Raw genomic sequence first — 115343 nt, forward strand, 5'->3', positions numbered from 1 at the left:
CCTGCTAAAAACGGATTCTCCTTCAAGAATTTCAGGACGACCACCTCCGCAAGTGTTGATTTCGGCATGGCGGTCATGGCAAGGGACTGGTATCTCGGCAATTTCCGTATGTCCCTGGGAGATATATCTCCCACTGACCCATCTCTCCAGAAGGTGGACGCTGCAGGATATGACCTCAGCGGCACAAGTACCGCCAAGGCTTATGAGGAAAGAAAAACGCTGAGTGCTGTATCCGCCGATATATTCAGGCATCGCTATTCAAGAGTGACCGATTATATCGACTACACCAGCAAGGGTGATGTCCTTCAGGTCAACAGTGATTACCGTGCGGATGCAGAGAACAGAGGTTGGAAAATATCAAAACGCAAGTTTGAATCAGGCAACCTGCCATGGTCAAAGGTAGAGCTTCTCAGCCTGGATATCGCAGAGGGTATGGAAAAGATAGCCAAGGGCTACAACAACGATGATGCGCAGCTCTGCGCGGCGCTTTACAGACTCAACTCATTACAGTGGGATGACAAGGACGAGGAATTCAACCTTACCAACGGTGACGAAGGCTTTGATATGCTTTGCAGTCAGCTGAGCCTGGGCGTGCCTGTCGTTACTACTATAGATGATACCCATACGGTAAATACCATAGCCCTTATCAGGGATTCAAGCTGCCACAGGAAGTACATACTCAGGATATACGACAACAATTATCCCGAAAAGGTAAAGGAGCTCTATATCGAAAAGCGTCCCGTAGCTTATATAGATATCGACGTAAAGGGAAACATAACAGTAAAGGAACAGAGTTTCACATACGTCGCTACTTACGAGGGCAAGCGCGTCGGCGTAGCATTCTCGGGTGTGGAGGCACACTGATACTCACAGACAGGTGATATAAAAACGACATTTGAAATTGGCTCTGTGAACGGGCAAAAGCCTGATATATCGCTATTTAAGCTTTCAAAACAGCAATTTCAATGTCGTTTATCACAGCTTAATACACCAATGGTTTAGTATACCTTTAACTTAATTGAAAACGATTTCTGTCAAAACTGCACAAAACCATTGTGTAAATTTTGTAATAGTTTTTGTAACCAAATCGAAATTATTTTCTCGAAATGCTTGACATTGTGAGAAAAAATTGATATACTGTTAACTAGGGATCGGGGATATAACTGTATCCCACAAACAAATAATATGAAATTTGGAGGTAATCTATATGAAAATTTCTAAGATCTTTGCAGGAATGTCTGCACTGGCTATCGCAGCAACAATGGCTATACCTGCATTCGCAGACACCACTTTCACTAATGACACAGGTCTTGACTATATTGAGGTCAAGGAAGGCAATCAGCTCTACGTTGATCTGGCTGCAAGCCCTTATGATCCTGCTACTGTATCCGCAGTTAAGATCTCTTTCAGCATTGATGATTCTGACGGATTCGGCGGCGGTCTGATGCTCAACAGCAATAAGAGCGGCTGGGATCAGAATGACACTGATTGGTCCTGGGGCAATGAAGGCGCAGAGAAGGCTATCACTGCTGAGGGTTCTGACGGCGCTTACACACTGACATTTGATTTCGGCGCTAAGGGCGAAGAGTACTGGGGTGCTCCTACTGATGAGAAGTACTTTGCACAGGTAGTTTGCCAGCTCTGGTGGGGCAAGGATGCTTCCATAACAGGCATCGAGATCACCGGTGAAGAGAAGGCAGCTGCTCCCGAGAGCCAGCCTGAGTCCAAGGCTGATGAGTCTTCCAGCAATTCTTCTGAGTCCAAGGCTGCTGAGTCTTCCAGCAAGGCTGCTGAAACTGCATCTTCCAAGGCTGCAGTAAACAACAACACAACTACAACTGCTTCTTCCGCAGCTGCTGCTTCTGACAACACAAACCAGGCAACAGGTGCTACCGCAGGTCTTGCTCTTGCAGGTCTTGCTCTTGCAGGCGCTGTTGCAGTAGTTTCCAAGAGAAAGTAATCTCCGCGGATAACGAAGATAATTTATAACAATATAAAGCTGTGTGACCATTTTCGGTCACGCAGCTTTTTTATCGGAGAAAAAAGATATCCGGCTCTCAGCAAAGCCGAAAGTCGGATATCGTATATTATAATTTGGAGAAATTTTATTTCTTTACATTGAATGCATCCATCTGAGGATAGCAAGCCGAACCGTCGAGCTGTTCCTCTATGCGAAGCAGCTGATTGTACTTTGCAACTCTTTCAGAACGTGAAGGCGCACCTGTCTTTATCTGGCAGGTATTGAGAGCCACTGCAAGATCAGCGATAGTAGTATCTGCTGTTTCACCTGAACGGTGAGAGGATATAGCTGTGTAGCCTGCCTTGTGAGCCATTTTGATAGCCTCAAGTGTTTCGGATACAGAGCCTATCTGATTGAGCTTGATAAGGATAGAGTTAGCTGCGCCGAGTTTGATACCCTTTGCAAGACGCTCGGTATTTGTTACGAACAGGTCATCACCCACAAGCTGTACCTTGTTACCGATCTGCTTGGTCATCTTTACCCAGCCGTCCCAGTCCTCTTCATCCAGACCGTCCTCAATGGAGATTATGGGGTACTTGTCAACAAGTGCCTCCCAGTGTGCGATAAGCTCGTCAGAGGTAAACTCTCTGCCGCTCTTGGGCTGCTTGTAGAAGCCCTTGCCCTTCTCACTCTTCCACTCAGAGGATGCTGCATCCATAGCTATCATGAAGTCCTTGCCGGGTTCAAAGCCTGCTGCCTTGATAGCTTCAAGTATCTTCTCGATAGCCTCCTCGTCGCTCTTCAGGCTGTTGGGAGCAAAGCCGCCCTCATCACCTACTGCGGTAACATCGCCCATAGCTTTCAGCAGAGCCTTCAGGCTGTGGAAGACCTCAGCACACCAGCGCAGACCTTCTTTGAAAGAAGGAGCACCAACAGGCATAATCATGAATTCCTGAGTATCAACAGCACTGTCAGCATGAGCACCGCCATTGAGGATATTCATCATAGGTACAGGCAGCTTTGTGCCCTGTATACCGCCTAAGAATCTGTACAGAGGAATGTCCAGAGATGTTGCAGCTGCTCTTGCGCAGGCTATAGATACTGCAAGTATAGCATTTGCACCAAGCTTTGACTTATCCTTTGTTCCGTCTGCCTTTATCATAGCTGCGTCGATAGCGTATATATCAGAAGCATCCATACCTGTGATGGTTTCTGCGATAACAGTATTTATATTGTTCACTGCCTTCTCTACGCCCTTGCCAAGATATCTGCCCTTGTCACCGTCACGAAGTTCCAGTGCTTCAAACTCACCTGTAGATGCGCCCGAGGGTGCTGTGCCCCTTGCAACAGTACCGTCAGCAAGAGTTATCTCAGCCTCTACCGTAGGGTTTCCTCTTGAATCAAGTATCTCTCTGCCAACTACTTTTTCAATGACCAAATAATCCATGTTATTTCTCCTATCTGCCGTAAACGGCATTTATTTAACGTGATCTCTCACATTATTGACTCGCAGGCCCTGTTTATTCAATGTCCGCCCTATCGCACAAGGCATATTGAAAGGAGCCTGCTTTTGATCTATTCGCAGTTAGTTTTTACTAACTAACTCAATTATAACAGAGTTCTTCTGATTTGTCAAGAGGATATACAAAAAAACAGAGCACTGTGTTCATCACACAGCGCTCCGCATTTGCGTTTTGTTGTCTTTGGTAGTATTTGTCATTTCTTTATGTCGGTTATATCTATATTGAAGTTTGCTTCAAACTTGCCTTTTTCCTCGGTCTCGCCAATTCTTACAGTATTTACCTCAAGTTTCAGCGGAACACTGCTGTCCACTTCCGAGAGAGGCTTTTCTGCGTGGAATACGCAGGCTACGTGATTTTTCATATTGTCTTCTGTCAGCCAGTTTATACCTGAATCCACAGCGGAAGAATCCGTCAGCTTCATAATGGGCTCAAAATCGCCATAAATAAAGTCCATGTGATCTGCCACCCATTCATCATAATTGAATGCACTGCCGTCCTTGTTTGAAACGTCTATAACTACTCCGTAGGTATTGTCGTTCCTATTGTAGAATAGTCTGCTAAGTTCCATATTATATGAATCAAATTCCTTTGTGGTAACGCCCTTATCTCTTACGTTAAGGTCGATATCCTTCGGATTATTTTCATAGGTATCAACATTTCCGCCTGTGTAGCTAAGACCGTCACTTATCAAAATAGTAGCTCCGTTGCTCTCGAAATTGTTAGGCCATTTAATCCCGATTATCTCACCATCGGGAAAATCCTGACCAGATTCGGCCTCAACATTGAAAGGCAGGCTCTGGAATTCACACCAGTTCTTTATTGCATCATAATTGAACCTGCCACACATTGACCAAAGGATATCCGTGTAGTAATTATCCAAACCGTTCTCGTACAGACCGCAAAGATAATCGCCGTATATACCCTCGGAAGTATCGGTTATAATATGACCCGGACGGTAAACATTCACATACCTCGCTGCATCGTTATCCCACCTGAACATTGTAAGATCATCGGTGAGTTCAAGAGAATATCTGCCCGATGTGCTCTGAACACCGTTCTTTGCACACACCAGTATCTTATCTCCCTTGGCAAGCAGTTCTTCTACCTGAGTTTTCTCCATTATGCTGAACTCGTCAGGTATAGTAGTATCACCTGTAAACTTGAAAACTATTCCTGCATTATCATTCTCATCAATGAGCGAGCAGGTATAATCTGTATATTCCTCTCCGTCTATTGTTTCCTTCTGAATGTCCGTTATCCGAACCAGACCCACAAAGTCTGATTTGTCTATGAGATCGATTGTATCTCTGTCCACCTCATCTCGCCATGATATTTCGGATTTCTCTCCCTCTTCTCCAGCCTCTTCAGCTTTCTTTTCCTTTTCTTTTTCTTTCTCTTTCTTATCGTCTTTTATTTTTTCTCTTTCTATCGTCTTAATGCTTGTATCATGATCTTCCGACAGTTCTTCTGTTTCTGCTGTGCTGTCCTCAGAATCTGTTGTGCAAGACGTTTCTGTAGCCGCAGCTGAAATATCATTATTGCGGTCTATGTCCATACGTCCTGCTGCAAAAATTCCGCCGCCGATGACCAGTACTGCGCAGGCTGCTGCTATGATGCCGCCCTTGCTGCTTCGGATCCTTGCTTTTCCTCCTGTGCCTGTCATATTGTTGTCCTCCATGTCCTGCTGTATGATAACAGCCGTTTCGCCGTCTGCGTGAGAGATCTCTCTTATATTATCTTTCATGGTTATCCCTTTAACACACCACAGATAATTTACAATGCTGTCCAAATAAACAGACCTCAAAAACCGGAAAATATAGTATAATAGTGACAGGAAACGAAAGGAGCTGTCGCTATGTCAAAAAGATTTCCGAAACCTGAGATCACACTTGATGGGATATATTCAAAGTTCGCAGATGAAAGCTTTTGCAAGGATTTTCTGCTTGATATCCGCTTTGAAAAGGGCTTTGCCTGCCCGTTTTGCGGTGGCTCTGAGTACCGCAGGATAAGGTCACGCCATCTGCTGCGCTGCAAGTTCTGTAAAGCAGATATATCCGCCACAAACGGAACTTTTATGCACAGAACACATATTCCGCTCAGACTGTGGATAGTCACCGCATTCCTCATTATGAGCAACAAATGCAGTGTTTCTGCTGTTACGCTGATGAGGTCTTTGGGGGTGACCTACAAGACTGCATGGTACATCCTTCACCGCATCAGAAAAGCTATGAAATGCCGTGAAGAACGCTATTTGCTCGACGGAATCGTTGAACTTGATGACACGTATCTCGGTGCTCCGACTCACGGTAAAAAGCGCGGCAGAGGTACTGAAAAAGTCAAGATGATCGTAGCTTTATCGAAGAACGCAGCAGGAAATCCCGAGTACGTTAAAATGAGAGATGTGCCGAATTTAAAGGGTATAACTGTGGGTAGATTTGCCAGGGATAATATCCGCGCTGGCTCGAAGATCGAGAGTGATAATGCTCGAAGTTACAAGAAACCGTTGGCACAGAAATACTTCCATGTTTTTGAAACATATGATCCGACAAGCGGTCAGCTGAATTGGATGCATAAAGTTATATCAAACTTCAAAGCAATGATCATGGGAACTTACCACGGAAACGAAAAGATCCACACAGCGTTATATGCTGCCGAATACTGTTACAAATTCAACCGTCGTAAGCTGGGAAACAGTGCGTATTTAAGGCTTTTGGCTGCTTTGGTGCAGTGATCTTACTTGTGGTGTGTTAAGGGGATAACCATATTATCTTTTTCTGCAGCTGCGATGATCTCATCGAACAATCTTTTCTTTGTATCTGTCTCATATCTCTTTACTCCGTCCGAAAATCGCATATCTCTCACCCTCCTTTATCTCTTTTCTGAGCTTTTTCAGTGCACGGTACATTTTTGACTTTACCGTGGACTCCGCCAGCCCAAGCGCTTTTGCTGTCCTTTCAATTGTGTAGTCGTGACCGAAGTGCAAAAGGAATATCCTGTAAGTAACTTCGTCCGATTCTTTCAGGCATTGAAGTATCTCTTCATACGTAAAGCCGTCGTCATTCTCCAGACTGTTCAGTGCTTTCTCATCTACTATCTCTACTCCGTCATCAATGCTGTCGTTCACTTTCTTTGATCTGTAATAGTCTGTCAGACCATGCCTGGCACTGCGCATAAGGTAATGCTTGGGTTCAAGTATCCTGTCGCCTGCCAGCATACGTTTGTACAAATTGAGATATACACTTTGCAGGATATCCTCGGCTGTTTCACGCGAGTCCGCCTTGACGATGAGATATTTATATATGTAGTCATAGGTCTTGTTGTATATCATCTCAAAGCGGTCCCTGACGTTTTCTTCGCTCACGGCTCTCCTCTCCTCCTTTCTTCAAGGGTCTTTGCCCTTTCACTTTATCAGACGAAATATCTTTGCAAAAAGTTTCACTTTCCAAAAATTTTTTTCTGATAAAGTGCAGTGGTTTTGCCCTTACACCTTATCAGACGAAATACCGTTGTGAAAAGTTTCACTTTTCAAAAAATATTTTTTATAAAGTTTGTGGTGCTTTGCCCTTTCACCTTATCAGACATACTTGTCTGCAAAAAAGTTTCAGCAAGATACAAATCGCCCACGGATTTTTCCGCGGGCGTTGATCATACAATATAAAGGCTTATTCCAGCGTTATGGACTTCAGCTGAGGGGTGCCGCCGCCCTTGTAGGTCAGCCATATGGCATTTACGCCATCGGGTATGCTTACATCTGTGCCCGATGCAGTCCATACATTATTACCGACAACATTTATCTCGCCCAGCACTTCGCCGTCCCATGCGGTCTTTATCTGGAATGTACCGTCGCCGTATGCACGGGTAGCTATGCTTATACGCTTTATGCCCTTGCAGTCGAAATACTTGAAACCGATGTTGGTGCCGTCGCAGATATTTGCAATATAGCCTATCTCCTCATCACCGTCTCTGCCGTCCTGCACTATACGCGGAGAATTGAGATCACCGATGTAGAGTTCTTTCTTCTCGGTGAACAGGTTGCAGGCGATATATGCGGGATATTCGCCCTTGCCCTCCAGAGGTCCTCCGTTGAGTCCGCATGAGGTGATCTCAACCTGCGGGAAACTTCCGTCCTCTTTCAGTGTCAGCTTCTCGGCACAGCCCTGACGCGAGAACCATGTGCCGTTGGTATGTCTGTGATAGAAGATATACCACTCGTCGTTTATCTCGATGATACTGCCATGATTGTTTGCGCCGCGGCAGGTGGGCATATCGGCGGGCTTGTATGTATCTATATGCAGGTCGGTATTGCTTACCAACACACCGCCGTACCTGAATCCCTCCATAGGGCTGTCGCTGACTGCGTAGCACAGTTCATGCATAACTTCCGATGAGTATACAAAATAGTAGTTGCCGTTCACCTTGCGTATGGAAGATGCTTCAAAGAATGCGTGTTCTTCCCACTGGGTGCCTGCGCTGTAACAGCTGCCAGGGGCAATAAGTTTCGGTTCAGTGAGGACTGTCAGCATATCCTTATCAAGGGTAACTACCTTTGCGCCCGTGCGTGACTTGTCGCCTATACCGCAGAAACCGCTGTACATATAGGTAACATCGCCCTCGGTGATAACACCGGGGTCAAACTGGGGTTCATCCCCCTCGCGTTCACCCAGACGTGTACCGTCTTTATAATGTACATATCCGTAGAATTCGTACTTGCCCGCAGGTTCATCACATACCGCCACGGACATAACGCCCACCTTGTCAAGCACATAATATAAATAGTATCTGCCGTCGGGACCCACCGTAACATCGGGGGCATAGAGGCACATATGACCGTCCTTGTTGAGAGGGTCGGCGTTTCGCGGATATATAACGCCCTCATATCTCCAGTTGCCAAGGTCGTTCACAGGTGTTGACCAGCAAACGTAGTCCCCCATGCAGAATACATAACCGTTCCAGAGATCGTGTGAACCGTATACATACACCCTGTCCCCGAAAACATAGGGTTCTCCGTCGGGTATGTACTCCCAGCTGGGAAGATAAGGATTAAATGCCTGTTTTTTGCTCATGTGATATCCTCCTTCATTTTACATGGTCAAGCAAAAATTTAGTATACGAACTGTTTTCAACTCCTGCCACAGCACCGTCTGAGGTGAACTCCATCTCGGCGCGGTCAGCATCGGTATAGCATCTCCATTCGTGAAGCTTGTTTCCGTTGATGTCATATCCGTTAGGGTCGCCTGTCTTTATGAAATTTGCCCAGTAATCACACATCTGTCTTGCGAGATCGTAGTGCCTGCCTTCAAAAGGTCTGGTATCCTTAGCCAGTGTCTCAAAGAAGAACCAGAGGTCAACGGAATGGAAAGTACCCGGGTGATCGTCACCTGGGATATCGGGAACAAAGCGGTAATAGTAACATGGCTTTGCATCAGCCATTCTGCTTTCCGCAAGAAATGCAGCTTTCACACCCATTTCGGGGGCAGATACAGGGGCATAGCCCTGTCCGTATTGTATATGAGCCTCGGGATAAGACAGAAATTCTTCAGCGGAATCACCGAAATACTTCTCTGCCAGTTCCTTCAGCCGATCTTCATTTTCTGCATGGATGAACTCAAAAAACTCATCGCCGGTATTGCCCGCCATAACAGGCACACGACTGCGTGTTCCGTCACAGAATCCTTCAAGAGGATCGCCTGTGCAGAAGATCCCGTCATTTACTATGGTGAACATCATGCCCTTATTTATCATCCGATCACTGTAAGTGCGGCGTATAAACTGCGCATCCAGCTTTCTCGCCTCTTCAAGGGTCTTGACCCCCAGTTCATCAAACAGCATTACACCCAGCTTTTCAGCATCTCTCAGAGTACGGGGTATAAAGAATTCATTTCTCACATAAGGGTTCTTGAAAAGTCCGCTCATCATCACAGCCTTTTGGAAATCGCCTTCGTTGCTCTTGCTTGCCATCTGCGCCATTACACCGCCGCCGCCTGCGGATTGTCCTGCAATAGTGATATTATCAGGGTCGCCGCCGAAATTTGCGATATTCCTCCGAACCCATCTGAGTCCTGCCTGCTGATCCAGCGGACCGAAATTACACGGAGCATCGGGCTGCTCTGCCGTAAGCTGAGGGTGTGCAAGGTAGCCCAAAGCCCCCAGTCTGTAATTCACCGTAACAACTACTATTCCGCGCCTTGCCAGCCTTTCGCCGTCAAACTCCATCTCAGCGGTATATCCCCACTGAAATGCACCGCCGAAATACCATACAAGTACAGGCATCTTCTCATCGCCTGTCTTTGCGTTCGTCCATATATTAAGATACAGGCAGTCCTCACCCATGGGTATATCGGGGTCTACGTGCCATTCGCGGCAGTATATATCATCACCGATATAGGCGCATACTCAAAGCAATCGCGGGTACCCTCCCAGTTCTCACAGGGCTGAGGTGCTCTCCAGCGGTTCTCACCTACAGGCGGAGCCGCAAACGGTATTCCCTTAAAGGATGTTATCCTCGGGTCAGCCGCAGGCAATCCACGTACCTTGCCGTTTTCGGTATTAGTTATCCTCAACATAATATCAACTCCTTACTGTAACATTTTTAAGTATATTGTATCATTGATAACTGATTATTGCAAGACAGATAACACATTTTTTTGACCAATTATTGCTATATTTACGTACAAATTTCCAATAATTAGATAATTGTCACTTTCCCGAAAAAGCAGGCTCACATACCATATTAAGACTATACACCGATCTGCTCAAACAGTTCATCGGTAGACTGACCTGTAAACAGTATTGCCCTTATGCCCACATTTTCAGCACCGCGGACATTTTTCGGGCTGTCATCAATGAACACTGCATTCTCCTTTTCAATGCCGTACCTCTCGCAGATAAGTTCATATATGGCAGGGTCGGGCTTGACTATCTTCTCGTTGCAGGAGAAGATACCACCGTCAGTTTCACGGGTGAATCTAAGTGCTTCGGGTGCAGCATGAAGAAGGAATTCAAAAAAGTTTGATAGAAAGAACACCCTGTGTCCCCGCTTTTTAAGCTCCCTTATCATGGGTATGGTAGTATCTTTCAACTGCGGTATATTGCCAAGCTGTGAAAATACGCGGCGTATCTCCCACTCGCAGTCAGGTGCCTGTGCTATGAATTTTTGCAGCACATCCTCAACGGGCAGTACTCCCCTGTCAAGTTCGATCCAATCGGGGTTTCCCCACATCGCCTTTGTGACGCGGTCGGCTTTGTCGGCATCAACGTACCTCCCGACAAATTCCTCAAAGTCAAAATCTATCAGCACCTTGCCGATATCAAAAATAATATCCATATTTCCTCCTATATCCGATAATCATTTACTGTATATACCTCTTCGTCAGCCTGCGGCTCTTCAAAAGCTCCCAGACATTTCTCTGCAAGTCCCTCATCAACATAATAAGCGGAACACTTCCCTGCCATTACAGCGGAATTTCGCTTTTCTATCCGTCTGAGCCATTCCTCATGCGGAACGGTGATGTAGTGTATCTCGAATACAACACCTTTCTGTGCGAAATACTCCCGCACTTCATCACGCTCAGACCTTGTCCATAAGCCGATATCCAGCACGCTGTCAATACCGACTTCCGCATACTCACAAGCCTTTGCGAATACAAGTTTTTCCGTTCTTTCAACGTATGTATCCAGCATATCCCCTGCACCATCGGGAAACAGTGCCAGCGTTATCTCGTCCACCGAAAGCAGAGCCGCTTTTCTGTCTCTGCACAGTTTTTTTGCATAGGTTGATTTCCCCGTACATACAAGCCCGCACAATGAAATTACTTTTGCCATTTTTCTGCCTCCTCTATCACACCAAATATAGCATATAGAATCGGGATTGTCAACAGAAGTGACTAACTTTCCGGGAATGCCAAGGAGGAGAGCTTTATCTGGGTAGCGATAAAGAAGTATTTAGTAAACTAACAACATCCTATATAGACGATATACAGCGGATCCTAAAAAAACTTAACACTCTACTTTATTCGTACTGTTTGTAAAAGCTTTGGATGATATAAAATATTAATTCTTTTGTAACGAGCTGGCTACGCGATTCAAGCGTAGTCAGTTTTGTTTTGAGTTAATTGTATTATTGTAGATCCAATGATCAATGAACCTATTTAGTATAATTTATTGGATGCTATCTAACATCTTATGAGCTTTGGAATTTACTAAAATAGCCATAATATTCTTCTGCTTTATGTGATTATTGTTATCTTCCATGATTATGATTATAATTTCGGTTCATAACTTGACATTAATAAACTTAATGCGATATAATATTGGATGTCTATTTTTGTAAATCTAATGGATTTACATACTATGAAAGGAGTCGTGTTAATGAACACAATACCCAAGCGCAAACCAACAAATAAGTTGATTGCTATGGTGCTTGCCATAACAATGACCTGCGTTTATGTGGTCGGAGATAACTATGCTCCGATTGTCGCAGAGAAAAGCAAGCCCAAATCAACTAATTTGTTAACCCAAACACTTGATTACAGTACAGACTTGTTCCCAAATACGGAACTCAGGGATGTTAGTGAACTTGTGTTGGCAGAGAATACGACATATATGGGCAAAGCGAGTCAATCACTGGCCGAAGCATTTGCTAATATGCCGGAGAACGTGGAGTCAAGTGAGGAACTTGAGAAAAGCGTTGCTGATTTCAGCAAACAGATCTCAGAGCTAAAAGCTCGTACTCTTGATGAATTAAGGGGGAGCGACAATGGCTCAGCTGATTTTTCTGAATATCAGAACACCGTCGTATCAGGTTACAATGATCTTGAGGAATTACTGTCAAATGTTACTGTTGAAAATTATGAAACAGTAATGGCAGATATTTCAGCTTTGATCAATCCTGAAAAACCTTATGTTTCACTTGCTGATGATCTACCGTTTAACGATATTTCGGAAGATAATATCACCTATTCAACATATAATCCCGAATCAGTTACCAATTATCAGATTGATGACGACAGTTATTCAAGCAATGATCTTCAGCAGACAAACGATACTATAATTAATGATGATGTAAGGACTGAATTTGCTGATTTTGAGAGTGTGCTTGAAGTATATCAGTACATCAAAAACAACTACATGATGGAGTTCTATTTCGGCTCACGAAAGGGTGCTGTCGGTGCTTCTGCTGAAAAAGCCGGAAATGACTATGATATAGCCAGCCTCCTGATCGGTGTACTTCGTGACAGGAATATCCCTGCACGATATGCGACAGGAGAAATTGAGATCACAGCTAAACAGGCCATGGAATGGACTGCTACAGATGACATCAATGTAGCTATACGCTCAATTGCTGCTCTTGGAATCCCAACTACGGGAATGATCTCTAACGGTGAAACAGTTGCGGTCAGATTAGAGCATACATGGGTCGAAGCATATGTTCCTTATACGGATTATCGAGGAACAGGTAATCGTTCCGGCGAACGCCTTTGGATTCCGCTTGATGCTTCTTTCAAGAAAGCAACACATCTTGACGGTAATGACCTTGAGACAATTAACGCTTATATGAGCGATGAATCAAATTATCTCAATGAAAATTCAGTTATCAATGGAGTAAGTGTTTCAACCATAGCGAAATTGGTTGATGGCAAGGAATCGGCTTTTGTAAAGTATATGCTTGAAAACGGTTATGATTCTGTTGCTCAGGTTTTCGGTGGCAAAGAGATAATCTATGAAGATTTAGGATATTTACCGCTTTCACTGCCGTATAATAACGCTTCTGATACAGAGAGATATGACGATATCCCTCTTGATTACACTGATACCATCAACTTTAAGCTGTTTGGTAATTCGGCTTCGGGAAACAGTATCTATGGTGATGATTATATCAATAAAACCATTTATGCACCTGATGTTTACGGAAAAAGACTCACATTAACTTATGTTCCTGCAACACAGGCTGATAGTGATGTTATTTCAGAATATGGTAGTATTTTCTCAACTCCGACATATCTCGTCAAAATGAAACCTCAATTTGTTATTGATGGAGAAGTTATAGCTGAAGGTGGTGTATGTAATACAGGTTACACCCAAAAATACATTATTACCCTTGGCAATAAAGCTTCCAGTCAGAATAACAGCGAAATAACAAATAATGTAACTGTTGGCGGAATGTATTCCATCGTTTTAGATTACGGTCATGTTTCTGAGATAGAATTAAATAATGTAAAATCTGTAGTCGATAATTTCTCCTCTAAAATGACGGAAGATAATTGCTATAACGAAAGTTACATGGGTGAAATGCTGTATGCAATAGGTAAACTTTATTTCTCTCAGCTTGATACATATAATGAAGTCGTTGCAGGTGTTCACAATGTTACAGCTACACGTTCCCTAAGCTTGGGAATAATCGGCTTTAATGCTAACGTTACTTATACGTTTGGCGTTCCTTCCGAATTAAAGGAAGGCGGAGTGTTCCTTGATATCGGACACGATGTACATTGTGTTGTTTCAAATGATAATAGTAATGAATCTGAAAAGAAGTTCATGCTTGAAGCAGGTATGTATGCTTCTGCGATGGAACATGGTATTTTAGAGCAAGTTACAGGAGTTGAATCTGTTTCAACTATAAAAGCGTTGCAGTATGCACAACAGAATAGTATTCCGATCCACTATATCACTAAGGAAAATCTTGATAGCGAAGTTGCACAGCTTACTTTATCTGATCATTTGATCAGTGATATCCGTTCTTCGGTTAATTCAGGAAAGATCATTATAATTCCTGAACGCGAAATAACAATACACCAGTGGACTGGCGTTGGCTATATGGTGCTTGATCCTGATACATGCGCTTGCGGATACATGATTTCAGGTGGAATGGCTGGCGGTGCTATGGCTTGGTGGGAAGTTCTTCTTAATACTGCAATAAACGTATTAGATGGTATTTGTATCGGACTAATGTGTTTAGACCTTGTTATCGCATTTCACGTGTTATTTTATCCGATGATTATATTTGGTTGTGTGATGTCTTTTGTAGCAGGATATAGTATTGGAACTCATTTGTATAATGCTTTTTCAGGTGATGAATTTAATGTACGTGAATTCCAGGAAGCTATGATCGAACTCGCATCATTTGGTTTAACTATATGGGCTTTTGAAGGTTTAGATAAATGGATGGAGACTCCATCAGGCGAAGGTACCGGCGGAAGAACTCCTTCAGGTGAAGGAACAGAGGGTGGTAATCCAACTGGCGAAGGCACCGGAGGAAGAACTCCAGCTGGCGAAGGAACAGAAGGTGGTAATCCAGCCGGTGAAGGCACCGGAGGAAGAACTCCTGCTGGCGAAGGCACAGAAGGTGGTAATCCAAACGGTGAAGGCACGGGAGGAAAGACTCCTGCTGGTGAAAATACAGAAGGAAAGAATACCATTGAACAGGCAAACGAAGAAGCTGGTAAAGCAAAGGGTGGAGCTTGCTTTATTGCTGGCACATTAATATCTACTTCATGTGGATACACTCCGATAGAGTGTATTAAAGCTGGAGATATTGTTAAGAGTTTTGACCCGGCAACGTTAAAAGTATCCAATCAGGTAGTTGAAGAAACTTTCGTTCGTCAAATTGATGAGTTGATAAAGATTTCTGTTAATGGTGAGATCATTTCTACTACTCCTGATCATCCGTTCTATGTTGCGCAAAAGGGATTTGTTGATGCGGTAAAATTAAGAGCAGGCGATATTCTTATTACTGTTAATGGTGAATATGCCGTTATTACAATGATTCAGCATGAAATTTTAGAATCTTCTGTTGACGTGTTTAATTTCAGAGTCTCTAATAATCACACTTACTTTGTTGGTGACAATGGAATTGGTGTTCATAATAATGATTGTGCAGAACCTAACAGTAAAATCGGAGGAAAAACTACAGCTAAAGATTGGGAAGGTAAAACCTCCGAACTGGCAAAAGAATCTCCTATTGAAATACCTGAAAATGTAGAAGGGAACATCAAACATAAAAATGGTTACGATCAGATTGAGTATAAATGGAGTACCGATGCGTACAAATATGAAGTAAGATGGCATACCCGTACTCCAGGTGCTCCTGAAGGTAAGGGTAATTCATGGGTAGTTACTAGAGTTACACGTGGTACACCCACAGGTCAAAGTAGAGTAACTCATATTTTGGTTGGTGAAGAATGGGTTCCTCGTTTCAAATGGCAAGCCGCAATTGATGCGTATCACGATGGCACTGCTTCAATTAGTCAATTAGAAATGTTAGATTTAGGACATGTGCCAGCACCATGATAGATTACACTTAGGAGGATTAATATATGAATCTTATAAAAATGGGAATAATGATATTGACAACACATTTTGTTTTATTGATGTCAATTTTATGTGGTACTGCTTCAATTAGTCAATTAGAAATGCTAGATTTAGGATGTGAGCCAACACCATGATAGATTACACTTTTTATTCAAGGTTTGAGGGTGAACCTGAAATTCGATTTATAGCCAAAAAATGTAATAATGAATGTGCAATTGCTTTATGGGAAGGTTATTTTGATAGGATAATGTCTTTAATTTATCCTGAACCAACAGGCTGGACTGGTATAGCTTATATTTATCATATGTATATTGGTTGGTATGATGATGAAATTTGGGAACTTAAAGATATACGGGATGCTTATCATAAATTCACATCTATTAACATTGCTGATTTAGATGAAATGAGTCAAAAAGTGTTGGTTATTATCTGCGCATTTTTGAAATTGGCAATAGAAGATGGTTATAAAGTATTCATAAGTAGATTATAAAATAGTTTTTCTACAAAAACTGTTTTATATACATCTGAATCTAAAAAATAAACAACATAGCATTAACGAAACGTAATACTTTGCTTACTTAAATTATTCTGTTTATTTTGACTTCATAGATTTAGGTCAACAACAATTAGGAGGATTAATATATGAATCTTTTAAAAAGAGGAATAGCGATATTGACAACCCATTTTGTTTTATCGATGTCAATTCATTGTGGAGCTATTTCTCACGACCCTATAAATCCTGTTAAGTCTTTTGATGAATTAATCGACAACTCTTTAATTTATTTTAGTAAAACTCAAAATTATGAGAATGCGTGGGTCAAAAATAATCGAGACTACACTTCAGAAATAATTAATACATTGGAATATATATATACCAATGTTAATTTCATAAATGATAATCAAATCATGTTTTTGAAAATGATGGTCAATGATTCCGCCGATTATATATGGGAAAATGACTATAATAATATCGATGATGTAGCTAAATATCTACTTGTAGATGAAATCGTCGATGATAGTGCTATTACTTGGATTTTATCCATTCAAAACCCCGACGGAGGCTTCGGTCTTGACGAAGGCTACACCAGCGACATCATCGACACAAAGCTGGCATTAAAGGCTTTGACCGATATAGGTGAGACCGAAGCAATGACAAATGCCGCGCTTTACATAGCATCACTGCAAAATGAGGACGGTGGCTTTAGCTATCAGCAGGGATTAAGCTCTAATGCTTATCTTACTGCCGACATCGCTAATATCCTTGTTGACACAATAGATGTCAATCCAGTGCTGTCATACTATCTTGAAGATACTTTTAAAGCACTCGATGGCTATCTTGATACAACGTTTCCGGCCTTGAAGGATCTTTCGGCATATGACCTTGATACAGTGTATCAGCACTTCTATTCTGCACTGTACAGTCTGAAAAGGGATGGCCGCTATGATGTATCCGCATACTATGCTTTACAGGCAGAAGATGGCGGAGTGTTTGATGATCCTTTGGCTACGGCACTTTACCTTGAGCTGCTTGTAAGAGAGCAGAATGCACTGGTAGCTAATATTGATAATATCGCTATCACCAATTATAAGGGCTACGCTGTGTCAGCTTTCAACTCAAACGAAAACGTCAATATCAGCGTTATCAATGAGTTTGAAACCAATAAGGCACATTTTGAAATGTCAATCATTAAGCCTGACGGTACAGCTATTCCTCTTGATGGCGATAAAGCAGTATGGAATACTGCGGAAAATCCTGATGGAGAGTATACTGTTCGTGCTGAGATAATTCGCGACTCAAATGATGAGGTTGCAAAGTCATTTGAACAGACTTTCAGAATTCAGCATCGTTTAGCAGTTGATAGCATTACACTTGCTTTGAGTCAGCCTTATTCAAGAGTTGGTGATACTGATCCTGTTGATGTTACAGCAGAATTTGATATCAGCAACTTTACAGAGGATGATCAGCTTTCTATCAACTGGACAGTTACTGATGTTTCAGGTACTGTGATTTCCGAAGATACAGTTGATATTACCGAAGCCGATGTGGCTATGAACTACATTCAGCTTGGCAGCTTTACTCCCGATACCTCTGAAAGAAATGCATATATCATCAAAGCAGAGCTTATGTCAGGAGAAAACCAGATCGCTCAGACTACTACAAACTACTTTGTATCTGACAAGAGCGTTGCCATAACCTACTCTACTGACAAGGACTACCTTACAGAGATAGATGATAATGCAGAAGTAACATTAAATCTGCGTGATGAAAGGGTCGTTGACCTTATATTCACAACCTCATCTGAGAATACTGATCTTATCGACAAATATGCTGCAGAAATCGAAACGATCAAGGATAAGCTTGAAAGCATGGGATATATTGTAAATCTCAGCAATGTTTCAACATCATTCCTTTCTGCGAAAGACGCTCATGAATGGATAGAATATGATCACCCAGGATATGATACACAAACCGGATATACAAAACATATTGTATCTGATAAAACGAATATTCAGATGCTTGGATATCGTTATGTACCGTATAAGGATTTCCTGTTTGTTCCTGATGAGAATGATTCACAGAAGATATTTACCTTCGATATTCAGAGGGATAAGACTGACTGGCATAGTATGAACGGAGGTGGCTTCCTCTTTAATACCGAGATTGATTCAGAAGCAAATACGATTAGCGGATATTATGTTCTCATTATGCGTGATGGATTGAGATTATATGAATTAGATAAGGTGAATCTCGATACATTCAGAAACAATGGCTATGCCGGAAAAGCAATCCAGAAATTCCAATTTAAAGATGTTTATGCGGAACATCACATTAAGATCGTTGCAAACAGCGACACTGTTTCCCTATGGGATGGCGATGACATTGTGATCGATAACGCAGAGCTTCCTAATATCCACGGTAATGGCTATGGACCGATCACCAGTCATGCAAGTCATAGTTGTAGTCAGAGATCATATTTTACATTTGCAAATATTACAATGCAGACCATCAAGGGCGAAAAGCTCCTGAATGTTCTTGATAATTACAATTTTGAAAGTGACAATAGCAGATATGTTATAAGCCTTAGTGATACTCCCATCGAAGATCTTGATGATGAGGAAGTACAGAAAAATGTTGCGCAGAAGATTGTTGATAAGAACATAACATTTATCGGACTTGGCGATGAAGACTCTACGGAACAGTATCGGCGTATAGCTCAGCTTATCCCGGACAATGCTTCTTTCTATGAGTATTCAGATAAAACCGCAGTCAATACAATTAAGAAAAATATCATTGATACAGAAGAAGCTAAACGAATTCTGAATCCTGATGCTGTTGTAGCAACAGACCTTACTATAACTGGTGAACTGCCTGACGGCTCATCTTTTGTTCAGCAGTATGATAAACTACATGAAGGTGAGACTATCAGCTTTGTAGTACCCGTTGATTTGAATAATCTGACATCGGGTATTGATGCTATACTTTTAAAGAACATCAGACTTGATTATACTGATGAAAACAACATCGCAAGAGTCAAGACACTTGATAAGATAACACTTCCTGTTATTGGCTCTGAAGGAAAGATCACCAATCAGGTCACAACTGATAAAGAGGCATACTACGAATATGAAGACGTAAATATCTTCGATAGAATACACAATAATTCTGACATCAGAGCTGCAAAGGGACTTACAAATGTAATTACCATCGCGGATTCTGAGGGCAATGTAATCACAGAATACTCTAAAACTCTTAGTGAGATCATGACAAAAAGCTATGTCGAGGTTTCAGAGATATGGAATATTGCAGATCAGCCCGAAGGACAGTATACTATAATTTCCAATGTTTACGATGGTGACATATTGGTGTCTGAAAGCCAGGCTGTTTTCGAAGTAATGAATCATGAACTGCCACAGTATGAGCTGACAGGTTATCTGAATACATCAGGTAAGCTGTTTAAGGCTGATGAGACTATTGATATAACCAGATATATCGAAAATATTGGAAGATACGATATTGAAAATGGAACGATCAATATCAAGATCATAGACGTAGCACATGAAAAGGTAGTCTATGAAAGAGAAGAAGTTATTGACCTCTCCATTGGAGAAAACAATACAGATTCATTCAGTGTTGTTCCTGCAAATGATTTCACTTCAAGAGGCGGTAAGGAATACCTTATCACTTATGAAGTAACAACAGAGAACGGTCAGACAATTGAATTACCGGGCGATGGCTTTATGCTTGACGGCTTTGATTTCTCATTTATGGGAGTCGACGTTCTGTTTTCTATGAATGATGATGCGTCAATAAAGGGTATTCAGATGAACGGCTGGCTTATGAATGTATACGGCAGTATGCACTCAAATTCCAATGTTGAAGCAAACTGCTCTATTATTACAGTCGAAGGTGATTGTTCATCAGTATCAGGAGCACAGTTCAATACTTGGCAGACACTGCTTGAAAATGATCCGATCACTTCTGAGTTTATTGAATTCCCTGATGTACTGAGTGTAATTAAATCGAGATTAGAGGAAACAATACTCAGCATTGAAAACGGCTGGACAAGTGAGAACGAAAATGAATTCAGGATCTACGGAAACAGTGTTGTAGCTGACTCTGATATATTCAGCAGTAAATCCCTGATCATTGATCCCAGCAACTGCTTTGCTTCATCATCCGATGAAGGTATCCTTATTTGCAGTGAAAAAGATATAACTATCAGGTCAACTGATGTGGATATCAAGGGTATTATCTATGCTCCAAACGGAACAGTAAGGATCGAATCAAACAACTTCAATATTCACGGAAGGATCATTGCTAAGAATATCATATTCCAGGGTAGTATCTTTAATGGTGAAACATTTGATCGAGATTTGAACCAGTTTAATTAACGGTAGACTACAAATAATAAATGACCTACTAAAAAGTGCAGCAGACCAACATCTGCTGCACTTTTGTTATACGTAAGCGTATAACCCCCAGCACCTACCCCACCGAAGTCTAATAAAGTATAATAAACTCCAAGGAACACCATGAAGTAAATTGAATAATCCAAATTGATCCATGGAGTTCATTGGAGACGATTAGACAAGGAGGTAACAGGTATGGACAAAACAACATCCATCACAACAATCAAAAAGAAATGCAGCTTCAGGAATGGTCTGCGCAGATCAAAGCACAGCAGGCAAGCGGTCTGACGATCCGGGAATGGTGCAAAGAAAAAGGGATCAAGCCAAACACGTATTACAACCGCCTAAGAAAAGTTCGTGAAAAGTATATCGAAAATTCTCCGACCATCGTTCCTGTATCAGTTCCTTGCTCAAACGAAAATATCCGCATTGAGAAAAACGGACTTCAAATATCTCTTCCGGCAGATATATCTGCGGACACTCTGACCGCTTTGGTGCATGAGCTATGCTGAATGATCTGGCAGCGGACGCACAGGTCTATCTTGTTACGGGATACACCGACCTTCGACGCGGGATAGACGGACTTGCGACTATCGTTCAGGCTCAGCTTCGACTTGACCCGTTCTCGAAAGCATTGTTTTTGTTCTGCGGCAGACGTTGTGACCGCATCAAAGGTCTGCTGTGGGAGGGCGATGGTTTTCTGCTGTTGTACAAGCGCCTTGACAACGGAAGATTCCAGTGGCCGCGCAGTGAGACCGAAGCAGTAATGCTCACATCTCAGCAAATTCGCTGGCTTCTGGAAGGCTTGAAAATAGAGCAGCCGAAGGCTATCCGTGAGGGAAAGCCGGGGGCGCTGTATTAAGGCAATACTTACCGAATATTCAGAATATGTGCTTGAAAAGCCCCTCTTTTCGTGGTATCATTAAAGTATCATCACGAACGGAGGGGTGCTTTATGTCCGAACCAAATATGACATCGGAAATTGTATCGCTCCGTAATGAAAACGCTGTTCTCAAGGAAGAACTAGCACTTGCCAATCAGCAGTTAGCGTGGTTCAGAAAGCAGATATTCGGAAGAAAAACAGAGCAGACATCTGTTGTTATGGAAAAGGAGTTCGGTGTTCAGCTTTCCATGTTCGGAAACAATGAAGAAAAATCCGCAGCTAAATCTGCCGAAACAATTACTGTTCCCGAACACAAGCGCAAGAAAAAACGCACTCACGATGAATGGATGAACAATCTGCCTGTAAAAGAAGAACATCACAAAATTGACAACCCGGTATGCGAAATATGCGGCGCCGAAATGGAAGAACTGACTCCCGAAAAGGCTTACGATGAACTTATATTTACGCCGCCAAAATATCATATCCGCAGGCATATAGTACATAAGTACAAGTGTCCCGAGTGCGGAGAAAAGCCCGAAGAAAGGGACGAACCTTGTCATATCATCCGTGCGCCATATCCTCACGCTATGATCCCGGGAAGCTATTGCTCTCCCGAACTTCTGGCTCATATCATCTACGAAAAATATGCAAAGTCAGTACCTCTGCACCGTCAGGAAAAGGACTTTAATTCCAAAAACATACCTCTGCTCAAAGCGACTATGTCTAATTGGGTAGGCACTGCTGCCGAAAAATGGTGTTTGCCGATTGTGGAGAAAATGCATGAGACGCTTATCGCAGGGCAGATGATCCATGCCGATGAAACGACCGTTCAGGTGCTTCACGAGGAAGGCCGAAAGCCTACCACGACATCAAGAATGTGGGTCTACTGCAACGGCAAAATGAATGACAGGAGCATCATCATTTTCGATTATCAGCCGACACGAAAGGGTGAGCACGCCTCGAATTTCCTGAAAGGATTTATCGGCTATCTTATCTGTGACGGATACGATGCCTACAATGCAGTCGAGGGTGCTAAGCGATGCGGCTGTATGACTCATGCAAGGCGTGGTTTTATTCAGGCTCTTCCGAACGACCAAAAGCTGCACAGCACTTCTGTTGCGGCAAAGGCAGTAGAATATTTCAACAAGATATATCACGAAGAAAATCTGCTTGCCGACAGCTCCACAGAATACAGATATAAACAGCGCCTTGTGAAGGTAAAGCCTTTGCTTGACGAGTTTTTTGCGTGGCTTGAAAATGTTCAGGTCAGTGGTAAGGGCAAGCTGACAGATGCAGTAAGATATGCGTTGAATGAACGGAAATATCTTTACACGTTTCTTGAAAACGGAGACGTGCCTATCGACAACAACAGAGCCGAAAACGCAATAAGACCGTTTGCGTTAGGCCGAAAAAATTGGCTGTTTTCAAATACAGCAAACGGAGCCAGATCAAGTGCAACGCTGTATTCGATCATTTCAACTGCACAGGCGAACGGTGTTGATGCTGAGAAATACCTGACCGAGCTGTTTTCACAGCCTGCGGGGACGATATTATTACCATGGAGGGAAGAAAATGAAACTTAGTAATGAAGATGCAAAGCTGTTTTATGAACTGTTTTTTCCACTGCTTGACTATGTGAACAGAGAATATCATATACTTCCTGAGGAAGATTATTTCGGGCAAGGAATGATCGACCCACAGGACGCTGCGGAGGTTGCCCACTTTTTATGGGAACGGACATGGATCATTGATGATTATCTTGAGCGATCGGATCTGCCCGAAGAACACATGGAGATACTTAAAAGCTGGAAAGGGTGCATCACCGGCAGATTTATCATTGAGCGACATTGGAAAAAGGGATCGGTATTTATATCGATCGATGACAATTCTGTTTTTCTTGTAAACGGCATTGTCAGCAGTTGGGAGGAAATGCTGAGAAATGCACCGATGCCAACTTTGCTTGATGCAGCGCTTCTGCCATTTAAAAATGCGATCATTTCCGATGGCCTGGTATCTGTTATGCCGATCATATTCGGTCCGAACAGCAAAGCTGATTTCAAAGAAATATACATGGACGCAAAGAGAAATGGAGAAATCAAAGCCAGAATATGATGTTACGGCCGGGTGTTATCTGCCCGGCTGTTTGCTTTTATGATGCGGGGGGTTATACGCTTACTGTTATACCACGAGAACGATAAAGTCAAGCCTTACTAATACCATTTACATTAAATTTCCGAACAAACATTCTAAAGGCTATTGACAAATACGAACATTAGTGCTATAATATAAAGTGCAGTCGAACATATGCACATATCAAGATTGATCCAAACCGAAAGGAGGACTGATACCCGCAATATATCATTTCAACGTCAAAATGGTCACGCGGACAAGTGGCGGGTCATGCGTGGCAAGTGTTGCGTACATAGCAGGTGAAAAGATAAAGAATGAGCGCGACGGTAAGATTCACGATTACCGAAATAAGTATGAAGTCGTCCACAAGGAGATACTGCTTCCGAAATCTGCACCGCCCGAATACAGCAACAGAGCCAAACTCTAGAACGCTGCCGAATGTGTTGAAAAGCGTAAGAACTCCCAAACAGCCCGGAGTATCAACGCTGCATTGCCATGCGAGCTGTCGAGAGAAGATCAGATTGATCTGGTGCGGCAGTTCTGCGAGCAGTGTTTTGTAAGCAAAGGTATGTGCTGTGATTTTGCCATTCACGACAAGGACGACGGAAATCCTCATGTGCATATTCTGCTGACCACCCGCCGCGTGGAAAAGAATGGATTCACACAAAAGGAACGAACGTGGAATGACCGCAAACTTCTGTTGGAGTGGCGTGAGCGCTGGGCAGATTGGTGCAATCACAAATTGTATTTCGTTTCGGACGCTCGGGTCGATCATCGAAGTTACAAGGATCAGGGCATAGATCGAATACCGCAGATACATCTTGGTGTCGAGGTCTGTGCTGTTGAACGCAAGGGCTTCAAGACCGATAAGGGAAATAAGAACAGAAGAATCAGGCGGCGCAATCTTGAAGTTGAGATTGCAGAGCTTGAAAATAAGATGCTGGCTTTTAGCTCGGAGCATAAGCAGAATACGATTGAATACATCGAAACCAATATCGGGTGTAAGGTGTCGGAGGCTTTCACGATACATGATGAAATGCCTGTGCTGGAACAGTATGAGAAATACTTGCAAAGTCACAATGTACCATGTGAGTTTATTTTCTACAATCAAGATAAGTACGAATTATTTGTACCAAAGTCCGTAAAGGAAAAAGCCATTAGTCTGCTAACTCAGTTCAGGAAACATAACCCTGAAAGGGACGACCGGAGCAATACGCAACAGAAATCTGCACCGTCCAAAAAGCCTAAGCGGTAATTATAGCAGCATATTCAAACACGTGCTGTATGGCACCCCAGCGGTATCGCTTGCATAAGGGAGAGTCCAGAGAGGGAGTTTTCTCTCTTTGGCGCACTTCAAACTCGAAGAGTTTGTATAAGTGCGCCCTACGGGGTTATGGTGGGTAATGACTATCGAATAAAAAATTCACAAAACTTACCGCCATGTCAAACTTTCGCGTATGCGAATAGCTGCGTATGCAGCAGGGGCAGAATTGCCCTCAAGGAAAGGAGAATGCTATTGAGTAACAAAAAGCTGACAACAGAAGAAAAAATCGAGAAGTCAAAAGAGTATGAAGATGAGATGACACGGCTGCAAAATAAAATGAAAACCATGCGGACTGCGAAAAAGAAGCTCGATGCCGAGATTGCCGACGAACTGGAAAAAGCCGAAATGGTGACTAATCAGACAGTCGGCAAGAAGTTCAGGAACAAAATGACTGTTGATCTGCCGCTGGACAAATATGGTGAGATCATCGATTTCATGTTCATGCACGATGATTGTGTAGAGTTCATCGATGAAGTAATAGCTAAGTACAGGCAGGAACAGGAAGCGGCTAAGGCTAAAAATCAGGAAGAACAGTCCGTTGAAGAAAATGGTGAGGCAGCTGAATCTATCCCCGCTGATGACAGCGAATCAGCGTAGATCAAAGAGTAAAGAAAAGGTGGGTGATACCTATGCACAATTATCCGCTGTCGGCAGGAGCCGTTCGTCCATGCTATTGCTGACAGTGTTTCGGGAACAGATTCGGGGTCTCATCAGCCTTGATAATTATTTGTAAAATCTTCAAATACCTGCCGTCACTCCTTACGGCAGGTAAACGGATCCACTTCAAAAACATCATCTCCTCAAACGAGAGGAGAATGAATTTGAAAACAACATTTACAAAAGAAGAACAGAAGAACCCGAGCTACGAGCTTAATTCGGTGCGAGAGTACAAGATCGGTCACACGACCTACATCGTCAAAACCTACTTCGATCTTGAATGCGGAGAATCCCTCGAAGATCTGCTCCAGCGACTGGTAACAAAAGAGATATGCAAAGCGATGTCATCTTGACGACATAAAATGATCCGAGGGAACAGCGGGTCAATAGATATTGACGTTCTCGTAAGAACGTGGTATACTATAAATGATCCGCTGTGATCGTCGGAAAGAGAGGATTGAATGAAAGACAAAATCACAGCATTGTACTGCAGATTGAGTAATGACGATGATCTGCAGGGCGAGAGCAATAGTATAACAAATCAGAAAGCCATGCTTCTGGACTTTGCCAAGAAGAATGGTTTCCATAACACCGAGTTCTATGTCGATGACGGCTGGTCGGGAACGAACTTCGACAGACCCGACTTTCAGCGCATGGTCAGAGATATGGAGAACGGAAAAATAGGCACGGTAATAACTAAGGATTTAAGCCGTTTGGGTCGAGATTATCTGATCACAGGTCAATATATTGAAATGATTTTCCCTGACCATAACGTGCGCTACATAGCCATCAATGACAATGTGGACACGCAGAAATCCGAAAATGACATGATGGTGTTCCGCAACGTGTTTAATGACTTTTATGCTCGTGACACAAGCAAGAAAATAAAGGCTGTATTCAAGGCGAAAGGTATGTCAGGTAAACCTTTGTCACCTATCGCGCCCTACGGTTACAAAAAGTCTGAACATGACAAAGACCAATGGGTCATAGACGAGGAAACCGCACCTGTTGTCAGAAAAATTTTCCGCCTTTGCATCGATGGATATGGTCCGATGAAGATTGCAAATATCCTGACTGACGAGAAAATACTCAGACCGACTGCTTACAACGAGTTAAGATCGACAGGTCAGATAACCTGCGAAAAGCCTTATCGCTGGAACTGTAAGTCGGTTGTAGGAATACTTGAAAGGCAGGAATATTTGGGTAAGATAGTCAACTTCAAGACCAGGCAGAAGTCCTACAAATGCCACAAAACACTGACAAATCCGGTTGAAGACCGAATGATTTTTGAAAACACTCATGAGCCGATAATCAGCCAGCAGGACTTCGATTTAGTTCAGGAGATCAGAAACAATCGCAGGCGCAAGCAGAAAACCAACGAGATAAACCCGTTCTCGGGGATGGTCTACTGTGCCGACTGCGGCAAACTGATGTATATCTGCCGACACTCGAAAGAGGGCAAAAGCACTGAGCATTTCAAATGCGGAAGCTATTCGTATGATAGCAAGGTGTGTTCTGCACATTATATAAGGACAGTGGTGCTTGAACAGGTAGTCCTTGCGGAAATGAATAGCATTCTCGATACGGTCACTAAGAACGAAGAGGAGTTTGTGAAAACGACTATTGACAGCAGAAACTCTGAATATATGAGCGAGGTCAAGAGTGCGAAAAAGCTGCTGACAAAGTCCGAAAAACGAATAACCGAGCTGGACAGGCTGTTTACAAGACTTTATGAGGACAATGTTTTGGGCAAGATCAGCGATTCTCGATTTGAAGTGATGTCCAAGAACTACGAAAACGAGCAGGAACAGCTTAAAGTGAAAGTCGCAGAGCTTACCAAGTTCATCGAGGACAAAGAGCAGAAATGCTCGGATATTCACGATTTTATAGAGCTAGTCAAGAAGATAAAGCACATCGACGAGCTGACACCAAATAACCTGCGTGAAATGATCGAACGGATAATAGTCCATGAACCCGATAAATCCAGCGGTCACAGACAGCAGGAGATCGAGATCATTTTCAGGTTCAATGTTGTTAAATCAAGGATAGTCCTTGATGGCAGAGATTTCGACAGGCGCAAAAAGGCCGCATAAGGCGGTATTCGTGCTTTATCGCTAGTGAACATTTGGTCAAGCTTTTCGCGAAAAGCTTGCGGGGAGCCACAGTCAGCAAGGCTGACTGTTGAGGGCAGAGCCCTCGCATCAAGGCGCAAAACCAAAATGCACAGCGAACTATAAGAGCACAGCAGACTTCCGCCCTCACAAAAAGGCGCGGCAATTATTTTACGGACGTAGAAAGAGCGTGGACATTGATTTTGTCCACGCTCTTATTGATGATTATTGCCGCGCCTTTTTGTGGTCGGAAGATTGTTTCGCTTTTAAAGCTTGACCAAAAGCTCTGCTCTTTGGCAGTGTTATTACAGCTTAGCCAGCTTAGCAAATTCGTTCTTCAGTGCGGGATAGATATCGCGGTAAAGCTGATAGAACTTCTCGTACTTGGGAACTGTTGCTGCATTAGGCTCCTGAACCTTGTCGGTACGTACAACAGCCTTGCAAGCCTCGGGCACGCTGGAGTAGACGCCTGCGCCTACCATTGAGAGCAGTGCAACGCCCAGTGCGGGGCCTTCCTTGGAGGAAGCGGTCTTAACAGGGCAGTTGTAGAGGTCTGCCAGCATTGAACGCCACAGGGGTGAGCTTCCGCCGCCGCCGCAAGCCATCATATCTGATACGTTTATATTCATCTCGCGGAATACTTCTACGCAGTCACGCAGAGAATAAGATACGCCCTCCATTACTGCACGGAGCATCTCTTTCTTGGTGTGCATAGCGGAAAGACCGAAGAATACGCCTCTTGCATTGGGGTCAAGGTGAGGTGTACGCTCGCCCATCAGGTAAGGCAGATACAGAAGTCTGTTAGCGCCCACAGGTACGCTTTCAGCCTGCTTGTCCATCAGGTAGTACTCATCAACGCCCATGTACTTGGCAGTCTCCTTTTCAGCGTTGCAGAAGTTATCTCTGAACCACTTCAGTGAAAGACCTGCGCCCTGAGTAACGCCCATTACGTGCCAGCTGTTAGGAACAGCTGCACAGCAGGTGTGTACTCTGCCCTTGGGGTCGATGGATATATTTGAAGTATGCGCAAATACAACGCCCGATGTACCTATGGTAGTGAAAGCCTTGCCGTCCTCGCATACGCCTGTGCCGATAGCTGCGCCTGCATTGTCGCCTGCACCGCCCACTACGATAGTGCCCTCGCACAGACCCAGATCGTCAGCCATAGCCTTTGTCAGCTTGCCTGTTACCTCGCAGGACTCGTATACCTTGCCCAGCCAGTTCTTGTCTATCTCGAAAACGCTCAGCAGTTCATCAGACCACTTTCTGTTTGGAACGTCCAGCAGCTGCATACCCGATGCATCGGATACCTCGGTAGCATACTCATGTGTCAGGACGAAACGCAGATAGTCCTTGGGCAGCAGGATATGAGCGACCTTCTCGTATACCTCGGGTTCATTGTTCTTTACCCAGAGTATCTTAGCCGCAGTCCAGCCTGTCAGTGCAGGGTTGGCAGTTATCTGTATCAGCTTTTCTGTGCCGACTTTCTCTGTCATCCATGCAACTTCCTTTTCGGTACGCTGGTCGCACCATATGATAGACTTTCTCAGCACGTTGTTATCCTTATCCAGCATTACCAGACCATGCATCTGACCCGATATACCGATACCCTTAACGTCCTCTTTCTTGACACCGCTCTGTGCCATTACAGCCTTGATGGTATTTACCATCGCATTAGCCCAGTCAGCAGGGTCCTGTTCTGCATAGCCGTTCTTCGGCTGATACATGGGGTACTCGATAGTCTTTGAAGCTATCACTGTGCCCTTCTCGTCAAAAAGTACTGTCTTGGTACCGCTTGTACCGCAGTCAACTCCTATTACGTATGCCATAGTTCTTCTACTCCTTTATAAAAAGATTTTTATTGACATGATATCATTTAGGCAGATTTTCTTTTCTGTAACATATCACATGGTCGTCCTGCTGATAATGCTTATCCTCAGGACAGCGGAAATGATGCTGAAGATCCGTACCGCCGAACCAGTTATAGGGCTCGTCATTCTCATTCCTGCCCTCACAGAGTTCCGCAATGCCGTTTCTTAAACAGCCCATCAATGATATATCATCGAAATCTCTCGCATGACCATGCAGTATCACATCTGCCATTTCCTCCAGGAACATCAGACGGTCAAGTTCTGCAAGCACTTCATTCATCGGCAGACAGCCGTCAAGCTGTAACCACAGATGATGATTTATGCCGTCGCCCGTGAAAAGTATCCTGTCCTCACGAAGCAGCAGCAACAGTTCTCCGTCGGTGTGACCCGCAAGCTCGAAAACTTCCAGCGTCCTGCCCCCGAGGTCTATTACATCACCCTCGCGTATATCCCCGAAAGGCGGTACGTTGTGTCCGCTTTTGCGGCACATCTCCTTTACCTCGGGTATGGTTTCAAAGAAACTCTCAGCCAGCGCCCTGTCACGTGGACTTATAAGCGCATGATCTATCTCTTTGTCGAAATATATGTTACCCAGTATATGGTCGGGGTGACCGTGTGTATTCACCAGTACAAGCGGCTTGTCCGTCAGCCTGCGCACAGCAGCGCAAAGGTCGTTCCAGCCGTTCATGGTATCAATGACGCAGGCTTTTTCTTCGCCAACGACGAGATATCCTGTCGCTTCATGTCCTTCATCCAGCAGGTATATCCCGCTGCGGACTTCTTTTATAAAGAGTTCGTGTTCCATATCAGATCTTTCTCTCAAATATCAGCACGATATCGTTTATCGTCGCGTCAGCCTCAGCGTCGCGCTCTACCCTCATCTCATCGGTAAAGCAGAATTTCAGCCGCCAGCCCCTTTCGCCGTACATCGTCAGCACATCGGCAAGAGACGCTTCATCAGCGCCGCCGTTGTCACGGTCGCGGACAGTTTCCACCGCATACTCGTACTTTCCGCCATTGCTGTCATTTTTAAGGGCTTGCAGAGTGATATAAGTACGCAGATCCTCATCGCTCAGTGATTCCGCATCGAGGCCGTTCACATCTCCGTTTTTAAGTACTTTAAGTATCTCATCTTTAAGCTTAGCATTCATTTTTCTATACCCCCATCAACTTTTCGTGAACATCATAGATCCTGCCGCAGTCAGCGCACAGGTCAAACAGCGCAAAGCTGTACGGAAATTCCTTTTCTGCAAATTTTTTCAGCAGATTTCCCGCACTGCCCATTCCAGCCATATCCTTTATCAGCCGTCCGCCGCATTCGGGACATTTTCCGAAAGCCATGCCCTCACCGACTAACGTTTCTGCCAATGTTTTCGGGTCACCGCCGCCCTCTCTTGCACTCAGCACAGGCTCATCCTTCTGCGAACAGCCTGCACATTCACGACAGCTGAGGTCGTACCTGGCATAATGCTCCACCGTATCATTTTCGGGGTAATATTTATAGATGAGTGCCCCATCCTCACCGCTGAGGAGAGTCTTCACAAAGACTTCACCGCCGCATCTTACACAGTTACTCATTGACAGCCTCCTTCAGTCTCGGGAGTTCAGCCATTACTATACCGCATTTTCTGCATATCCAGAAAACATCAGCCATGTAGGTATTCAGTTCAGCCAGCTTAAAGCTCACTATCTGCGCTTCCTCACGTGCCTTGGGTGTCATGGGGGCGAAAGCGTGCTTCATACGGTACTCCTTGGTCATCCAGCTGACCCCTGTGGTCTTTCCGCTGCCCATGAGTACACCGTCCGTCATCATGCCTCCGCATCTGGGACATTCCATCATCCATCTTCCTTTCCTATATTACAATATATCCGCAATTAATGTCAAGCCTTGTCCTGCTTGATGCTGACCGATTATTGCGGACTATCCCAGCCGCTTGAATTGGTCGGCACCTACACCGCAGACGGGACAAACATAGTCTTCGGGGAGTGCGCCCTCGTAAACATATCCGCAGACCTCGCACACCCATTTTTCATCTGCATCATCTGCCGAAGCCGCATCGGATGGCTTTTCCTCAGCACCGCCGTCCATGCGGGTGAAATCAGCCGCACCGTGTTTGCACAGAGGACAGACGAAATCATCGGGGAGATGACCCTCGTAGATATAGCCGCATATATTGCATACCCATCTCTCCCCCGTACTGCCCCCGGATGCCGCCGCAGGCTTTGGCTTTACATTGGCATGATAATATGCATAGGTCATAGGTGCTTTGTCGGATATCACTTCACCGTCGGCAACGTCCGCGATGAACATTGTATGGGTGCCAAGGTCAACTGTCTGCACTACCTCACAGCTGATATACGCGCACACGCCCTTCTCAATTATCGGCAGACCGTTCTCCGCCTTTTTCAGTGCGTAGTCATAGAACTTGTTGCCCCATCTTCCGCTTTGGAAACCAAAGTGTGTAAACAGGGAAAAGTCCGCACTTTCGTCTATCATCGAAACATTGAACCTGCCGCTTGTGCGTATCATATACTCGGTGAAATTGCCCTTGTTCACCGTTACGGATACGCGGTTGGGCGAAGTCGTCACCTGTGCCAGCGTATTGATGATGCACCCGTTAAACTGGTTGCCGCACCTTGCTGTCAGCACATACAGCCCATAAGTTATTTTGTTCATTACTTTCATATCCATGAAATGACCTCCTTTTTATGACAGACTCTCCCGCCTGCCTTATTTTTAAACTAAATTTTTGCAAAAGTGTTCCTAAGGAAAATCAGAATTTATTGATCGATGCACTTCCATTTTATGGAGTTGACACAATGAGAACGAATTTTAGAAATAGCATCTAATGCAGTAATTGTCCCATTATACTTAAAAGTGATGATATTTTGTTCTGCATTATCAGTGTGCTCAATTTCAAAATCCCACGCTCCATTATGGTCTAATACTCTTATACAAAATAAAGTAAGTTCATGTAGGTCACTTTCATCGGGAGCGAATACGATCACTTTTGCATTTCTGAAATCATTTGGATCCTTTTCGTGAGCAGAATCCCACCAATATTCCAATGCTTGATTATCGTAATATGAATAGGGTTTCATTTTTTACCTCCACAAATCCCGATCTAACTCAACAGCACAAAAGCCAAAAGGTACTTTGTAAATAAAAAGGGGGAAAGACCCTGCGGTCATTCCCCCTGCGTGTTACTGATCTGCTTTCTCCAGAATGAAGTACTCTTCATGTGCATCGCACTTGAAGCTCTTGATGACCCAGCCGCTGTCAACCAGAAGGTTGAGTTTTTCTATCCGCTGGAACCTGTCGTATGCAGGTGCGCTGTTTTCATCTGAAGAGGCTGATTTTCTGATGAAAAATGTCTTCTCCATAATTAACGCTTCTTTCCGAGAATGTTCTCATGACCCGACTGCTTATATAAGCTGTATTATACTACATTTTCCGCGTTTTTGCAAGCGTTTCCCGGAAAATTTAACCGTCTTGTAATATTTGCAGTCCCGTTTTTTGAACTTTTCCCGAAATCGGGTGGTTTGAGCTTACAGTGTGTCATTTACGATGCTGAAGTATGGCTTTTAGTTTGCTAAGCCGAGTGAAAGAACACAATGCCCATTATCACACCCCATTCTTTCATCCGTCCTGCCGTCATCCGATACATATATCAAAGATCCGCTGCCGTTCTCTTCGACATACAGCCTGTCATTTTCACGGTTCCCTACCTGTTCTTCCACCGTTGCGGAGTTATTTTCTCCGCCGCTGTCAGTATTGCCACTGCCGGCAGAGCATCCCCCAAGCAGAAATACCAGGATACTCACGAATGCCGCTTTTCTCATTGTGTCCGTTCACCTCCGTCACAGCTTTGCCCGAAAAATACGAGCCTATTTCTTTTTATTATCTGCAAGCAGACATATTATCCCCACGATGACCACAACACCTCCGCCAATACAGAGAAATATCTGTTTGCCTGAGCCGTCTTGTTCATCCATCTGTGCCTTGTCACCGTCTTCAGCTAATATCGCCGCATCCGAAGCAGTGTCTGCCGTGGATCTTTCCGCGCCTGCGGACACAGCACCGATCCACACAAACGCCGCAAACACAAAGCTGCATATCAGCCGTTTGTATATACTTCTCATGATCAAGCCTCCGTTCACGCGCAATACAAATACCATGTTCATATTCCGTAACATTACTATCACAATTATAAAAATTGCATCTTACTCATTTTAATTATACACCTTTTCTCAATTGTTAGCAATCAATAACATTCACAAAATTTAGCCTGTTTAATATGGCACTTCAACCAATTACTTAACGAAGTCGTTTTCGCTGAATACTGAATCCTTCCATTAAAACAATTTACAGATGATCATAAGTTATTTTTATACATGGCTATCACTTTGACACACCGCTACAAAGTGATATATAACAATGGATCATCGTGTTGATGTTACCCTGTTCTGATATTACACCAGCTTGATCGGTGTGTAAGCGGGATGATCAGATTTTTATATACTTTGACAGTATCTGCCGCTTAACAACAGCAGGATAATTTTCTTAAAAAATATTGACTAAAACAGCAATATATGCTATTATAGTATAGAGTGTGAATTTTAGATTTTTCGATAAGTGCGTGTGCATAAAAAATGTACGCGATAAGGTAATAAAAGAGGGGTATATGATATGGGTATTTATTTATTAGAACCCGCTTTCAAAGATTATATCTGGGGCGGAACAAGACTGAGAGATGAGTATGGCAAGGATTGCAGCTACGACAAGGTCGCTGAAAGCTGGGAGCTTTCATGCCACAAGGACGGTCCGAGCGTTATATCGGGCAGCGGCATGACACTGCAGGAGCTCATCGACAAAGAAGGCAGACAGATACTTGGCACCAACTGCGAAAGGTTCGAGAATTTCCCGATACTGATCAAGCTGATAGATGCCAAGGATAACCTTTCGGTGCAGGTACACCCCGATAATGACTACGCTATGCGTGTCGAAGGCGAGTACGGCAAGACCGAGATGTGGTATGTTGTGGACTGCGACGAGGGCGCTGAGCTCCTCTATGGGTTCAAGCATGAGATAAGCAAGGAAGAATTTGCACAGCGCATAGCTGATAACACCCTGCTGGAAGTCACAAACAACGTCCCCGTACATAAGGGCGATGTTTTCTTCATAAAGTCGGGTACTCTGCACGCTATCGGCAAGGGTATACTCATCGCTGAGATACAGCAGAATTCAAACACCACCTACCGTATCTACGATTACGGCAGAGTAGGCAAGGACGGCAAGCCCCGTGAGCTTCATGTGGAAAAGGCTAAGGATGTCACAAAGCTCGCTCCTGCCGAAACTTATCCCGATACCCCTGTGGTACAGGAAAACGGAGCAAGCATAAAGCTGCTTTCAAAGTGTGAATACTTCACCACCTACAAGGTGGATATCGAGGAAAAGGCAGAGTTTGATGCGGACGACAGTTCGTTTGTCAGCCTGCTGATACTGGAAGGCTCTCCCGTTGTTACAGACGGCAATTCCGACCCTGTAAGTGCCAAAAAGGGCGACAGTCTGTTCATATCCGCAGGTACGGGCAGATTCACTGTCGAGGGCAGCTGCAGCCTGATACTAACGAAGATAGACGACTGAAAATGAGTTTTGAATAATTTCTCGAAGATGTAAACACAGAGAAATATATCTATCTTGACAGGCTGGCAGAGACCGAGGACGGACTTGTGATAGATATCATGGGTACAACGACCTCTCCCATAGACGAGCAGGATATAGCAAGTACGGCAGAGGAGTTCGGTGAAGATGTGGCTGAACTTGTAAAAAAGAGCATTTCCATTGACCCGAATGAGGACAGACGCTGGCGGCTGGTTTTCGAGACATACATAAGCTACGCCGTTATAAACGAGAGTTATGACAACGGCGACAGAGGCACAAGTGACGATCATAACTGCGTATGTACAGCGACAGATTCCGACTGGCTCGATTATGTAAAGATCAGCACCTTTGCCCATCAGATATTTGATGATATCAAGCATTATCAGATATGCTGTCTCGACCACATAATCAATGTGGCGGCAGATACTGAGCCTGTCATAAAAAAGTTATAAGGCGAATATGACCGCAGTGCGTTCCTGAAACAGTTAAATAAGGAAAGCGGGATATCCGCAAATAAATATTTAGGAGTTGGATAATATGAAATATTACATTGGTATCGACCTTGGAGGCACCAACATCAAAGCAGGTGTTGTAAGCGAGGATTTCAAGATAGTTGCCAAAGCAAGCTGCAAGACCAACCTCCCCAGACCCGGTGAGGAGATATGCGCTGATATGGCTAAGGTAGCCCTTGAAGCTGTCAAGGAAGCAGGACTTACCCTTGACGATATCGAAGCTGTAGGCATCGGTACCCCCGGTACTGCAAATTCCGAGGCAGGTGTGATCGAGTATTCCAACAATCTGGGATTCCTGAACTTTCCTGTTGTAAAACTGATGAAAACACATATCGACAAGCCCTGCTATGTTGAAAACGATGCTAACGCAGCTGCATACGGCGAGTATATCGCAGGTGCTGCAAAGGGCGCTAACGACGCAGTATGCATCACCCTCGGCACAGGCGTGGGCGGCGGTATAATCATAAACGGCAAGATATACTCGGGCTTCAATTACGCAGGCGCCGAGATCGGTCATACAGTTATAAACGTTGACGGTCCTCAGTGTACCTGCGGAAGAAGAGGATGCTTTGAGGTATATTCCTCTGCGACCGGACTTATCCGCATGACCAACGAAGCCATCGCAAAACACCCCGAGAGCATACTGAAAGAAGAGGCTGATGACAACGGCAAGGTATCTGCAAGAACAGCCTTCAATGCCATGAGAAAGGGCGATGCTGTTGCAAAGCAGGTAGTCGATGATTACATCAGGTACCTCGCCTGCGGTATCGCAAACACCATAAATATCTTCCAGCCAGATATACTCTGCATAGGCGGAGGCGTATGCAACGAGGGCGATCCTCTGCTGCTGCCCCTCAAGGAGCTGGTAGCTAAGGAAGTATACACAAGAAATTCCGAAAAGAACACCGAGATAGTTATTGCCAAGCTTGGCAACGATGCAGGTATAATCGGTGCGGCTTTCCTGGGTCTTAACAAATAAGTATAGTACATAGTCTTGGAGGCTTTGATATGGGTTTAAAGGATAAACTTGCAGCCGCTGCAGGAAATGCAAAGGAATATGTAGAGAGCGGAAAGCTCCGCGAAGGCTTTGATAAGACCATGGCTCCCGTCCGCGAATACGTTCAGAGCGGCAGGATGCACGATGATGCCAGCAGAGCTGTCAAAAGTACCAAGGAATTTCTCGGCAGCGGAAAGCTGGGAGAAGAAGCAGGCAAAGCGGTCACTAAGACCAAGGAATTTGTGACCAGCGGCAAGATACAGGACAAAGCAAGTGCAGCCGTAAAGGGTGCAAAAGAATACGTCGGCAGCGGAAGGCTGAAAAGCGATGCCGCAAGGACTGTGGACAGCGTCAAGAGCGTTTTCACGGGTGAAGATGCCGTGGCACGCCGCAAGGCTGAAGAAAAGGGCAGACCCGAAGGCGAGATCGTCGATGTCGAGTCAGTAGCCGAAGTACCGGAGGAGGATACGGATAATAAAGATCAGTGATCTTTTTTTCCGCATGAGATAAACGAATATGAAGCTTAAACTTAACAAATTGCATTTAATAGGTCTGGCGGTGTTCGTTATCGGTATCGCCGCTATGATATTCGGAATGGTGATACTTTTCAGGTGCATAAACATAAAGGATATATCAAAGCTGAAATATGATGATATAAAAAGCGGTGTTTATGTCAATGGAGAACTCTCCACTGTAGTAAAAGGCTATCCAATCAACGCCACTGACGAAGGTGTCGAACCCCTTGAACTCTATACCACAGATTCGGATGAGATAAGCGAGGGCGCTTACAAATCCTATTTTCTGGTGGAGCTTGATAATGACAAGGGCAAGTATGTATGCGTGATAATCGACGAGTATCTTTATACCGATCTGTATCATCAGCTATTCTCGGGCAATATGGAAAAGTATAATCTTCCATATAAGGTAGAAGGCATCATCACAAGCCGCAAGGCTGACAAAAAGCTGATACAAGAAGGCGTAAAGAAGTGGAAGGATAAGTATAGCAGCCTTTATTACAACGCTCTGCCCGCATCTGATGTTGCCGAAGATAACGTAGCAGACTACTGCATAGAACTGAAACCACTGGGCTCAAGAAAAATGTGGTGGCTCTACTCCATCCCCCTGCTGTTTGCAGGCATATCCGTCTTTATACTTGGCGGCAGACCCTATGAAAGAATAAAATAGTCACCCAAAGGTGAAAAAATATAACAAAGAAGGTAATCAGAATGTCAAACAATTATTTTTGCGAGGGCGTTGAGAAAGCCCCTCAGAGATCGCTGTTCAATGCACTGGGATTCACAAAAGAGGAAATGGAAAGACCTCTGGTAGGTATCGTTTCTTCCTACAACGAGATAGTTCCCGGTCATATGAACATCGACAAGATCGTTGAAGCTGTTAAGATGGGCGTTGCTATGGCAGGCGGTACTCCCGTAATGTTCCCCGCTATCGCTGTTTGCGATGGTATCGCTATGGGTCATCAGGGTATGAAGTACTCGCTGGTTACAAGAGATCTTATCGCAGATTCCACTGAATGTATGGCACTGGCACATCACTTTGACGCTCTTGTTATGATACCCAACTGCGATAAGAACGTTCCCGGTCTGCTGATGGCAGCCGCTAGAGTGAACGTTCCTACTATATTCGTTTCAGGCGGTCCCATGCTGGCAGGACGTGTAAAGGGCAGCAAGACTTCCCTTTCAAGTATGTTTGAAGCAGTAGGCTCCTACAATGCAGGCAAGATGACCCTTGAAGACGTTCAGGAATTCGAGGACAAGGCTTGTCCTTCCTGCGGTTCATGTTCGGGTATGTACACCGCAAACTCCATGAACTGCCTGACAGAAGTTCTGGGTATGGGTCTGAGAGGAAACGGCACTATCCCCGCGGCTTACTCTGCAAGACTGAAGCTGGCTAAGCAGGCCGGTATGCAGGTAATGGAACTGCTGAAGAAGAATATCCGTCCCCGCGATATCATGACAGAAGCAGCTTTCAAGAACGCTATCGCTGCTGATATGGCTCTTGGATGTTCTACCAACTCCATGCTCCACCTGCCCGCTATCGCTCATGAGTGCGGCATAGACCTTGACCTCGAACTGGTAAACGAGATATCCGAGAAGACCCCCAACATCTGCCACCTTGCACCTGCAGGTCACGCTTATATGGAAGACCTCAACGAAGCAGGCGGCGTATACGCTGTACTGGGTGAGCTTGCAAAGAAGGATCTCATCAACACCGACTGCCTCACCTGCACCGGCAAGACCGTCAAGGAAAATATTGCAGGCGTTGCAAACAAGGATACAAATATCATCAGACCTATCGACGATCCTTATATGCCCAACGGCGGCATCGCTGTACTTAGAGGTAATCTGGCTCCCGATACCTGCGTAGTTAAGAGATCTGCAGTTGCTCCCGAAATGCTCAAGCACGAAGGACCTGCAAGAGTATTTGACAGTGAGGACGAGGCTATCGAGGCTATCCGCGGCGGCAAGATCGTTCCCGGTGATGTCGTAGTCATCAGATACGAAGGTCCTAAGGGCGGCCCCGGCATGAGAGAGATGCTCAACCCCACATCCGCAATACAGGGTATGGGTCTTGGCTCTACAGTAGCACTTATCACCGACGGACGTTTCAGCGGTGCAACAAGAGGTGCCGCTATCGGTCATGTTTCGCCTGAAGCTGCGCTCGGCGGAAACATCGCACTGGTAGAAGAAGGCGATATCATCGCAATTGATATCAACGCTCACAGCATACAGCTTAAAGTCAGCGATGAAGAACTGGCTGAAAGAAGAAAGAACTGGACTCCCAGAGAGCCCAAGATCAAGACAGGTTATCTTGCACGTTATGCTTCGCTGGTCACATCGGCTAACAGAGGCGCGGTGCTGGAAATAAAGTAAACCACTATAATACCGAACGGAGGAATTCAACATGAAAAAGGCAGTTTCAGGCATACTTGGCGTACTGTTCGTGATAATCGTTGTCTGCGGCGTATTTGTCTGCACATACATATTCAACGAACCCAACCACGATAAAGGCACAGATTCCAGACAGCTGGTCCTCGGTTACTGGACCGACGAAGATGATGACATAAGATTCTATTTTGACAAGTCAGGCGAATTCAAGATAGTTAAACTCAGCGACGAGGATCACATCTACGCAGAGGGCTGGTTCAAGGTAAACGAAAAGGCAGGCAAGATCAAACTGATGCTCAACCCCAGAGGCGAAAGAGATACTTCCTATGATTTGGGTGAAAAACTGAAGCTGTTCTCTGAGATCACCTACAGAGATCTCAAAGCTGAAGAACCTTACTCCGACAAGGGCTGGACTTTCCTTTCTGAAAGACAGCGTAAAGAGATCATGGAAGCACCTTCAAGCTGTAAATTCATCATGTCAAATGCAAAGGAAAATGTTTACAACTGTGAAAGAACCAGAACCATCAAGGAATTCAATGGTGATGAAAAGGCTGATCAGCGTGTAAACGACGGAGCTAACAAGTAATTTCATGGAACTTCTGATAAAAAATGTCAGAGCCTGCGATCCTCAGAGCGGGCTGGACAAGATCACGGATATAGCAGTCGATGGCGGTGTAATAACCGCCATTGGCGTAATTACAGACATTGAGGACTATACAAGGGTCATCGACGGCAAGGGCAGACTCTGCGCTGTGCCGGGACTTTTCGATATGCACGTGCATTCCCGCGACCCCGGACTTACCTACAAGGAGGATATCATAACAGGAGCAAACGCCGCTAAGGCAGGCGGATTCACAGGTGTTGCGTGTATGCCCAACACCAAGCCTCCCATTGATTCTCCCGAGGGTGTACGTTATGTTTTCGACAAGGCAAAAAAGACGGGTATCGACGTTATCCCCTATGCCTGCGTCACAAAGGGCATGAAGGGTGAAGAGCTCTGCGATTATGACGAGCTCAAAAAGGCAGGCATCACCGCCATATCAGATGACGGCAGACCTGTAGAGAATGCCGAGCTTATGAGAAAAGCACTGGAGCTTTCAATCGATAACGGTCTGATAATAACTTCTCACTGCGAAGACCTTAACATAATAAACGGCGGTATCATCAACAAAGGCGAAGTCTCCGAGAAGCTGGGCGTAAAAGGCATGGACAGAGCCAGCGAGGACAGCATCACCGCAAGAGAGATAACCCTTGCCATGAGCTGTGATGCAAGGATACATATATGCCACGTATCCACATGGGGCTCTGTGAATATCATCAGGGCGGCAAAGCGCGACGGTGTAAAAGTCACCTGCGAAACTGCCCCCCACTATTTCACATACACCGATGAGAAGCTTCTCACCCGCGATGCTGACTACCGTATGTCTCCTCCGCTGAGAACAGAAAAGGACAGACAGGCTGTGGAGGAAGCCCTGCTTGACGGCACTATCGACTGCATCATAACCGACCACGCACCCCATTCCGCCGAGGAAAAGGCTGACTTTGAAAAAGCGCCCAACGGCGTTGTAGGTCTTGAGACTTCACTGGCTGTAACACTGACTCAGCTTTACCACACAGGCAAGATGAGCCTTTCAAAGCTTGCCGAGGTAATGAGCATAAATCCAAGAAAGATACTTGGGCTCGAACCCATAAAGATAGCCGTGGGCGAAAGATGCGACCTCTGCATATTCGACCCCGATTTTGAGTGGGAAGTCATTCCCGAAGAGCTGAATTCAAAGAGCAAGAACACAGTATTCAAGGGCGAAAAGCTGAAAGGCAGGAATATGTACACCATATGCCGCGGCAAGGTGGTATTCAGCCTTTAAGGGGCGATACAATGCTCAGAAAAACATCAGAGAATATCATCAGCGAGTACGGCTGTGAGCGTAAAATAACGAAGTTCAGGCTGTACTCCTCCGACGATGAACTTGTATGCATCGAACTGACCCCCGCCTTTATCACAGATGACGGCAATATCTTCTGGGACAGGTACGACAGCCTTACGGTGTACAGAACGGACTGCGAAAAGTTTCTTATACCGATATTTGATGAGATATTCCCCGTAAAAGACCCCGACCCGAACAACAGCTGGGGTATGCAGGATAATTTCGACCCCTGTTCCCTCAACTGGTTCGGCAGAGAGGACTGGCTGAAGATCGCAGAACTTCTGCGTAAACGCTGTGCCGACATGAACAGTGATGAACGTGACTTCTGCCTTGAAGCCGCGGGATTCATCGAAAGAACAGCGAATATCTCCGCAATATTCTGCATTGACGGCAATCTTTGAGGTAAAACTATGAACGTTTTGGAAGCGATATCCGCAAGACACAGCTACCGCGGGAAATACGAGGATACCCCCGTACCCCGCGAAGACCTTGTCAGGATAATGGAAGCAGGACTGAGCGCCCCATCTGGGTGCAACAAGCAGACCACCAGCCTTATCGCGGTGGACGACAAAACTCTGCTTGCGAAACTGCATCAGGTCATCGACCCGCCTGTGGGCGAGACTGCCCCGAGCATGATATGTGTTCTGACACAGCGCATAAACGCCTACCGCGACAAGTGCTTCGCGGTGCAGGACTACTCTGCTGCCATCGAGAATATGCTGCTCGCCATAACCGAGCTAGGCTATCAAAGCTGTTGGTACGAGGGTCATATCACCGATGATGACAGGATATGCGATAAAATGGCAGAGATACTGAACGTCCCCCAAGGGTACGATTTAGTATGCTTCCTGCCTGTGGGCAAAGCTTCGGAAGAACCGACTTTGCCGAAGAAAAAGGCGTTTGAAGAAAGAGCGTGGTTCAACGGTTTCGGGTGGAAATGATATGCATATCAGAGTTACAGATATCTACGAAGAGACCGGCGTGACCATGGTCACAGCAGAATGCGCTATCGGAAAAATGCGGGGCGTGTGGCATTTCCGTGAAGCCCCTGTAAAGGGCAAAAGCTACGGTATCGAGTTCACTTTTAATAACAACGAGCCGATAGATGGCAGTACTGCCGAGGTGCTGAAAGGCGGAAGCGAGTGTATTTCCACCGACGGCAAAGTGAACATTTTTACCGCCAAGATAGAGGATACAGATGATATTTTCTTCCTGCGGTTCTCTCACGACGGACTTTCAATGCTGGATATCAAAGACCCGCCCGCGGTAAACATCGGTGATTTTCTTAGGTTCACGGTGGAGTGCGTAAAGACGGGGATATATCCCTACTTATAGCATGATATATATTTAAGGAGGAATTGACGATGTCAATGGACAGACTTATTGAAAACATAGTAAAAACACAGAACCCTTCGGTGGTGGGACTTGACCCTAAGCTGGAGTACGTTCCAGAATTCATCAAGGAGAAGAAGTTCAAGAAGTATGACCGCACACTGAAAGCTGCGGCTAAGGCTATCCTTGAATTCAATAAGTGCATCATCGATGAGATACACGATATCTGCCCCGCTATCAAGCCCCAGGCAGCTTACTACGAAATGTACGGATATGAGGGCGTAAAAACCCTCTACAAGACCATCCAGTACGCCAAGGAAAAAGGTATGTTCGTTATGACCGACGGCAAGCGTAACGATATCGGCGCTACTATGGAAGCTTATGCGGCTGCACATCTGGGTCTTACCGATGTTGGCGGCGAAAAGATCGAAGCTTTCGGTGCAGACGCCCTGACTGTTAACGGCTACCTCGGTTCAGACGGTATCAATCCTCTGCTGGAACAGTGCAAGCTTTACGACAAGGGAATTTTTGTGCTGGTAAAGACTTCCAATAAATCCTCGGGCGAACTTCAGGATCTGAAGATCGGCGACAAGACCGTTTACGCTACCATGGGCGATATGTGCGAAAAATGGGGCAGTGAAGTTATGGGCAAGTACGGTTACAGCGGCGTGGGCGCAGTTGTGGGCGCAACTTATCCCGAACAGCTGGCTGAAATGAGAGCCGCACTCCCCCACACATTCTTCTTAGTACCCGGCTACGGCGCACAGGGCGGCGGCGCTGAGGGCGTAAGCAAGGGCTTCGACAAGAACGGCCTGGGCGCAATAGTCAACTCTTCCCGCGGCGTTATGTGCGCTTACAAAAAGGAAGAATGCGACGAACAGGATTTCGCAAAGGCGGCAAGAAGAGAAGTTATACGCATGAAAGAGGATATAATCTCCTACCTGCCCAGAATAGCTTTCCCTGACTGATATGGCAGGACTTGCAGATTCGGGGCTTCACGACTATGAGCTGATAAAGCTTTCTGCGGACTATACCCGCGGAGAAGTCAGCCTTGAAATGAAAGACCCTTTGGGTCAGCCCGAAAGCCTGATCTTAGGCGGTGTAATATCGGTCGAAATGACCCGCACCCGACCCTGGGGCGAGGGCAGTCATCGGATATCACCGCAGACAGCGACAGCGGGTGCAGACTCGCCGAGATACAGCTGAACTCGGGGGACGAGATACGTATAGGATATAAATAATATTCAGCGAGTAGAAAAGCGGCGCCCCAAACAAACTAAGCTGCGAATCGAAGCGCGCGGTTTATGCGACTATGTCGGCATATACCGCGCGCTTTGCCTCTTTGGCATACTTACCCAACTTCGTGGTTGCCCTGCCAAGTTATCCCCCTAAATGCTTGACACGGGGGCTGTTATAGGATATAATATTTAAGAGGTGTTGCTGTATGGATATCATTGATGCTATCAGAAAAAAGTATGGCGGAAATATCAGGCTTTGTGCACCCCTTGATGATGAAATGTTCGAACAGTCGAAAAAATTTCTGCCCGAAGAACTTGCAGAACTTCTGCGGATATCGGACGGCATACTTGAAACTATGCCCCACCCGAAAACAGGCGAGATAATGGATATATACTACATAGTTGACACCTTTGAGAATATACTCTCCGAAACAAAGAGGTACCGCGAGGAACACGGCGGCGAAGGCGTTGTGTTCGCAGGTAACGGCGCAGGAGATTCCTATGTGCTGAAACCCGACGGTAAGATATTTCTTATGGAGTATATTGACAATGACGAGGAATTCTGTGCAGAAAGTCTGTCGGCTTTTTTTGAAAAATAAGGAGAGATTTTCATGAGAAAGAAGATCATCACCGCGGCAGTAATAATGCTTGTTCTGCTGATACTGTTCGTTCCGATACCCTTACCTCCTCTTAAAGAGGGCGGCACAAGGCAATACGCGGCACTGACTTACAAAGTTGTGAAGTGGCAGCGCGCAGTTGACGGCGAAATTTACAAGAAAACATCGGTATACTTTTTTCCCGATAATTTCAAGTCTATAGATGAACTGTGGGCGATGGAGACAAATGATACCGAATAATATACAGGAGTTGATATGATGTACAAACAGGGTAAATATCAGATAGTATCGAAAAAGACCTTGGCTAAAGGCATTTTCGATATCGAGGTGCTGTGCCCCGATGTGGCTGAACTTGCCGAAGCGGGACAGTTCGCACAGGTGGCTGCGGAGGGATTTTTCCTGCGCAGACCTATATCTATCTGTGATATAGACAAGGACAAGGGCACTATCCGCCTTGTGTTCGAGATACGCGGCAAGGGTACCGAGAAACTGGCTGAACTCAACAAGGGTCAGCTGATAGACATTATCGCACCCCTCGGCAAGGGATTCAAGGTGCTTGAAGGCAAGAAAGCCATCTGCGTCGGCGGCGGCATAGGTGTTCCCCCGATGGTGGGCATCGCTAAGGCTTACGGCAAAAATGCCGTGGCTATAAGCGGTTTCAGGAATATGGCTGCTGTTATCTTACAGGAAGATTTCAAGGCTGCGGGAGTAGAGACAATACTCTGCACCGATGACGGTTCGGCAGGCAGAAAGGGCTTCGTCACTGATGCGCTGGAAGAACAGATAGCCAAGGAAAAGCCCGATATCATCGTGGCTTGCGGCCCTATGGTGATGCTGAAAAGGATAGCTGATATCGCTGAGAAAAACGGTATCGAATGTCAGGTATCTCTCGAACAGAGAATGGCGTGCGGCGTTGGTGCCTGTCTGGTATGCGCCTGCCGTACAGTTAAGGACGGCAAGGAGATTCATTCCCACGTATGCAAGGACGGCCCTGTATTTGACAGCAAGGAGGTGGTTTTTGAATGAACAGACTGAATGTGAATTTCTGCGGTGTTGATTTCAAAAACCCGATAGTACCCGCAAGCGGTACATACGGCTACGGCAGAGAGTATGAGTGTCTTTATCCCCTTTCGACCCTGGGCGGTATCTCCGTAAAGGGTACCACACTGCACAGAAGAGAGGGCAATCCCGCACCGAGAGTTGCCGAGACTCCCTCGGGTATGCTTAATTCCGTCGGTCTGCAGAACGGCGGTGTTGATAAGTTCCTCAGCTACGAACTGCCTAATCTGGTAACTAAGGATACTCGCATAATCGCTAATATAGCAGGTTCTACCATTGAGGAATGTGCCGAACTGGCGGCTAAACTCAAAGGCAGCGACATCGACATGATAGAACTGAATATCTCCTGCCCCAACGTAAAGCAGGGCGGTGCGGCTTTCGGTACCGACTGCAATATCGCAGGTGCGGTAACAAAGGCTGTCAAGGACAATTCCGATAAGCCCGTTATGGTTAAGCTTTCGCCTAACGTTACAAGCATAGTGGATATCGCAAAAAGCGTTGAAGCAAACGGCGCTGACGCTGTATCGCTGATAAACACACTTCTCGGCATGAGGATAGATATCAACACAGGCAGACCCATACTCAAAAACAACGTTGGCGGACTTTCGGGCCCTGCTGTATTCCCTGTGGCTGTGAGAATGGTATGGCAGGTTGCAAATGCCGTAAATATCCCCGTATGCGGAATGGGCGGCGTTTCCACTTGGGAGGACGCTGTTGAGATAATGATGGCGGGCGCAAGCCTTGTACAGGTAGGCGCGGCTATATTCAACGACCCCTTTGCACCCGTCAAGATAATAGACGGCTTGCAGAAATTCTGCGAGGATAAGGGCATAAACAACATCTCGGAGATAGTCGGCACTGTAAAGCCGTGGTAAGGAGGGGCTATGGACTTCCTTTTTGAAAGCGATATATATTCGCTGAGAACGCCCTGCTATCTGGTAAGCGAAAAGGCGCTCAAACATAATATGGAGATACTGCTGTCCGTCCGCAAAAGGACGGGCTGCAAGATACTTCTTGCCCAGAAGGCTTTTTCAATGTACGCCGCTTACCCCATGATGCGCCCCTATATCGACGGCACCACTGCCAGCGGTCTGTATGAGGCCAGACTCGGGCATGAGGAATTCGGCGGAGAGACCCACGTATTCAGCCCCGCATACAAAAAAGAGGATATGGCTGAACTGGTGAAGATATGCGATGATATCATCTTCAACAGCTTTTCCCAGTGGAAACTTCACCGCGGCAATGTTAAGAACTGCGGACGGAAAGTATCCTGCGGCATAAGGTGCAATCCTCTGTATTCGGAGATAGATACCGATATCTACAACCCATGCTTTACAGGTTCAAGACTGGGTGTTACCCCCGAGAATTTCGAGAGCGGCGAACTTGACGGCATCGAGGGACTTCACTTCCATACAATGTGCGAACAGGGCGCCGATGTTCTTGCAAGAACTATTCCCCACATCGAGAAACATTTCGGCAGCTACATAAAGCAGATGAAATGGGTGAACCTCGGCGGCGGACATCACATAACAAAAGCAGGCTATGATGTTGACCTGCTTTGCAGAACGGTGGATAGTATACAGCAGAAGTACGGAGTTCAGGTATACCTTGAACCGGGAGAAGCCTGTGCGCTGAATGCAGGCTGGCTTGTGACGGAAGTTCTGGACATCGGCAAAAACGGCATTGAATTTGCCATAGTTGACACCTCAGCGGCTTGCCATATGCCCGATGTACTGGAAATGCCCTATCGTCCCGAGATAATAGGCGCAGGAAAAGAGGGCGAGAAGAAGTTCTGCTACCGTCTTGGCGGTCCTACCTGTCTGGCAGGAGATATCATTGGCGACTATGCCTTTGACGAGCCCCTGAAAGCAGGTGACAGGCTGGTATTCTGCGACATGGCGATATACTCCATGTGCAAGAACAACACCTTTAATGGTATGCCACTGCCCGAGATATACCTTGAAAAGCTTGACGGCTCTGTTGAGAGTGTGAAGCGTTTCGGGTATGAGGATTTCAAGTGCAGGATATAAACATGAATGGTCGGGATAAGGGCAGTGTCCATATAGAAGCTTATATTATTTATCGGGGGTAACTTTTCTGAAGAAAAGTTATCCCCCGAACCCCCTTCAAAAGACTTTTAAATCTTTTGGGCAGGGGGTAGTTTTTTTATAAAGACAGAAAAAGACAGGGGGTAGCTATGTTTGCAAACATAGCTACCCCCTGCCCAAAAGAAATAGAAGTTTTCGGAAAGGGGTCAGCATCAGCGAAGCTGACGCTTAGGAATAACCCTTTTTCAAAAGGGTTTTCCCCAATAGATAACATAAAACTTCCGTATGAGTACTGCCCTTACGTCCCGGCCATTTTTTATCCGATACCATGCGCTTGACAACGAAGGCATGGTGTGGTAAAATATGAGCATATCAATAATTTATTACAGAAAGACTAACTATCAAAAGTCAACCCCTAAAAATGAAGATTAACAAAAATTTCAAACAACAGGCTGATATGGCGAATGAGACTTTTCAAGAGCAAAAATGAGTCTGACGAGTTTCTTGACAGCGTGAGATAATGCAACATTGTAATGCTTGCCCTCGGCTCGCTTCTTGGCGAGATAATCTTTGAATGTCTTGTCCCAGGTGCAGACGAATTTGGCAGCGTTGTAGAGAGCATAGCGAAGATACTTTGAGCCGCGCTTTTCCATCTTGGCATAACAATTCGTCAGCTGTCCCGATTGGTATGTAGAGGGCGACATTCCCGCAAATGCAAGTACTTTGTCGGGTGTTGCGAAGTTTGAAAAGTCACCGACCTCTGCGAGGATCATAGCGACAGTTGAATAGCTGAGACCGGGAACGGTCAGAAGTGTAGTGTCGGTTGCATCGACCAGCTTCTTTATCTCGGTTTCTATCTCATCTATCTGCTCGGTCAGGTCAGCAATGAGCTTTATGGTGTGCCTGAGTTCCAGCGACTTTGCAGGCATTACAGAGCCGACAGAGCGTCTTGCGGCACCTCTGATCTGAATAGCTTTGTCCTTGCCGTAGTGACCTTTGGAAGTCTCTGAAAGCAGATTGGCAAGCCTTGTAAGGTGAGCATTTGCGATATGCTGCGCTGAAGGAAACTCGCTCAAAAGAGTATAGACAGACTTCATGTGCAGCGAAGGCACGAGCGCTTCAAGTTCGGGAAAGAGAATAGTCACAAGCCTTGATACGGAGGTCTTGAGCTTTGCACGCTCGGAAACCTTGTCAAATCTGTATCTGGTCATTGACTTTAGCTCTTCGCTCTGATATAATGTATTTGTGTAGGGCTTTAGGTCTACGCAAGACATTAGCATAGAAGCAATCACGCGCGCATCTGCCTTGTCTGTCTTCGTTTTACGAAGTGTAAGGCTTTTTCGGTAAAGATTAGTGTGCAAAGGGTTCAGAACGTAGGTTGGCAGGCCGTTGTTCAACAGAAATCCCAACAGATTGTAGCTGTAATGTCCCGTAGCCTCGAGTCCTACTTTTATTATGTCAAAATTTTCGGTAACGGACTTGATGTTATCAAGCAGGATATTAAAGCCGTCAAGAGTGTTTGGGATAGTGAACACATCAAAGAGTACTGTACCTTCAGAATCAACAATAAAGCAGTCATGCTTGTCCTTTGCCACATCAATACCAACAACGATCATAATGATATCTCCAAAAATTATTGATGCTGTTTAGATCCACAGAGACTCTACGCTAATGTAACCTCGTTCTAAATAAACCGTCGGGCGGTATCTAACTGATCAACAAATTGCATAGAGACTGCGGTCGGAGCCTTTCGTAAACCGTCATACGGTAGGAAGATCAAACCAATCCACAGCATCTAAACAATATTATACCATAGTTCTTGGAGAGGAACTCTAAAAACTACTACTTTTATTATACGAGGAAGATATATTATGACCGAACTCAATTACACCATGCTGTGTGACTTCTACGAACTTACAATGGGCAACGGGTACCTCATGAGCGGTATGGACAGCAAGATCGCTTATTTTGACCTATTTTTCAGAAGAGTACCCGACAACGGAGGATTTGCCGTAGCTTGCGGACTTGAACAGATAATCGACTATATCGAAGATCTGCACTTCTCAGAAGATGACATCAGCTTTCTGCGCAGTAAAGGAGTCTTCAGCGAAGAGTTTTTAAAGTATCTGGCGGATTTCAGATTCACAGGAGATGTATGGGCGGTTCCCGAAGGCACTGTTATATTCCCGAATGAACCCATCATAACGGTACGCGCCCCTGCAATACAGGCTCAGCTTATTGAAACCTATCTCCTGCTGTGCGTAAATCATCAGTCCCTCATAGCCACCAAGGCGAACCGTATCGCGCGTGCAGCACAGGGCAGGGCTGTAAGTGAATTCGGTTCAAGACGTGCCCACGGTGCAGATGCGGCTATCCTCGGTGCCAGGGCGGCAGGCATCGGCGGCGTGAAGAATACCGCCTGCACCATCACCGACCAGCTTTACGGCTTTCCTGCAACCGGCACTATGGCGCATTCCTGGGTACAGATGTTTGACAGCGAGTACGATGCATTCGCGGCATACTGCAAATGCTATCCCGACAGCACAGTGCTTCTCATTGATACCTTCAACGTGCTGAAAAGCGGTATACCCAACGCTGTCAAAGCATTTGATGATGTACTGAAACCCCTGGGCAAACGTCCTGTCGGAGTAAGGATAGACTCGGGCGACATCACCTATCTTTCAAAAAAAGCAAGAAAAATGCTGGACGATGCAGGCTATCCCGATTGTAAGATAATCGCATCGAATTCCCTTGATGAATACATTATCCGCAATATGATATTCCAGGGTGCAGCCATAGACGGCTTCGGCGTGGGCGAAAGACTTATCACCGCACGAAGCGAACCTGTTTTCGGCGGAGTATACAAGCTTGTAGCCGTTGAGGATGAAAGCGGCAATATCACCCCGAAGATCAAGATAAGCGAGAACGTTGTGAAGATCACGAATCCTCACTTCAAAAAAGTTTACCGCATCTACGACAGGGAGAATCACAAGGCGATTGCCGATCTGCTTTGCGTGCATGATGAAAAGATCAATGTAAACGAACCCCTGACCCTGTTTGATCCTAATTTCACCTGGAAGAAAAAGACAGTTACCGACTATGAAGCAAGGGAACTGCTGGTACCCATATTCGCAGGCGGAAAGCTTGTCTATAAAAAGCCTGCATATGCAGATATCGTTTCGTATGCGGCGGCAGAAACCGGTACTCTCTGGGATGAAGTCACACGTTTTGAGAATCCGCACAACTATTATGTTGATCTTTCAAAGAAGCTCTGGGACATCAAGAATGATCTCCTGAATTCGGGAAGACAGTAAACACACAGCCCTTTCTGCATTTGATATGCGGAAAGGGCTGTTAATATTCGGTGTTTTGGGCAAAAAATTAATGCCCACTATTTCGGCGTAAAATGGACATTAATTTTCTTATAGAATTATGAAAGGGATTTGATGATTGACAAAACCTGCAAAGTATTTGTAAGCTCTGCCAAGCACCAAGTATTCAGAGAAACGGTAAAACCTAATGTACAGTGAAGCTGCGACTTGGGGGATCGCGCGAGGGAAAACATCTAAATTCATAGAGTTGGGGTTCGCCGGACACTAGGCTTTACCGCTTCTCCAAATCTTATCTTGGGTATATAATACCACCCTTATGTGAACCGAACATGAACTGCAAGACATATTAAGCATCGGCATCAACTTTGTATAAATCAACAATTATAAAAGTATTTTATTTCATTGCATTGTGCATATAGTTGAATTTCATGCCATTCAGGACTGAAATATCCATAAATTCACCGTCAAATCTGATAGTTATGTGAAATCAGAATGTTCATCTAATGTGAACTCATCCAGTTTTTATTTGTAAATATTTTATGAACGTCCAAAAAAGTATTTGCATATCTTGTTGAACTGGAGTATAATTTATTATGGAATGTAATAACTTGTGCGTTTCAAGGAAAATATGTATATAGGGATACTTAATAAGAAAGGACAGTGATAAAAAATGTTCCAGATACTTGTTGTTGAGGACGATGCAAGCCTTCGCCGCCTGATGAGTGCTGCACTGAAGCAGAACGGATACCAGCCATTCACCGCCAGCGACGGCATTGAAGCCCTTGATATGCTGGAAAAGACCAATATAGATCTGATCATATCGGATATAATGATGCCCAATATGGACGGTTATGAGCTTACACGTCAGCTCAGGAATGCTAATTTTCAGATGCCTATTATAATGGTAACTGCAAAAGAAAGCTTCGAGGATAAAAAGATCGGGTTCGATGCGGGCACTGATGATTATATGGTCAAGCCCATTGATATCAATGAGATGATACTGCGTGTCGGTGCACTCCTGAAAAGATCGAAGCTCGCAAGCGAGCACACCATGACCGTCGGCAACTGTGTACTTGACTACGATGCACAGACGGTAGCCTTTGACGGTCAGCAGGGTGAAACTATACCACAGATGGAGTTTAAGCTGCTTTTCAAGCTGCTGTCATACCCAAACAAGATATTCACCCGCAGGCAGCTGCTGGACGAGCTTTGGGGCATGGATAAGGACGTTGACGAAAGAACGGTAGATGTTCACATCAAACGTCTGCGTGAACGCTACGGCAGTGCTGAAGCGTTCTCCATAGTAACAGTCAGAGGACTGGGATATAAGGCGGTAAAACAGTGAAAAAAGCAACAAAGAATACCCCGCCCCTTTCGTTAAAGCCTGTCAGACATCCGCCCAAGCAGCGCATGACCATGCAGTTCAAGCTGGCTATGATGTTCTTTATAGTAATGTTCATATCCGCCAGCATCTCCGTGAGTGTACTGCTGCTGATATTCAGCCCTGTGATGAAAGAGAACGCTGTCACTCAGATGTCTGCCTTTGCAGCATCCGCCAAGGAACTGCAGAATGATAAGAATTATGATTTTGAGCGGATAGTTTTTCTGCTGAACAATTCTTCTTATGATATCACTGTCCTTAAAGACGATGACAAGGAATTGCTGGCTAACAAGGAAGAGATCGACTCTACGGGATACTATATAAACACTGAGGGCATAATACCCAGTGCAATCATGATAACCAAGATAAAAGACAGATACGTCCGCGTGAATACTTTCAACAGCGAAAATATTTTCTGGATAGTCAATCTCGTGACTATCGTGGCGTTCATGTCCAGTATAATGCTCGGTACGATAATCACTACTTTCGTGGGCCGTACCATGCTGCAGCCCATACATGATCTGAGTATGGCGACCTCAGAAGTCGCAAGGGGCAACTTCTCTGTAAGGGTCCGTGAGAACGGTTCGGATGAGTACGGTACTCTCCAGCGCAACTTCAACAAAATGGCACAGGAACTTTCGGGTATCGAGACCCTTCGCGGTGACTTCATATCCAACGTATCCCACGAATTCAAAACTCCCCTTGCTTCCATACAGGGCTTTGCAAAGCTTTTGCAGAACCCCACTCTCAGCATGGAGGAAAGAGACGAGTATACACAGATAATCATTGATGAAACTTCCAGACTTTCAAAGCTTTCATCGAACATACTCAATCTTACAAAGCTGGAAAACCAGACAACTATCGGCAAGAAGAAGCGTTTCCACATAGATGAGCAGATACGAAAGATCATACTTATGCTTGAACCCGAATGGTCAAAAAAGGATATTGATATGGATATCGACCTTGAAGATATCATATACGTCGGCAACGAAGACCTTATGGGGCAGATATGGCAGAACATTATAAACAACGCAATAAAGTTCACACCGCAGGAAGGACAGATCAAAGTAACACTGTTCCGCGGAGAGATGGGTGTAGTTACCAAAATATGGGATAACGGTCCACAGATACCCGCAGATAAAAAAGACAAGATCTTTGAGAAATTCTATCAGGGTGACCGTTCAAGCGCCACCGAGGGCAACGGACTTGGTCTTGCGCTGGTAAAGAGGATCGTCGATCTTGCTGACGGAAAGATATCCGTTGACAACCCCTTTGAAGGCGGTGTGGTATTCACTGTGGAACTTCCCTATCAGATAGAGGATATGATGTAAATGGAGCGAAGGATCAAGCCTGGTAAAATTATATTTCTCACTCTGCTGACTATTGTCGTCGGTGTGCTTGCCTACAGATTCATAGAGGGCAGAGGAGTCCGAAGAGGTATAAAAGGTCTCAGCGAACCTGTTCAGACAGAAGCCGAGGGTTCAGCCAAGAAGTTCGTCAACGGCTACGAAGCTGATATCACCTTCAAGGCAGAGTATGAGATCGAAGCGCTGGTAGTGCATACGAAACGCTACGATTCCAATGTCAGCGGAGCTCTGGCACCTGTTGACCTTGCACTCGCATGGGGCAAAACAGCTGAGTATAACGACAGGATAAACTTCCACTGGTCACAGTCGGGCAGGTGGTACTCATGGCACGTGAATGATCTCGATGAGCTTATACCCGTGGGCGATGTGGAAAATGTTGAGAAAAGTTCATCCAACAACCATATCATTCCGGCCGATAACAATGTAAAAAATACTGTTCTTAAAATACGCCGCGGCGACAGGGTAAAGCTGAAAGGCTACCTTGTGGATGTCGATGCATCCGACAGCAGCGGAAATACCTTCACCTGGAACAGCAGCACCACCCGTACAGATACCGGCGACGGTTCTTGCGAGCTGATATATGTTACCGAGGCACAAATAGTTAAATGACCTTAAAGCTGATGCTATAAGCAAAGGACATAAATATTCTCACGCAGATATTCGTCCTTTACTGTAAATGCATCAGCTTTTTTCCGAAATATCAGGTTAGTAATGACTAACGTCTTGAAAAATATGCAGAATCATGTTATAATACCTCTAATAGTATTTCTATCTGAAAGGAAGTTTGGAAATGAATATCGGAGATAAACTGTTATTCCTCAGGAACCGCGTGGGCTGCTCGCAGGAGACCCTCGCAGATGCCCTTGATGTCAGCAGGCAGACAGTATCAAAATGGGAGCTTGGACAATCACTGCCCGATGCTGAAAAGATAGTTGCAATAAGCAACTACTTCAACGTCACTACGGATTTTCTGCTTCGCGATACTTCTCCCGTCAAGATCGAAAAAAATCTTGACCGCATAGTGATCGAGTTTGCAAACTCAGCTGCCGACCTCGACCAGATATCACGTGCGCTGGTAGATATCGCACGCGACGGTATCATCGACGAGGAAGAACGTCTGAGGCTTTTTGAAATGGTAAAGACTGTTGATAACATAATCCCCGCCATCAGCGAGATCAAAACTCTGCTGAATATGTAATGATATTATAACGTTCTATCGGACACTTCTGCTGTTTTGCAGAGGTGTCTTTTTTTGCTTTACAGCCTTTTAATGGGATAAAAAAATCAGCGGCGGTATTCTTCTCCCTCCGCACGCATAAATAAATGTACCGCTTCATGCAGTCGCATCAAGTGGTATGCTAACGGGATAGCCATGTTATAAAATGATGTAAGATATCCATATCATCTGAATGTACAAAATGCCGAATCGTAAATTGCAGAACAAATGTTCTTGACATATACGAACATTTGTGCTATAATGTATTCACAGCCCTGACAAGAATAAAATATATGCATCCGTCGATATGCCCGCGCCGAATCGCCCCGTCGGTTAAATGCATATCATACAGATGCGTGATCGCAGGAGGGAGAAAATGAACAGAAATACCAACAAAAAGGATGTCCTTGATTCACTGGACATATACACCTATATTGCCGAGCTTATAAACATACCCCTTGGTGATGCTACCAGGATGAACGGTCATACCCATAATGACAGTATAGCAAGCACACGCTCCAAAGAGTTCTCGCTTTACCGTTCACTGTGCAGGAATGAAGCCTGTGTAAGGCAGCATCTTATGGATCTGCTGGTGCGCACCGCCAGGGCAGAAAAGAAAAACGCTCCGTATCTGCCCCTTTTGCGTGCCGAGATACGCGATGATACCGTAAGGCTCGCTGACCTCACCATGCGCCGCAAAAGGCTGGAGGACAGACGTGACAGCCTAAAAGGCATAGCGAAGCTGGCTGTACAGTACCGCTATTTTGAAGACCTTGACCGCCGCATACCCAAATGGAGCGAAACTGCCGCAGTGCTTGGTATAGCCCTGAGCGGTGAAGAGCTCCGCAAATACGTATGCAGTCAGTTCCGCGATATGAAATGATGTATACGCAAAAACAGGCGGCACGCAATACTCTGTGCGTGCCGCCCTTATATCTGTCATATTCCGTTATATTACTGCATATCTGTATTGCGGTTTTTAAGCAGCTTCTGCCTTTTGCGCTCATGCATATCCATGTATACCTTCTCGGCAAAGTCAACTATCTTCTTCATTATGGGTCTGAATGTATAGAAGTACTCACCCGCATAGGTAACAACTTCACCGTTAAAGCCCTTCTTGAACTTGTATACACCGTAGTTGGGGTTGGTTTCGTCCTTGTAGAAAGGTATGCCCATGAAGTCGTAGATATCGCAGTTGCCCTCAAGCGCCCAGTTTATCATAGTCCACTGCATCAGATAGTTGGGGTAGAGGTTTCTGTGGTGGTTTGCGGATGCACCGTATACATAACAGGTCTTGCCGGCATACTGTGTAGTAACCGCACCCGAAAGAGGTATCTTCTTACCGTCCTCATCTACATAGCACATAAACAGGTGGCAGTGGTCTTTTCCAAGACCCTCTATGAACTTTACAAAGTAATCCTTGCCTCTTATGGAGAAGCCGTCGCGGATACCCGTAGCTTCCATCATAGGGTAGAAATCATCCAGCGCCTCAGTGCCGCATATCTCGCAGTAAACACCCTTTTTAGGACCTTTTCTGATACGGTTTCTCCAGTCGGGCTTGAACGACTGCATTACCTCATCGGCGGTCTTGCCCTTTATATCGCGGAGCATATAGTTGTTTCTCGCCTGTATGGTAGTCAGCTCGGGAGCATCGTCGATATGAGAGAATCCCATATCCGTTATCAGCTTTGAACGATCCCTCTCCTTTTCCTCAAAGGGCGGATCCCACATGAACTGATATGCGCGGTACTTCTTCGCCAGTACCTTTATGCCCTCAAACAGATCGGTCATTACTTCCTTATCGCTCCAGTCGCAGACAGGACCGTGTGGCGCATACAGGAATGTTGTGGGGAAGATCGGTATATTCTTTATTATAACAAGACAAGTACCTCTTATCTTACCGTCAGCGCCTCGTGATATTACTGCATCCCAGCCCCAGTTATCCTTGACCTTGGGCCATCTCAGCGACTGCATGAAGTTTCCGTACTCGCTGTTCTTCGCAAAATTTTCGTACTCTTTAAGCAGTTCTTTGTTTTTCTTATCTATTATTTCCATCTTTTACCTCTCCAAAGCAAAAAATCCTATAATGTGACATATCCTAACCTATCTATTATACAATAACGTGTCACAAAATTCAATAGTATTTATAGACAAAACCTAACATCGGGTAAAGTATCATTACTATCTATTATGGGCATTTTCGCCATTTTTATCCACAGGCGGCACAAGACCGTAGCTCTCATAGAAGCTGTCGATATCTTCACTTGTACGAACCAGTTCTTTGTATCTGAGCTCACCTGTTTTTCTGTCAAAAAAGCCAATGGTCTTTTCACCGGTACAGGTGGAGGTCTGCACCTTTATCTCCAGACCCTCACAGTCCTCGGGGACTTTCTTAGTGACCTTCTTTTTAAAGATACCCATACCTTCCTCCTAAAAGCACAGTCCGCACAGCATATCACGTACATCGTCATACTGCTGTATATCCTCAAATATCATATCCGTATTGTCCGCATCGTACTCAACTTCCTTTGAGAAGTCCTTGACCAGTTCTATGCGGCTTTCTTTATCGGGCAAAGCACCGTTTTCAGCGTACTCCCTGAGGAATATCCCCCTTACCGCCAGTGTCATGTACACAGCTGAATACAGCCTTTCCTCCGCAGAAAAATCCCTTGTGCACTTGATGAAGTATCTGTACAAAAAATATACCAGTATATTTTCAAGCTCATACTGAAGATCGGCATACTCCTTGTTAAAGCCCTTTTCGGCACCGAGCATTTTCTCGGCATCAGCGCGGGTCAGCGCAAACCTATCCCCGAAGCTGTTCATATACTCCATACGCTCAAATACCGAGAACAGCCGCATCAGCAGTGCAGGCTTATCCTCTGCTTGCGTGAGTGCTTCGTTTTCCGCCTGTATGGCTATCTCCATTCGGAAACCGTCTATTGCCAGCATACCCGATATCTTTTTGAGCCGCTCGGCATCCTCATCAAGCAGAGCCTCATTTATATCCTCAGTGCACCAGCATATCAATGCCAGCCTTTGCAGTATGGTGAAACCTCTGTCCTGTGCGATATCTATCAGCCTGTCTCTTATATTCCTCACTGCCGTGAATATATCCATATCGAACTCAAGGTCATCGGGTGCTTCATCGGTCTGCTTCTCTGTGAACAGCACAGGACGTTCATGTGTCATGACTATCCTGCTGACCTCCTCACAGCAAAGCCCCAGCCCTGCCTCCTTGTAGTCACCGAACCATTCGTAGAACCTCGGATGCTCACGGCATATCTCCGATATATGTTCAGCGCCCATCTCCTGCTGTACACTGCACAGCCCCTCAGCCGAAAGGAACGGACATCCGCCCTCCTGCGACATATAATGTGCGCCGTCTTCCTCATAGATATTCTCACAAAGCCTTTCGCAGAGTTCTCCGCCGTGTTCGCGGTAGTATCCGAGTGTATCATCATCTATCTCGATGTCCCAGCCCATCTTGCAGCAATTGTCCCTGCAGCCGCTTCCTGTGCATACAAAATCACAGAAATAGTCAGGATACCTGAGTGTCATATCATCACGTCCTTTGTATTCTTCTTCACACCCGAAAAATCAGGTGCTCCGCTGATTGTGTTATATTTCGTTTTCAGCTAATTATAACAGATTTTCCCGAAAAAGTAAAGCCGCCGCTAAAACATGAACAGCGGGCAGCCACATTCACTGTGACCGCCCGCGCCTGTCATCATTCTTAAAGTTATGCCCTGTCGGCTATGCTGTTATTTCAGTGTGATATACGGTGTCCAGTAAGCCTGATCGTATATATCCGTGAACTTGTATGTCAGCCTTACGCTGCCGTCGCCAACATCGGTATCGCTGAGTTTCAGCGCACCATTTACGGTTATCTGCTCGCCCAGCATATAGCTGTCCTGATAGTCACCGTCATAGCTGTAGTAATCGCAGAGGAAATCTATTGTATCGCCGTCTTTGATATCTATCTCGCCCTTTGCGACTGTATCAGTCTCGCCGTCAACATAAGCGTCTGTCGCACCGATGACCTCACCCTCGGGCTTCTCGTCGGTGAATTTCAGTATCAGATCAACTCTGTCACCGTTGAGCAGCGCAGGAACATATCCTGTTATGGTGTAGTCATCACCGTTCTCAACAGTATCGGTATGATAATAAGCCACAGGCTGACCGTTTATGGATAGCCATGTCTTATCGGTATCGGCAGCGAGCTTGCCGTCCTCAAAGCTGTACATATTGTCAAGACCAAGATCAATATAGCCGTTTCCGTCATCGTAGAAAAGGTTCAGGTCAATGCTCTGCACCAGCTTCCACTGATTTTCGGGGAGCTCCATAAGATGCTTGCCGTCCTTTTCATCCCATACCAGATTATTTACATCGAAATAATTCAGTGAAAGGTACTCTGCAGTATCGCTGTCAGATATGGAATCCTCGTTCATGAAGTCGGTGTTGTTCCTGTCAAGTCCGTCAATGCTCTTTCCCGAGCCTCCGAGGAACGCGCCCAGCAGTCCGCTGATTATATCAGCACTTCCGCTTGAACCGCTGCTGCCGCTGCCGAACAGTGAACCTATAGGTGAACCGGTACCGCCCGCAGCTATCTGACCGCTTGTTTCAAGCTTTGCAAACTGACGTATGCATTTGCTGTATTCATCACCCATGCCGATAGCGCTGTAGGTACTGCAGGCTGAGTCAACAAATGAAGTCCTCTGATAAGGGAAGTATATGGACACGCCGTAAGCATTCGTCATGCTTGCAGAGGTGCGGTTGTACTTAACAGCACCTTTCAGTGCATCACACAGCGCCTTGCCCTCGGAAGTACCCACCTTGTCTGCCAGGTCTACCAGGTCAACCTGATCTATCTTTGAACTCTTTGCAAATTCACGGGTGTTGTTTCTTGCAGTTGATACGGACTTATAGTCCTTTGCGGTTATCTTTCCGCTTACGGAAGTCGCAAAAGCAGAAAGCTTTGAAGGTACGGTATTTGCAAACTCAGCAAGGTCGATAACAGAAAGTGTGGTCTGTGAACTGGGGCATTTCTTGCCGCAGGCAGCCACAAAGTCATCAACTATGTTCTTGCCGATCTCAATAGTGGGCATAGAAGTATTCTCACCCAGCTTTGTCAGCCAGTTGGTATAGTACCAGCCGATACCGGGCTCAGTCTCCTCTGATGCTATCATATAGTCTGCGTGCTGACCCAGCATCAGGGCTGTTTCCGCAGTAGCCATAAGGCAGGCATCAAAGCCTATGAAATCGAACTTCACGCCGCCGTCTTTCAGTGCCTTGTTTATGCCCGCAAGGTCCATTGAGCCTGCAGACTTGTTCTTCTCATCGTAGCCGTAACCGCTTACCGATCCGCCGCCGTGATCCCACAGGATGAGCTCGTTTCTGTTTGCAGGGAAATTCTTGCTGCAATACTTTATAAAGGATGAAAGGTTGGAAGGATCTGTCATCGGCTTTTTGCCGTCATCCTTTACCAGCGGTTTCAGACCGCCGTCCTTCACCTGATATATCTGGTTTACGTTCTCACTGACGCCCTTGGTCTTCCATGCCTTGCAGCCGCCGGTATACACAACTATGTTCACGTTGTCACCGTACTTGGATGCAGCCATTTCCGCCAGGTCAGAGGATGCCATGCCGTATTTTGATTCAAGGTCAGTGCCGCAGATGTATACCATCAGCGTTACTGTGTCCTTTCCGTCACCCTTTATGGAAGTATACTTTTCACGGGAACCTGCTGCCACCGTAGTATCAAGCTCAGTGCCGTTGTATGCTGTGAAACCCGAAGTATCCACAGCTTCAAAGCCCGAAGGCGATGAACCGTTTCCGCCGACACCGCCCGAAGTGCTTCCGCCCTTGCCGCCTGTCAGCAGATTGAATACTACTATAGCAATAACTATCAGCAGAGAACCTCCGCCGCCCAGTGCAGCACGGTTAACTCCGCCGCCCGAGGAACTTCCTCCGCCGCTGCCCGAACCGACAGGACCTCCGCCGATACCGCTGCCGCGCTTATGAACGCCACTGCCGCCCGACTGATAGTTCTTTTGTCTTGCACGGGGACGATTGTTGTTATCCATTCAAATTACCTCCCGCTGAAAATATCAATATAATATACTATTTTACACGATTTTTGCAGGATTGTCAAGAATCACGTATATCTCCGCTTTTCATCACTGATATGATCGTACATGATATCACCTCAAAGCTATATTATGCTGTCGAGAGGTTCGTCCGCAAGTATCTTTTTGCCGTTTTCCTCAGCGTATTCCGCAAAATCATCAAACTTCCTGTTGCCGGTTATGATATCGTATCCGATATTCACCGTAACATCACCTCTGCCGATGCGGTGATAATCCGAACCCAGCACATGAACATACCCATGCTCGATAAGCTTCATGCAGCGCCTCTTTGACATGAATGATGTGAGAGATTTTGCATTTATCTGTCCCAGAAGATCCAGACGCATCAGTTCCTCCAAACGTTTCATTGAAGTAAAGTTAAGATACCTTTCGATATGCGCCACATACACCTTTACATCTCCTCTTTCGGTTATGGATGCCACACCGTCGATGATCCTGTCGTCCAGATCTGTGTAGGGCATCTCCAAAAGAAGCCAGTTAGTACCGTCGATGCAAAGTTCGGGGAGCTTTTCATAATTCACAAGAGAATGATCGTAAAGCACCTCAGCACCGAAACGGATAGCAGGGTGCTCGGGTCTTAACTGCGGTGCCAGCTGTTCATAGGCTTTTGCACGCTTCTCCAGAAAAGAATCCACCGATTGTTCTGTGCAGTAAAAATGGGGCGTTGCTACTATGGTATCAATACCGCCCTTTGTCATTACATCAAGTATCTTCAATGATTCTTCCACATTTCGTGAACCGTCATCTATCCCCGGCAGAAAGTGTGAGTGAAAATCTATCAGCATAGTTCTTCTCCTGACTATCGGTTTAAGTTGTTTGTTTTACTATATTAATATTATATCACAGCCAAATAGAATTGTAAAGGGATAAAACGGGGAGTTCCGAATTAGGAAAGAAAAAAATAAAAAGGCATTCACACAATGCCTTTTTATCCCCTTAGTAAATCGTTTTCAGCCATTCAGCGGTGATCTCCCCAGAAGAACAGCGCCAGTGTACCGGGTCCTGAGTGGGCACCGATAACGGGTCCGATGTATGACATAACGACCTCGATATTCTCACCGAATATCTCCTTCATCATATTTTCAGCATACTTTGCATCTTCGATACAGTCGCCGTGGCTGATAGCAACTATATCGTTCAGACGTTCGCCCTTGCGCTCGCGTATCATCTGTCCCAGTTTGTTTATGGACTGCTTTCTGCCGCGCACCTTGTCCTGAGGTATCAGATGACCGTCATTGTCCACATTCAGCAAAGGCTTTATGCCCAGCACCGTACCTGCTATCGCAGAAGCACGCGATACCCTTCCGCCGCGGAACAGGTATTTAAGATCATCGACTGTAAATACATGGCAGATGTTGAAACGGTTGACCTCCAGCCAGCCTGCAAGACTTTCGATATCCATGCCCTCACGTTTTTTCATCTCGGCATATATCAGCAGAAGTCCTTCACCTGCGGATGCACTGAGGGAGTCTATAACTATTATCTTCGCCTCGGGATACTTCTCCGTCAGATCGTCCTTAGCTATCAGCGCACTGTTGTAGGTGCCGCTGAGTCCCGAAGAAAAAGCAAGATACAGTATATCTCTCCCCTGCTTCAGTTCCTCCTCAAAAGCATCACGAAAAACCCCCACAGATATCTGAGAGGTCTTTGTGTCAGCGTCCTCACGCATACGCCTGTAAAACTCCTGCATGGATATCTCCTCTGTCGTATAGGACTTTCCGTCTATCTCAAACGTCAGGGGGATTATCCTGCAATCCATTTTCAGCAGTCTTTCTTCAGGCAGATCACAGGTCGAATCACAGAAAAGTGTATATGGTCTTGTCATAGCTGATCACTCCATTTTAAATAGTTATCTCAAAACTTCACGGATGTCTGCTTGATTTTATGTAAGTATATCATACTTTCATGTGTATTTCAATAGGTTTTATGAAAATTTTTTGACAGTTGTCTGAAAGTTCTACACGTGTTTATGTGAAAATTGTATATCGGGTACGATATTTGTTGTGTTGATTTTATTGATGCATACAAAGCGGAGGTAAACAGAGGTAAATGATATTGACATTTTGAAATAAATGTGATATTATTTTGATATCAGAAAGAGATATAAAAGAAACAAACCGCAGGTCAGGCACTTTCTGATGACCGCAGACAACAAGGAAGGATAACTATGATAAAGAGAAATAAGCTTATTTTCCGACGATGCATATTCAGTCATTCAACAAAGCGGAACGATCAAAACATATAATAAAGGAGACGATCATTATGACAGAGAAAATTTTATCAACAAAGAAAAACGGAATGGGAATGATGATGCTTTTCACCATACTCTATATAGCAGCTTTCTTCGGTATCCCTGCGGGAATAAGCATCGGAGGTTCGGCAGGCATAATTGTTAAGGTGATCTCGGGTCTATGGGCAACAATAGGCTGGATACCCTTCATCGGACTCAAAGTTCTCCGTCCGCAGGAAGCACTGGTACTGACACTCTTCGGCAAATACAAGGGCACACTCAAGGGTGACGGATTCTACTGGGTAAACCCCTTCTGCACAGCCGTTAACCCCGCAGCTAACACAAAGCTCCGCCAGAGCGGTGATGTAAAGAACGATACCGCAAAGACTTCCACAACAGCAGGCGGACAGGGTGCTGTAAACCCTGCAACAGGCTATGCGAAGATCGACAAGAGGATCTCCCTGAAAATGATGACCCTCGATAACAACAAGCAGAAGATCAACGACTGCCTCGGCAACCCCATCGAGATAGGCATAGCAGTTATCTGGAGAGTTGTTGACACCGCAAAGGCAGTATTCGAGGTAGATAACTATAAGGAGTATCTCTCACTTCAGTGTGATACCGCACTGAGAAATATCGTAAGGCTCTATCCTTATGATGTAGCACCCAACGTTGACACCACAGGCGACGGCGTAGCCGATGAAGGCAGCCTGAGAGGATCTTCCGAGATAGTTGCACAGCGTATCCGTGATGAGATACAGGAAAAAGTAAAGAATGCAGGCATTGAGATCATCGAGGCGCGTATAACTTACCTTGCCTATGCTCCCGAGATCGCTGCCGCTATGCTCCAGAGACAGCAGGCAAGCGCAGTAGTTGACGCAAGAAAGCTGATAGTAGACGGTGCGGTAGGCATGGTTGAAATGGCACTTGAACAGCTCAGCGAAAAGAACGTTGTTGAACTGGATGACGAGCGCAAGGCAGCTATGGTATCCAATCTGCTGGTAGTTCTCTGCGGCAACCACGATGCACAGCCCGTAGTAAATTCGGGCAGCCTGTACTAAGCTATGGCAGCAAAGAAGCAGATACCGCTGAGACTTTCAGAGAAGTTGTACAACGATATAGCTTCATGGGCAGAAGATGACTTCCGCTCCGTTAACGGGCAGATAGAGTATCTTCTGACAGAATGTGTAAAACAGCGGCGTAAAAACGGCGGCTATGCAGGCAAGGACATAGATGCTCCGCCCGACCTTGATGTAAAGGACTTTGAATAAAAAAAATGCGGCACTTCCGTCCGTCGGGAGTGCCGCTTATATTTTACAAAAAAACACTTCCGCATCACCTCAGCGGAAGTGTTTTGTACTCATGCTTAGTTTACACCTACGGGTGCTGTAAAGTAGTTGCCCCATGCGTAGCCCTTCTGTCCGTTATAATCAACGTAGAACCAGTTGTTCTCGTTGCGTATGAAGGTCACCTCAACTCCGCCGGGGATAACATCTATCTGAGCGGAACTCGATGAGGGCTCGGGATGCAGTATTACCGCACCTGTACAGGTTATCTTCTGTGTATTCTCATCTTCATCCTCTTCTTCCTCTTCCTTTTTGGAAGTCTTTTTCTTGGAGGACTTTTTAGAATTTACATTCTCCGTAGCAGTCTTGGTCTCGGGTGCTATATATTCAGTCGATGTTATCGTGCCTGTAGCTACATCACCCTTTGCATTATCCGGAAAAAGATTCTTCCAGAAAAGCATTATAACTATGATAACTATAAGGAAAGTTATCATTATAGCGATTATGCCTTTTACTGCCGAAGCCATCTGAGCTTCTTTTTCCAGCTGTCTTCTTGATTTTCTCACGCCCTGCTTGTTAGGAGCGGGGCGTCTCTGCGCCTGCCTGTCAGGTCTGCCTTGCATATTCGGCTGACCCTGTCTGTACTGACCACCGTGCTGATCATGCATCGGCTGACGTGAGTGATTATTTCTATACTGATTATTCTCGGGCATCTGCCTGTCTTCCTTTCAAAAAATTGTGCACTTCGCTCTCACAAAATATTTTACCTTATTATTATACATTTTTACATACAAAATGTCAATTAAAATTCGGTTACATTAAGCCTTAGTATTTTCTTAATATTGTAAACGCTTCGGTCTCAGGTATATATTGCCCGAAAATTGCGGAGTTTATACACCATATCCGCATTATCGGATTTGACTTGACGTTCAGCCGGTGATATAATCATAAAAGCAGATACCTTTTGAAAGGATTGATTTTATGAAAAAGCTGTACGCTCTGTTAACAGCAGCATTGATGACATTTACACTTGCCATCCCTGCCGCTGCCGTAAAGCATTATGACCCTGCTGTCGGTCACATAACAACAGACGGCGCCCCTGAGGGAACTGTATATACGGATATCCTTGTGAAGCTGCCGACTGACGATGATAACTACACCGATTTCACACAGCCCCCGGAAGTATGCGCAGAAGGCGCCGAAAGCGGTCATCCCATTGATATCAGCGCAGAAAGTGAAATAGCCAGATACAGTGAAAACGGCTATGTCAGCCTTTCGCTGCACCACAAAAAAGCAGGCACCCTCTGCATTTACCCAGATGAAGAGGTACTGAAGATGTCATCCTCGTCCTCGGCATCCTGCGATCTTATAGATCTGAGCATAGCCTACGGCGCTTTCAAGGCAGCCTATGTTGACGGCAGCGGTAACATCCTGGGTGTTACATCACCGTCGGATACCGAATATTCCCGTGACACCCCATACGGCTTCCATACAGACGGCAGCAGTCTAACATTTCAGCGGCATGGCGCACATCCCCGTACTATCTCGCTGATAGTTGCAGGCACAACTTTAGTGCTGATATCCCTGCCGCTAATAACAGGCTACGTTTTATCCAAGCGCAAAAAGCGCATCAAACCCGCTGCCAACGCATCCGAAGGCACCAAGAAATAAACCGTACCACAAAACAGAGCGTATGCATTCGTTTGCATACGCTCGTAATTTTTTATTGCCAGTGATACGTGCCGTCATCAATAGAATGTCGCAACTTCCTGTGCAGGTGCCTCGGCAGGTGTAAGTTCCTCTACCACCAGTACAGGGCCCTTGCCCTTGTACAGCTTATGCTTCTGCATCTTGACGGTGAAAGTCGCATTGAACCACTTGGGCCTGGTAAGGTCTATCTCCTTATCGTAAAGGGTCGCAAGCCAGCAGAATGTTATATCCTCCACACAGCAGGTCATTATCTTCCTGCCCAGTGCGATAGTACCCTTTGGGAACTTCGGATTCATCGCCGCCATAGCTTTCAGCTTTATACGCTTGCCGTCATACTTTTCGGGCTCCTCGTTGATATCCCTGTACCACAGTGCGTAGTCCCTGTCCTCAACAACTATGGTATCAGCGTTTATATCAAAGGGCAGAGGATCTTCGATATCATCGTACTCCGATGTACCGTCGGTACACTCATAAGCGATATCGCAGCGCCTGCTTACACCTCTTACTATCTTGTGGAACTCCATTTTGTCCATAGCCGCCTTGTCAAAGCGGTTGAACACGGTAAGCTCGCAGTTGGAAAGCTTATCCACCACCAGTGATCTCATGTTCTGATTGTAGTTCATGAACGTAGTAGCATCCACGAAATTCATTATCTGGTAGATCGCCCAGTTATCGGGCAGGGCATTCAGCAGATCGTTCATCGTCCACATACCGTTGTACTCTATCATTACTCTCTGACCGTGTACCTCGGTATACAGCTTCTGCAGATTGATAGGGTTCAGTTCGTCCTTATCCTCTATAACACGGGGATAGATATGGCTCTTATCGAAGTCCTTGGTGTCGTACTCCTCCATGCCCTCCTCGCATATAAGCAGAAGTGTCCTGTCGCCGTTGTTGAAACGCCTGTCCTCAAGGGTCTGCTTTATAAAGGAGGTCTTGCCGCCCTCCAGGAATCCCGTGAACAGGTACACGGGGATAAAATTATCTTCATTCATTTTCAGTTTACTCTCCCGAATATAATCTAGTACGGGCTATATCCGCCCGAAGTATCTGTTGCATACCGTCAGAACGGCACCATTCCGTCAGGGTCATAGGATTCAAACTGGTCCTTTTCCGCAACAGGCACGAACTTGCCCATGCCGCCGTCAGGCACAAATGTCATGCAGCAGTAATACTCATGCTCGCACTCATAGTCAGGCAGCACCAGCTTTTCAGACGAACCGCGTGCGATATCGTACTGGTCAAGCAGCACCGAGCCGCTCTCCTTTTGGAGTATGCACTGCAGACCGCCGATCTCCAGACCGCCCTTCACCCTGCAAAGGGTACCGCTTGCATCAAAGTAGTCGAACTCCACCGTTTCACCGCGGCTGAGTGCGCCTATCTCCTCAGGTGTGAATATGTGTCCGCACCATACGCCGGAAAATCTCACAGGGCATCTCAGCGCCTGCATCATGTATTTATCCAGGTCGCGTTCAAGCACTTCGCTGCTGAAGGTATCATAGAGAAAATCCATATCGAACAGCTGCTCAGCCACCTTTTTAAGATCCATATCCTTAGGCATGGAGAAGCTGCTCAGTGTCACCGTAAGATCTCCCGAAGCAAGACTTCTCTCGTACAGGAACCTGTACTCCCCAAGGCTGTTTTTCAGCGGTATATAGCTGCCGTCATTGTAGTGTATAACACAGCCGCCGTATTTTGACGAAGCCTTTTTAAGCTCATAACCGTAGTAAGCCGCAGGCTGTCCGCTCTCGGAGAACTCCTTGCCTACCACCTCGATTATGCCCCCGCCCAGCAGACGGTTCAGCGCTGCCGCATCGGGGAGCTCCCTGCAGAGGAAGCTCATCTCAACGAGCTCGCCCTCGTTGTATATATACAGGGTCTTCTTGTCGAACTCGGTTATCTTCGGCACGTACTTCCCCGGAAATACATCGGGCACGAATTCGTATTCGGCAGTATTGTACAGCTTGTAGCTTGAATTGAAAGACACGTTGAAGGGGTCTATCTCCTTCTGTATCTTTTTAAGGCTTCCCGTCACGGTATATATCTTGTCGCCCTCGACCGAATCGAAGGTGATGCTTCCGCCGTCACACAGCACGGATATCTCATCTTCGGTGAATATATGTCCGTGCCACACTCCGCTGAACTGTGCGTCCTCGCCGTCCATGCTGAACTTTACCGTGACCCTTTCAAAGATCCTGCCGTTCAGCTCGCTGCTGTACTCGAATCTCTCTCCGCCGTTATCAAAAGGCGCATACTTCGTGCTGCCGTCCTCTCCCTGAAAGCTTCTGGGATAAAACTGATCCTTCCTGATCTCGTGATTTGACTTTTCCATGCTGTAACCTCCTTTTCGGTATATGATTTTTTCAGCCGTATTTTATAATATTGTCTTACTGCACACCGAACAGCTCTGCAACAGCTTCTTCCTTGAGCTCTGCACCAATAACACAAAGTCTGCCTATGGTGCTTGCCGAGCCTGTTCTTACATCGGGCACACCGGGAACATAGTCATAGTGTATCCATGTGCCGTCAGTACCCTCTACGATGCCCTTTGCACGCAGAACATAGCCGTACTTCTTCTCATCCTCAAGTGCCTCCAGCGCTGCACGTATCTCATCGGCTGTGAACTTCTTTGCAGTTTCTCTGCCCCAGCTGGTGAATACTTCATCTGCATGGTGGTGGTGATGATCGTGGTCGTGGCAGCCGCAGGTGCAGTGCTCGTCATGTTCGTGGTGATGATGCTCGTGCTCATCGTGATCGTGGTGATGATGCTCATGCTCGTCGTGATCGTGGTGGTGATGCTCATGGTCATGGTCGTGATCATGGCAGCCGCAGGTGCAGTCCTCGCCGTGTTCGTGATGGTGGTGCTCATGCTCATCTTCGTCATGGTCATGGTGGTGATGATGATGCTCATGCTCATCTTCGTCGTGGTCATGGTGATGATGATGCTCATGCTCCTCTTCAAGCAGAGCCTTCAGCTCGTCATCAAGAGTATTCTTCTGTGTCATGGCATCAGTGAGCTGCTTGCCTGTCAGCTTGTCCCACTCGGTAGTAACTATGGGAGCCTTGTCGTTCAGGGCGCGGAGCCTTGCTACCACATCGTCCAGTCTTTCCTGAGGAACACCTGTGGTATGGCTGAGGATAAGGCAGCTTGCATAGGTTATCTGGTTGTTGAAGAACTCACCGAAATTCTTCTGATACATCTTGCACTTAGCAGCATCAACAACAGTTGTGAAACCGTCCAGTACAACATCGTGTGCGTGGATATCCTGCACTGCCTTGATAACATCGCTGAGCTTGCCCACGCCCGATGGCTCTATGAGTATACGGTCGGGCTTGTAGGTATCAAGCACCTGGACAAGTGCCTTGCCGAAATCGCCCACCAGTGAGCAGCATATACAACCTGAATTCATCTCAGTTATCTCAACGCCTGCATCCTGCAGGAATCCGCCGTCAATACCTATCTGACCGAATTCATTCTCTATAAGTACGAGTTTTTTGCCGTTGTAGCCCTCAGCGATGAGTTTCTTTATCAGCGTGGTCTTGCCTGCGCCCAGGAAGCCGCTGAAAATGGTGATCTTGGTCATTATAATAACACTTCTTTCTATTGATTATGAGATCATACACTTTCTCATTTTTTATTATAGCACATTTCCCCGAAAAAATCAACCACCTGCACCCCCCGAAACTCTTTGATACAGCTGTCATCCCTTGTGCAAAATGCTGTAAGCCGAGCCCCTATTTTTGTGTAAAAAAAGCCGGGAAAAGCCTTTACTTTTCCTGCGGGATATGATAAAATTAATTTAATTGCTTTTGTACTTTACAGCTTTTATACTTTCACAGGGCAAAGTGAAGTACTCTGTGACAAAACGATTCGGAAAGGATAGTAAATAATGCCAATAACAGAATTTTTGGAAAACAATGCAGCAAAATTCCCCGATAAGACCGCTCTTGTGGAGCTCAATCCCGAGATACGCGAAAAGCGCGTAACATGGAAGGAATACGAACTTATCGAGCCAACTGCCGATGTTCCTTACAGACGTGAGATAACATGGTCGGTATTCAACGAGAAGGCAAACCGTTTCGCAAACCTGCTCATATCCCGCGGCGTGAAGAAGGGCGACAAGGTCGGAATACTGCTGATGAACTGCCTTGAATGGCTGCCGATATACTTCGGTATACTCAAAACAGGCGCACTTGCTGTGCCGCTGAATTTCAGGTATACCGCCGATGAGATAAAGTACTGTGTCGAGCTTGCCGAGGTGGATATACTTGTATTCGGTCCCGAGTTTATCGGCAGAGTTGAGGAGATAGTTGACGATATCAGCAAGAACCGTCTGCTGTTCTACGTTGGTGAGGGATGTCCCACCTTCGCTGAGCACTATGACAGACTTACTGCAAACTGCTCCAGCGCATCACCCGATATAAAACTTACAGACGATGACTATGCGGCTATATACTTCTCATCGGGTACTACAGGTTTCCCCAAGGCTATACTCCACAAGCACATGAGCCTTGTACATTCCGCGAGAGTTGAACAGGCACACCACGGTCAGACCGAAAACGATGTGTTCCTCTGCATACCGCCCCTTTATCATACAGGCGCCAAGATGCACTGGTTCGGCAGCCTGATATCAGGCAGCAAGGCTGTTATACTCAAAGGTGTAAAGCCCAAGTTCGTCCTTGAAGCTGTTTCCAGCGAGCTCTGCACTATCGTATGGCTGCTGGTGCCGTGGGCACAGGATATCCTCGATGCAGTTGACAGAGGAGATATCGACATAAGCAAATATCAGCTCTCCCAGTGGAGACTTATGCATATCGGTGCACAGCCCGTTCCGCCCTCACTTATATCCAGGTGGAAGAAGCTGTTCCCGAATCATCAGTACGATACCAACTACGGTCTCAGCGAGAGCATAGGCCCCGGCTGCGTACACCTTGGTGTTGAGAATATCCACAAGGTTGGCGCTATCGGTAAGGCAGGCTTCGGCTGGGAGGTCAAGATAGTAGATGAACGCGGAGAGACTGTTCCCCGCGGCGAAGTGGGTGAGCTTTGCGTAAAGGGTCCCGGTGTAATGACCTGCTATTACCGCGATCCCAAGGCTACCGAGGAGACCCTGAAGGACGGCTGGCTGTTCACAGGTGATATGGCACAGGAGGACGAGGACGGATTCATATTCCTCGTTGACAGAAAGAAGGACGTTATCATCAGCGGCGGTGAGAACCTCTACCCCGTACAGATAGAAGACTTCCTGCGTGCGCACCCTGCTGTCAAGGACGTTGCGGTCATCGGTCTGCCCGATAAGCGTCTGGGTGAGATCGCAGCTGCCATAATCTCGATCAAGGATGGCATGACCTGCACCGAGGAAGATATCAACGACTTCTGCCACAAACTGCCCCGCTACAAGAGACCCCACAAGGTCATATTTGCGGATGTTCCCAGAAACCCCACAGGCAAGATCGAAAAGCCCGTTCTCCGCAAGATATACTGCGGCGAATCCGTTGTGGCAAAACAGAACAACTCTTAATAAATTCATCACGCCGCGGAAGCACCTGCCTCCGCGGCGTTTTTGTTTTGCTGTATAAAAGCAAAAAGCTCTCAGGACGAGAGCTTTTCGCTTGTATAATGGGTAATTAGGGAGATATGTCATTTATTGATCTCGACGCTTGCACACTTGATGCCTGTCAGCTTTTCGCTGAGTGCGTCGGGCTGAGATGTTCCTGCAAACAGTGTGAACCTGCTGCCGAACACCTTTCTTACACCGTTGTCATCAACGGCTGTGAATGCCTTTTCAGGTACTTCTATCTCGAATACAGCACTTTCGCCCTCATTCAGCTTGATGCGCTTGAATCCGCACAGGCTGACATTGGGTACTGCGTGTTCGCTGTAATCCTTGATGTACAGCTGTATAACGTCCTCTGTAGCCTTGCCGCTGTTTTCTGCGGTAACTACTGCCTTGCCGTCCTTGTATTCTACCTTTGTCACCTTTACGCTGCCGTAGGTAAGACCGTAGCCGAAGGGATACAGTACGTTCTCGGTGGTGTAGCGGTAAGTTCTGCCCTTCATGGAATAGTCAGTGAACTCAGGCAGCTTATCAGTATCCTCATAGAATGTTACAGGCAGCTTGCCCGAAGGTGAAACATCACCGAAGAGAACCTCAGCCAGTGCCTTGCCGCCCTCTGCACCGGGGTAGAAAGCGTGTATCAGCGCATCGGGCTTGCTTTCGGTATTTATAGCGGAACCTGCGCATACAACTGTTACAACAGGCTTGCCGACTGCCATTATCTTCTTTACCAGTTCTCTCTGAGGAGGAGGCAGTGTCAGACCGTTCTTGTCGCCCGATGAGAACTCGTTGCCTGTATCGCCCTCTTCGCCCTCGATAGTAGCATCAAGACCAAGACAGAGTATTGTCATATCAGCGAACTTAGCAGCAGCAACAGCCTCTGCATAGCGGTCGCCTGCCTGTGCCAGATTAGAAACTCTGTCCTTGTACAGGTGGCAGCCCTCAGCGAAGATGACTCTGCCATCGAATCTGTCCTGGATACCGTTCAGGAATGTGGTATATCTGTCTGAAAGACCGTTGTAGTTGCCCTCAAGTGCTGTTCTGCTGTCAGCATTGGGACCTATAACTGCAATAGTCTTGTACTTGCTTGTATCAACAGGGAGTATGCCGTTGTTTTCCAGCATTACCAGTGACTTTTCAGCGCACTCCAGGGATATAGCCTTGTGTTCCTTGCAAGCCACCTTGTCATAGGGGATATCATCATACTCTGTCTTCTTGTCGAACATACCCAGACGTATCCTTGTACGCATCAGGTGTACGCAAGCTGTGCGGATATCCTCCTTGGTTACAGCGCCCTTTTCCAGCGCTACCAGAAGGTTCTGATAGGTACAGCCGCAGTTTACATCGCAGCCCGCCTTCAGTGCCATAGCTGTGGATTCGATAGCATTTGCAGTTACCATGTGGTTCTCATGGAAGTCGCGTATAGCCCAGCAGTCAGAAACGAAATAGCCGTCAAACTCCCATTCCTTCAGCTTGTCCATCAGGAAATTGCTTGCGCAGGCAGGTTCACCGTTCACGCGGTTATATGCGCCCATAACGCTCTCTACCTTGGCTTCCTTTACCAGTGCCTCAAATGCAGGAAGATATGTTTCTTCCATATCCTTTGCGTTTGCCTTTGCATCAAAGGAATGACGTATAGCCTCGGGGCCGCTGTGTACAGCAAAATGCTTTGCACAAGCTGCAGCCTTTATAACCTTGCCGTCGCCCTGAAGACCTCTTACAACAGCCATGCCGTTCTTTGTGGTCAGGTAAGGATCCTCACCAAAGGTCTCATGACCTCTGCCCCAGCGGGGGTCACGGAAGATATTTATATTAGGTGCCCACAGAGTAAGACCCTTGTAGATATCGCGGTCCTCCTCACCGGAGTAAGCATTGTACTTTGCTCTTGCTTCCTCAGAGGTGACCTCTGCAGTCTTCTTGGTAAGTTCATCATCGAACATAGCCGCCAGACCGATAGCCTGAGGGAACATAGTTGCCACACCGGAACGTGCCAGTCCGTGTATACCCTCGTTCCACCAGTTGTATGCGGGTATGCCCAGTCTTTCAACAGCAGGTGCATCATATCTCAGCTGACTTGCCTGCTCCTCGGTTGTCATCTCATCGGTAAGTGCTTCGGCTCTTTCCTGTGCCGAAAGTGTTTCGTCAAGGTATTTTTTCATGATCTTCCTCCTAACCTTTCATAATCTATATCATGATCTTTCCGACCGTATATTATTTACCTACAGCCGCTCTTATCTTATCGAGCTCGGGCTCAACATCGCCCTTGTTGTCCAGCAGATGCCAGGTCTCGGTGACCTCTGCGGTCTCGCCGGGCTGATACTTTCTCTTTTCACCAAGTATCTCGCATTCGAGGAACTTGCTGTTTGTATACATCTCAAAATTGCAGGAGTAATCGGGATACTCAACAAACTGATACTCTCCGAAACACTTGACGAATATCTGCTCGTTAACAGCGTAAGCCGCAAAGCCGTCTTCAACATTGAAGCCTGCCTTAAAAGCTCCCTGTATGAACTTATCCTGTCTTATGCGGACGTATTCGTTCGTAAGCTTGAATCTGGGGTCGTTGATATCCGAATAATCCCACAGGCTCATAACTCTGTTTGGCAGATAGCCGGACTTTCTGGTACACATTGGTATAACAGCGGTACCGCCTGCTGTAAGTCCGGTTATGGACCACAGTGCGAAATCTGCTTCCTTGTCGCCAACGTTCTTTATACGCTGTGTGACTTTGACTATCGGCTTATCAGCATCAAGAGTAATAACTGTTTCAAGCTGCTTGCCAAATGGAGTAGCAGGAGGCGTGAAGGTCACAGTATCCCCCTCAGCCTTATATGCAACAGGATCATTATCGGGATTATAGGTCTCCGGTATGAGCTCGGGAGCTACCCACAGCCTGTGACCGCCGCGGTTGCGCCATGTGCCGTAGCCCTCCACATCAACAGTGAAAGAACCTTCCTCGTCCTCAAGCATGACATTTTCTTTTCCGTTCAGCGCGAAGTATATTACTCTGGGTCCGAACTCCACCGTAACAGCCAGTCCGCACACATCATTCTCTATAAACACACATTTGCCGTAGCTTTTATATTCTTTTTCTGAGATCTTAACGCTCATAACAGCACCTCCGGTTGCATTTTATTATCTGATTATACACTATATTGACATTTTTTTCAACTCATTTCTTGCGTTATCGGTCACAAATATTGCTTATTTCTTATAAAAAAATTGTTATAAATTATAGAAAACTCTGTTTAATATATTGAAAAATCAAAAGGATTGTGCTATAATATCAAATAGGGTGTAGCAATTTTTTGTCTGTCTGCACTTTTGCTGACAGATATGCTTTTTGTAAAGTTAAGCAATCAACGCGCGGCAGGGATGTGTACTGCGGTATGCTGTATATGCCGTGTATCAAATGGGGGAAATTATATGATAGTTCATCTTGACGGTGATTTCGAGACTGTCGATTATATCGAGAACCGAAGCGTTCTTATCTACGATAACGTTGACAATGAGGAATATCCTCTCCACTGGCACAATGCCATCGAGATCGTCATGCCGCTCACTAACGGCTATACCGTTATATGTGACGGCAAGACCTACGAATTGCACGAAAGGGATATACTCATAGTGCCTGCCGGTACTCTCCATTCAATGAAGGCACAGTCCGGCAGAAGGCTAATAATGCTTTTCGATAACAGAAGCATCAGCTCAAATCCCGCACTGTACGATCTCTACTCGGTGCTCAAATCTCCTGTGATGTTCGGCAGGGAGTATGACGAGGAGCTCCGTACCTCTCTCGGCAATCTCATAAAGGAGATATATACGCTGTACAGCAATTTCGATGTGCTTTCCGAAGTTTACATCTACATAAAACTGCTTACTCTCCTCGCAAGGATCAAGGAGAATCAGATAAGCGCCGTAAAGTACGATGACGAGAAGTATATGGAAAAATTCGGCAGTATAATAAAGTATATCGAGCAGAACTATATGTACAATATCACCCTCGATGACCTGGCTAAAATGGCAGGCTACAGCAAGTACCATTTCTCTCGTATATTCAAGAAATACAGCCGCACCACTTTCATCAGCTTCCTCAATCACAGACGTATCAAAGCAGCCGAAATGCTGCTGCTGGATGAGAATATATCCGTAACCGAGGCTGCCATGCAGGTAGGTTTTTCCAGCCTTACTACTTTCAACAGAGTTTTCAGGGAGATCAAAGGCTGTACTCCCACCGAGTTCCGTAAGCTGTATAAACTCACCAACGTAACAGGCGACTGATAAACACCAGGAACGGTATCCGTACAGAAGTTTATGCTATCTATTTTGGAAATCCCAAGCGTCAGCTTCGCTGATGCTGACCCCCATTTTACGAAAACTTATATTTCTTTTTGGCAGGGGGTAGCTATGTTTTAAAACGTAGCTACCCCCTGTCTTTTTCTGTCTTAAAAAAAATCTTGCCCAAAAGAGTTAAAAGTCTGTTTGGATCTGCAAAAGCAAAGCCTTTGCAGACGGATTCGGGGGATAACTTTTCTTCAGAAAAGTTTCCCCCGATAAATAATATTAACTTTTGTACGGACACCGTCCTTATGTCATCAGCTGATGCCGGGAATGGGTGGGATATCTGTTACTGACAGCTGTTTCTTTCCTTTTGAATGTGCTGCTATCTTTGAAGTATCGGTAACATTCAGCTTTCCGTCACGGTTCACATCCGAAAGCATACGCTGCTCATCGTTTTTTGGCACGCGTTTACCTTTAGTGAATGCGGCTGACATGGATGTATCCGTAACATTTACCAGACCGTCCTTGTTGATATCTCCGTACCTGAATATATCAGCCTTTACCGACACATAATCATCGCCTGCACTTATCTCTGTCCTGACCGACATATATGATGATCTTGTTATCCAAACGGTGTACTCACCCTCGGGTAGGTTCGTATAGAGGGTGCCGTCAGCATTGGCGTACATTCTGGTAACTCCGCCGTCCTTATCGACGAATATCACCTCTGTATCGTTGCTGCCGCCTTTTATCAATATACCTGTATTGCAGTCTACATCAATAACATCATCGCGCTGTTCGGGACCCTTGTAGTCCTCGGGGGATACTATGTTGAAATCCATCGCTGCTGTACCGCTGTGATTTTTCATACCCGTGACAGTGATAGTCGCCTTGCCGATACCCACATTGTTTGCATAGGCTACTGTGTAATCCTCGCCTTCAACAAGCGCCTCACCCGATACGGGACTTCTCAGCTCCAGCCTTATCATTATCGGTCTGCCTGTGTACCTTACGTCCTCTATCCTGTCAACGCTCCAGGGATAGCCTATATCCGCGGGCTCTATCTTAAAACTATAGCTCCTGGTGCCGAGATAATCGCCCTCGCCCTTTATGGTCAGCTTACCTGTGCCCGCATTGATATTATCTTCAAGCTGAAGGGTATAGTCCTTGTCGTTCACAAGGGTGTAAGCGCCCTCCTTTATTGTGACCTTTGGCACTATGGCTCTGCCCGTATATATGAGCCCGTCGCTCTTAACAGTTATGTTCAGCTTGCTCAGCTGAACAGGCTCGCGCCTTTCTATGGCAAAATCAACTGTCTTGGTGCCGCTGAAATAGCCCTTGCCCTTTATTGTCAGCTTGGCAGTACCTACGTACACATTATCCTTGTAGCTAACAGTATAATCAGTGCCCTCAGTAAGACGTTTGCCGCCCGAATGCACCTTGATCTTAGGCTCTATCGCCTCTCCGCTGTACACGTACCTATCCTCTGCGAGCTCTATATCAGCCGCAGCAACGGAGGTCGCAGGCATAACTTCCCTGTCCACCTGCCTGCCGCATTCACTGCACACCCTGAATCTTGAACCTGCTTCCATTTCCGTGGGAGCCTTCTCAACTATCCAGCTGCCCCTTGTATGCTTGTGGGTCACAGTCACCTTGGTGTATATATCATCAAAGGAATCATCGGCGGTACCCTCATAGAGGTATACAACACCCTCCTTTTTGGCTGTGAAGTATATATTGCCGCCCGATTGTATCATATCAAAATAATCACGTATCCTGCCGCCTGTTTCGCAGTAGTTCCATATACGGTATCCGCCTGAGCTCAGTGGATGATCGTAACCTTTCAGCAGCATGGAAGTTCCAAGTTCTACTTCGTATTTGTCCTCGGGGAATCCGAGGGTATAATCGTCCGCATCCAGCAGATCGAAATAATTGACCTTGTAGCTTACAGGCTTTTCATTTCCGTCCTTGTCGTATATGCCGGTGACCCTGACATCAATAACATCGTTCCTCGGAAGTATGCCGGGGTTGAATATTATACAGTTGTTGTTGGATGTTATGTTGGCATCGCTCACGTTGAAATAACCCACCAGCTTAGAAACATCGGAGGGTGAGTTCTTATCAAACGTAAATGTCTTGCCGAGAAGCTTAGATGTGAGTGTTACCTTTACCTTGTCCCTTTCGGGCTTGGAATATGTCTTGGTGTTCAGCGTAACCGAGTAGGCATAGCCGTTCTTGTTTTCACCAAGAAGCTCATAGGGCATATTCGCAGGCGGCCAGCAGATATAATCACCCGTGAATTTTTCCTTGCGTGATTTATCCCTTACGTACATGGCAGTGCTGTCATAGACCGCACCAAGACCCGTCTTCTGCATATCTGGATTGAGCAGCCACCGTCTGTGTCCCAGTTTTGAGATATTGCTCTCATCGGTATCAGCCATATAACCCTCTGTTACCGAAGCCTGTATGTTCATATATCCCTTACCGATATTCGATTCACCCGAGCCCTTGTAAGCCAGTTCGTATACAGCATCGCTCATGACCGCAGGTTTGGAAGGGGTATGACTAAGCACCTTGTTGATGTATATTATCAGGCTTGCATTCTGCGCCAGTTCATTGTAGGTGCTGTCAAGCTCAACATCATAGGGCAGACCTGCCAGATATCGACAGAAGTTCACCGAATCCAGTCCGTCATCCAGGGTGTCCTGCTCCAGTTTTCCCGCGTAAGTCGGGTACTCAGCGGAGTAACCTTCACTGTACTGCGATACATCATGAAGATCGAAATACATCTTATTATACATATCCTTGATCTCTGCCTGCGTATGCCTTTCAAGGTCATAAGCATGCGCACCGATCATAGTGCCGCACAGTGCCGCTGATGCCACCGCAGCTGCAAGCAGATCCTTCATCAGCCTTTTAGTCATTCCGGTCACCCTCCTTACTTTCGATCCCTTTGTTGTAAAAGGTCATGTTTGTGTTTATCAATATAGTGAATTTCCACTGGTATTATACTAATTATAACACGTTTTAACTTCAAGTTCAACAAATTTATTCAGGAATATAAGCTGAATTTCCAAAGCCTTGTTTGTGTATATTCCACAAAGTTCCAAAAAATATCCGCCTTACAATAAATATCGCAGGCGGAAAAACCATATAAAACAAAATCAAGCTCAGAGGTCCTTGGCCAAAACCTTTGAGCTTGATCTTGTTGTTTTTTATAAAGTCGGGTTAAAAGTGGTAATTCTCAATGTTAAGCGGATACGGAGTTTTTTGTGTTCTCTGTATCTTATGTATGTATTATATACCATTTTGCCCGAACGCACATCACCCAAAGTGACTAGATAATTGTAAACGTTTTGTTAACGAGTATTTTTCGTTATTCCGCCACTGACTATTTCAGCCTTTTGGAATTCAGCTTCTCGATATACTCACGGACAGCCCTCTCGGAGGATTCCACCTCATGTTTAAGATCGCTCGCAGACATTCTCCGTGCGCCCGAACCCATGATTATAACCTGTTCCAGTCCGTCGGATGTCGCTACTGTTACGCGGTGATCCTTTGCCAGCTGATGCGCAGTCCTTTCGATATAGGTGTCAGCAGTTTCAGCCTCCTTGGTATACACCACGCTTACGCTGCCTGCCTTGTCGATATGTTCGGGTTCTTTAACGCGGTACGCATCGAAGACTATTATCATCTCGCATCCCCTGCACCCCTGAAAACTGCTCAGGCGGTTTATCAGCGTGCTTCGCGCAAGGTCAAGACTTTCCGCCGCCTGCTTTTTAAGGTCGTCCCATGCGAATATTATATTGTATCCGTCCACAAGGAGATACTCGGGACCCGTTGGCACAGGGCGCGGCTTAGCTTTGGTCTTTGTGACCTCTTTCGGGGTACGCATAGCATCACGTTTTTTGCGGTTTATGGAACCGTAGGTGCGCTCGAATATCGCCATGAGTTCCTCATCCTCAACTGCACGCCGTACAAAATCCACAGCGCGGGTGCGGACTTCCTCCGCCTGCTGATACTGCCGCCTGCCTGTTTCGGGGCTTACGTGCATATGTTCATCAGCTTCGCCCCACGGAACAACGTGTCCCGCACCGTGGGAACAGAATACGGAATCCGCAAAATTGTGGGTATCGGAATCTGGATCATAGCCTATCTCAGCGATGACCTCGTCAGCATCTATGCAGGTATCATAGCCTGCCGCACGACAGCTAAGCCTTCCAAGCCCCTTGGTGTAGCCTGCCACCTCGGTATGATAGAACCTCAGCTTCGATACAGGGGCAGTACCCGTGAGAACAGCGTTTTCGCCGTCAGTCTCCGGGGGATCGCAGTGCGCCCCCATGCGGTCAAGGTCGGTGAGCGCCCTGCCCACATTAGCCGCAGGTATCTCCAGCCTGTAGGCATACCAAGGCTCCAGCAGGATACTTTTCGCCTTGCGCAGACCCTGCCTTACAGCGCGGTAAGTCGCCTGACGGAAATCTCCGCCCTCGGTATGTTTAAGGTGCGCACGTCCCGCAGTAAGAGTTATGCGCATATCCGTAATAGGCGAACAGGTCAGCACGCCGCGGTGAGTCTTCTCTTTCAGGTGGGTAAGTATCAGCCTCTGCCAGTTGCGGCTGAGGATATCCTCACTGCAGTCGCTGTAGAACTCCAGACCGCTTCCGCGGGGCAGGGGTTCAAGGCGCAGATGAACCTCGGCATAATGGCGCAAAGGCTCGAAATGACCTGCACCGTCCACGGGCTCAGCTATAGTTTCGCGGTAGGCTATGCGCCCCTCGCCAAGCTCGATATCCATGCCAAAACGCTCGCTGACAATCCGCTTCAGCACCTCAGCCTGGACCTCGCCCATGAGCGCCGCTGTGACTTCGTGGAGCTGTTCATTGTAATTGACGGTCATGGTGGGATCCTCATCTTCAAGGATCCTGAGCCTGCCAAGGAGTGTATGCTCGTCCACACCCTCGGGCGCTTTCACGCGGTAGGTAAGAACCGGTTCAAGTATCTGCTCGGTATCGGTAGGTTCAGCCCCAAGACCCTGTCCTGCAAACGTGGAAGTTAATCCCGGCACTGCACAGACCTCACCCTGAGAAACTTCCTCGGCATTTCTCGCTTTTTCGCCGCTGTACACCCTTATCCTGCCGACTTTCTCGGTGATCTCCTCACCCTCGCGGTCGGTATAGGTAAGCACATCTCTCACTGCCAGACTTCCGCCGGTTATCTTCATGTGGGTAAGTCTTGCGCCGCCGTCCTCGGTTATCTTGTATACCTTCGCGCCGAACCCGGACTTCTCCTCGGGAAGTGGGATATACCTTGAAACGCAGTCCAGCAGACCCTCAATGCCCTCCAGCCTGAGAGCAGAACCGAAGCAAACGGGTATCAGTCTTCTGCATTCAATAGCCGATATCATTTTTTCATCGGTGATCTCACCGTTTTCAAGGTATTCCTCCATCATCTCCTCGGTACAGAGGGACAGGGCTTCATATAGTTCATCACGGGGCTGAGCGAAGGAAACACATCTGTCGCCCATGGCAGCGGTCAGGGAGTTCATAACAAAATCCTTACGTGCACCGTCCATATCCATTTTATTAACGAATACAAAAGTCGGTATATCATAGCGTTCCAGCAAACGTGCAAGGGTCTTGGTATGGGGCTGTACACCGTCGGTACCGCTGATGACCAGTATCGCCGCATCTATCACCCTGAGAGTACGCTCGGTCTCGCCTGAAAAGTCAACGTGGCCGGGAGTATCCAGCAAAGTGAATCCCACTCCGCCGTACTCAAAGACTGCTTGTTTGGAGAATATTGTTATACCGCGATCACGCTCAATGGCATTATTATCAAGGAAAGCGTCCTTGTGATCCACCCTTCCGAGCTTGCGGATAGCCCCGCTTTTATACAGCATAGCCTCCGATAGCGTTGTCTTGCCCGAGTCAACGTGGGCGAGTATGCCTATTACTGCTTTTTTGTTCATATATTTATACCAGCCTTATCATATCCAAATTCATGCACACAGACCCACATGGTCAGCATTTAATTTATTGTAACATATTTGTTTGAAATTGTAAAGGTCTTAAAATGACCCCGAATACATAAAAAAGGACCGAGCCTTTCGACTCGGTCCTTGATGTTACAGCATTAATGCTATTGATTATTCGTTGATAGCAGTAACAACGCCGGAACCTACAGTTCTACCACCCTCACGGATAGCGAAACGCAGACCCTCTTCAATAGCGATAGGAGTGATCAGCTCAACGTCCATAGTTACGTTATCACCAGGCATGCACATCTCCTTGTCAGCAGGCAGAGAGATGATACCGGTAACGTCAGTTGTTCTGAAATAGAACTGAGGTCTGTAGTTGTTGAAGAAAGGAGTATGACGGCCGCCCTCTTCCTTCTTCAGAACGTAAACCTGACCGCTGAACTTAGTGTGGGGGTGAATGGAGCCGGGCTTACAAAGAACCTGACCTCTTTCAACCTGATCTCTTGTGATACCACGGAGCAGAGCGCCGATGTTATCACCAGCCATAGCGGAATCCAGAGTCTTTCTGAACATCTCGATACCGGTTACAACTGTGGACTGCTTCTCATCAGACAGACCAACGATCTCAACGGTCTCACCAGTGTTCAGAACACCTCTCTCAACTCTACCTGTAACAACGGTACCACGGCCGGAGATGGTCATAGTATCCTCAACAGGCATCAGGAAAGGCTTAGCGTCGTCTCTCTCAGGAGTAGGAATGTACTCGTCAACAGCGTCCATCAGCTTGATGATAGGCTCGTAAGCAGGATCGCTCAGGTCATCGGGAGCTTCAAGAGCAGCCAGAGCAGAACCAACGATGATAGGAGTATCATCGCCAGGGAAATCATAAGAGCTCAGCAGATCTCTGATATCCATCTCAACCAGCTCGAGCAGCTCAGGATCGTCAACCTGGTCAGCCTTGTTCATGAATACAACGATTGCAGGAACGCCAACCTGACGAGCCAGCAGGATGTGCTCTCTTGTCTGAGCCATAGGGCCGTCAGAAGCAGCACAAACCAGGATAGCGCCGTCCATCTGAGCAGCACCTGTGATCATGTTCTTAACGTAGTCAGCGTGGCCGGGGCAGTCAACGTGAGCATAGTGTCTCTTATCAGTCTCATACTCAACGTGAGCGGTATTGATTGTGATACCTCTCTCTCTCTCCTCGGGAGCCTTATCGATCATGTCATAAGCCTCAAACTTAGCCTGACCCTTCATAGCCAGTGTCTTGGTGATAGCAGCTGTCAGGGTAGTCTTACCGTGGTCAACGTGACCGATGGTACCAATGTTAACGTGGGGCTTGGTTCTTTCAAAATGTGCCTTTGCCATAGGAATTTTCCTCCTTAAAATAAATTTTATACTTCGTTCAGACGCAGCGTTCAGATATACTGAACGCTCATCTGACATACCGTAGTATTATTATACCAAATTATTGAGAATTTTGCAATAGTTTTTGCAAAATATTTTTGCTAAAATCAGTCTTTAGCTCTGGAAGTCATGATCTTGTCAGCGATAGACTTCGGTACCTGAGTATAGCTGTGGGGTTCCATAGCATACTGACCACGGCCCTGAGTCTTGGATCTCAGGTCGTTGGAATAACCGAACATCTCAGACAGAGGAACAAGAGCGTCAACCTGAACAGCACCTGTTCTCTGCTCCTGACCGAGGATCTGACCACGTCTGGAGTTCAGGTCACCGATAACAGTACCTAGATAATCATCGGGAGCTATTACGGATACCTTCATGATAGGCTCAAGGATTATAGGAGCAGCCTTCTTCATAGCCTCCTTGAATGCCATAGAACCTGCGATCTTGAACGCCATTTCAGAGGAGTCAACTTCGTGGTAAGAACCGTCATACAGTTCAACCTTACAGTCAACAACCTGGAAGCCTGCGAGTACGCCGCTCTCCATAGCGCCCTTGATACCTGCGTCAACAGCAGGGATGTACTCCTTGGGGATAGAACCGCCGACTACCTTGTTTACGAACTCGTAGCCTGCGCCGCTCTCATTGGGGAATACATTGATCTTAACGTGACCGTACTGACCCTTACCACCTGACTGCTTAGCGTACTTGTAGTCAACGTTAGCTTCCTTGGTGATAGTCTCCTTATAGGATACCTGAGGTGCACCAACGTTAGCCTCAACCTTGAACTCTCTCAGCAGTCTGTCAACGATGATCTCCAGATGGAGCTCACCCATACCTGCGATAATGGTCTGACCTGTCTCTTCGGAAGTATAAGTTCTGAAGGTCGGGTCTTCTTCTGCCAGCTTAGCCAGCGCGATACCCATCTTCTCCTGACCTGCCTTGGTCTTAGGCTCGATAGCGAGCTGGATAACAGGCTCAGGGAATTCCATGGATTCCAGTATAACAGGGTTCTTCTCGTCGCAGAGAGTATCACCTGTAGTAGTATTCTTCAGACCGATAGCTGCACCGATATCACCTGCATAGATGGTATCGATATCCTTTCTGTCGTTGGAGTGCATCTGAACGATACGTCCGATTCTCTCGTCCTTATCCTTGGTGGAGTTGTAAACGGTAGAACCTGCTGCCAGTACACCGGAGTATACTCTGAAGTATGCCAGCTTACCAACGAAGGGGTCTGTAGCGATCTTGAATGCCAGTGCTGCGAAAGGCTGATCGTCGCCTGAAATTCTCTCGCACTCCTCACCTGTATCAGGGTTAACACCCTTGATGTGGGGAACGTCGATAGGAGAAGGCATATAGTCAACGATAGCGTCGAGCAGCTTCTGTACGCCCTTGTTCTTGTAGGAAGTACCACAAGTAACAGGAACCATTGTGTTAGCGATGGTGGACTTTCTGATAACAGTCTTCATCTCTTCGATGGTGATCTCCTCATCAGCGAAGAACTTCTCAGCCAGATCGTCATCAACTTCTGCCAGATGCTCGATCAGGTCAGCTCTGTACTGCTCAGCCTTTTCCTGCATATCAGCGGGGATATCCTCACATCTGATATCCTTGCCCAGATCATCATAATAAATGTACGCCTTCATCTCAAGGAGATCGATGATGCCCTTGAAATCTTCCTCAGCGCCGATAGGCAGCTGGATCGGAACAGCGTTGCACTGAAGTCTCTCGTGGAGCATATTCAGTACGTTATAGAAATCAGCACCCATGATATCCATCTTGTTGACGTATACCATACGAGGTACCTTATAGTTGTCAGCCTGTCTCCATACAGTCTCGGTCTGGGGCTCAACGCCGCCCTTTGCACAAAGAACGGTAACTGAACCGTCGAGAACTCTCAGAGATCTTTCAACTTCAACGGTGAAGTCAACGTGGCCGGGAGTATCTATAATGTTGAGTCTGTGACCCTTCCAGTAGCAAGTAGTAGCAGCAGAGGTGATAGTGATACCTCTCTCCTTCTCCTGTGCCATCCAGTCCATTGTAGATGCACCGTCGTGTGTCTCACCGATCTTGTAGTTAACACCGGTATAGAACAGGATACGCTCAGTAGTAGTTGTCTTACCGGCGTCGATGTGTGCCATGATACCGATATTACGGTAATCCTGGAGCTTAGTTTCTCTAGCCATGATATATCCTCCTCTATACTCTTACCATCTGTAATGAGCGAAAGCCTTGTTAGCTTCAGCCATCTTGTGTGTGTCGTCACGCTTCTTGCATGAACCGCCTACACCGTTAAGAGCGTCGAGGATCTCAGCTGCGAGCTTTTCCTTCATGGTATCCTCGTGTCTTTCACGAGAATACTTAGTGATCCATCTCAGACCGAGTGTCTGACGTCTGTCAGGTCTAACCTCCATGGGGACCTGATAGGTAGCACCGCCGACACGGCGAGCCTTTACCTCCAGCTCAGGCATGATATTGTTCATAGCCTCCTCGAAAACCTCGAGAGCAGGACGGCCTGTCTTTTCCTCTACGATCTCGAATGCTCCGTAAACGATCTTCTGGGCAACACCCTTCTTACCGTCGAGCATGATGTTGTTTACCAGACGTGTAACCAGCTTGCTGTTGTATACAGGATCCTGGAGCACGTCTCTCTTAGTAACTCTACCTCTTCTTGGCACTTTAATTCCCTCCTTCACAAATAATGAATTCATAGGTACTCGCTCTGTGACCAAACCTGAAAGTCCGTCACAGCCCCGTCAGTTCCATGCAGAGTTACCAATACAATATATATCAATCACTCCACAAAAACTGTGGTCTCCGCTTTTACGCGGCAATGAGTTATTCCATAAATTTTAAGCGGGATACCTCCCGTAGTTTCCGCAAGCTTTATAAAGCTTACTTAGCAGCGCCTGCCTTAGGCTTCTTAGCGCCGTACTTGGATCTAGCCTGCATTCTCTTAGCAACGCCCTGTGCATCAAGAGTACCGCGGATGATGTGGTATCTTACACCAGGGAGGTCCTTAACTCTTCCGCCTCTGATGAAAACAACAGAGTGCTCCTGAAGGTTATGACCAATGCCGGGGATGTATGCAGTTACCTCGTAGCCGTTGGTCAGCTTTACTCTGGCTACCTTTCTCATTGCGGAGTTAGGCTTCTTAGGAGTAGCTGTTCTGACAACTGTGCATACGCCTCTCTTCTGAGGACAGCTCTGATCGATAACTCTCTTCTTCTTGGCATTGAAGCCCTTCTGGAGAGCAGGAGCTGTAGACTTGTCTGCAAGTACGTTTCTGCCCTTTCTTACTAACTGGTTAAAGGTTGGCATGGTTTCTCTCCTTTCGTCAAATAGTTACACTGACCCTATTGTCAGCGTACTCGACTATTATACATTACTTTTCCCGATATGTCAAGCTATTTCATATAATTTTTACACTTCACACAAAACACCCCGTAATACAAGGTCTGCACTCATATAGAAGTGATAAGCCGCAGTATTTCTTGTGTACAATTTCTGAATGCTGCGGTGCTTTAAATATAGAACGAGCGCAGACGTTTTATCGTCCGCGCTCGTTTTTGTCAGCTGTGACTTCTCTCTTTGTTTCCTTAGCAGTTTCACCCAATTATACACGATATCATCGCTGCGGGTCTATATTGTAGTCAACATTTCTTCGCTCAATACTGATAACTTCCGAACCTGTATTTTTTTGTGTCTCCGCTCCGCCGAACTTCGCTTTGCCCGCCCAAACTATCTCATCACCGTTCTTTTTGCCAAAGCTGAATGTTATTCCGTCGGGTGGCTCTGAGACTGTTTCATCGAACTCCACTCCATACATAAGCAGAAGCTTTCCGCCGCTGTATTCCTCGTCGCGAGCAATATATAGTTTCTTAACGCGGTCATCCTCACATCTAATGACATACTCATCATTACTGTTTATCACAAATGACGATATCTCATGCTTTTTGGAGTCCTCTTTGAACATGATATTTTTTATCTCATCAAAGTCTGCATTTTTTGATGCTGTAAGTTCAAAGGTATACAGGAACAGCGTTCTTTTATTTCCGTTATCGTCGAACTTTCTAACTACAACATCACCGAAGGGTTCAACTGTAAAGTCATAATCACCGTTTTCAGCAGCTGTCATTTGAATGACCGTGTTTTCAATGACATTGATATCTGATCCCTTTAGATTGGTCGGAACAACATCAATTTTAAGTTTGCCCCTGATATTTCCCGTTCTTTCGGTATCGATGACGTTTATCAGCAGATACGCCGTATTTGCTTTGGTGCTGTCCGCCACTGCCCTGACATTCAGTATCTCGATATCGGTATCACACTTTGTTTTGAGGGTGTACTGTCTTCCGCCTATACCGATCGAACATGTCTTTTCTATGCGATCGAAATATGAGCCTGCCCACAGGTATCCGCCGTCGGTCTTTTCAATTTTCATCACATAAAGCTGTGATGTTGCGCCGCCGCGGACGTAGGCTTCATCAAACAATGTCGCCATCATCTCGCCTTTGATCTCTGTATCTCTTTTGTCATATGAGATACTGCACTCGACCTCGGGCTTTACCTGATTGATATTTTTATAGGTGCCTCTCACCAAATACTTGACCGTATCGTCGAATGTATAATCCGAGACCCTTGCAGCAACCTGTGCCGTGCGAAGTATATCTCCAAAAAATCCATCTGTCCATCTGCCCAGATCGGCGTATCCGTTGCAGAAAAGTGTTCCTTTGGGCTGTACTCCCAAATATTTCCTGCCGTTTACTTCCATGGTGAAATTCATATCAAGGCATTCCTCGCCCAGAAGTTCATCGAAGCCCAGCACCACTTTATCGCCGAACTTCGGAAGTTCCTTGCTTCCCGAAAGCGCATCGCCATCCGCCATAAGCTGTGTGCATAACACATGATTTCCAAACTGGTAGGACTCTCGCGCACACGCAAGAAAGATCGTTCCATCATCTTCAGACTTCACGCAGTCCAGCACATTCACAGTTTCTGTATAACCGTACATATCGTTCATCTTAGCCTTGGCATCTTTGATATATTCTGCCCATTTTTCAGGGTTCTCATCATATTCTTCCTCAGGCGGCAATAATGCCCGGCTTTTTGCAGGTGTACTGTCAGATGATGTGTGTTTAATCTGTACATCGCTGTTACTGTAACCATAGAACATCGGTATGACCACCATTCCCACAGCCGCTGCCGCTGTCACCGCAACTATCCCTGCGGACTGCCATTTTTTCAGCTTCGGCTCCATGCCCTCAGCCTCTGCCGCTTTAAGAGCCCTGCGCTGCCAGTCCTCGGGTGTTCTGACATTATCCAAAAATCTCATCTGTTTCATAACGTCCGCTCCCTTCCTGTTCAAGCTGACCTTTCAGCTTTTCTCTGCCGCGTTTCAGCTGTGAGCGCACAGTTGAAGGTCTTGTCTTAGTGACCTCTGCTATCTCATCAGCTGTAAGCTCCTCATAATAATAAAGGTATATCACATCTCTGTACTTCGGCGGAAGTTCCATCACCAGCTGCCATATCTCGCGGTCGGCAGGCTGAACGGGTATGTCACTGACATCTTCCAGACTGAGGGTGTTCCTGCGCAGGCGATAACGCCATAAGCTACTGCACTCGTTCACCGTCACCCTGAGAAGCCATGCTTTCGGGTTTGGTATGACACCCTTTTTCAGTTCCTTGTACAGCTTGAAGAACACCGTCTGATATACGTCCTCCGCATCGGACATATCCCCGGTATGCATCACACAAAGTCTTGTGACCATGTCGCTGTACTCTTTTAACAACTCTTCATAATCGCTTAGGATATCAGCCATGCGCCTCACCTCCCTCTCTGTATAATAAAACGCCGACAGTTCCAAAAATGTTGCACGGGTCTGAAAAAATTTTTTTCATTCAGCTGACGCACCGCATTTTGTCAGCACCAGTATACCAGATACTATTCTTAATGTCAATATAATGATCAGTTCTTCGGGCGTAAAAAACAGCCCTCCGACCTGAGCCGAAGAGCTGCTGATAATTATTTATCATATCCCCGATATCAACCCAAGAACATTTTTCTCCACAAATTCCACTCTGTCAAATATCCTCGGTTTGAACGTCCCTGTCACCCCAACAGATATATTCTTCTCTCTGTTCACGTATATCAGATTTCCACCATCCCCGATTGCAGCGCAAACTTTGCCGCTCTCATCGATAGTATACCATAAATATCCGTAGTACAGTCCCCCGAAAGTTTCAGGCAGTTTCTGCAAAGGCGAGGTCATCTTCTCCACCCACTTTTCCGATACCACCTGCGCACCGCCGTACTTTCCGCCGTTCAACATCATCTGTCCTATCTTAGCCATATCCCTCGCCGAAAGTGTCAGACCCCAGCCCGCAGTTACCGTTCCCTGAGGGTCGCTGTACCACTCGTTTTCCCGAGGGTTCTTATTCATCAGGAAATCGAACTGATCTTCCTTTGAACTGTCACCGTGTACCCTGTGCTCGGGTATCCCCAGCGGCTTGAACAGGTATTCGTTGGCAAAGTCTATGCATCTCATGCCCGAGGCTTTTTCTATCACGCCCGCAAATATCTGTATTCCGAGAGTTGCATACTTGAAATCCCCTGTTATCCCCGATCTTCCCCCAAGAAGATCAAGAGCGGCTACCGTCCAGTCATCCGAAGTACATACCTTTTTCCAAGGTTCGCTCCTGTACTTGTAGGGCGCTGTCATCGTCAGCAGATGTTCAAGCGTCACATCATAGATGGTCTTTTCGCCCCGCTTGACCTTGTATCCTGGAAAATAGTCAAGCACCTTATCTTTCGTTCCGCCGATAAATCCCTTGTCCGCCGCGATACCCGCAAGCACTGCCATCACGCCTTTCGTCACCGACATAACGTTCGCAGTGTCCGCCGTCCCGAAGCCCCGCCAGCTGTCTTCATAGAACGTCGCACCGTCTTTCATCGCATATATCTGGCAGATATTGCTCTCATTTCCCTTGCTTTCTTCAACCATTCTGTGTAACTCTTCTGCTGTCATACCGCTGCCTCCTGTTCATCTCTTCTGACTTTCATCTGTCACCCGAAACACCGTTTTTTTCATGATAGCATAAAGTATACCAAAAACAATTTTTAATGTCAATACATTTTATTAAGATTTTTTTCACACATAAAAAGCAGCTCCCCGACCGAAGCCGAAGAGCTGCTGATTATTATTTCATATTATCAAGCCGGGATCCTATCAGATGAACGATTCAGTGGGAGCAGTATGTGCGCCGCTCTCGTTCTTGACGATCTCAACCTTGTTGTAAACGTCCATACCTGTACCTGCGGGTATGAGCTTACCGATGATAACATTTTCTTTAAGGCCCTGGAGCTTATCCGTCTTGCCTCTGATAGCTGCGTCGGTAAGAGCCTTTGTGGTCTCCTGGAAGGACGCTGCGGAAAGGAAGCTGTCGGAGTAGCTGGAAGCCTTGGTGATACCCTGGAGAACAGGCAGTGTTGTGATGAGTCTTGCGCTCTCGTCGCCTGCATCGATCTGTGCCTGTATCTCTTCGTTGAGCCTGTCAACTTCGTACTTGTCAACCAGTTCGCCGGGAAGTCTGTAGCTTGAACCCGGATCGTCGATCTTGACTTTTCTCATCATCTGACGAACGATAACTTCGATATGCTTATCGTTGATATCAACACCCTGCAGACGGTAAACCTTCTGAACTTCGGTGATGATGTAGTTCTGTACAGCCTTTTCGCCGTTAACAGCCAGTATATCAGCAGGGTTGATCGAACCCTCGGTGAGAGGCTCACCGGGTATAACGGTCTGACCGTCTCTAACCCTGATCTTGTAGCCGTAAGGTATAGGATAAGTCTCGAATGCGGGCTCGATGCGTCCGTCGGGAATGATATCCTCTGTTACGGTGATCTGCTTTGTCTTCTTGATCTCCTCGATACGAACTACGCCGCCGATCTTGGAGATGATAGCTGCGCCCTTGGGCTTTCTGGACTCGAACAGTTCCTCGACACGGGGAAGACCCTGTGTGATATCTTCTGCCGATGCGATACCACCGGTATGGAATGTTCTCATGGTCAGCTGTGTACCGGGCTCACCGATGGACTGTGCGGAGATAACGCCGACAGCTTCACCGACCTGTACTATATTGCCGTTTGCCAGGTTAGCGCCGTAGCACTTAGCGCATACGCCGTTTCTTGCCTTACACTGCAGTACCGATCTGATCTGGATAGAGGTCTTGCCCTCTTCTTCCAGTGCAGCAACGATCTTGGCAGCATCGTGCTCGCTTATCAGCTTATCCTTGGAGCAGATCAGCTCGCCTGTCTTGGGATCCTTGAGGGATTCAACAAGGTATCTGCCCACAAGTCTCTCGCTCAGAGGCTCGATCATTTCGTTGCCGTTCTTGATATCGAATATCTCGATACCAACGGTAGTGCCGCAGTCCTTGTGTCTGATGATAACGTCCTGAGATACGTCAACAAGACGTCTTGTCAGGTAACCCGAGTCAGCGGTACGCAGAGCGGTATCAGCCAGACCCTTACGTGCGCCTCGGGAGGATATGAAGTATTCCAGTATGTTAAGACCTTCACGGTAGTTAGCTCTGATAGGCATCTCGATGGTAGAACCCGATGTATTGGCGATCAGACCACGCATACCTGCGAGCTGTCTTATCTGGTTTATCGAACCACGGGCACCGGAGTCCGCCATCATATGGATAGGATTGTGCTCGGTGTCGTAGCTTGCCTTCAGTGCATCTGTTACCTTATCAGTAGCAGCGTTCCAGATCTCGATGAACTTCTTGGACTTTTCTTCTCTTGAGATATAACCTCTCTTGTACTGCTTGTCTACCTTTTCGACCAGTGCATCGGCTTCTGCGAGGATATCCTTCTTTGAAGCGGGGATATCTGCATCGCATACCGCAACGGTTATGGCAGACTTGGTGGAGTACTTATAGCCCAGTGCCTTGATGTTATCAAGAACTTCGGAAGTAGTTGTAGTACCGTGTCTCTGTATACATCTGTCGATGATATCGCCCAGCTGCTTCTTCTTTACGAGGAAGTTTACTTCCAGGTCGAACTGCTTCTCGGAGCTTGTTCTGTCAACATAGCCCAGATTCTGGGGGATAATGGAGTTGAAGATAAGTCTTCCCACAGTAGCGTCGATGATCTTGGATACTGTCTTGTCACCGATCTGACGTGTGATCCTTACCTTGATAGCTGCGTGGAGAGTAACATCGTGGTTATCATAAGCCATGATAGCCTCGTTGACATCTCTGAACACCTTGCCTTCACCGGGTTCGCCTGTCTTCTGGAGAGTCAGGTAGTATGAACCCAGCAGCATATCCTGAGAAGGAACAGCCACAGGACGTCCATCCGAAGGCTTCAGCAGGTTGTTAGCAGCCAGCATGAGGAATCTTGCCTCAGCCTGTGCCTCAACGGATATAGGCAGATGTACCGCCATCTGGTCGCCGTCGAAGTCGGCGTTGAACGCTGTACAAACCAGAGGGTGCAGCTTGATAGCTCTGCCCTCAACGAGTATGGGCTCGAATGCCTGGATACCCAGTCTGTGCAGTGTAGGCGCACGGTTCAGCATTACAGGGTGACCCTGGATAACGTTCTCCAGAGCGTCCCATACCTCGGGGCGTGCTCTCTCGACTGCTTTTCTTGCGCTCTTTATATTGATCTGAGGATTTGTGTCAACAAGTCTCTTCATAACGAAGGGCTTGAACAGCTCCAGTGCCATCTCCTTAGGCAGACCGCACTGATACATTTTCAGCTCGGGGCCTACGACGATAACGGAACGTCCTGAGTAGTCAACACGCTTACCCAGCAGGTTCTGACGGAAACGTCCCTGCTTACCTTTCAGCATATCCGAAAGGGACTTGAACGCTCTGTTGTTAGGACCTGTAACAGGTCTGCCGTGTCTGCCGTTGTCGATCAGTGCGTCAACAGCTTCCTGGAGCATTCTCTTTTCATTTCTTACGATGATATCGGGAGCTTCCAGTTCCAGCATCCTTTTAAGACGGTTGTTTCTGTTTATAACTCTTCTGTAAAGATCGTTCAGGTCGGAGGTAGCGTATCTGCCGCCGTCCAGCATTACCATAGGTCTGATATCGGGGGGGATAACAGGAACAACGTCCAGTATCATCCATTCGGGTCTGTTGCCCGAAGCCCTGAATGCCTCTACGATCTCCAGTCTTTTCAGCAGCTTGATCTTCTTCTGACCTGCAGGCAGCTCCTTGAGCTCTTCCTTCAGTTCATTTGAAAGCTGATCGAGGTCGATCTCCTCCAGCAGCTGCTTGATAGCCTCAGCACCCATGCCTGCCTTGAAATCGCTCTCGTCATACTTTACCAGCAGATCGTTATACTCCTGCTCAGTAAGCAGCTTGCCCTTTTCAAGCTCGGTGTTGCCGGGGTCTATTACTACATACTTTGTGAAATACAGCACTTCTTCCAGTCTTTTCTGGGAGATCTCCAGCATCTGACCGATGCGGGAGGGTGTGCCCTTGAAGTACCAGATATGTGATACAGGTGCAGCCAGTTCGATGTGACCCATTCTCTCACGTCTTACCTTAGCCCTTGTTACCTCAACGCCGCAGCGTTCGCATATCTTGCCCTTGAAACGGATCTTCTTGTACTTACCGCAGTGACACTCCCAGTCCTTGTGCGGTCCGAATATCCTTTCGCAGAACAGACCATCCTTTTCAGGCTTCTGTGTACGGTAATTTATGGTTTCGGGTCTTGTGACCTCACCGTATGACCATTCTCTGATCTTTTCGGGAGATGCCAGACCGATCTTTATTGATTCAAATACATTAAAATCCAACAGCGATACCCCTTCCTTTAGAAGTTAGAAGCCGGGACTGGAGGCACCCTGTGCCTCTCGTCCTGTTTACCAATGCTAATTATTGTCGTACTAAACGTCTGCTGTTTATTCAAACAGATCGTCCTCATCAACGTCACCGGTGTAGCTGTCGTGGAGATAATCCTCATCTCCGTCGTCGCCGTCGCCGTAGTCGTAATCGTCGCTGCCGCTGCTGCCGTAATCGTCCAGATCACTGCGTTCGAGTTCGGAAGTACCGTCCTCGTCCTCAGCGCCGAAGCCGTCGCCGAAGTCTTCGCTCTCAGCGGACATCTTGGTATTGTCATCAGCGTAGTGTGTAGGAATGAGATCGTCGTCATCATCAAACTTCTGCTTGAGGTCGATCTCTTCGTTATTGATGTTGAGCACCTTGATATCAAGGCACAGGGACTGCAGTTCCTTGATAAGTACCTTGAATGCCTCGGGCACGCCGGGGTTAGGAACGTTCTGACCCTTAACGATAGCCTCGTAGGTCTTTACACGTCCGTTCAGGTCGTCCGACTTAACGGTCAGTATCTCCTGCAGAGTATAAGCTGCGCCGTAAGCTTCCAGAGCCCAAACTTCCATCTCACCGAAACGCTGTCCGCCGAACTGAGCCTTACCGCCGAGAGGCTGCTGTGTTACCAGTGAGTAAGGACCAACGGAACGTGCGTGTATCTTATCGTCAACGAGGTGGTGGAGCTTGAGGTAGTACATATAACCGACAGTAACGCGGTTATCGAACTTCTCACCTGTTCTGCCGTCGTATACGGTGAACTTACCGTCCTCGCTCATGCTCAGTGCATTGGGGTTGATGACCTCATCCATGGGATGTATCTCAAATTCATCATCCTTGTGCTCGAGATAGTTCTGCTGAGCCATCTTGAAGCACTCACGGATATCAGCCTCGTGTGCGCCGTCGAATACAGGGGTCATTATCTTCCAGCCAAGTGCCTTTGCAGCCATACCAAGATGAACTTCAAGAACCTGACCGATATTCATACGTGAAGGCACGCCCAGGGGGTTCAGACAGATATCCAGAGGAGTACCGTCTTCCAGGAAAGGCATATCCTCCTGAGGAAGTATACGTGAAACGACACCCTTGTTACCGTGACGACCCGCCATCTTATCGCCGACAGAGATCTTTCTCTTCTGTGCGATGTAGCATCTTACCAGCATATTTACTCCGGGAGAAAGCTCATCGCAGTTCTCTCTTGTAAATACTCTTACTTCTATAATAGTACCTGCTTCGCCGTGAGGTACCTTCAGGGAGTTATCCCTTACTTCTCTTGCCTTTTCACCGAAGATAGCTCTCAGCAGTCTTTCCTCGGCTGTCAGCTCGGTCTCGCCCTTAGGTGTTACCTTACCGACGAGGATATCGCCCGAGCGTACCTCGGCACCTATTCTGATGATACCGTTCTCGTCCAGATCCTTCAGAGCGTCATCGCCCACGTTGGGGATATCTCTTGTGATCTCCTCGGGTCCGAGCTTGGTATCTCTTGCTTCTGTTTCCAGATCTTCGATATGGATAGAAGTATACTTATCCTGCTTTACAAGGTTCTCGTTCAGCAGAACGGCGTCCTCGTAGTTGTAACCTTCCCAGGTCATGAAGCCGATCAGTGCGTTCTTACCAAGAGAAAGCTCACCGTTGGATGTAGCGGGACCGTCACCGATTATCTGATGAGCCTCGATGCGCTCGCCCTTTTCAACGATAGGTCTCTGGTTTGTGCAGGTACCTGCGTTGGATCTCTTGAACTTTGTCAGCTCGTAGGTGTGCATATTGCCGTCGTCCTCGCGGATAACGATCTTGTCAGCGTCAACGCTCTCAACAACACCTGCCTTGGTGGATACCACTGCAACACCGGAGTCGATACAAGCCTTGTACTCCATACCTGTACCAACGATAGGTGACTCTGTCTTCAGCAGCGGCACAGCCTGCCTCTGCATGTTCGATCCCATCAGCGCACGGTTCGCATCGTCGTTCTCGAGGAACGGGATACAAGCGGTAGCGACTGAAACGACCATCTTAGGAGATACGTCCATGAAGTCGATCTTGCTGTTCTCGATCTCCAGGATCTGATCTCTGTATCTGCCGTTTACCTTGGGTCTTGCGAACTTGTGGTCTTCTGTCAGGGGCTCGTTAGCCTGAGCTACCATGAAGTTGTCCTCGACATCGGCAGTCATGTATACTACCTCGTCGGTAACAACGCCTGTCTCCTTATCAACTCTTCTGTAAGGAGCCTCGATGAAGCCGTACTTGTTTATTCTTGCGAATGATGCCAGATAGGAGATCAGACCGATGTTAGGTCCTTCAGGTGTCTCGATAGGGCACATTCTGCCGTAGTGTGTGTAGTGAACGTCACGAACCTCGAATCCGGCTCTGTCTCTCGACAGACCTCCAGGACCCAGGGCGGAAAGTCTTCTCTTGTGAGTCAGCTCAGCAAGAGGGTTGTTCTGATCCATGAACTGTGACAGAGGAGATGAACCGAAGAACTCTCTGATAGCCGCAGTGATGGGTCTTATATTTATCAGTGCAGTAGGAGTTATTACCTCGCTGTCCTGCGACTGTATATTCATTCTCTCACGGATAACTCTTTCCATTCTGGTGAAGCCGATGCGGAACTGGTTCTGCAGCAGCTCGCCTACGGAACGGATACGTCTGTTGCCCAGGTGGTCGATATCGTCTACCTGACCTACGCCGTCGCAGAGGTTGAGGAAATAGGATACAGTAGCCACGATATCATCAATGATGATATGCTTGGGCACCAGGTCATCAGCCCTGTTCCTGATCTCTTCCTTGATCTCCTCGGGATCGTCGGTGCTTTCCAGTATCTCCTTGAGTACTGCAAAGCTTACCTTCTCGTTGATGCCGCACTCAGCAGGATCGAAGTCAACATAAGCCTGCAGATCAACCATGCCGCTGCCTATGATCTTGACTTCCTTATCCACCATTCTTGTTATGGTCTCGCCTGTGGGAGCAGTTTCGTACTCCTTGACCTCAACGGTAACATAAGCTTCCTTTACACCTGCAGTCTCGATCTCCATAGCCTTATCGTAATCGATGAGGTCGCCTTCCTCAGCCAGTACCTCGCCTGTCATGGGAGCGATTATGGGTCTTGTGATCTTGTGCCCTACAAGTCTGGAGCCTACGCCCAGCTTCTTGTTATACTTGTATCTGCCGAAACGTGACAGATCATATCTCTTTGCATCAAAGAACAGGTTGTTCAGATGTGTCTCCGAGGACTCTACCGTGGGGGGCTCGCCCGGACGGAGCTTCTGGTATACCTGCAGCAGAGCTTCCTCGCGATTAGCGGTCTGATCCTTCTGCATTATGGTCTGGGTCAGTCTTTCGTCAACACCGAAGGTAGCCTCGATCTCCTCATTCGTACCAAAGCCGAGGGCACGGATGAATGTGGTTATCGGTATCTTTCTGTTCTTATCTATACGGACATAAACGACATCGTTCGAGTCCATTTCATACTCGAGCCATGCACCTCTGTTAGGTATAACGGTGGTCTTGAACAGATCCTTACCTGTCTTATCCTTATCAAAGGCATAGTAAACACCGGGAGAACGTACCAGCTGAGATACGATAACACGCTCTGCACCGTTGATAACGAATGTACCGCTGTCGGTCATCTTCGGGAATTCGCCCATGAAGACCTCCGACTCCTTGATCTCTCCTGTTTCGAGATTGTTCAGTCTTGCAGTAACTCTCAGGGGAACAGCGTACGTTGCATCTCTCGCCTTGCACTCTGCGATCGTGTACTTTGAATTTTCATCAAAGCGGTATCCCACGAAAGTCAGCTCCAGATTACCGTTGTAATCCGTGATCGACGAAACATCTCTGAAAACCTCCTTGAGTCCCTCGTCCAGAAACCACTGGTACGAGTTCTTCTGCACCTCGATGAGGTTAGGCATTTCCAGGACTTCGTTGATCTTGGCAAAGCTTTTTCTGGTATTCTTACCAAGTCTTACGTCCTTGACATTAACCATAGACTCGATCACTCCTTAATTTATTTTGAAACCTTTGTGAACGTTTTGCGAACAAGCACTTTTCCGCCCTCTTGACAAAGGTCGGTCAGGTGCCTCACAAGCATGGACTTCAGCCTGTTTTCGCACTTTCAGGGCGTTCACACGGGCGTAAAGTTCCATTATGATACAGTATAAAATTATATCACAGACTCCGTCCCTTGTCAAGCCTTTTCCATTGACTGCACCCCTCATTTACCCATTTTCGCCGCTTTTAACAAAAACCAATGTCATGCGGGGCTGAAAGTTTTACAATGACCATTCATAAGATATTCCGTAAATTTTTTATGAACAAGAGCCATCCCATCAAAGTACGTCAGGCAATACCCACGTACCCAAAAATACAAAGGCATACGGTCGTATAGTTTTCAGCTGTGATTTTTCCCTTTTCCCCCATGATTTTTATGGCGACTCACCGCTCATCACAATTGTCATTATTTTCCATTTTTGTTGTGTTACTGCCTATATCCAAACCTCTGATATTGTGCAAACAACTGTTTTTAAATTTAACTCGGACATATTTCTGCAAGAGTTGTACAAAAACGTACAACTTTTCGACCCAAATCACTGATAGTAGAAAGACATAATTTTTTTCTAAGCATGGCAAACATCCCGAATCCACCGCCGACACAGTCGTGGTTAGGGTTCGGACGTGGTGGTATGGGGGCACGGTGACTGCGTCGACCGTTACCCCGTTTGAAATAATATTTTATAGCAAAAGTTATTAAGAACAAAGAATAGATCCCACTTATGCGCACGATGGCAGGCAGTCGCCGACTATTACTACGGGATATGAGGCGGCGTGTTATACTGTATAAGAGGGAAACACCACCGACCCCCACGGCAAAAAACAGCCCCGAAGCGCACTTCGGGGCATAGTCCACATTTTACATTATTCTGATCTGATGACACATCAAAGAAAGATCTCATGAAGTCTGAATATCACGAAATCACCCACTTCCAGCGTAAGCGGAGGGTGTGTCTTTTCAAACCGTTCTCTTTCAGCGATATATTCTTCTATCTCTTCTCTCGTCTGAAAAAGACCGTACTGATTAAGCTTGAACTGCGGGAACACAAAAGGTATCTCATTATAAACCGCCGAATAATTATCCCCCGATGAATAGGCGTAGTCGTATCCAAGAAACACCTTTTCAACGTCGGGACACTCAAACCTCGGACGCGGTATGTCCGTTTCAGCCAGAAGCAGTCTGTATCTTATGTTTCGCTTTTCTGCTTCTTTTACGTATTTATATATATACTCCATATCATTGCAGGCAGCCACCCAATAATGATCGGGTATGTTATAAGTCATACCGATATCGATATGTTCATCATAGTATCCTTCAAAACTTTTGTCCGCATCTTCAACATAGTTCAGGAACCAGTTCTGCGCCGAATCCTTGCTGTAACCGCTGCCGTCCACGCCCTTGTAAGGATTATCCGTATATTCCTGAACGATAATTCCGTTTACTGTCATTTCTCTTTCACTCGTTCCAGTATTTCCTGTCAAGACTTCTGTACATCACCGTCTGCATCACATGGGCTTCGGTTATCATTTCGCTGTTATCCATATCAGCAACCGTCCGCGATACTTTCATCATCTTGTCGTAAGCGCGTCCCGAAAGCCCAAGGTCATCAAACACCCTGCCGAGGGTATTGCGTGCTTCATCGGTCATCCGACAGTACTCATGAAGTCTGTCGGGAGTTATCCTCGCATTGCAGGTTATTGAAGTCCCCTCGAATCTCGCCGTCTGTATATCACTTGCTTTCTGCACTCTCTCCCTTATCTCCGCCGAGGATTCCTCTTTCTGGGTCGATGACAGATCACCGTACTCAACGGGCTCGACTTCTATATGCACATCAAATCTGTCCAGCAGAGGCCCGCTTATCTTGTTGAGATAGTTCACCACCTGCTTGTGTGAACATATGCACTTTCGCGTGGGATGTCCGTAGTATCCGCATGGACATGGGTTCATGGCACCTATCAGCATGAATGAACAAGGATAGGTTATAGCGCCCGATGCGCGGGATATGGTCACCTGACGGTCTTCTATTGGCTGACGCAGTATCTCCAGGGATGCACGGGAGAATTCTGCCATTTCATCAAGGAACAGCAGACCGTTATGTGCAAGGGATATCTCACCTGGCTTAGGCACACTTCCGCCCCCTGCAAGACCTGCCGTGGACACCGTATGGTGAGGCGAGCGGAAAGGTCTTACCGTGATGAGTGGAGAATCCTTGTCGATATGTCCTGCCACTGAATGTATCTTGGTGGTCTCAATGGATTCCTCGAATGTCATGGCAGGGAGTATGGAAGGCATACGCTTTGAAAGCATGGATTTACCCGAACCGGGAGAACCCACCATAAGCACGTTATGACCTCCTGCCGCCGCCACCTCCAGCGCCCTCTTTGCAAAGCCCTGTCCGCGTACATCTGCAAAGTCAAGAGCGCCGAAATAGCTGACTTTTTCGGGCTTATACGGCTGTGCGGGAACTATCTCGGCTTTTCCTGCAAGATGATACACAAGCTCACCCAGCGAACCCACACCCATGCAGTCGATACCCTCTATCACCGAGGCTTCGCGCAGATTATCCAGCGGCACGAATATCCTTTTGATGCCGTTCTCACGCGCCATTATGACCATAGGCAGAACGCCCTGTACAGAACGTATCTCGCCATTGAGGGCTACCTCGCCTATGAACACGGAATCACGCATATACTCATCATTCGATATGCCCATTATCCTCAGTACTGCCACGGCTATTGCAAGGTCATGTACAGCACCCGTCTTTTTCACATCGGCAGGCGCAAGGTTCACCAGCACCCTCGCCTGCGGAAAATTTATGCCGCTGCTGCGGAAAGCCGAACGTATCCTCTCTCGGCTCTCCTTTACGGAGATATCCGCCATACCCACTATATCGAAGCTTTCAAGCCCCTCGGAGCTCTCTATCTCCACAGTGACGTCAAAGGCATTCAGCCCCAGCAGACCAAGGCTGTTTATACGCGCATACATCAGCTTCTGCCCTCTGCCTCAGCGGACAGCACGCCCTCATAGAAGTCAAGTATATCCCTGTAAACTTCCTCCCTGTTGAGTTCGTTTATCAGCTCGTGTCTTGCACCGTTGTATATCTTCATCTCAACATCGCAGTCATACAGCCGGAGCTTGTTGTAGACCTTCAGCACTCCCCTGCCGCAGTCCCCCACAGGGTCCTTGCTGCCCGATATGATATACGTGGGCAGTTCCTTCGGGTATACCTCGAACCACTTATTGCGGTTTACATAGTAGTTCACCCCAAGCAGATTCAGGAAGCCGTTGACAGTGAAGCTGAAATTGCAGTATGGGTCAGCCGAGTATTTTCTGACCTCCTCCGCATCACGGTTGAGCCAGCCTCCGCCGTCTCTGCCCGACTTTGAATTGTACAGACCGTACTTTCCGAACATCGCCTTATCGGTAAGGGGCGGTCTGAACCTGCTGCCCTTCACCTTTTCGATGCCCTGCAGATACAGCATCAGCTGTGACTCCGTACCCAGCAGTGCACCTGTGCCGCTGTAGATAATGCCGTCCAGTTCACCGGGATAAGCTGTGACATAAGCCCTGCCCATAAGACTGCCCATGCTGTGTGCGAACATGAAATAGGGTATGCCCTGGTACTCTTTCTTTATTATACGTGTAAGGCGGTGCATATCAGCCACACAGTGCTGCCAGCCGTCGCGCTCACTGATAAAGCCGCGCTCCTCGTTCTCATTCGGGTCTATGACACCGTCCTTTTCCTCGGCAAGCTTGGCAGCTGTCATGCCGTGTCCGAGATGGTCGTTGCCCACCACAAGGTAGCCGTTGTCATTGAGAAGTCTTGCAAACTCACGATAACGGCGCACATACTCACACATACCGTGAACGATCTGTATCACCGCTTTCGGCTGAATATCCTTTTTGGTGTATATCTCATAGTATATCTTCTTGCCCTTGTCACTTGAAGGGAAATATCTTTTTTCGGTAATGTATTCACTGTTTGACATAGTCTGTACCTCCTTTGATACTCGTTTTATCTATAGGTATCCGTGTTCGATGACTGTCCACGGAGAGCTTTCACTGTCCCTGACGACCACCGCCCGAACGTATTCCCGGCAGTGTATGCCGATGTTTGCGCCCTCACAGCCGTAGTTGTATTCTGTAAATCCCAGCACCATGCGGCAGTTGTCGGGATATCCGGGGTATTCTGCTTCGATATAGTCCTGAGATCCGATATCGTATTCCACATCGAGTACTGTGAACTTACAGCTGTTTATATATTCCGCCAGTTCATCTGCCGCCGATTTCTTATCTTCTTCGGTGAACCAAGAGGGTACATCCCCCTTGATCTCCAAGCCTTCAACGATACTTCCCGGCATGACCCCGATATCACGATAGGTCCTGATACTATCTGTCAAATCGATAACAAGTGCGATTATCAGCGTAAGTATTATCGGCGATAAAGTTATCGCAAACATGGCTATCCACCGGCGCAAAGGCGCTTTTTCGGCTTTGTCCGATCTATCTGCCTTGTGTTTCATACCGTTTTCTCCTTCTGCTTTACGGATCATCTTATATGAGCTTTATTATACCACAAAAGTTTCCAATAATCAAGTCAGATATAAACAAAAATTTGTCTATATTTCAAAAAACTCGGAAGTAATCGATTTTATATTGTTAAAAAATTTCTTTTCCCCTTGATAATATTTTTAATTATGGTATAATGTAATATAGTAATGCAGATATCCGGACATTGACGAACATAATTCCGCAGGGCGGAACAAATTTCTGATGAGGTGATGAAAATGAGCAAAGAAACTGAACTCTACAAGCTCTGGTGTGAGAAAGCTGTGGACGATCCCGATCTTCAGACTGAACTGAAAAGCATTGAGGGCGATGATGAAGCTGTCCTCGACCGTTTTTACAGAGATCTCGAATTCGGCACAGGCGGTCTGCGTGGCGTTATCGGTGCAGGCGCATACAGACTGAACATCTATACCATAAGACGTGCTACACAGGGCCTTGCTGACTATGTGAACGCTACTTTCAAGAATGCAAAGGTAGCTATATCCTACGATTCAAGAATAAAGTCAGATGTATTCGCAAAGGCTACCGCAGCTGTTATGGCAGCTAACGGCATCAAGGCATACATCTACAAGGAGCTTATGCCTACTCCCTGCCTTTCATGGGCAGTACGTGAACTGGGCTGTCAGGCAGGCGTTATGGTAACTGCTTCACACAACCCCGCTAAGTACAACGGCTACAAGGTATACGGTGAGGACGGCTGTCAGTTGACTATCGATGCTGCAAACGTTGTTACCGAGAAAATCGAGGCTGTTGATATGTTCGGCGGCGCTAAGTATATCGACTTTGAAGAGGGTCTGAAAAGCGGCATGATCGAGTACATCGGTCAGGACGTTATCGACAAGTACCTTGACAAGGTGGCTGAGCAGGGCATACATACCGATCTCGTTGCAGACAGCGGTCTGAAGGTGGTATATACACCTCTCAACGGCACAGGCAACAAGCCCGTTAGAGCTATACTGAAGAAAATAGGCATCAAGGAAGTTACAGTAGTTCCCGAGCAGGAGAACCCCGACGGAAACTTCCCCACCTGTCCTTTCCCGAACCCCGAGATCAAAGAGGCACTGGCTAAGGGTCTTGAACTCTGCAAGAGCGTAAAGCCCGACCTGCTGCTTGCTACCGATCCCGACTGTGACCGTGTAGGTATTGCAGTACCCGCTCCCGACGGCAGCTATGTACTGTTCTCCGGAAATGAAGTAGGCGCTATGCTGCTGAAATACGTTTGCCAGGAAAGAACAGCCCTGGGTACCATGCCCAAGGATCCTGTTGCTGTAAAGACTATCGTTACTACAGATATCTGCAGGAAGATAGCTGATGAGTACGGTGTTGAGCTGAGAAACGTTCTGACAGGCTTCAAGTTCATCGGTGAGCAGATAGGCTTCCTGGAGAAGGACGATCAGGCTGACAGATACATCTTCGGCTTTGAGGAGAGCTACGGTTACCTTGCAGGTTCCTATGTACGTGACAAGGACGCTGTTGTAGCTTCCATGCTGATCTGCGAAATGGCAGCATTCTACCGTACAAAGGGCATCACTCTGCTGCAGGCAAGAGAGGAGCTCTACAAGCAGTACGGCAACTATCTCCACAGCCAGGAATCCTTCCAGTGCGAGGGTGCAAGCGGCATGGAAAAGATGAAGGAGATCATGGCAGATCTGAGGACAAACGGCCCCAAGGAGATCGGCGGACTGAAAGTAACAGTATTTGCAGACTACAAGACCTCCGAGCAGACCGACATCGCAACAGGCAAGAAGACCGTTCTTACTCTGCCCAAGTCCGATGTACTGGTATTCGAGCTTGAACAGGGTGCAAGCGTTGTCATAAGGCCCTCGGGCACCGAGCCTAAGATCAAGGCTTACTACACCGCTATCGGTGATACAAGAGCTGACGCTGAAAAGACAGAGGCTGCACTGAAGGCAGACTTCAAGAAGATACTGGGCTTCTGATAAACCATTCTACCCGCAGGAACTTCCCTGCGGGTATTTTTATGCCATAAACAAACTGCGATAAGAATGCCAAAGAAGAGAGCTTTACGACAGTAGGCATAAAGAAGTTTTCAGACAAACATTGTAAGGCAGGTACAGCAAGCTAAAAAATAACCGAAAGGGTGCTTACAATGATTGATATGATTTACAACCTCCGTGTGGGTGATATTCACGCTGCTGAGTTCTCGGACGAGTTTAACGCTCTTTGTATCCCGTTCGAGGAGTCGCTGACCGAAGCCCAGCTCACCACCTTCCACAAGCTCCTCGACTGCGTGAGCGATACTGCCGCCGCTGAGATGAGAGCTGCGTACAAGGTCGGTTTTAAGGACGGGGTGGCTTTAATGAACGAGATAAATTCATAACTATGTATTGCCTGAAAGGTCTTATCTCTAATTGATTAGGGGTAAGACCTTTTTGTCGTGATAATCAACATTCGGTATTGACTCAAAGCCGCTAAAATGCTATAATATAATTAGATAGCTATACGCTGATTCGCCTATTATTGGCAAATAACGAGGTGTATTATGAAACCAATTCTTAAATACAGAGGTGGAAAGTCAAAGGAGATCCCGAATTTCTCCAGCTTTATACCAAAAGACTTTGATACCTATTTTGAGCCTTTCCTCGGTGGAGGAGCTGTTTTCTTTCATCTTGCTCCCCAGAAGGCTGTTATTAATGATATAAATGAAAAGCTCATTCAGTTCTATCTTGAATTACAGACAAATCCTACCGCTGTAAGAGAACAGTTAGATAGACTGCAAGCGTTATATGAAGCCAATCAAGCTGAATATGAACAGCTTAAAGCATTAACACCTGATGAGCGAGTGGAAAATAAAAACGAGGCTTTGTACTACCTTATAAGAGATATGTACAATCATAAAATCCCCATTGAGTATCTTGAGTCAGTTATCTACTTCTTCATCAATAAAACAGCATACTCAGGCATGATAAGGTTTAACGCCCAAGGCGAGTACAATGTTCCTTTTGGAAGATACAAGAACTTCAACACACAGTTAATTACTCCTGAGCATTTTGCGCTTATCAAATCAGCACATATTATGTCAGGCGATTACTCTAAAGTGTTTGAAATGGCAACCGAGAAGGATTTTATGTTTTTAGATCCACCATACGACTGTATATTTAATGATTATGGTAATATTGACTTCAAAAACGGCTTTGACGAAGAACAGCATCGTAGACTCGCTGCCGACTTCCGTAATCTGTCATGCAAAGCATTGATGATTATAGGAAAAACGGAACTTACAGAAGAATTATACGGTGAGTTCGTTAAGGGCGAATATGAAAAGTCTTATGCGGTCAATATAAGGAACAGATTTAAGTCTGAATCTATGCATATAATAGTAACAAACTATTAAAGGAGATATAGTTATGGCACGATTACAAGGTCGAACATTATTTTTCATTACTTCTCCTCGTTCTCCGTTCAAGATGATTCCTGAAATTTCCTTGCTTGTAAAAGATTTTACTGGTAAGGAGTGGAATACAACTACTCAAGAGGAGTTTATAAAGGAATTAGTTCAAGATGAGCATTTTGAAGGAACCGGCTCACCAAAGGATTTAGCTTTCAGCGCTCGTGATAGAATAAATAGAGGTCCGAAGGCATTAGGTTTTGTTGATTTAAAACCGTCCATACAATTAACAGATGCAGGAAAGAACTTCATTGATGAAGATTTGTGTGAAGAAGCACTGCTAAGGCAGCTCTTGAAATTCCAGTTACCGTCCCCGTATCATACCGAAACAACGAACCCTGATGTAACCTTCTGCGTTAAGCCTTACCTTGAAATCTTAAGATTGGTTTATACACTTGAAAAAGTCACTTTTGATGAAATAATGATTTTTGGTATGCAGCTTACAAGTTATACCAAATTTGATGAAGTTGTACAGAAAATATTGAAATTCAGAAAAGCTAAGGAAAATAACAGAGGTAGTTACAAAAACTTTATGGGAAAATATCGTGATGATGAGATATTTTCTATTTTTTCTGATGACATTCAGCAAGGCAATACCAAAACAAGAGAGTCAAAAGATGCTTCGGTAGCTAAATTTATAAAGACGAAAGCATCTAATCAGCGTGATTACACAGATGCTTGTTTTAGGTATCTAAGAGCAACTGGTCTTGTATCTATCTCTCAGAAAGGAAAATCCCTCTATATTACGCCTGAAAAGAAAGCTGAGGTTGAATACTATCTGAATAATATTGATAGGAAACCCGTATTTATTGATTCTGAAAGAGAATATAAAGCATACCTGTTTGATAGCACAGTTCCAACTCTGTACACAGATGATAGAGATAACATAATACAAGAACTCAGTGTTATATCTCCAGGTATCAGTTACGCAGATTGGGATATATTTGCACTCAAAAAGGAATTAAAGCATAAGCTGACCGAAAGAAAAGCTGGTATTATAAGCAAGCAGGTTAAGCGATTGAAAGACTATAAGGAGTATGCTGATGTCATTGGAACATTTGGCGATATTATGAATAAAGCCTACTATGACACTCCGCTTATGTTTGAATGGAATACTTGGCGAGCTATGACTATGCTTGATGGCGGCAACATTGTTGCAAATCTCAAATTTGATGATAATGGTGATCCGCTTTCAACAGCTTCAGGCAATATGGCTGACATTGTTTGTGATTACGGCAAATTCGCTCTTGCAGTTGAAGTTACAATGCAAAGCGGTCAAAAACAATACGAAATGGAAGGAGAACCTGTATCAAGGCATTTAGCTAAGCTCAAAAAGGAGACAGGAAAAGAAGCGTATTGTTTCTTCATTGCTCCTAAAATCAACGAATCCTGCATAGCTCACTTCTTTGTTCTTCACAAATTGAACTTGTCATCTTATGGTGGAGAATCAGTCATCATTCCTTTGGAATTAGATGTTTTCACAAAAATGGTCGAACAATCTGGTAAGGCAACTTACGAGCCTTCTCCGGAACAGGTGCATAAGTTCTGCAAGTATTCTATGGAAGTTGCTAAGAGTGTAAACAACGAGATGGAGTGGTATGAAAAGATCAGAAGCAAGGCTCTTGATTGGCTTGCAGCTTAAATGCGTATAATTGAATATACTCTATAACAATATAAGAGGATAATAATAAATGAAAACAGTTTTTGTGAAATATGGAAAGGAAGAACATTTACAGCAGATTGTTGATGGAAAGCTAAGATTTTCGCCTTCCCAAAACTATGTTAAAATGGAGGAACTTCTACATAACAAAGGACAAGGTGATTTGTTAGAAGGGAAAATGCCTTTACAAATCGAGGCTGCGCAGGTATACGATAAAGATACGAATGAATTAGTAGGGATTATGCCAAAACGCAGAATATTAATTAGCATTCAAGATGTTAATAATATGCCTGTATTTTGTCTTTCGTCGTATTCTATATCTGAGGACAATATGTTAAGTTTAGAGCATGAGCATTTAGATTCTATCAAAAGCGATTTCCCTGATGCAACTCACGCTTTAATCATTCAAAGTTCAGATACTTTCATAGAGGATGTAAAAAGTATTATTGGTCACAAGATAGTATCTGATCATATCAGATATTATGATTACTCTATTAATACAATGCAGATGTATATGTATTTAACAACTGGAGATGAAAAGATTGTACATAATAGCAGCATGACATATGATAACCGTTATCGTCATTTGCTATGTAAAGACATTTCGTTTTCTAATCAAAAAGAGTATAGATTTATTATTACTGATGAATTAATTGAAAAACCTGCATTTTATGATTTTCACTTTAATTCTCCGTACAAAATCCTCCCAATTGACGAATTATATAGAAACATAATTCTCGAATGACTTTATTCAATAAACCATAGCCTATTGGCACACACGTTTTCCGTTCCGCATAAGTCGTTATCGGAATAATGGAGCGTTCCATAACAGACAGATACCCAAAAGGTACACACTAACCGTAAGCGTTCTCTCTGAGCTTTCAGAGAGGACGCTTTTTTCATCGGTTAGTTTTCCGCTCCGCAGCAGTGTACGGCTCTGAGGGGCTTTTCCGTTCGCCAGACGGTCAAGCTGAGGTCGGCTCGGCAATGCCGTGAGTGGATTCATACTCCCTGACACGGCGGTAAAAGGTGTTTGCCGACATATCCATTCTCCACATAAAGTCCCTGCCTGTGATGTTCTTCGCTCTCCATTCCCCATAGAGCTGCCCGAACCTCGTCCAGTCGGTGGGGAGAGGTTTCCGTCCCGTGTACTTGCCCTGTGCCTTAGCGATCTCGATGCCCTCACGCTGTCGCTGTTTGAGCTGTTCACGCTCCAACTGTGAGAGTGCTGCGAACACGGTAAGCATAAATTTGCCCGTAGGCGTGTCTGTGTCGATGTTCTCCTTATGGCTGACGAGGGTAACACCCTTGTCGGTGAGAGTGTCGATGATGTTCAGCAAATCTTTCGTGGAGCGTCCCAGACGGCTTATGCTCTCGATGTAGAGGGTATCTCCCTCACGCACATAGTCAAGCATAGCCCTGAGCTGAGGACGGTCGGTGTTCGCTCCTGACAGCTTCTCGGAGAAGATGCGGTCAACCTGATAGTCGCACATGATTTCCTGCTGACGGGCGGTTTCCTGTCTTTCTGTTGATACACGAATATATCCGATTTTGCTCATAATTTTTTCCTTTCTTTATTCAAGTGTGTCTTTCTTCCTCTGCTGAGTGCGTTTTTTCTCTTGGTACTGCCTGTTACGCTCCTGCTGTTCCTTGTTTTGGAGATAGTTACGCACCTGTCGGGTGTACTTGTGTGCCGTGTCACGCTTAGTGACAAAGGCATTATGCTCAGGCAACAGAGCATTGTATTTCTCTTTCAGCTTGGTGGACTTCGCCTGCAAATCGTTCTGCTTAGGCATTTTCCCTTTGATGTAGTAAGGCTTGATATGCTCGGCAATATACTTGTCGGCTTCTTCAAATGCGTCGATAGCGGCAGCATTCTTCTTGCGGAAACTCTTTTGTGTAAAAGCAGAACGCTCCTGATACTCCTTGTATATAGCATAGTTCTGAGAATGCTGTTCCATCATCGCAATGAGCTTGTCTATCGGCTCTATCTTAGCTCTCAGCTTGGCAAGTTCGTCCGTGTGGTCATCAGGATGCTTGAAATTCCAGAAGAAGCCCCTGAGATCGTCAAGCGATGTGATACCGCCAGCTTCAAGGTCGGCAATCATCTTATCGCTGTCACGCATACCCCTGATCTCTGCCCACGGATCTTCTTTCTTTTCAGGTGCTTTACTCTCGGTAAGTGTGGGCTGTGGTATCGGGGCAGACGGTTCAGGCTTCGGCTCGGTGGGCTTTGCAGAAGATGCGTTAAGCATATCAAGCTGTGCCTGCCGTCTTGCTCGTCGGGCTGCAAAGAACTTCTCCACCTGTTCCGCAGCAGCTTTCCTCCTTGCGGTTTCACTCTTTTCTGTGATAGTATTAGGCTCGGCAGATTGTTTCGGCTTTGTCGGTGCGGTGACTGTCTGTGTCGGCTTCGGCTCGGTCTTTGGAACAACAGGCTTCGGCGGTTCGATAAGCATATCGGGAGTGACATTCGCCGCTGACAGCTTTTCCTGTATCTCTGCTATCTGCTCGGCTATGCGTTCGGGGGTGAAGTCTGCGCCCAGGGTGTCGGCTCTTGTAAACTTCTGTTGACCGTCACCTGATAGCCTGAATTTCAGCTTAACCTTATTGCTCGGCTTATACACATATTCGATACCGCACTCACTGCACTTTTCAAGAAAGTCCTTGAAGTCACGGCTGTAAAGCATGACCTCTGCAATTCTGACACGGAGTTTATCTTTCCACGACTTGCCCTCTTTCTGCATATCCCTCTCAAAGTGAGATACCCCATGTCCCTTTTCAGGCTCGGAGATAACAGATATACCGTGTTCGGCACATATCTCGTCCGAAATCTCACGCAGCTCTGCCCACGCTCTTTCTGACTTCCTGCCCTGATTATGCTCGGTGGTGAAGCTGAGTCCGTTATACAAATTTGTGTTGTTAAAAATGATGTGGCAATGCAGGTGCGACTTATCATGGTGGACGGCTATCACATACTGATAATCGCCTTTCAGATAACGGTCGCAAAGCTCCTCTCCGATCTGCATAGCTTGTTCGGGTGTGACTTCGCCAGGGGCAAAGCTCTGTATCATGTGGTAGGCAAGGATTTGGGTGCGTCCTGTTCCTGTGTTTCGGACGGCTCGGAAGTCCTCGCTTGCTCCTGCACTATCGGCTCGGCAAGCATAAGAGTTGACATATAAACCGTCGATGGTCTTATCTCCGTTTGTGATGTAAGCGATTGCTGCGCTGACTGTTGCCCGGATCGTATGGATAGAAGTATATGCCAAATTTCATTAACCCCTCTCTTTATCTCGGTAATATCCTCGGCATAGATGTGACCTGTGCTGTAAAGTCGGACAAGTATCTGATTGATGTTCGCTCCGATGCGTTTCATCAGGCGATTGCATTCGGCAATTTCGGAGCGGTCGGGAGTGAGATCAACCCTCGCCCGAACACAGTCACGGATATACTCGGTCTTGTTCTTGTACCCGTACTGCTCACACCTTGCTAAAATGTCCTGCATTTCCGATTCCGTAAAGCGAACATTTAGCGTGTAGGACTTCTTCTCCCTCTTGCGTTTCAGGTACTTGCGTTCATCGTCGGAAAGCTCGTCCTCGGACTTGTGTGCAAGGGTATCGTCAAGCTCGGCTCTGACCTCTTGGTCAAGTGCGTGATTGATAGCTCCCTCATAAGTCATACCCTCGAACTCCATAGCCTTGCGCTTGGGCGGTCTGCCACGCTTCTTTTTCTCGGTTTCCATAGTGGTGTCTCCTTTGTTTTTATTTCGGCGTAAGCCGATATTTTTTTGACCGCTGTGCGGTCATTTCGGGGCTTGGGGTGTACCCAACAAGCATTTGGTATTTTCGCTCGCTGTGCGGCGCAAAATACAATGCTTGTTATTTTTGTTGCGCTATGGCGCATATTTTTTCGCCTGAGCTTATCTCTCTGCTCAGGCTTTCGATGCTCCGTCAGCGAATTCGTGGAGCGAATGCGACATCTCTCACCGCCGCTTCGGTCGGCGGTATCTCGCTCACGCTCCAGCGTGATGCTTTCAATCATCATCGGTGTCAATATTCTAAACTGGTACGGCGCAGTTTCAGCGCAATGAGGGCGGCAATCTGGTGAAAAGTTTGCCGTTGAAATTATCCCCATAACAACTTGACGAACTCGAAAACTCTAATGGCGCACAAAGTTCATGCGCCCTGCGAATAGACAGATAGCTCCGAAATTTGCTATAATATTATCGTGGGGTTAAATCAAATCCTGCGATACTCCAAACCGAAAAGAGGTGATGCGAATGAGCAAGAAAGCTAAGAGTGAGGTCGCTGACAACTCTGCTGATACCGTCATGGACGGAGTGCTGTCTGAAAATCAGGCAAAGCTCAACAAACTGAACAGTTCTATTCAGGCAGCCTATGAACGCCGTCGTAAGATTATTACGGACAGCAAACTCTACACCTACGATAAGCTCTCACAGCTTTACGGTGGTGCTGAGGGGCAGGCACTTCTCGATGCAGTCACTGCGGAGCATATGCTGATCGGCAAACTGACCGACAGCGGAATGTCCTACGCTGACATCGAGGGGCTGGTCGATAGCTCTGACGGTGCAGACAACAAGTCGGGCAATGTTTCCAACAACGGCTCTGCCGATGATGAATTTGTCGGGCAAACTTCTTTCTTCGGAGATAATTCCTACAAGGATTAACATATTTCCGACAACAAAACGATAGCTGTGAGAGGGACGGCAGCAATGCCGTTCCGCACGGCTATAATCACAACCAACAACCATGAGGGTAAGAGATATAAAGCGAAGCCCTCAAACCAAAAGCATAGAAACAGACAAGCTAAAGGAGAAAAATTCGCTATGAATGAAACAACAACTGCCGCCGTTGCGGTAACAGATAACGTGTCCGAGTATCATATCGGGCATACAACATACAGAGTGAAAACTGTCTTTAACCCAGCTTTTCGGGAGAGCCTGAGCGATATACTTGCAAGGCTCATCACAGAGGACTGTGAGAAAATGCTCGGTGAATCCGGACAAGAACAGGACAAGCAGGCTGTGTGAAATTTTAGCTTGGTGTGTATTGACTTTTTCGGCAATGCGCGCTAAACTATTATCATAGCTTGCTGTATCCTGTCGGAAAGTGAGGTTATTATGCAAGACAAGATCACAGCTTTATACTGCCGTCTTTCGCAGGACGATATGTTGGACGGCGAGAGCAACAGTATTACCAACCAGAAAGCAATTTTGCAGAAATTCGCTGAGGACAACGGCTTTCCAAATCCGACTTTCTACGTCGATGACGGAGTGAGTGGCACGACTTGGGAGCGTGAGGGCTTCAAAGCGATGATGTCGGACATTGAGGACGGCAAGGTCGCTACGGTAATCACTAAGGATTTGAGCCGATTAGGTCGTGACTACCTGAAAACAGGTGAGCTGATCGAAATGGTGTTTCCTGACTACGATGTTCGCTACATTGCCGTCAACGATAATGTTGACACGGCAAAGTCCGAGAACGAACTGCTTGCTTTCAAGAACATTTTTAATGACTGGTACGCCCGTGATTGCAGTAAGAAGATCCGTGCTGTGTTCAGGGCAAAGGGACAGTCGGGCAAGCACCTGTGTCCGCCCGTGTACGGCTACAAGAAGTCCGATACCGACAAGAACCTGTGGGTAATTGATGAGCCTGCCGCCGAGGTGGTACGCAAGATTTTCAAGCTCTGCATTGACGGCTACGGTCCGGTGCAGATTGCCCGTATCTTGACCGAACAGGGTATCCCTACACCGACTGCCTACGCATTGTCGCAAGGTCGTGATAACGGACGGCATAACGCAAAGACCTACCGCTGGGGTGCAAATACGATTACCCATATCCTTGAACGCCTTGAATACTGCGGTCACACGGTCAACTTCCGCACAAAGATGAAGTCCTACAAGGTACATAAGATCATCTACAATCCGGAGGACGAGTGGCAGATCTTCGAGAATACGCAAGAGCCTATCATTACTCAGGAAACATTCGACTTGGTGCAGGAGCTTCGCAAGAATAAGCGCAGACCGCAGAAATGCGAAATAGTGAATCCGTTCGCAGGAATGGTTTACTGTGCCAACTGCGGAGAGAAGATGTACCTGAGCCGCCGCAAGAACGAGCGTCCCGAACAGGAACACATGAGATGCTCCACCTACGCAAAGGAACAGGACAAATGCTCGGTGCATTATATCCGCACTTGCGTACTCAACGAAATTGTCCTCGGTGAGCTGAACAAGCTCCTGACGATGGTCAGAGGCAATGAGGAGGAGTTTGTCAAGCGTGTCATGAGCAGTTCCGTACAGCGTAAATCCTCAGAGCTTACAAAAGCAAAGAAAACGCTGAAACAGGCTGAAAAGCGTATCGCTGAACTGGACAAGCTCTTTACAAGGCTTTATGAGGATAATGTACTCGGCAGGCTGTCGGACGAGCGTTTCACGATGATGTCGGCAGGATATGAGGAAGAACAGGCAAAGCTGAAAGCCACTGTTGCGGAACTTACTGCCTTTGTCGAAACGGCTGAACAGAAGTCCTCTGATGTAACGGCGTTCCTCAATGTCATCAAGCAATATGAGCATATCACGGTGCTTACTCCGAAGATCATGCACGAACTGATTGACAGGATAGTAGTCCATGAAGCAGACAAGTCCAGCGGAAAGCGAATCCAGGATATTGTCATTCACTATCGTTTTGATGTGGCGGTATCGACGATTTCCGTTGAAACAGGTAAATATGGAAAAAAGGTCGCATAACCGACGGTGTTATGCGACTACACTAAGGGAGAAAAAACTTCTATATCACTACTGTGCTTTTGGTCAAGCTTTTCGCGAAAAGCTTGCGGGGAGTTTGAGGGGCGGAGTCCCTCAATCACCAAGGGAAGAAACCAAAATGCAATGCGAACTATAAGAGCGAAACAAACTCCCGAC

At 46.4% G+C, this 115343-nt stretch carries 100 protein-coding genes and 2 pseudogenes (1 of these 102 only partly in view); 53 read left to right on the plus strand and 49 right to left on the minus strand.

Annotated elements, in window-relative coordinates; genetic code table 11:
* Positions 1 to 864, plus strand: the 3' end of a protein-coding gene (locus RUMAL_RS14400) for a vWA domain-containing protein (RefSeq protein WP_013499416.1). Its footprint begins 1485 nt before the window's first position; the window shows 864 of its 2349 coding nt (coding positions 1486-2349); the start codon falls outside the window, past its left edge; the stop codon is at positions 862 to 864.
* Positions 865 to 1207: 343 nt separating this feature from the next.
* Entirely contained in the window at positions 1208 to 1960 is a 753-nt protein-coding gene (locus tag RUMAL_RS14405; RefSeq protein ID WP_013499417.1) for an NPXTG-anchored protein, read from the plus strand.
* Between the two features lie 145 nt (positions 1961 to 2105).
* On the opposite strand, the gene eno is transcribed toward RUMAL_RS14405, so the two are convergent.
* Positions 2106 to 3407 (minus strand): phosphopyruvate hydratase, encoded by a 1302-nt coding sequence (gene eno, locus RUMAL_RS14410; protein ID WP_013499418.1) that lies wholly within the window; start codon positions 3405 to 3407, stop codon positions 2106 to 2108.
* Positions 3408 to 3676: 269 nt separating this feature from the next.
* Complete coding sequence (locus tag RUMAL_RS14415; RefSeq protein WP_162145125.1) at positions 3677 to 5227, minus strand: hypothetical protein; 1551 nt, start codon at positions 5225 to 5227, stop codon at positions 3677 to 3679.
* A 111-nt stretch (positions 5228 to 5338) separates the two neighbouring features.
* Between RUMAL_RS14415 and RUMAL_RS14420 the strand changes: the two genes are divergently transcribed.
* Complete coding sequence (locus RUMAL_RS14420) at positions 5339 to 6214, plus strand: IS1595 family transposase (RefSeq protein ID WP_013497884.1); 876 nt, start codon at positions 5339 to 5341, stop codon at positions 6212 to 6214.
* A gap of 90 nt (positions 6215 to 6304) precedes the next feature.
* Here RUMAL_RS14420 and RUMAL_RS14425 read toward each other — a convergent pair whose 3' ends face one another.
* The 6 genes from RUMAL_RS14425 to RUMAL_RS14445 all read right to left on the minus strand — a co-directional run bounded on the left by RUMAL_RS14425 (position 6305) and on the right by RUMAL_RS14445 (position 11304).
* Positions 6305 to 6844 (minus strand): RNA polymerase sigma factor, encoded by a 540-nt coding sequence (locus RUMAL_RS14425; protein WP_013499421.1) that lies wholly within the window; start codon positions 6842 to 6844, stop codon positions 6305 to 6307.
* A gap of 301 nt (positions 6845 to 7145) precedes the next feature.
* Complete coding sequence (locus RUMAL_RS14430) at positions 7146 to 8546, minus strand: family 43 glycosylhydrolase (protein ID WP_013499422.1); 1401 nt, start codon at positions 8544 to 8546, stop codon at positions 7146 to 7148.
* A 13-nt stretch (positions 8547 to 8559) separates the two neighbouring features.
* Positions 8560 to 9813, minus strand: coding sequence for a carboxylesterase/lipase family protein (locus RUMAL_RS22725; protein WP_050793295.1), 1254 nt, complete (start codon positions 9811 to 9813; stop codon positions 8560 to 8562).
* Positions 9814 to 9827: 14 nt separating this feature from the next.
* Entirely contained in the window at positions 9828 to 10046 is a 219-nt protein-coding gene (locus tag RUMAL_RS22730; protein WP_050793296.1) for a carboxylesterase family protein, read from the minus strand.
* Positions 10047 to 10219: 173 nt separating this feature from the next.
* On the minus strand, positions 10220 to 10807 hold the full coding sequence (locus RUMAL_RS14440; protein ID WP_013499423.1) for an HAD family hydrolase: 588 nt from the start codon (positions 10805 to 10807) through the stop codon (positions 10220 to 10222).
* Between the two features lie 8 nt (positions 10808 to 10815).
* Positions 10816 to 11304, minus strand: coding sequence for a P-loop nucleotide/nucleoside kinase family protein (locus tag RUMAL_RS14445; RefSeq protein ID WP_013499424.1), 489 nt, complete (start codon positions 11302 to 11304; stop codon positions 10816 to 10818).
* Positions 11305 to 11850: 546 nt separating this feature from the next.
* Between RUMAL_RS14445 and RUMAL_RS14450 the strand changes: the two genes are divergently transcribed.
* The 12 genes and pseudogenes from RUMAL_RS14450 to RUMAL_RS14500 all read left to right on the plus strand — a co-directional run bounded on the left by RUMAL_RS14450 (position 11851) and on the right by RUMAL_RS14500 (position 27787).
* Entirely contained in the window at positions 11851 to 15768 is a 3918-nt protein-coding gene (locus RUMAL_RS14450; protein WP_013499425.1) for a polymorphic toxin-type HINT domain-containing protein, read from the plus strand.
* Between the two features lie 26 nt (positions 15769 to 15794).
* Entirely contained in the window at positions 15795 to 15923 is a 129-nt protein-coding gene (locus RUMAL_RS22735; RefSeq protein WP_013499426.1) for a hypothetical protein, read from the plus strand.
* A complete protein-coding gene (locus tag RUMAL_RS14455) occupies positions 15920 to 16279 on the plus strand; it encodes a hypothetical protein (protein ID WP_013499427.1) in 360 nt (119 codons plus the stop codon). The genes RUMAL_RS22735 and RUMAL_RS14455 overlap by 4 nt, the downstream gene beginning before the upstream one ends.
* A gap of 416 nt (positions 16280 to 16695) precedes the next feature.
* Positions 16696 to 20682: a prenyltransferase/squalene oxidase repeat-containing protein gene (locus tag RUMAL_RS14460; RefSeq protein WP_157865482.1), complete on the plus strand. Its 3987-nt coding sequence runs from the start codon at positions 16696 to 16698 to the stop codon at positions 20680 to 20682.
* Positions 20683 to 20864: 182 nt separating this feature from the next.
* Positions 20865 to 21212, plus strand: coding sequence for an IS66 family insertion sequence element accessory protein TnpA (gene tnpA / locus RUMAL_RS14465; RefSeq protein WP_013483804.1), 348 nt, complete (start codon positions 20865 to 20867; stop codon positions 21210 to 21212).
* The gene (gene tnpB, locus RUMAL_RS14470; protein WP_013483393.1) at positions 21206 to 21562 is read left to right on the plus strand and encodes an IS66 family insertion sequence element accessory protein TnpB; all 357 of its coding nucleotides are present in this window, start codon (positions 21206 to 21208) and stop codon (positions 21560 to 21562) included. The genes tnpA and tnpB overlap by 7 nt, the downstream gene beginning before the upstream one ends.
* Positions 21563 to 21654: 92 nt before the next feature.
* The gene (gene tnpC, locus RUMAL_RS14475; protein ID WP_013483394.1) at positions 21655 to 23166 is read left to right on the plus strand and encodes an IS66 family transposase; all 1512 of its coding nucleotides are present in this window, start codon (positions 21655 to 21657) and stop codon (positions 23164 to 23166) included.
* On the plus strand, positions 23156 to 23695 hold the full coding sequence (locus RUMAL_RS14480) for a hypothetical protein (protein WP_013483890.1): 540 nt from the start codon (positions 23156 to 23158) through the stop codon (positions 23693 to 23695). Before tnpC ends, RUMAL_RS14480 begins: the two co-directional genes overlap by 11 nt.
* A 292-nt stretch (positions 23696 to 23987) precedes the next feature.
* A pseudogene (mobQ, locus tag RUMAL_RS20910) lies at positions 23988 to 24968 on the plus strand (MobQ family relaxase).
* A 261-nt stretch (positions 24969 to 25229) separates the two neighbouring features.
* Positions 25230 to 25634 carry a hypothetical protein gene (locus RUMAL_RS14490; RefSeq protein ID WP_028504386.1) on the plus strand — a complete coding sequence of 135 codons (405 nt, stop codon included), beginning with the start codon at positions 25230 to 25232 and terminating at the stop codon, positions 25632 to 25634.
* A 224-nt stretch (positions 25635 to 25858) separates the two neighbouring features.
* Positions 25859 to 26047 (plus strand): transposon-encoded TnpW family protein, encoded by a 189-nt coding sequence (locus RUMAL_RS14495; RefSeq protein WP_013499430.1) that lies wholly within the window; start codon positions 25859 to 25861, stop codon positions 26045 to 26047.
* 108 nt (positions 26048 to 26155) lie between these two features.
* Positions 26156 to 27787: a recombinase family protein gene (locus tag RUMAL_RS14500; protein WP_013499431.1), complete on the plus strand. Its 1632-nt coding sequence runs from the start codon at positions 26156 to 26158 to the stop codon at positions 27785 to 27787.
* Between the two features lie 323 nt (positions 27788 to 28110).
* On the opposite strand, the gene xylB is transcribed toward RUMAL_RS14500, so the two are convergent.
* The 10 genes from xylB to RUMAL_RS14550 form a co-directional block, all read right to left on the minus strand.
* Positions 28111 to 29634 (minus strand): xylulokinase, encoded by a 1524-nt coding sequence (gene xylB / locus RUMAL_RS14505; protein ID WP_013499432.1) that lies wholly within the window; start codon positions 29632 to 29634, stop codon positions 28111 to 28113.
* A gap of 43 nt (positions 29635 to 29677) precedes the next feature.
* Positions 29678 to 30481 carry an MBL fold metallo-hydrolase gene (locus RUMAL_RS14510; protein WP_013499433.1) on the minus strand — a complete coding sequence of 268 codons (804 nt, stop codon included), beginning with the start codon at positions 30479 to 30481 and terminating at the stop codon, positions 29678 to 29680.
* Position 30482: 1 nt separating this feature from the next.
* A complete protein-coding gene (locus RUMAL_RS14515; protein WP_013499434.1) occupies positions 30483 to 30827 on the minus strand; it encodes a DUF4177 domain-containing protein in 345 nt (114 codons plus the stop codon).
* A gap of 4 nt (positions 30828 to 30831) precedes the next feature.
* Positions 30832 to 31254, minus strand: coding sequence for a hypothetical protein (locus RUMAL_RS14520; protein WP_028504388.1), 423 nt, complete (start codon positions 31252 to 31254; stop codon positions 30832 to 30834).
* On the minus strand, positions 31247 to 31513 hold the full coding sequence (locus RUMAL_RS14525; protein ID WP_013499435.1) for a PF20097 family protein: 267 nt from the start codon (positions 31511 to 31513) through the stop codon (positions 31247 to 31249). Before RUMAL_RS14525 ends, RUMAL_RS14520 begins: the two co-directional genes overlap by 8 nt.
* An 84-nt stretch (positions 31514 to 31597) precedes the next feature.
* On the minus strand, positions 31598 to 32368 hold the full coding sequence (locus RUMAL_RS14530; RefSeq protein WP_013499436.1) for a flavin reductase: 771 nt from the start codon (positions 32366 to 32368) through the stop codon (positions 31598 to 31600).
* 89 nt (positions 32369 to 32457) lie between these two features.
* On the minus strand, positions 32458 to 32778 hold the full coding sequence (locus RUMAL_RS14535) for a hypothetical protein (RefSeq protein ID WP_013499437.1): 321 nt from the start codon (positions 32776 to 32778) through the stop codon (positions 32458 to 32460).
* Positions 32779 to 32880: 102 nt separating this feature from the next.
* Positions 32881 to 33060, minus strand: coding sequence for a hypothetical protein (locus RUMAL_RS14540; RefSeq protein ID WP_013499438.1), 180 nt, complete (start codon positions 33058 to 33060; stop codon positions 32881 to 32883).
* Between the two features lie 201 nt (positions 33061 to 33261).
* Positions 33262 to 33519 carry a carbohydrate-binding protein gene (locus RUMAL_RS14545; RefSeq protein ID WP_013499439.1) on the minus strand — a complete coding sequence of 86 codons (258 nt, stop codon included), beginning with the start codon at positions 33517 to 33519 and terminating at the stop codon, positions 33262 to 33264.
* 45 nt (positions 33520 to 33564) lie between these two features.
* Positions 33565 to 33819: a hypothetical protein gene (locus RUMAL_RS14550; RefSeq protein WP_013499440.1), complete on the minus strand. Its 255-nt coding sequence runs from the start codon at positions 33817 to 33819 to the stop codon at positions 33565 to 33567.
* Between the two features lie 547 nt (positions 33820 to 34366).
* Here RUMAL_RS14550 and manA point away from each other — a divergent pair.
* From manA to RUMAL_RS21425, 19 genes are all read left to right on the plus strand, one after another.
* A complete protein-coding gene (gene manA, locus RUMAL_RS14555; RefSeq protein WP_013499441.1) occupies positions 34367 to 35323 on the plus strand; it encodes a mannose-6-phosphate isomerase, class I in 957 nt (318 codons plus the stop codon).
* Between the two features lie 86 nt (positions 35324 to 35409).
* Positions 35410 to 35793, plus strand: coding sequence for a hypothetical protein (locus tag RUMAL_RS14560; protein WP_013499442.1), 384 nt, complete (start codon positions 35410 to 35412; stop codon positions 35791 to 35793).
* Positions 35794 to 35878: 85 nt separating this feature from the next.
* A complete protein-coding gene (locus RUMAL_RS14565) occupies positions 35879 to 36832 on the plus strand; it encodes an ROK family protein (protein WP_013499443.1) in 954 nt (317 codons plus the stop codon).
* Between the two features lie 29 nt (positions 36833 to 36861).
* Entirely contained in the window at positions 36862 to 37338 is a 477-nt protein-coding gene (locus tag RUMAL_RS14570) for a hypothetical protein (RefSeq protein ID WP_013499444.1), read from the plus strand.
* A 28-nt stretch (positions 37339 to 37366) separates the two neighbouring features.
* Positions 37367 to 38035, plus strand: coding sequence for a hypothetical protein (locus RUMAL_RS14575; RefSeq protein ID WP_013499445.1), 669 nt, complete (start codon positions 37367 to 37369; stop codon positions 38033 to 38035).
* 41 nt (positions 38036 to 38076) lie between these two features.
* Positions 38077 to 39741, plus strand: a complete 1665-nt coding sequence (gene ilvD, locus RUMAL_RS14580) for a dihydroxy-acid dehydratase (RefSeq protein WP_013499446.1) — start codon at positions 38077 to 38079, stop codon at positions 39739 to 39741.
* Positions 39742 to 39772: 31 nt separating this feature from the next.
* Complete coding sequence (locus RUMAL_RS14585) at positions 39773 to 40342, plus strand: hypothetical protein (protein ID WP_013499447.1); 570 nt, start codon at positions 39773 to 39775, stop codon at positions 40340 to 40342.
* A 4-nt stretch (positions 40343 to 40346) separates the two neighbouring features.
* On the plus strand, positions 40347 to 41621 hold the full coding sequence (locus RUMAL_RS14590) for a dihydroorotase (RefSeq protein ID WP_013499448.1): 1275 nt from the start codon (positions 40347 to 40349) through the stop codon (positions 41619 to 41621).
* An 11-nt stretch (positions 41622 to 41632) separates the two neighbouring features.
* Positions 41633 to 42082: a hypothetical protein gene (locus RUMAL_RS14595; protein WP_028504389.1), complete on the plus strand. Its 450-nt coding sequence runs from the start codon at positions 41633 to 41635 to the stop codon at positions 42080 to 42082.
* A 9-nt stretch (positions 42083 to 42091) separates the two neighbouring features.
* A complete protein-coding gene (locus RUMAL_RS14600; protein ID WP_013499450.1) occupies positions 42092 to 42622 on the plus strand; it encodes a nitroreductase family protein in 531 nt (176 codons plus the stop codon).
* Between the two features lies 1 nt (position 42623).
* A complete protein-coding gene (locus RUMAL_RS14605; RefSeq protein ID WP_013499451.1) occupies positions 42624 to 43016 on the plus strand; it encodes a hypothetical protein in 393 nt (130 codons plus the stop codon).
* A 29-nt stretch (positions 43017 to 43045) separates the two neighbouring features.
* The gene (pyrF, locus tag RUMAL_RS14610; protein ID WP_013499452.1) at positions 43046 to 43981 is read left to right on the plus strand and encodes an orotidine-5'-phosphate decarboxylase; all 936 of its coding nucleotides are present in this window, start codon (positions 43046 to 43048) and stop codon (positions 43979 to 43981) included.
* A 1-nt stretch (position 43982) separates the two neighbouring features.
* On the plus strand, positions 43983 to 44219 hold the full coding sequence (locus RUMAL_RS14615) for a hypothetical protein (protein WP_013499453.1): 237 nt from the start codon (positions 43983 to 43985) through the stop codon (positions 44217 to 44219).
* Positions 44220 to 44457: 238 nt separating this feature from the next.
* Positions 44458 to 44850: an SMI1/KNR4 family protein gene (locus tag RUMAL_RS14620; protein ID WP_013499454.1), complete on the plus strand. Its 393-nt coding sequence runs from the start codon at positions 44458 to 44460 to the stop codon at positions 44848 to 44850.
* 12 nt (positions 44851 to 44862) lie between these two features.
* Complete coding sequence (locus tag RUMAL_RS14625; protein ID WP_013499455.1) at positions 44863 to 45108, plus strand: hypothetical protein; 246 nt, start codon at positions 44863 to 44865, stop codon at positions 45106 to 45108.
* Positions 45109 to 45123: 15 nt separating this feature from the next.
* On the plus strand, positions 45124 to 45894 hold the full coding sequence (locus RUMAL_RS14630) for a dihydroorotate dehydrogenase electron transfer subunit (protein ID WP_013499456.1): 771 nt from the start codon (positions 45124 to 45126) through the stop codon (positions 45892 to 45894).
* The gene (locus RUMAL_RS14635) at positions 45891 to 46802 is read left to right on the plus strand and encodes a dihydroorotate dehydrogenase (RefSeq protein ID WP_013499457.1); all 912 of its coding nucleotides are present in this window, start codon (positions 45891 to 45893) and stop codon (positions 46800 to 46802) included. Before RUMAL_RS14630 ends, RUMAL_RS14635 begins: the two co-directional genes overlap by 4 nt.
* Positions 46803 to 46811: 9 nt before the next feature.
* Positions 46812 to 47957 carry a carboxynorspermidine decarboxylase gene (nspC, locus tag RUMAL_RS14640; RefSeq protein ID WP_013499458.1) on the plus strand — a complete coding sequence of 382 codons (1146 nt, stop codon included), beginning with the start codon at positions 46812 to 46814 and terminating at the stop codon, positions 47955 to 47957.
* Between the two features lie 167 nt (positions 47958 to 48124).
* Positions 48125 to 48313: a hypothetical protein gene (locus RUMAL_RS21425; protein ID WP_013499459.1), complete on the plus strand. Its 189-nt coding sequence runs from the start codon at positions 48125 to 48127 to the stop codon at positions 48311 to 48313.
* A gap of 102 nt (positions 48314 to 48415) precedes the next feature.
* Here RUMAL_RS21425 and RUMAL_RS14645 read toward each other — a convergent pair whose 3' ends face one another.
* On the minus strand, positions 48416 to 49591 hold the full coding sequence (locus RUMAL_RS14645; protein ID WP_013497097.1) for an IS110 family RNA-guided transposase: 1176 nt from the start codon (positions 49589 to 49591) through the stop codon (positions 48416 to 48418).
* 255 nt (positions 49592 to 49846) lie between these two features.
* Here RUMAL_RS14645 and RUMAL_RS14650 point away from each other — a divergent pair, with 255 nt between their 5' ends.
* The 6 genes from RUMAL_RS14650 (at position 49847) to RUMAL_RS14675 (ending at position 56154) form a co-directional block, all read left to right on the plus strand.
* Positions 49847 to 51289 (plus strand): nicotinate phosphoribosyltransferase, encoded by a 1443-nt coding sequence (locus tag RUMAL_RS14650; protein WP_013499460.1) that lies wholly within the window; start codon positions 49847 to 49849, stop codon positions 51287 to 51289.
* A 688-nt stretch (positions 51290 to 51977) separates the two neighbouring features.
* The gene (locus tag RUMAL_RS14655) at positions 51978 to 52652 is read left to right on the plus strand and encodes a response regulator transcription factor (RefSeq protein ID WP_013499461.1); all 675 of its coding nucleotides are present in this window, start codon (positions 51978 to 51980) and stop codon (positions 52650 to 52652) included.
* Entirely contained in the window at positions 52649 to 54019 is a 1371-nt protein-coding gene (locus RUMAL_RS14660; protein ID WP_013499462.1) for a HAMP domain-containing sensor histidine kinase, read from the plus strand. Before RUMAL_RS14655 ends, RUMAL_RS14660 begins: the two co-directional genes overlap by 4 nt.
* Positions 54020 to 54664 carry a hypothetical protein gene (locus RUMAL_RS14665; protein WP_013499463.1) on the plus strand — a complete coding sequence of 215 codons (645 nt, stop codon included), beginning with the start codon at positions 54020 to 54022 and terminating at the stop codon, positions 54662 to 54664.
* A gap of 181 nt (positions 54665 to 54845) precedes the next feature.
* The gene (locus RUMAL_RS14670) at positions 54846 to 55253 is read left to right on the plus strand and encodes a helix-turn-helix domain-containing protein (protein WP_013499464.1); all 408 of its coding nucleotides are present in this window, start codon (positions 54846 to 54848) and stop codon (positions 55251 to 55253) included.
* Positions 55254 to 55647: 394 nt separating this feature from the next.
* Entirely contained in the window at positions 55648 to 56154 is a 507-nt protein-coding gene (locus RUMAL_RS14675) for a hypothetical protein (protein WP_013499465.1), read from the plus strand.
* 71 nt (positions 56155 to 56225) lie between these two features.
* On the opposite strand, the gene RUMAL_RS14680 is transcribed toward RUMAL_RS14675, so the two are convergent.
* The 6 genes from RUMAL_RS14680 to RUMAL_RS14705 form a co-directional block, all read right to left on the minus strand.
* Positions 56226 to 57326: a lipid II:glycine glycyltransferase FemX gene (locus RUMAL_RS14680; protein WP_013499466.1), complete on the minus strand. Its 1101-nt coding sequence runs from the start codon at positions 57324 to 57326 to the stop codon at positions 56226 to 56228.
* 126 nt (positions 57327 to 57452) lie between these two features.
* Positions 57453 to 57692 (minus strand): hypothetical protein, encoded by a 240-nt coding sequence (locus RUMAL_RS14685; RefSeq protein ID WP_013499467.1) that lies wholly within the window; start codon positions 57690 to 57692, stop codon positions 57453 to 57455.
* A gap of 9 nt (positions 57693 to 57701) precedes the next feature.
* Positions 57702 to 58832 carry a flagellin lysine-N-methylase gene (gene fliB, locus RUMAL_RS14690; RefSeq protein WP_013499468.1) on the minus strand — a complete coding sequence of 377 codons (1131 nt, stop codon included), beginning with the start codon at positions 58830 to 58832 and terminating at the stop codon, positions 57702 to 57704.
* A 203-nt stretch (positions 58833 to 59035) separates the two neighbouring features.
* Positions 59036 to 61357, minus strand: coding sequence for a clostripain-related cysteine peptidase (locus RUMAL_RS14695; protein WP_013499469.1), 2322 nt, complete (start codon positions 61355 to 61357; stop codon positions 59036 to 59038).
* Positions 61358 to 61485: 128 nt separating this feature from the next.
* Positions 61486 to 62205 (minus strand): tyrosine-protein phosphatase, encoded by a 720-nt coding sequence (locus tag RUMAL_RS14700; protein ID WP_013499470.1) that lies wholly within the window; start codon positions 62203 to 62205, stop codon positions 61486 to 61488.
* 173 nt (positions 62206 to 62378) lie between these two features.
* Entirely contained in the window at positions 62379 to 63245 is an 867-nt protein-coding gene (locus tag RUMAL_RS14705; RefSeq protein ID WP_013499471.1) for a DegV family protein, read from the minus strand.
* A 437-nt stretch (positions 63246 to 63682) separates the two neighbouring features.
* Here RUMAL_RS14705 and RUMAL_RS14710 point away from each other — a divergent pair, with 437 nt between their 5' ends.
* Together RUMAL_RS14710 and RUMAL_RS14715 are read left to right on the plus strand one after the other, a co-directional pair.
* Positions 63683 to 64711 carry an SPFH domain-containing protein gene (locus tag RUMAL_RS14710; RefSeq protein WP_013499472.1) on the plus strand — a complete coding sequence of 343 codons (1029 nt, stop codon included), beginning with the start codon at positions 63683 to 63685 and terminating at the stop codon, positions 64709 to 64711.
* Between the two features lie 3 nt (positions 64712 to 64714).
* Complete coding sequence (locus tag RUMAL_RS14715) at positions 64715 to 64921, plus strand: type II toxin-antitoxin system antitoxin (protein ID WP_013499473.1); 207 nt, start codon at positions 64715 to 64717, stop codon at positions 64919 to 64921.
* A 95-nt stretch (positions 64922 to 65016) separates the two neighbouring features.
* Here RUMAL_RS14715 and RUMAL_RS14720 read toward each other — a convergent pair whose 3' ends face one another.
* Entirely contained in the window at positions 65017 to 65649 is a 633-nt protein-coding gene (locus RUMAL_RS14720; RefSeq protein WP_013499474.1) for an SH3 domain-containing protein, read from the minus strand.
* Between the two features lie 268 nt (positions 65650 to 65917).
* Here RUMAL_RS14720 and RUMAL_RS14725 point away from each other — a divergent pair, with 268 nt between their 5' ends.
* A complete protein-coding gene (locus tag RUMAL_RS14725) occupies positions 65918 to 66607 on the plus strand; it encodes a hypothetical protein (protein ID WP_013499475.1) in 690 nt (229 codons plus the stop codon).
* A gap of 77 nt (positions 66608 to 66684) precedes the next feature.
* On the opposite strand, the gene RUMAL_RS14730 is transcribed toward RUMAL_RS14725, so the two are convergent.
* From RUMAL_RS14730 to RUMAL_RS14740, 3 genes are all read right to left on the minus strand, one after another.
* Positions 66685 to 67641 carry a TIGR03943 family putative permease subunit gene (locus tag RUMAL_RS14730; RefSeq protein ID WP_013499477.1) on the minus strand — a complete coding sequence of 319 codons (957 nt, stop codon included), beginning with the start codon at positions 67639 to 67641 and terminating at the stop codon, positions 66685 to 66687.
* Positions 67642 to 67709: 68 nt separating this feature from the next.
* On the minus strand, positions 67710 to 68978 hold the full coding sequence (locus tag RUMAL_RS14735) for a hypothetical protein (RefSeq protein WP_013499478.1): 1269 nt from the start codon (positions 68976 to 68978) through the stop codon (positions 67710 to 67712).
* A 55-nt stretch (positions 68979 to 69033) separates the two neighbouring features.
* The gene (locus RUMAL_RS14740; protein ID WP_013499479.1) at positions 69034 to 70230 is read right to left on the minus strand and encodes a GTP-binding protein; all 1197 of its coding nucleotides are present in this window, start codon (positions 70228 to 70230) and stop codon (positions 69034 to 69036) included.
* Positions 70231 to 70536: 306 nt separating this feature from the next.
* On the opposite strand from RUMAL_RS14740, the gene RUMAL_RS14745 reads away from it, so the two are divergent.
* Positions 70537 to 72168, plus strand: coding sequence for a class I adenylate-forming enzyme family protein (locus RUMAL_RS14745; RefSeq protein ID WP_013499480.1), 1632 nt, complete (start codon positions 70537 to 70539; stop codon positions 72166 to 72168).
* A gap of 119 nt (positions 72169 to 72287) precedes the next feature.
* Here RUMAL_RS14745 and RUMAL_RS14750 read toward each other — a convergent pair whose 3' ends face one another.
* Positions 72288 to 74363: a glycoside hydrolase family 3 C-terminal domain-containing protein gene (locus RUMAL_RS14750; RefSeq protein ID WP_013499481.1), complete on the minus strand. Its 2076-nt coding sequence runs from the start codon at positions 74361 to 74363 to the stop codon at positions 72288 to 72290.
* A 52-nt stretch (positions 74364 to 74415) separates the two neighbouring features.
* On the minus strand, positions 74416 to 75315 hold the full coding sequence (locus RUMAL_RS14755; RefSeq protein WP_013499482.1) for a hypothetical protein: 900 nt from the start codon (positions 75313 to 75315) through the stop codon (positions 74416 to 74418).
* A gap of 315 nt (positions 75316 to 75630) precedes the next feature.
* Here RUMAL_RS14755 and RUMAL_RS14760 point away from each other — a divergent pair, with 315 nt between their 5' ends.
* A complete protein-coding gene (locus RUMAL_RS14760) occupies positions 75631 to 76485 on the plus strand; it encodes an AraC family transcriptional regulator (protein WP_013499483.1) in 855 nt (284 codons plus the stop codon).
* A gap of 314 nt (positions 76486 to 76799) precedes the next feature.
* Here RUMAL_RS14760 and RUMAL_RS14765 read toward each other — a convergent pair whose 3' ends face one another.
* The 15 genes from RUMAL_RS14765 to RUMAL_RS14835 all read right to left on the minus strand — a co-directional run bounded on the left by RUMAL_RS14765 (position 76800) and on the right by RUMAL_RS14835 (position 103288).
* Entirely contained in the window at positions 76800 to 79409 is a 2610-nt protein-coding gene (locus tag RUMAL_RS14765) for a dockerin type I domain-containing protein (RefSeq protein WP_013499484.1), read from the minus strand.
* 467 nt (positions 79410 to 79876) lie between these two features.
* Positions 79877 to 82453 carry a translation factor GTPase family protein gene (locus RUMAL_RS14770; protein WP_013499485.1) on the minus strand — a complete coding sequence of 859 codons (2577 nt, stop codon included), beginning with the start codon at positions 82451 to 82453 and terminating at the stop codon, positions 79877 to 79879.
* Between the two features lie 177 nt (positions 82454 to 82630).
* A complete protein-coding gene (tuf, locus tag RUMAL_RS14775) occupies positions 82631 to 83830 on the minus strand; it encodes an elongation factor Tu (protein ID WP_013499486.1) in 1200 nt (399 codons plus the stop codon).
* Positions 83831 to 83976: 146 nt separating this feature from the next.
* The gene (gene fusA / locus RUMAL_RS14780) at positions 83977 to 86055 is read right to left on the minus strand and encodes an elongation factor G (RefSeq protein WP_013499487.1); all 2079 of its coding nucleotides are present in this window, start codon (positions 86053 to 86055) and stop codon (positions 83977 to 83979) included.
* Positions 86056 to 86076: 21 nt separating this feature from the next.
* A complete protein-coding gene (gene rpsG, locus RUMAL_RS14785) occupies positions 86077 to 86547 on the minus strand; it encodes a 30S ribosomal protein S7 (protein ID WP_002853108.1) in 471 nt (156 codons plus the stop codon).
* 217 nt (positions 86548 to 86764) lie between these two features.
* Positions 86765 to 87190, minus strand: a complete 426-nt coding sequence (gene rpsL / locus RUMAL_RS14790; RefSeq protein ID WP_013499489.1) for a 30S ribosomal protein S12 — start codon at positions 87188 to 87190, stop codon at positions 86765 to 86767.
* 307 nt (positions 87191 to 87497) lie between these two features.
* Complete coding sequence (locus RUMAL_RS14795; protein ID WP_013499490.1) at positions 87498 to 89213, minus strand: hypothetical protein; 1716 nt, start codon at positions 89211 to 89213, stop codon at positions 87498 to 87500.
* A complete protein-coding gene (locus RUMAL_RS14800) occupies positions 89188 to 89691 on the minus strand; it encodes an RNA polymerase sigma factor (RefSeq protein ID WP_013499491.1) in 504 nt (167 codons plus the stop codon). The genes RUMAL_RS14795 and RUMAL_RS14800 overlap by 26 nt, the downstream gene beginning before the upstream one ends.
* Before the next feature lie 210 nt (positions 89692 to 89901).
* On the minus strand, positions 89902 to 90897 hold the full coding sequence (locus tag RUMAL_RS14805) for a serine hydrolase domain-containing protein (RefSeq protein WP_013499492.1): 996 nt from the start codon (positions 90895 to 90897) through the stop codon (positions 89902 to 89904).
* 201 nt (positions 90898 to 91098) lie between these two features.
* Entirely contained in the window at positions 91099 to 94689 is a 3591-nt protein-coding gene (gene rpoC / locus RUMAL_RS14810; protein WP_013499493.1) for a DNA-directed RNA polymerase subunit beta', read from the minus strand.
* Between the two features lie 105 nt (positions 94690 to 94794).
* A complete protein-coding gene (gene rpoB, locus RUMAL_RS14815; protein ID WP_013499494.1) occupies positions 94795 to 98700 on the minus strand; it encodes a DNA-directed RNA polymerase subunit beta in 3906 nt (1301 codons plus the stop codon).
* Between the two features lie 949 nt (positions 98701 to 99649).
* Positions 99650 to 100213, minus strand: coding sequence for a hypothetical protein (locus RUMAL_RS14820; protein WP_013499495.1), 564 nt, complete (start codon positions 100211 to 100213; stop codon positions 99650 to 99652).
* Between the two features lie 7 nt (positions 100214 to 100220).
* Complete coding sequence (locus tag RUMAL_RS14825) at positions 100221 to 101750, minus strand: YifB family Mg chelatase-like AAA ATPase (RefSeq protein WP_013499496.1); 1530 nt, start codon at positions 101748 to 101750, stop codon at positions 100221 to 100223.
* Positions 101750 to 102754 (minus strand): alpha/beta fold hydrolase, encoded by a 1005-nt coding sequence (locus RUMAL_RS14830; protein WP_013499497.1) that lies wholly within the window; start codon positions 102752 to 102754, stop codon positions 101750 to 101752. Before RUMAL_RS14830 ends, RUMAL_RS14825 begins: the two co-directional genes overlap by 1 nt.
* 30 nt (positions 102755 to 102784) lie before the next feature.
* On the minus strand, positions 102785 to 103288 hold the full coding sequence (locus RUMAL_RS14835) for a hypothetical protein (RefSeq protein WP_013499498.1): 504 nt from the start codon (positions 103286 to 103288) through the stop codon (positions 102785 to 102787).
* 264 nt (positions 103289 to 103552) lie between these two features.
* Here RUMAL_RS14835 and RUMAL_RS14840 point away from each other — a divergent pair, with 264 nt between their 5' ends.
* From RUMAL_RS14840 to RUMAL_RS14860, 5 genes are all read left to right on the plus strand, one after another.
* Positions 103553 to 105274, plus strand: coding sequence for a phospho-sugar mutase (locus RUMAL_RS14840; protein ID WP_013499499.1), 1722 nt, complete (start codon positions 103553 to 103555; stop codon positions 105272 to 105274).
* A 170-nt stretch (positions 105275 to 105444) separates the two neighbouring features.
* Positions 105445 to 105675, plus strand: coding sequence for a DUF6809 family protein (locus RUMAL_RS14845; RefSeq protein ID WP_013499500.1), 231 nt, complete (start codon positions 105445 to 105447; stop codon positions 105673 to 105675).
* 162 nt (positions 105676 to 105837) lie between these two features.
* Positions 105838 to 106689: a DNA adenine methylase gene (locus RUMAL_RS14850; protein ID WP_013499501.1), complete on the plus strand. Its 852-nt coding sequence runs from the start codon at positions 105838 to 105840 to the stop codon at positions 106687 to 106689.
* Between the two features lie 13 nt (positions 106690 to 106702).
* Positions 106703 to 108385 carry an AlwI family type II restriction endonuclease gene (locus RUMAL_RS14855; protein WP_013499502.1) on the plus strand — a complete coding sequence of 561 codons (1683 nt, stop codon included), beginning with the start codon at positions 106703 to 106705 and terminating at the stop codon, positions 108383 to 108385.
* A gap of 49 nt (positions 108386 to 108434) precedes the next feature.
* Complete coding sequence (locus tag RUMAL_RS14860) at positions 108435 to 109148, plus strand: hypothetical protein (RefSeq protein ID WP_013499503.1); 714 nt, start codon at positions 108435 to 108437, stop codon at positions 109146 to 109148.
* 220 nt (positions 109149 to 109368) lie between these two features.
* On the opposite strand, the gene RUMAL_RS14865 is transcribed toward RUMAL_RS14860, so the two are convergent.
* The 3 genes and pseudogenes from RUMAL_RS14865 to RUMAL_RS22870 form a co-directional block, all read right to left on the minus strand.
* Positions 109369 to 109962, minus strand: a complete 594-nt coding sequence (locus RUMAL_RS14865; protein WP_013499504.1) for a recombinase family protein — start codon at positions 109960 to 109962, stop codon at positions 109369 to 109371.
* A 15-nt stretch (positions 109963 to 109977) separates the two neighbouring features.
* A pseudogene (locus RUMAL_RS14870) lies at positions 109978 to 111558 on the minus strand (relaxase/mobilization nuclease domain-containing protein); the annotation flags it as partial.
* The gene (locus RUMAL_RS22870) at positions 111474 to 112145 is read right to left on the minus strand and encodes a plasmid mobilization protein (protein ID WP_013499506.1); all 672 of its coding nucleotides are present in this window, start codon (positions 112143 to 112145) and stop codon (positions 111474 to 111476) included. The gene RUMAL_RS22870 and the pseudogene RUMAL_RS14870, both read right to left, overlap by 85 nt.
* A 537-nt stretch (positions 112146 to 112682) precedes the next feature.
* On the opposite strand from RUMAL_RS22870, the gene RUMAL_RS14880 reads away from it, so the two are divergent.
* From RUMAL_RS14880 to RUMAL_RS14890, 3 genes are all read left to right on the plus strand, one after another.
* Positions 112683 to 113090, plus strand: a complete 408-nt coding sequence (locus RUMAL_RS14880; protein WP_013499507.1) for a hypothetical protein — start codon at positions 112683 to 112685, stop codon at positions 113088 to 113090.
* 159 nt (positions 113091 to 113249) lie between these two features.
* Positions 113250 to 113453, plus strand: a complete 204-nt coding sequence (locus tag RUMAL_RS14885) for a transposon-encoded TnpW family protein (RefSeq protein WP_028504102.1) — start codon at positions 113250 to 113252, stop codon at positions 113451 to 113453.
* Between the two features lie 90 nt (positions 113454 to 113543).
* Positions 113544 to 115169 (plus strand): recombinase family protein, encoded by a 1626-nt coding sequence (locus RUMAL_RS14890; RefSeq protein ID WP_013499509.1) that lies wholly within the window; start codon positions 113544 to 113546, stop codon positions 115167 to 115169.
* Positions 115170 to 115343: the final 174 nt, after the last annotated feature.

It is taken from the genome of Ruminococcus albus 7 = DSM 20455 (assembly GCF_000179635.2).
GTDB classification, from domain to species: Bacteria; Bacillota; Clostridia; order Oscillospirales; family Ruminococcaceae; genus Hominimerdicola; species Hominimerdicola alba.

Coding starts and splice junctions, on each gene's coding strand:
- RUMAL_RS14405 (WP_013499417.1), top strand. CDS start 1,208: ATGAAAATTTCTAAGATCTTTGCAGGAATGTCTGCACTGGCTATCGCA.
- eno (WP_013499418.1), bottom strand. CDS start 3,407: ATGGATTATTTGGTCATTGAAAAAGTAGTTGGCAGAGAGATACTTGAT.
- RUMAL_RS14415 (WP_162145125.1), bottom strand. CDS start 5,227: ATGAAAGATAATATAAGAGAGATCTCTCACGCAGACGGCGAAACGGCT.
- RUMAL_RS14420 (WP_013497884.1), top strand. CDS start 5,339: ATGTCAAAAAGATTTCCGAAACCTGAGATCACACTTGATGGGATATAT.
- RUMAL_RS14430 (WP_013499422.1), bottom strand. CDS start 8,546: ATGAGCAAAAAACAGGCATTTAATCCTTATCTTCCCAGCTGGGAGTAC.
- RUMAL_RS22725 (WP_050793295.1), bottom strand. CDS start 9,813: ATGGGTGAGGACTGCCTGTATCTTAATATATGGACGAACGCAAAGACA.
- RUMAL_RS22730 (WP_050793296.1), bottom strand. CDS start 10,046: ATGTTGAGGATAACTAATACCGAAAACGGCAAGGTACGTGGATTGCCT.
- RUMAL_RS14440 (WP_013499423.1), bottom strand. CDS start 10,807: ATGGATATTATTTTTGATATCGGCAAGGTGCTGATAGATTTTGACTTT.
- RUMAL_RS14445 (WP_013499424.1), bottom strand. CDS start 11,304: ATGGCAAAAGTAATTTCATTGTGCGGGCTTGTATGTACGGGGAAATCA.
- RUMAL_RS14450 (WP_013499425.1), top strand. CDS start 11,851: ATGAACACAATACCCAAGCGCAAACCAACAAATAAGTTGATTGCTATG.
- RUMAL_RS22735 (WP_013499426.1), top strand. CDS start 15,795: ATGAATCTTATAAAAATGGGAATAATGATATTGACAACACATTTTGTT.
- RUMAL_RS14455 (WP_013499427.1), top strand. CDS start 15,920: ATGATAGATTACACTTTTTATTCAAGGTTTGAGGGTGAACCTGAAATT.
- RUMAL_RS14460 (WP_157865482.1), top strand. CDS start 16,696: ATGTTTTTGAAAATGATGGTCAATGATTCCGCCGATTATATATGGGAA.
- tnpB (WP_013483393.1), top strand. CDS start 21,206: ATGCTGAATGATCTGGCAGCGGACGCACAGGTCTATCTTGTTACGGGA.
- tnpC (WP_013483394.1), top strand. CDS start 21,655: ATGTCCGAACCAAATATGACATCGGAAATTGTATCGCTCCGTAATGAA.
- RUMAL_RS14480 (WP_013483890.1), top strand. CDS start 23,156: ATGAAACTTAGTAATGAAGATGCAAAGCTGTTTTATGAACTGTTTTTT.
- RUMAL_RS14500 (WP_013499431.1), top strand. CDS start 26,156: ATGAAAGACAAAATCACAGCATTGTACTGCAGATTGAGTAATGACGAT.
- xylB (WP_013499432.1), bottom strand. CDS start 29,634: ATGGCATACGTAATAGGAGTTGACTGCGGTACAAGCGGTACCAAGACA.
- RUMAL_RS14510 (WP_013499433.1), bottom strand. CDS start 30,481: ATGGAACACGAACTCTTTATAAAAGAAGTCCGCAGCGGGATATACCTG.
- RUMAL_RS14515 (WP_013499434.1), bottom strand. CDS start 30,827: ATGAATGCTAAGCTTAAAGATGAGATACTTAAAGTACTTAAAAACGGA.
- RUMAL_RS14520 (WP_028504388.1), bottom strand. CDS start 31,254: ATGAGTAACTGTGTAAGATGCGGCGGTGAAGTCTTTGTGAAGACTCTC.
- RUMAL_RS14525 (WP_013499435.1), bottom strand. CDS start 31,513: ATGGAATGTCCCAGATGCGGAGGCATGATGACGGACGGTGTACTCATG.
- RUMAL_RS14530 (WP_013499436.1), bottom strand. CDS start 32,368: ATGGATATGAAAGTAATGAACAAAATAACTTATGGGCTGTATGTGCTG.
- RUMAL_RS14535 (WP_013499437.1), bottom strand. CDS start 32,778: ATGAAACCCTATTCATATTACGATAATCAAGCATTGGAATATTGGTGG.
- RUMAL_RS14540 (WP_013499438.1), bottom strand. CDS start 33,060: ATGGAGAAGACATTTTTCATCAGAAAATCAGCCTCTTCAGATGAAAAC.
- RUMAL_RS14545 (WP_013499439.1), bottom strand. CDS start 33,519: ATGAGAAAAGCGGCATTCGTGAGTATCCTGGTATTTCTGCTTGGGGGA.
- RUMAL_RS14550 (WP_013499440.1), bottom strand. CDS start 33,819: ATGAGAAGTATATACAAACGGCTGATATGCAGCTTTGTGTTTGCGGCG.
- manA (WP_013499441.1), top strand. CDS start 34,367: ATGGGTATTTATTTATTAGAACCCGCTTTCAAAGATTATATCTGGGGC.
- RUMAL_RS14565 (WP_013499443.1), top strand. CDS start 35,879: ATGAAATATTACATTGGTATCGACCTTGGAGGCACCAACATCAAAGCA.
- RUMAL_RS14570 (WP_013499444.1), top strand. CDS start 36,862: ATGGGTTTAAAGGATAAACTTGCAGCCGCTGCAGGAAATGCAAAGGAA.
- RUMAL_RS14575 (WP_013499445.1), top strand. CDS start 37,367: ATGAAGCTTAAACTTAACAAATTGCATTTAATAGGTCTGGCGGTGTTC.
- ilvD (WP_013499446.1), top strand. CDS start 38,077: ATGTCAAACAATTATTTTTGCGAGGGCGTTGAGAAAGCCCCTCAGAGA.
- RUMAL_RS14585 (WP_013499447.1), top strand. CDS start 39,773: ATGAAAAAGGCAGTTTCAGGCATACTTGGCGTACTGTTCGTGATAATC.
- RUMAL_RS14590 (WP_013499448.1), top strand. CDS start 40,347: ATGGAACTTCTGATAAAAAATGTCAGAGCCTGCGATCCTCAGAGCGGG.
- RUMAL_RS14595 (WP_028504389.1), top strand. CDS start 41,633: ATGCTCAGAAAAACATCAGAGAATATCATCAGCGAGTACGGCTGTGAG.
- RUMAL_RS14600 (WP_013499450.1), top strand. CDS start 42,092: ATGAACGTTTTGGAAGCGATATCCGCAAGACACAGCTACCGCGGGAAA.
- RUMAL_RS14605 (WP_013499451.1), top strand. CDS start 42,624: ATGCATATCAGAGTTACAGATATCTACGAAGAGACCGGCGTGACCATG.
- pyrF (WP_013499452.1), top strand. CDS start 43,046: ATGTCAATGGACAGACTTATTGAAAACATAGTAAAAACACAGAACCCT.
- RUMAL_RS14615 (WP_013499453.1), top strand. CDS start 43,983: ATGGCAGGACTTGCAGATTCGGGGCTTCACGACTATGAGCTGATAAAG.
- RUMAL_RS14620 (WP_013499454.1), top strand. CDS start 44,458: ATGGATATCATTGATGCTATCAGAAAAAAGTATGGCGGAAATATCAGG.
- RUMAL_RS14625 (WP_013499455.1), top strand. CDS start 44,863: ATGAGAAAGAAGATCATCACCGCGGCAGTAATAATGCTTGTTCTGCTG.
- RUMAL_RS14630 (WP_013499456.1), top strand. CDS start 45,124: ATGATGTACAAACAGGGTAAATATCAGATAGTATCGAAAAAGACCTTG.
- RUMAL_RS14635 (WP_013499457.1), top strand. CDS start 45,891: ATGAACAGACTGAATGTGAATTTCTGCGGTGTTGATTTCAAAAACCCG.
- nspC (WP_013499458.1), top strand. CDS start 46,812: ATGGACTTCCTTTTTGAAAGCGATATATATTCGCTGAGAACGCCCTGC.
- RUMAL_RS21425 (WP_013499459.1), top strand. CDS start 48,125: ATGTTTGCAAACATAGCTACCCCCTGCCCAAAAGAAATAGAAGTTTTC.
- RUMAL_RS14645 (WP_013497097.1), bottom strand. CDS start 49,591: ATGATCGTTGTTGGTATTGATGTGGCAAAGGACAAGCATGACTGCTTT.
- RUMAL_RS14650 (WP_013499460.1), top strand. CDS start 49,847: ATGACCGAACTCAATTACACCATGCTGTGTGACTTCTACGAACTTACA.
- RUMAL_RS14655 (WP_013499461.1), top strand. CDS start 51,978: ATGTTCCAGATACTTGTTGTTGAGGACGATGCAAGCCTTCGCCGCCTG.
- RUMAL_RS14665 (WP_013499463.1), top strand. CDS start 54,020: ATGGAGCGAAGGATCAAGCCTGGTAAAATTATATTTCTCACTCTGCTG.
- RUMAL_RS14670 (WP_013499464.1), top strand. CDS start 54,846: ATGAATATCGGAGATAAACTGTTATTCCTCAGGAACCGCGTGGGCTGC.
- RUMAL_RS14675 (WP_013499465.1), top strand. CDS start 55,648: ATGAACAGAAATACCAACAAAAAGGATGTCCTTGATTCACTGGACATA.
- RUMAL_RS14680 (WP_013499466.1), bottom strand. CDS start 57,326: ATGGAAATAATAGATAAGAAAAACAAAGAACTGCTTAAAGAGTACGAA.
- RUMAL_RS14685 (WP_013499467.1), bottom strand. CDS start 57,692: ATGGGTATCTTTAAAAAGAAGGTCACTAAGAAAGTCCCCGAGGACTGT.
- fliB (WP_013499468.1), bottom strand. CDS start 58,832: ATGACACTCAGGTATCCTGACTATTTCTGTGATTTTGTATGCACAGGA.
- RUMAL_RS14695 (WP_013499469.1), bottom strand. CDS start 61,357: ATGGATAACAACAATCGTCCCCGTGCAAGACAAAAGAACTATCAGTCG.
- RUMAL_RS14700 (WP_013499470.1), bottom strand. CDS start 62,205: ATGCTGATAGATTTTCACTCACACTTTCTGCCGGGGATAGATGACGGT.
- RUMAL_RS14705 (WP_013499471.1), bottom strand. CDS start 63,245: ATGACAAGACCATATACACTTTTCTGTGATTCGACCTGTGATCTGCCT.
- RUMAL_RS14710 (WP_013499472.1), top strand. CDS start 63,683: ATGACAGAGAAAATTTTATCAACAAAGAAAAACGGAATGGGAATGATG.
- RUMAL_RS14715 (WP_013499473.1), top strand. CDS start 64,715: ATGGCAGCAAAGAAGCAGATACCGCTGAGACTTTCAGAGAAGTTGTAC.
- RUMAL_RS14720 (WP_013499474.1), bottom strand. CDS start 65,649: ATGCCCGAGAATAATCAGTATAGAAATAATCACTCACGTCAGCCGATG.
- RUMAL_RS14725 (WP_013499475.1), top strand. CDS start 65,918: ATGAAAAAGCTGTACGCTCTGTTAACAGCAGCATTGATGACATTTACA.
- RUMAL_RS14730 (WP_013499477.1), bottom strand. CDS start 67,641: ATGAATGAAGATAATTTTATCCCCGTGTACCTGTTCACGGGATTCCTG.
- RUMAL_RS14735 (WP_013499478.1), bottom strand. CDS start 68,978: ATGGAAAAGTCAAATCACGAGATCAGGAAGGATCAGTTTTATCCCAGA.
- RUMAL_RS14740 (WP_013499479.1), bottom strand. CDS start 70,230: ATGACCAAGATCACCATTTTCAGCGGCTTCCTGGGCGCAGGCAAGACC.
- RUMAL_RS14745 (WP_013499480.1), top strand. CDS start 70,537: ATGCCAATAACAGAATTTTTGGAAAACAATGCAGCAAAATTCCCCGAT.
- RUMAL_RS14750 (WP_013499481.1), bottom strand. CDS start 74,363: ATGAAAAAATACCTTGACGAAACACTTTCGGCACAGGAAAGAGCCGAA.
- RUMAL_RS14755 (WP_013499482.1), bottom strand. CDS start 75,315: ATGAGCGTTAAGATCTCAGAAAAAGAATATAAAAGCTACGGCAAATGT.
- RUMAL_RS14760 (WP_013499483.1), top strand. CDS start 75,631: ATGATAGTTCATCTTGACGGTGATTTCGAGACTGTCGATTATATCGAG.
- RUMAL_RS14765 (WP_013499484.1), bottom strand. CDS start 79,409: ATGACTAAAAGGCTGATGAAGGATCTGCTTGCAGCTGCGGTGGCATCA.
- RUMAL_RS14770 (WP_013499485.1), bottom strand. CDS start 82,453: ATGAACAAAAAAGCAGTAATAGGCATACTCGCCCACGTTGACTCGGGC.
- tuf (WP_013499486.1), bottom strand. CDS start 83,830: ATGGCAAAGGCACATTTTGAAAGAACCAAGCCCCACGTTAACATTGGT.
- fusA (WP_013499487.1), bottom strand. CDS start 86,055: ATGGCTAGAGAAACTAAGCTCCAGGATTACCGTAATATCGGTATCATG.
- rpsL (WP_013499489.1), bottom strand. CDS start 87,190: ATGCCAACCTTTAACCAGTTAGTAAGAAAGGGCAGAAACGTACTTGCA.
- RUMAL_RS14795 (WP_013499490.1), bottom strand. CDS start 89,213: ATGAAACAGATGAGATTTTTGGATAATGTCAGAACACCCGAGGACTGG.
- RUMAL_RS14800 (WP_013499491.1), bottom strand. CDS start 89,691: ATGGCTGATATCCTAAGCGATTATGAAGAGTTGTTAAAAGAGTACAGC.
- RUMAL_RS14805 (WP_013499492.1), bottom strand. CDS start 90,897: ATGACAGCAGAAGAGTTACACAGAATGGTTGAAGAAAGCAAGGGAAAT.
- rpoB (WP_013499494.1), bottom strand. CDS start 98,700: ATGGTTAATGTCAAGGACGTAAGACTTGGTAAGAATACCAGAAAAAGC.
- RUMAL_RS14820 (WP_013499495.1), bottom strand. CDS start 100,213: ATGACAGTAAACGGAATTATCGTTCAGGAATATACGGATAATCCTTAC.
- RUMAL_RS14825 (WP_013499496.1), bottom strand. CDS start 101,750: ATGTATGCGCGTATAAACAGCCTTGGTCTGCTGGGGCTGAATGCCTTT.
- RUMAL_RS14830 (WP_013499497.1), bottom strand. CDS start 102,754: ATGTCAAACAGTGAATACATTACCGAAAAAAGATATTTCCCTTCAAGT.
- RUMAL_RS14835 (WP_013499498.1), bottom strand. CDS start 103,288: ATGAAACACAAGGCAGATAGATCGGACAAAGCCGAAAAAGCGCCTTTG.
- RUMAL_RS14840 (WP_013499499.1), top strand. CDS start 103,553: ATGAGCAAAGAAACTGAACTCTACAAGCTCTGGTGTGAGAAAGCTGTG.
- RUMAL_RS14845 (WP_013499500.1), top strand. CDS start 105,445: ATGATTGATATGATTTACAACCTCCGTGTGGGTGATATTCACGCTGCT.
- RUMAL_RS14850 (WP_013499501.1), top strand. CDS start 105,838: ATGAAACCAATTCTTAAATACAGAGGTGGAAAGTCAAAGGAGATCCCG.
- RUMAL_RS14855 (WP_013499502.1), top strand. CDS start 106,703: ATGGCACGATTACAAGGTCGAACATTATTTTTCATTACTTCTCCTCGT.
- RUMAL_RS14860 (WP_013499503.1), top strand. CDS start 108,435: ATGAAAACAGTTTTTGTGAAATATGGAAAGGAAGAACATTTACAGCAG.
- RUMAL_RS14865 (WP_013499504.1), bottom strand. CDS start 109,962: ATGAGCAAAATCGGATATATTCGTGTATCAACAGAAAGACAGGAAACC.
- RUMAL_RS22870 (WP_013499506.1), bottom strand. CDS start 112,145: ATGGAAACCGAGAAAAAGAAGCGTGGCAGACCGCCCAAGCGCAAGGCT.
- RUMAL_RS14880 (WP_013499507.1), top strand. CDS start 112,683: ATGAGCAAGAAAGCTAAGAGTGAGGTCGCTGACAACTCTGCTGATACC.
- RUMAL_RS14885 (WP_028504102.1), top strand. CDS start 113,250: ATGAATGAAACAACAACTGCCGCCGTTGCGGTAACAGATAACGTGTCC.
- RUMAL_RS14890 (WP_013499509.1), top strand. CDS start 113,544: ATGCAAGACAAGATCACAGCTTTATACTGCCGTCTTTCGCAGGACGAT.